At 74.9% G+C, this 115,343-nt stretch carries 99 protein-coding genes (1 of these 99 running past the window's edge); 37 read left to right on the forward strand and 62 right to left on the reverse strand.

Annotated features, from left to right (window positions below):
• Positions 1-28: 28 nt before the first annotated feature.
• Together O2W18_RS09415 and O2W18_RS09420 are read right to left on the reverse strand one after the other, a co-directional pair.
• Positions 29-2,227: a heavy metal translocating P-type ATPase gene (locus O2W18_RS09415; protein WP_269187273.1), complete on the reverse strand. Its 2,199-nt coding sequence runs from the start codon at positions 2,225-2,227 to the stop codon at positions 29-31.
• Between the two features lie 2 nt (positions 2,228-2,229).
• Positions 2,230-2,541 carry a DUF1490 family protein gene (locus O2W18_RS09420; protein WP_269187274.1) on the reverse strand — a complete coding sequence of 104 codons (312 nt, stop codon included), beginning with the start codon at positions 2,539-2,541 and terminating at the stop codon, positions 2,230-2,232.
• Positions 2,542-2,621: 80 nt separating this feature from the next.
• Between O2W18_RS09420 and O2W18_RS09425 the strand changes: the two genes are divergently transcribed.
• The 3 genes from O2W18_RS09425 (at position 2,622) to O2W18_RS09435 (ending at position 4,897) form a co-directional block, all read left to right on the forward strand.
• Entirely contained in the window at positions 2,622-3,665 is a 1,044-nt protein-coding gene (locus tag O2W18_RS09425; RefSeq protein WP_269187275.1) for a permease, read from the forward strand.
• Entirely contained in the window at positions 3,662-4,372 is a 711-nt protein-coding gene (locus tag O2W18_RS09430) for a TIGR03943 family putative permease subunit (protein WP_269187276.1), read from the forward strand. The genes O2W18_RS09425 and O2W18_RS09430 overlap by 4 nt, the downstream gene beginning before the upstream one ends.
• A 114-nt stretch (positions 4,373-4,486) precedes the next feature.
• Complete coding sequence (locus O2W18_RS09435; RefSeq protein WP_269187277.1) at positions 4,487-4,897, forward strand: Fur family transcriptional regulator; 411 nt, start codon at positions 4,487-4,489, stop codon at positions 4,895-4,897.
• A 30-nt stretch (positions 4,898-4,927) separates the two neighbouring features.
• On the opposite strand, the gene mgrA is transcribed toward O2W18_RS09435, so the two are convergent.
• From mgrA to O2W18_RS09485, 10 genes are all read right to left on the reverse strand, one after another.
• The gene (gene mgrA / locus O2W18_RS09440; RefSeq protein ID WP_269187278.1) at positions 4,928-5,965 is read right to left on the reverse strand and encodes an L-glyceraldehyde 3-phosphate reductase; all 1,038 of its coding nucleotides are present in this window, start codon (positions 5,963-5,965) and stop codon (positions 4,928-4,930) included.
• A 28-nt stretch (positions 5,966-5,993) separates the two neighbouring features.
• The gene (locus tag O2W18_RS09445; RefSeq protein ID WP_269187279.1) at positions 5,994-6,911 is read right to left on the reverse strand and encodes a pentapeptide repeat-containing protein; all 918 of its coding nucleotides are present in this window, start codon (positions 6,909-6,911) and stop codon (positions 5,994-5,996) included.
• Positions 6,912-6,980: 69 nt separating this feature from the next.
• A complete protein-coding gene (locus O2W18_RS09450) occupies positions 6,981-7,655 on the reverse strand; it encodes a response regulator (protein WP_269163404.1) in 675 nt (224 codons plus the stop codon).
• The gene (locus O2W18_RS09455; protein WP_269187280.1) at positions 7,652-8,869 is read right to left on the reverse strand and encodes a sensor histidine kinase; all 1,218 of its coding nucleotides are present in this window, start codon (positions 8,867-8,869) and stop codon (positions 7,652-7,654) included. The genes O2W18_RS09450 and O2W18_RS09455 overlap by 4 nt, the downstream gene beginning before the upstream one ends.
• 2 nt (positions 8,870-8,871) lie before the next feature.
• The gene (locus O2W18_RS09460; protein WP_269187281.1) at positions 8,872-9,630 is read right to left on the reverse strand and encodes a hypothetical protein; all 759 of its coding nucleotides are present in this window, start codon (positions 9,628-9,630) and stop codon (positions 8,872-8,874) included.
• Complete coding sequence (locus O2W18_RS09465; RefSeq protein WP_269187282.1) at positions 9,627-10,541, reverse strand: ATP-binding cassette domain-containing protein; 915 nt, start codon at positions 10,539-10,541, stop codon at positions 9,627-9,629. The genes O2W18_RS09460 and O2W18_RS09465 overlap by 4 nt, the downstream gene beginning before the upstream one ends.
• 99 nt (positions 10,542-10,640) lie before the next feature.
• Positions 10,641-10,829, reverse strand: a complete 189-nt coding sequence (locus O2W18_RS09470; RefSeq protein WP_269187283.1) for an RGCVC family protein — start codon at positions 10,827-10,829, stop codon at positions 10,641-10,643.
• A gap of 396 nt (positions 10,830-11,225) precedes the next feature.
• Complete coding sequence (locus O2W18_RS09475) at positions 11,226-11,573, reverse strand: heme-binding protein (protein WP_269187284.1); 348 nt, start codon at positions 11,571-11,573, stop codon at positions 11,226-11,228.
• Between the two features lie 2 nt (positions 11,574-11,575).
• Positions 11,576-12,427, reverse strand: coding sequence for a pyridoxal kinase PdxY (gene pdxY / locus O2W18_RS09480; protein WP_269187285.1), 852 nt, complete (start codon positions 12,425-12,427; stop codon positions 11,576-11,578).
• A gap of 33 nt (positions 12,428-12,460) precedes the next feature.
• The gene (locus O2W18_RS09485; protein ID WP_269173244.1) at positions 12,461-12,790 is read right to left on the reverse strand and encodes a putative quinol monooxygenase; all 330 of its coding nucleotides are present in this window, start codon (positions 12,788-12,790) and stop codon (positions 12,461-12,463) included.
• Between the two features lie 180 nt (positions 12,791-12,970).
• Here O2W18_RS09485 and O2W18_RS09490 point away from each other — a divergent pair, with 180 nt between their 5' ends.
• A complete protein-coding gene (locus O2W18_RS09490; RefSeq protein ID WP_269187286.1) occupies positions 12,971-15,718 on the forward strand; it encodes an endo-1,4-beta-xylanase in 2,748 nt (915 codons plus the stop codon).
• Positions 15,719-15,784: 66 nt separating this feature from the next.
• Here the strand turns inward: O2W18_RS09490 and O2W18_RS09495 are convergent, their stop codons facing one another.
• The 9 genes from O2W18_RS09495 to O2W18_RS09535 all read right to left on the reverse strand — a co-directional run bounded on the left by O2W18_RS09495 (position 15,785) and on the right by O2W18_RS09535 (position 25,596).
• Complete coding sequence (locus O2W18_RS09495; RefSeq protein WP_269187287.1) at positions 15,785-16,741, reverse strand: carbohydrate kinase family protein; 957 nt, start codon at positions 16,739-16,741, stop codon at positions 15,785-15,787.
• Positions 16,742-16,857: 116 nt separating this feature from the next.
• The gene (locus tag O2W18_RS09500) at positions 16,858-17,940 is read right to left on the reverse strand and encodes a Gfo/Idh/MocA family protein (protein ID WP_269187288.1); all 1,083 of its coding nucleotides are present in this window, start codon (positions 17,938-17,940) and stop codon (positions 16,858-16,860) included.
• Between the two features lie 9 nt (positions 17,941-17,949).
• Positions 17,950-19,578, reverse strand: coding sequence for an FAD-dependent monooxygenase (locus tag O2W18_RS09505; RefSeq protein WP_269187289.1), 1,629 nt, complete (start codon positions 19,576-19,578; stop codon positions 17,950-17,952).
• Positions 19,579-19,733: 155 nt separating this feature from the next.
• Positions 19,734-20,981 (reverse strand): DUF3500 domain-containing protein, encoded by a 1,248-nt coding sequence (locus tag O2W18_RS09510; RefSeq protein WP_269187290.1) that lies wholly within the window; start codon positions 20,979-20,981, stop codon positions 19,734-19,736.
• Entirely contained in the window at positions 20,971-21,822 is an 852-nt protein-coding gene (locus O2W18_RS09515; protein ID WP_269187291.1) for a fumarylacetoacetate hydrolase family protein, read from the reverse strand. The genes O2W18_RS09510 and O2W18_RS09515 overlap by 11 nt, the downstream gene beginning before the upstream one ends.
• Complete coding sequence (locus O2W18_RS09520; RefSeq protein WP_269187292.1) at positions 21,819-22,742, reverse strand: alpha/beta hydrolase; 924 nt, start codon at positions 22,740-22,742, stop codon at positions 21,819-21,821. The genes O2W18_RS09515 and O2W18_RS09520 overlap by 4 nt, the downstream gene beginning before the upstream one ends.
• A 79-nt stretch (positions 22,743-22,821) precedes the next feature.
• On the reverse strand, positions 22,822-23,382 hold the full coding sequence (locus O2W18_RS09525; protein WP_269187293.1) for a quercetin 2,3-dioxygenase: 561 nt from the start codon (positions 23,380-23,382) through the stop codon (positions 22,822-22,824).
• A gap of 95 nt (positions 23,383-23,477) precedes the next feature.
• Positions 23,478-24,650 carry a glycoside hydrolase family 1 protein gene (locus tag O2W18_RS09530; protein ID WP_269187294.1) on the reverse strand — a complete coding sequence of 391 codons (1,173 nt, stop codon included), beginning with the start codon at positions 24,648-24,650 and terminating at the stop codon, positions 23,478-23,480.
• 139 nt (positions 24,651-24,789) lie between these two features.
• Entirely contained in the window at positions 24,790-25,596 is an 807-nt protein-coding gene (locus O2W18_RS09535) for an IclR family transcriptional regulator (protein WP_269187295.1), read from the reverse strand.
• 179 nt (positions 25,597-25,775) lie between these two features.
• On the opposite strand from O2W18_RS09535, the gene O2W18_RS09540 reads away from it, so the two are divergent.
• The 9 genes from O2W18_RS09540 to O2W18_RS09580 all read left to right on the forward strand — a co-directional run bounded on the left by O2W18_RS09540 (position 25,776) and on the right by O2W18_RS09580 (position 40,092).
• Complete coding sequence (locus tag O2W18_RS09540) at positions 25,776-27,368, forward strand: ABC transporter substrate-binding protein (RefSeq protein WP_269187296.1); 1,593 nt, start codon at positions 25,776-25,778, stop codon at positions 27,366-27,368.
• 107 nt (positions 27,369-27,475) lie between these two features.
• Positions 27,476-28,417, forward strand: a complete 942-nt coding sequence (locus tag O2W18_RS09545) for an ABC transporter permease (protein WP_269187297.1) — start codon at positions 27,476-27,478, stop codon at positions 28,415-28,417.
• The gene (locus tag O2W18_RS09550) at positions 28,414-30,408 is read left to right on the forward strand and encodes a dipeptide/oligopeptide/nickel ABC transporter permease/ATP-binding protein (protein ID WP_269187298.1); all 1,995 of its coding nucleotides are present in this window, start codon (positions 28,414-28,416) and stop codon (positions 30,406-30,408) included. The genes O2W18_RS09545 and O2W18_RS09550 overlap by 4 nt, the downstream gene beginning before the upstream one ends.
• Positions 30,405-31,427: an oligopeptide/dipeptide ABC transporter ATP-binding protein gene (locus O2W18_RS09555; RefSeq protein WP_269187299.1), complete on the forward strand. Its 1,023-nt coding sequence runs from the start codon at positions 30,405-30,407 to the stop codon at positions 31,425-31,427. The genes O2W18_RS09550 and O2W18_RS09555 overlap by 4 nt, the downstream gene beginning before the upstream one ends.
• Complete coding sequence (locus O2W18_RS09560) at positions 31,424-34,069, forward strand: family 78 glycoside hydrolase catalytic domain (protein ID WP_269187300.1); 2,646 nt, start codon at positions 31,424-31,426, stop codon at positions 34,067-34,069. The genes O2W18_RS09555 and O2W18_RS09560 overlap by 4 nt, the downstream gene beginning before the upstream one ends.
• 94 nt (positions 34,070-34,163) lie before the next feature.
• Positions 34,164-35,090 carry an alpha/beta hydrolase gene (locus O2W18_RS09565; protein WP_269187301.1) on the forward strand — a complete coding sequence of 309 codons (927 nt, stop codon included), beginning with the start codon at positions 34,164-34,166 and terminating at the stop codon, positions 35,088-35,090.
• Complete coding sequence (locus O2W18_RS09570; RefSeq protein ID WP_269187302.1) at positions 35,087-37,723, forward strand: glycoside hydrolase family 78 protein; 2,637 nt, start codon at positions 35,087-35,089, stop codon at positions 37,721-37,723. The genes O2W18_RS09565 and O2W18_RS09570 overlap by 4 nt, the downstream gene beginning before the upstream one ends.
• 11 nt (positions 37,724-37,734) lie before the next feature.
• Positions 37,735-39,231 (forward strand): glycoside hydrolase family 43 protein, encoded by a 1,497-nt coding sequence (locus O2W18_RS09575; protein ID WP_269187303.1) that lies wholly within the window; start codon positions 37,735-37,737, stop codon positions 39,229-39,231.
• 15 nt (positions 39,232-39,246) lie between these two features.
• Positions 39,247-40,092, forward strand: coding sequence for a nucleoside hydrolase (locus O2W18_RS09580; RefSeq protein ID WP_269187304.1), 846 nt, complete (start codon positions 39,247-39,249; stop codon positions 40,090-40,092).
• Between the two features lie 7 nt (positions 40,093-40,099).
• Here the strand turns inward: O2W18_RS09580 and O2W18_RS09585 are convergent, their stop codons facing one another.
• Positions 40,100-40,852 carry an SDR family NAD(P)-dependent oxidoreductase gene (locus O2W18_RS09585; RefSeq protein WP_269187305.1) on the reverse strand — a complete coding sequence of 251 codons (753 nt, stop codon included), beginning with the start codon at positions 40,850-40,852 and terminating at the stop codon, positions 40,100-40,102.
• A 288-nt stretch (positions 40,853-41,140) separates the two neighbouring features.
• On the opposite strand from O2W18_RS09585, the gene O2W18_RS09590 reads away from it, so the two are divergent.
• From O2W18_RS09590 to O2W18_RS09610, 5 genes are all read left to right on the forward strand, one after another.
• Positions 41,141-43,552, forward strand: a complete 2,412-nt coding sequence (locus O2W18_RS09590) for a glycoside hydrolase family 2 TIM barrel-domain containing protein (RefSeq protein WP_269187306.1) — start codon at positions 41,141-41,143, stop codon at positions 43,550-43,552.
• Positions 43,553-43,627: 75 nt separating this feature from the next.
• The gene (locus O2W18_RS09595) at positions 43,628-44,215 is read left to right on the forward strand and encodes a DUF1349 domain-containing protein (protein ID WP_269187307.1); all 588 of its coding nucleotides are present in this window, start codon (positions 43,628-43,630) and stop codon (positions 44,213-44,215) included.
• A gap of 64 nt (positions 44,216-44,279) precedes the next feature.
• Positions 44,280-46,511, forward strand: a complete 2,232-nt coding sequence (locus O2W18_RS09600) for a glycoside hydrolase family 3 C-terminal domain-containing protein (RefSeq protein WP_269187308.1) — start codon at positions 44,280-44,282, stop codon at positions 46,509-46,511.
• A complete protein-coding gene (locus tag O2W18_RS09605) occupies positions 46,508-47,299 on the forward strand; it encodes an SGNH/GDSL hydrolase family protein (RefSeq protein ID WP_269187309.1) in 792 nt (263 codons plus the stop codon). Before O2W18_RS09600 ends, O2W18_RS09605 begins: the two co-directional genes overlap by 4 nt.
• Positions 47,300-47,372: 73 nt before the next feature.
• The gene (locus O2W18_RS09610) at positions 47,373-48,389 is read left to right on the forward strand and encodes a zinc-dependent alcohol dehydrogenase family protein (RefSeq protein WP_269187310.1); all 1,017 of its coding nucleotides are present in this window, start codon (positions 47,373-47,375) and stop codon (positions 48,387-48,389) included.
• Positions 48,390-48,393: 4 nt separating this feature from the next.
• Here O2W18_RS09610 and O2W18_RS09615 read toward each other — a convergent pair whose 3' ends face one another.
• From O2W18_RS09615 to O2W18_RS09625, 3 genes are read right to left on the reverse strand one after another with little or no spacing between them, the layout of a single operon-like run.
• Positions 48,394-49,341 (reverse strand): nucleoside hydrolase, encoded by a 948-nt coding sequence (locus tag O2W18_RS09615; protein ID WP_269187311.1) that lies wholly within the window; start codon positions 49,339-49,341, stop codon positions 48,394-48,396.
• Positions 49,342-49,344: 3 nt separating this feature from the next.
• Positions 49,345-51,036 (reverse strand): MDR family MFS transporter, encoded by a 1,692-nt coding sequence (locus O2W18_RS09620; RefSeq protein WP_269187312.1) that lies wholly within the window; start codon positions 51,034-51,036, stop codon positions 49,345-49,347.
• Positions 51,037-51,076: 40 nt separating this feature from the next.
• A complete protein-coding gene (locus O2W18_RS09625; RefSeq protein WP_269187313.1) occupies positions 51,077-51,676 on the reverse strand; it encodes an acyl-CoA-like ligand-binding transcription factor in 600 nt (199 codons plus the stop codon).
• Between the two features lie 134 nt (positions 51,677-51,810).
• Between O2W18_RS09625 and O2W18_RS09630 the strand changes: the two genes are divergently transcribed.
• From O2W18_RS09630 to O2W18_RS09670, 6 genes are all read left to right on the forward strand, one after another.
• Positions 51,811-52,677 carry an SDR family oxidoreductase gene (locus O2W18_RS09630; RefSeq protein WP_269187314.1) on the forward strand — a complete coding sequence of 289 codons (867 nt, stop codon included), beginning with the start codon at positions 51,811-51,813 and terminating at the stop codon, positions 52,675-52,677.
• A gap of 18 nt (positions 52,678-52,695) precedes the next feature.
• Positions 52,696-53,898, forward strand: coding sequence for a pyridoxal phosphate-dependent aminotransferase (locus O2W18_RS09635; protein WP_269187315.1), 1,203 nt, complete (start codon positions 52,696-52,698; stop codon positions 53,896-53,898).
• A complete protein-coding gene (locus O2W18_RS09640; protein WP_269187316.1) occupies positions 53,895-54,650 on the forward strand; it encodes a nitrilase-related carbon-nitrogen hydrolase in 756 nt (251 codons plus the stop codon). Before O2W18_RS09635 ends, O2W18_RS09640 begins: the two co-directional genes overlap by 4 nt.
• Before the next feature lie 41 nt (positions 54,651-54,691).
• On the forward strand, positions 54,692-55,477 hold the full coding sequence (locus tag O2W18_RS09645) for an alpha/beta hydrolase (protein WP_269187317.1): 786 nt from the start codon (positions 54,692-54,694) through the stop codon (positions 55,475-55,477).
• Between the two features lie 120 nt (positions 55,478-55,597).
• Complete coding sequence (locus O2W18_RS21715; RefSeq protein ID WP_442929130.1) at positions 55,598-56,695, forward strand: cold-shock protein; 1,098 nt, start codon at positions 55,598-55,600, stop codon at positions 56,693-56,695.
• 74 nt (positions 56,696-56,769) lie between these two features.
• Positions 56,770-58,482 carry a long-chain-fatty-acid--CoA ligase gene (locus O2W18_RS09670; RefSeq protein ID WP_269187318.1) on the forward strand — a complete coding sequence of 571 codons (1,713 nt, stop codon included), beginning with the start codon at positions 56,770-56,772 and terminating at the stop codon, positions 58,480-58,482.
• A gap of 295 nt (positions 58,483-58,777) precedes the next feature.
• Here O2W18_RS09670 and O2W18_RS09675 read toward each other — a convergent pair whose 3' ends face one another.
• The 17 genes from O2W18_RS09675 to O2W18_RS09750 form a co-directional block, all read right to left on the reverse strand.
• Entirely contained in the window at positions 58,778-59,479 is a 702-nt protein-coding gene (locus O2W18_RS09675) for a hypothetical protein (protein WP_269187319.1), read from the reverse strand.
• A complete protein-coding gene (locus O2W18_RS09680; protein ID WP_269187320.1) occupies positions 59,466-59,843 on the reverse strand; it encodes a PadR family transcriptional regulator in 378 nt (125 codons plus the stop codon). Before O2W18_RS09680 ends, O2W18_RS09675 begins: the two co-directional genes overlap by 14 nt.
• A 213-nt stretch (positions 59,844-60,056) precedes the next feature.
• Entirely contained in the window at positions 60,057-60,311 is a 255-nt protein-coding gene (locus O2W18_RS21720) for a GNAT family N-acetyltransferase (protein WP_442929131.1), read from the reverse strand.
• Positions 60,312-60,543: 232 nt separating this feature from the next.
• Positions 60,544-61,320 carry a class I SAM-dependent methyltransferase gene (locus O2W18_RS09685; RefSeq protein ID WP_269187321.1) on the reverse strand — a complete coding sequence of 259 codons (777 nt, stop codon included), beginning with the start codon at positions 61,318-61,320 and terminating at the stop codon, positions 60,544-60,546.
• A 159-nt stretch (positions 61,321-61,479) separates the two neighbouring features.
• Entirely contained in the window at positions 61,480-62,040 is a 561-nt protein-coding gene (locus O2W18_RS09690) for a hypothetical protein (RefSeq protein ID WP_269187322.1), read from the reverse strand.
• On the reverse strand, positions 62,037-62,318 hold the full coding sequence (locus O2W18_RS09695) for a helix-turn-helix transcriptional regulator (protein WP_269187323.1): 282 nt from the start codon (positions 62,316-62,318) through the stop codon (positions 62,037-62,039). The genes O2W18_RS09690 and O2W18_RS09695 overlap by 4 nt, the downstream gene beginning before the upstream one ends.
• Positions 62,319-62,632: 314 nt before the next feature.
• Positions 62,633-63,598, reverse strand: a complete 966-nt coding sequence (locus O2W18_RS09700) for a diacylglycerol/lipid kinase family protein (RefSeq protein WP_269187324.1) — start codon at positions 63,596-63,598, stop codon at positions 62,633-62,635.
• An 848-nt stretch (positions 63,599-64,446) separates the two neighbouring features.
• Positions 64,447-65,997 carry a histidine ammonia-lyase gene (gene hutH, locus O2W18_RS09705; RefSeq protein WP_269187325.1) on the reverse strand — a complete coding sequence of 517 codons (1,551 nt, stop codon included), beginning with the start codon at positions 65,995-65,997 and terminating at the stop codon, positions 64,447-64,449.
• Between the two features lie 73 nt (positions 65,998-66,070).
• A complete protein-coding gene (locus O2W18_RS09710) occupies positions 66,071-66,871 on the reverse strand; it encodes an IclR family transcriptional regulator (RefSeq protein WP_269187326.1) in 801 nt (266 codons plus the stop codon).
• A 41-nt stretch (positions 66,872-66,912) separates the two neighbouring features.
• Positions 66,913-67,476 carry a dihydrofolate reductase family protein gene (locus O2W18_RS09715; RefSeq protein ID WP_269187327.1) on the reverse strand — a complete coding sequence of 188 codons (564 nt, stop codon included), beginning with the start codon at positions 67,474-67,476 and terminating at the stop codon, positions 66,913-66,915.
• 85 nt (positions 67,477-67,561) lie between these two features.
• Positions 67,562-67,954 carry a nitrite reductase small subunit NirD gene (gene nirD, locus O2W18_RS09720; RefSeq protein WP_269187328.1) on the reverse strand — a complete coding sequence of 131 codons (393 nt, stop codon included), beginning with the start codon at positions 67,952-67,954 and terminating at the stop codon, positions 67,562-67,564.
• The gene (gene nirB, locus O2W18_RS09725) at positions 67,951-70,584 is read right to left on the reverse strand and encodes a nitrite reductase large subunit NirB (RefSeq protein ID WP_269187329.1); all 2,634 of its coding nucleotides are present in this window, start codon (positions 70,582-70,584) and stop codon (positions 67,951-67,953) included. Before nirB ends, nirD begins: the two co-directional genes overlap by 4 nt.
• A gap of 150 nt (positions 70,585-70,734) precedes the next feature.
• Positions 70,735-72,609, reverse strand: coding sequence for a hypothetical protein (locus tag O2W18_RS09730; RefSeq protein ID WP_269187330.1), 1,875 nt, complete (start codon positions 72,607-72,609; stop codon positions 70,735-70,737).
• Positions 72,610-72,616: 7 nt separating this feature from the next.
• Positions 72,617-73,585 (reverse strand): NAD-dependent epimerase/dehydratase family protein, encoded by a 969-nt coding sequence (locus O2W18_RS09735; protein ID WP_269187331.1) that lies wholly within the window; start codon positions 73,583-73,585, stop codon positions 72,617-72,619.
• The gene (locus tag O2W18_RS09740) at positions 73,582-76,143 is read right to left on the reverse strand and encodes an alpha/beta fold hydrolase (protein ID WP_269187332.1); all 2,562 of its coding nucleotides are present in this window, start codon (positions 76,141-76,143) and stop codon (positions 73,582-73,584) included. The genes O2W18_RS09735 and O2W18_RS09740 overlap by 4 nt, the downstream gene beginning before the upstream one ends.
• A complete protein-coding gene (locus tag O2W18_RS09745; RefSeq protein WP_269187333.1) occupies positions 76,140-77,165 on the reverse strand; it encodes a 3-oxoacyl-ACP synthase III in 1,026 nt (341 codons plus the stop codon). The genes O2W18_RS09740 and O2W18_RS09745 overlap by 4 nt, the downstream gene beginning before the upstream one ends.
• Positions 77,166-77,303: 138 nt before the next feature.
• Positions 77,304-78,740: a cytochrome P450 gene (locus O2W18_RS09750; RefSeq protein ID WP_269187334.1), complete on the reverse strand. Its 1,437-nt coding sequence runs from the start codon at positions 78,738-78,740 to the stop codon at positions 77,304-77,306.
• Between the two features lie 113 nt (positions 78,741-78,853).
• Here O2W18_RS09750 and O2W18_RS09755 point away from each other — a divergent pair, with 113 nt between their 5' ends.
• The 4 genes from O2W18_RS09755 to O2W18_RS09770 all read left to right on the forward strand — a co-directional run bounded on the left by O2W18_RS09755 (position 78,854) and on the right by O2W18_RS09770 (position 84,005).
• The gene (locus O2W18_RS09755) at positions 78,854-79,363 is read left to right on the forward strand and encodes a 2Fe-2S iron-sulfur cluster-binding protein (protein WP_269187335.1); all 510 of its coding nucleotides are present in this window, start codon (positions 78,854-78,856) and stop codon (positions 79,361-79,363) included.
• Positions 79,360-80,379, forward strand: a complete 1,020-nt coding sequence (locus O2W18_RS09760) for an FAD binding domain-containing protein (protein ID WP_269187336.1) — start codon at positions 79,360-79,362, stop codon at positions 80,377-80,379. The genes O2W18_RS09755 and O2W18_RS09760 overlap by 4 nt, the downstream gene beginning before the upstream one ends.
• A complete protein-coding gene (locus O2W18_RS09765) occupies positions 80,376-82,463 on the forward strand; it encodes a xanthine dehydrogenase family protein molybdopterin-binding subunit (RefSeq protein ID WP_269187337.1) in 2,088 nt (695 codons plus the stop codon). Before O2W18_RS09760 ends, O2W18_RS09765 begins: the two co-directional genes overlap by 4 nt.
• A gap of 63 nt (positions 82,464-82,526) precedes the next feature.
• On the forward strand, positions 82,527-84,005 hold the full coding sequence (locus O2W18_RS09770) for an MFS transporter (protein ID WP_269187338.1): 1,479 nt from the start codon (positions 82,527-82,529) through the stop codon (positions 84,003-84,005).
• A 98-nt stretch (positions 84,006-84,103) separates the two neighbouring features.
• Here the strand turns inward: O2W18_RS09770 and O2W18_RS09775 are convergent, their stop codons facing one another.
• From O2W18_RS09775 to O2W18_RS09815, 9 genes are all read right to left on the reverse strand, one after another.
• Positions 84,104-85,312 carry a zinc-dependent alcohol dehydrogenase gene (locus O2W18_RS09775; RefSeq protein WP_269187339.1) on the reverse strand — a complete coding sequence of 403 codons (1,209 nt, stop codon included), beginning with the start codon at positions 85,310-85,312 and terminating at the stop codon, positions 84,104-84,106.
• Between the two features lie 131 nt (positions 85,313-85,443).
• Complete coding sequence (locus O2W18_RS09780) at positions 85,444-86,874, reverse strand: NADH-quinone oxidoreductase subunit N (protein WP_269187340.1); 1,431 nt, start codon at positions 86,872-86,874, stop codon at positions 85,444-85,446.
• On the reverse strand, positions 86,874-88,361 hold the full coding sequence (locus O2W18_RS09785; RefSeq protein ID WP_269187341.1) for a complex I subunit 4 family protein: 1,488 nt from the start codon (positions 88,359-88,361) through the stop codon (positions 86,874-86,876). The genes O2W18_RS09780 and O2W18_RS09785 overlap by 1 nt, the downstream gene beginning before the upstream one ends.
• Positions 88,362-88,366: 5 nt before the next feature.
• Positions 88,367-90,322 (reverse strand): proton-conducting transporter transmembrane domain-containing protein, encoded by a 1,956-nt coding sequence (locus O2W18_RS09790; protein ID WP_269187342.1) that lies wholly within the window; start codon positions 90,320-90,322, stop codon positions 88,367-88,369.
• Positions 90,319-90,621, reverse strand: coding sequence for an NADH-quinone oxidoreductase subunit NuoK (gene nuoK / locus O2W18_RS09795; protein ID WP_036334437.1), 303 nt, complete (start codon positions 90,619-90,621; stop codon positions 90,319-90,321). The genes O2W18_RS09790 and nuoK overlap by 4 nt, the downstream gene beginning before the upstream one ends.
• Positions 90,618-91,157, reverse strand: coding sequence for an NADH-quinone oxidoreductase subunit J (locus O2W18_RS09800; RefSeq protein ID WP_269184661.1), 540 nt, complete (start codon positions 91,155-91,157; stop codon positions 90,618-90,620). Before O2W18_RS09800 ends, nuoK begins: the two co-directional genes overlap by 4 nt.
• 13 nt (positions 91,158-91,170) lie before the next feature.
• Positions 91,171-92,103 (reverse strand): NADH-quinone oxidoreductase subunit H, encoded by a 933-nt coding sequence (locus tag O2W18_RS09805; RefSeq protein WP_269187343.1) that lies wholly within the window; start codon positions 92,101-92,103, stop codon positions 91,171-91,173.
• Complete coding sequence (locus O2W18_RS09810) at positions 92,100-93,185, reverse strand: hypothetical protein (protein WP_269187344.1); 1,086 nt, start codon at positions 93,183-93,185, stop codon at positions 92,100-92,102. Before O2W18_RS09810 ends, O2W18_RS09805 begins: the two co-directional genes overlap by 4 nt.
• A complete protein-coding gene (locus O2W18_RS09815; protein ID WP_269187345.1) occupies positions 93,176-93,526 on the reverse strand; it encodes an NADH-quinone oxidoreductase subunit A in 351 nt (116 codons plus the stop codon). Before O2W18_RS09815 ends, O2W18_RS09810 begins: the two co-directional genes overlap by 10 nt.
• A 146-nt stretch (positions 93,527-93,672) precedes the next feature.
• Here O2W18_RS09815 and O2W18_RS09820 point away from each other — a divergent pair, with 146 nt between their 5' ends.
• Complete coding sequence (locus O2W18_RS09820) at positions 93,673-93,990, forward strand: ArsR/SmtB family transcription factor (RefSeq protein WP_269187346.1); 318 nt, start codon at positions 93,673-93,675, stop codon at positions 93,988-93,990.
• Positions 93,991-94,017: 27 nt separating this feature from the next.
• Here O2W18_RS09820 and O2W18_RS09825 read toward each other — a convergent pair whose 3' ends face one another.
• A complete protein-coding gene (locus O2W18_RS09825) occupies positions 94,018-94,680 on the reverse strand; it encodes a phosphoribosyltransferase (protein WP_269187347.1) in 663 nt (220 codons plus the stop codon).
• Between the two features lie 209 nt (positions 94,681-94,889).
• Between O2W18_RS09825 and O2W18_RS09830 the strand changes: the two genes are divergently transcribed.
• From O2W18_RS09830 to O2W18_RS09850, 5 genes are all read left to right on the forward strand, one after another.
• The gene (locus O2W18_RS09830; RefSeq protein WP_269187348.1) at positions 94,890-96,191 is read left to right on the forward strand and encodes an erythromycin esterase family protein; all 1,302 of its coding nucleotides are present in this window, start codon (positions 94,890-94,892) and stop codon (positions 96,189-96,191) included.
• Complete coding sequence (locus tag O2W18_RS09835) at positions 96,181-96,858, forward strand: dienelactone hydrolase family protein (protein ID WP_269187349.1); 678 nt, start codon at positions 96,181-96,183, stop codon at positions 96,856-96,858. Before O2W18_RS09830 ends, O2W18_RS09835 begins: the two co-directional genes overlap by 11 nt.
• A 63-nt stretch (positions 96,859-96,921) precedes the next feature.
• On the forward strand, positions 96,922-97,920 hold the full coding sequence (locus O2W18_RS09840) for an SDR family oxidoreductase (protein ID WP_269187350.1): 999 nt from the start codon (positions 96,922-96,924) through the stop codon (positions 97,918-97,920).
• Between the two features lie 8 nt (positions 97,921-97,928).
• On the forward strand, positions 97,929-98,300 hold the full coding sequence (locus O2W18_RS09845) for a hypothetical protein (protein ID WP_269187351.1): 372 nt from the start codon (positions 97,929-97,931) through the stop codon (positions 98,298-98,300).
• 57 nt (positions 98,301-98,357) lie between these two features.
• Positions 98,358-99,116, forward strand: coding sequence for an SDR family NAD(P)-dependent oxidoreductase (locus tag O2W18_RS09850; protein ID WP_269187352.1), 759 nt, complete (start codon positions 98,358-98,360; stop codon positions 99,114-99,116).
• Here O2W18_RS09850 and O2W18_RS09855 read toward each other — a convergent pair.
• The 8 genes from O2W18_RS09855 to hpnC are packed head-to-tail and all read right to left on the reverse strand — an operon-like array spanning position 99,086 to position 109,481.
• Positions 99,086-100,918, reverse strand: a complete 1,833-nt coding sequence (locus O2W18_RS09855; protein WP_269187353.1) for a 1-deoxy-D-xylulose-5-phosphate synthase — start codon at positions 100,916-100,918, stop codon at positions 99,086-99,088. The two genes, O2W18_RS09850 and O2W18_RS09855, sit on opposite strands and share 31 nt — an antisense overlap.
• On the reverse strand, positions 100,915-101,919 hold the full coding sequence (gene hpnH, locus O2W18_RS09860; RefSeq protein WP_269187354.1) for an adenosyl-hopene transferase HpnH: 1,005 nt from the start codon (positions 101,917-101,919) through the stop codon (positions 100,915-100,917). Before hpnH ends, O2W18_RS09855 begins: the two co-directional genes overlap by 4 nt.
• Before the next feature lies 1 nt (position 101,920).
• Positions 101,921-103,423 carry a 4-hydroxy-3-methylbut-2-enyl diphosphate reductase gene (gene ispH, locus O2W18_RS09865; protein ID WP_269187355.1) on the reverse strand — a complete coding sequence of 501 codons (1,503 nt, stop codon included), beginning with the start codon at positions 103,421-103,423 and terminating at the stop codon, positions 101,921-101,923.
• Positions 103,420-105,318 carry a squalene--hopene cyclase gene (shc, locus tag O2W18_RS09870; protein ID WP_269187357.1) on the reverse strand — a complete coding sequence of 633 codons (1,899 nt, stop codon included), beginning with the start codon at positions 105,316-105,318 and terminating at the stop codon, positions 103,420-103,422. The genes ispH and shc overlap by 4 nt, the downstream gene beginning before the upstream one ends.
• Positions 105,318-106,340 (reverse strand): polyprenyl synthetase family protein, encoded by a 1,023-nt coding sequence (locus tag O2W18_RS09875; protein WP_269187359.1) that lies wholly within the window; start codon positions 106,338-106,340, stop codon positions 105,318-105,320. The genes shc and O2W18_RS09875 overlap by 1 nt, the downstream gene beginning before the upstream one ends.
• On the reverse strand, positions 106,337-107,713 hold the full coding sequence (hpnE, locus tag O2W18_RS09880; protein WP_269187360.1) for a hydroxysqualene dehydroxylase HpnE: 1,377 nt from the start codon (positions 107,711-107,713) through the stop codon (positions 106,337-106,339). The genes O2W18_RS09875 and hpnE overlap by 4 nt, the downstream gene beginning before the upstream one ends.
• Entirely contained in the window at positions 107,710-108,600 is an 891-nt protein-coding gene (gene hpnD / locus O2W18_RS09885; RefSeq protein ID WP_269187361.1) for a presqualene diphosphate synthase HpnD, read from the reverse strand. The genes hpnE and hpnD overlap by 4 nt, the downstream gene beginning before the upstream one ends.
• A complete protein-coding gene (hpnC, locus tag O2W18_RS09890; RefSeq protein WP_269187362.1) occupies positions 108,597-109,481 on the reverse strand; it encodes a squalene synthase HpnC in 885 nt (294 codons plus the stop codon). Before hpnC ends, hpnD begins: the two co-directional genes overlap by 4 nt.
• A gap of 144 nt (positions 109,482-109,625) precedes the next feature.
• Between hpnC and O2W18_RS09895 the strand changes: the two genes are divergently transcribed.
• Positions 109,626-111,035, forward strand: coding sequence for a PucR family transcriptional regulator (locus O2W18_RS09895; RefSeq protein ID WP_269187363.1), 1,410 nt, complete (start codon positions 109,626-109,628; stop codon positions 111,033-111,035).
• 10 nt (positions 111,036-111,045) lie between these two features.
• Here O2W18_RS09895 and O2W18_RS09900 read toward each other — a convergent pair whose 3' ends face one another.
• On the reverse strand, positions 111,046-112,380 hold the full coding sequence (locus O2W18_RS09900) for a DMT family transporter (protein WP_269187364.1): 1,335 nt from the start codon (positions 112,378-112,380) through the stop codon (positions 111,046-111,048).
• A 97-nt stretch (positions 112,381-112,477) separates the two neighbouring features.
• Between O2W18_RS09900 and O2W18_RS09905 the strand changes: the two genes are divergently transcribed.
• Positions 112,478-113,530, forward strand: a complete 1,053-nt coding sequence (locus O2W18_RS09905) for a DMT family transporter (RefSeq protein ID WP_269187365.1) — start codon at positions 112,478-112,480, stop codon at positions 113,528-113,530.
• Here O2W18_RS09905 and O2W18_RS09910 read toward each other — a convergent pair.
• Entirely contained in the window at positions 113,520-114,794 is a 1,275-nt protein-coding gene (locus tag O2W18_RS09910; protein WP_269187366.1) for a glycosyltransferase, read from the reverse strand. The genes O2W18_RS09905 and O2W18_RS09910 overlap by 11 nt on opposite strands.
• 250 nt (positions 114,795-115,044) lie before the next feature.
• Here O2W18_RS09910 and O2W18_RS09915 point away from each other — a divergent pair, with 250 nt between their 5' ends.
• Positions 115,045-115,343, forward strand: partial view of a B12-binding domain-containing radical SAM protein gene (locus O2W18_RS09915; RefSeq protein WP_269187367.1) — the start only. 1,366 nt of this gene lie beyond the right edge of the window; 299 of the gene's 1,665 nt are visible here — the first part of the coding sequence; the start codon lies at positions 115,045-115,047; the stop codon falls past the right edge of the window.

The following is a 115,343-nucleotide window of genomic DNA, read 5'->3' on the forward strand; positions in this document are numbered from 1 at the left end:
CCCCGAGGCCCGCTGACCCCACGGCGGGTCAGCCGACGGCAGGCCGACCGTCGCCGTCCGCCCGGCTGCCGCGGTGCCGCACCAGCCGGGCGGAGTTCACCGCCACGGCGACCGACGAGGCGTTGTGCAGCACGGCAGCGAGCACGGGGGAGAGAGCGCCGCCGCCGGCGACGGCCAGCCCGAGTCCGTTGACCGCGATCGACATGCCGTAGTTCTGCCGCACCACGCCGAGCGTCTGCCGGCCCAGTTCGCGCAGGTCCAGCAGGTGCCGCAGGTCGTCGCCGACCAGGGCCACGTCGGCGGTCTCCACCGCGACGTCGGTGCCGGAGACCCCCATCGCGATGCCGATGTCGGCCGCGGCGAGCGCCGGGGCGTCGTTGGTGCCGTCGCCGACCATCGCCACGGTGTGCCCCTCGGCCTGCAGTGCCGCGACGACGTCCTGCTTGTGCTCGGGCAGCACCTCGGCCCGCCACTCGGTGACCCCGAGCTCGGCGGCGACGGCGGCGGCCGTGCTCTCGTGGTCACCGGTGAGCATGACGATCCGCCGGACCCCGGTGGCCCGCAGCGTCTCCAGCACCTCGCGGGACTCCGGCCGCACCTCGTCCCGCAGGCTGACCAGCCCCACCAGCTCGCCGTCGACCGCCAGCAGCAGCGGGGTCTCCGCGGCGACGCGCAACCGGTCGAGCCAGCCCTGGGCGGCGTCCCCGACGGCGACGCCCTCGCTGGCCATCAGCGGCTCGCTGCCCAGCAGCAGCACCCGCCCGTCGGCCTGGGTGCGCATGCCCAGCCCGAGCAGCACCTCGCACTCCTCGTGCGGCGGGATGAACACGTGCCGCTCCTCGGTGGAGCGGATCACCGCCTGGGCCAGCGGGTGCCGGGAGTGCACCTCGGAGCTCGCCGCGTAGCCGAGCACCCGCTCGGGGGTCCAGGCATCGGAGAAGGAGACGACGTTGGTCACCACCGGGCGGCCGATGGTCAGCGTGCCGGTCTTGTCGAAGACGACGGCGTCCACCCGGCCGGCCGCCTCCAGGTGCGCCCCGCCCTTGATCAGCAGGCCCCGCGAGGCGCCGTTGCCGATGGCGGCGCTGACCGCGGTCGGGGTGGCCAGCCCGACTGCGCAGGGGCAGGCGACGAGCAGCATGGTCATCGCCCGGCGGACGTCCCGGGTGACCAGCCAGGTGAGGGCGGCGAGGGCGAACGAGGCGGGGACGAAGCGACGGGAGAAGTCCTCGCCCACGGTCTGGATCGGCGCCCGGTCGTCGGTGGCCTGCTCGACCCGGGCGATGATCCGCCCGATCGCGGTGTCCGAGCCGGTCGCCGAGGCCCGCACCACCAGCCGGCCGCGGAGGTTCACCGACCCGGCGTGCACGGTCGCCCCGGGGGTGACCGAGACCGGCAGCGGCTCGCCGGTGGTCGCCGCCTGGTCGACCACCCCGGTGCCCTCGACGACCACGCCGTCGACCGGCAGCGTCGACTGGTCGTGCACCACGACCAGGTCACCGACCCGGAGCCGGGCCAGGTCGACCTGCCGCTCGACGTCCGGCGCGCCGCCCTCACCGGGGACGACCACCCACGCGGTCGTCTCGGTGCCGGCCAGCAGCGCGGAGATGGCCCGGCGGGTGCGGCGGAGGGTGACCGACTGCAGCCACTCGCCGATGTTCAGCAGCCACAGGACGGTGAGGGCGACGACGTTCTCCCGCAACAGCAGGCTGGCCACGGTGGCGGCGGTGACGAGTGCGTCGGTGCCCGCGCTGCGCTTCCCGGCCAGGGCGCCGGCGGCGCCCTTGACGAAGGGGTAGCCGGTGAAGACCGTGAGCGCGGTGGCGACCAGCCGGCTGCGGCCGGAGAGCACCGGCGGCCGGCCGAACCCGTACCGGCGCACCCCCAGCAGCGCCAGGGCGGCGCCGCCGACCGCGATCCGCACCAGCTCGCCGTTGGCGACGTCGGCCGAGCGCGGCGGGCGGGCGACCTCGGCGGCCGCCGGCAGGGCGACCGCCGAGGTGGCCACCCGGAGCACCTCCGCGCGCGGGTCGGCGTCCGGGTGCAGCCAGACCAGCACCTGCCCGGTCACCGGGTAGGCGTGCGCGGTGCGGACGCCGGGCACCGCGTCCAGCAGGTCCTCCAGCGCCACCGCCCGCGCGGGTGCACCGGTCAGCGCGGGGACGGCGAGCCGCAGCCGGCCGCCGGCGTCACTGACCAGCCGGGCGGTGCCGGTCGCCGTCTCCACGGTCAGTGCTGGTGGTCGTGGCCGCCGGAGCGGTCGGCCGGCGGGGGCACCTGCTCGCCGAGGTCGGCGTAGGCCCGGGCGCGCACGTCCCCGGCGGCGAGCCGGGCCTTCTCCACGCCCACCTCGGCGCGGCGGGCACCGCGGATGCCCCACTTCGTCACCCCGACCGCCAGCCGGCGGGGCAGGCTGCCGGACTCGCCGCCCTCGGCGGCGCGGACGACGGCGACGCCGACGACCCCGGTCGCCACCGTCCCGGCCGCCTTGCGCAGCACCCGGCCGGCGGTCGCACCGCGGTTCTTCTTCGTCTCGCTCATCGACGTGCTCCTCGATCGGTCGGTCTGGCGCGGACTGCATGAGATCGTGGCTCCGGCCACGGTAACGGGACTCATGTTCGATGCGCGGAGGGGAGTCGGTCATCGCCGAGGTGCGGGTCGACGACGGCAGGGTCGACGAGGGTCGGGTCGACGGGGCGGGCCCGCCCGCCCGGGCCGGCGTGCGCAGCACCGACCTGCTCGGCGGGCTGGTCGCCGTCCTGGTGCTGCTGCACTTCCTCGCCCCCGCGTCCCTGCAGCAGCCGGTGGTGCTGGCCTGGAGCACCGTCTTCGTCGCCGTGTGCCTGCAGGCGCTGCCCTTCCTGGTGCTGGGTGTGGCGCTGTCGGCGGCGATCAGCACGCTGGTGCCGCCGTCCTTCTTCGCCCGGGCACTGCCCCGCCGCCCCGCGCTGGCCGTGCCGGTGGCCGGGATGGCCGGGGTGGTGCTGCCCGGCTGTGAGTGCGCCTCGGTCCCGGTCGCTGGCAGTCTGGTGCGGCGTGGGGTGACCCCGGCGGCGGCGCTGGCCTTCCTGCTGGCGGCGCCGGCGATCAACCCCGTGGTGCTGGTGGCCACGGCGGTGGCCTTCCCGGAACAGCCCGAGATGGTGGCCGCCCGTTTCCTGGCCTCCCTCGGCGTCGCGCTGGTGATGGGCTGGCTGTGGACGCTGTTGGGCCGCAGCGAGTGGCTGCAGCTGGCCCGGCTGCCGTCCGCGGCGCCCGGTCTCACCCGTTTCGCCGGCTTCCGTGCGGCCATGGCGCACGACCTGGTGCACGCCGGCGGCTTCCTGGTCGTCGGCGGTGCGGCTGCCGCGACGCTGGGGGTGCTGGTGCCGCGGAGCTGGCTGGAACAGGTCGCGGCGTCCCCGGTGCTCGCCGTGCTGGTGCTGGCCGTGCTGGCGGTGCTGCTGGCGATCTGCTCGGAGGCCGACGCCTTCGTGGCGGCCAGCCTCACCTCCTTCTCGCTCACCGCCCGGCTGGCGTTCCTCGTCGTCGGTCCGGCCGTCGACGTGAAGCTGATCGCGCTCCAGGTGGGTACCTTCGGCCGCGGCTTCGCGCTCCGGTTCGCACCGGTGACGTTCGTCGTCGCGGTGTTGCTCGCCAGCGCGGTGGGGGCGGTCCTGCTGTGAGCGGCCGCCCGGACCGGACCACCCAGCACGTGCTCCTGCTGCTGCTCGGCGTCGTCGTGCTGTTCGTGGCCGGCAGCGACCGGTACCTCGACTACGTGCGGGCCGGTTTCCGGCCGCTGCTGCTCGGGGCCGGGGTGGTCGTGGTCCTGCTGGCGCTCAGCGGTCTGCGCCGCAGCCGCGGCGACGCCGGGCACGACCACTCCGGCCCGGCGGTCGGGTGGCTGCTGGCCGCGCCGGTGGCGGTGGTCCTGGTCATCGCCCCGCCCGCGCTCGGCTCCTACACCGCCAGCCGGCAGGCGTCGGCGCCGGTGGCGGTCCCCGACGAACCGCCGTCGGCGGGCATCGGAGCCGACGACCCGGGCGCCGACCACGCGACGTCGACGCTGTTCTCCTACTACGTCTGGTCGCTCGCCCAGGACACCAGCGCGCTGGACGGGCGCCGGGTCCGGCTGGTCGGTTTCGTCTCCCCCCGGGCGGCCGGCGGCTGGTACGTCACCCGCTTCGCCATCAACTGCTGCGCCGCCGACGCCACGGCGATCCGGGTGGCCGTGCCGGACGGGCCCGCGGAGTTCGAGCCCGACCAGTGGGTGGAGGTGGTCGGCAGTCACGTCCCGCCCCAGGTCGACCCGGCGGTCGGGTACCCGGAGCCGGCGATCGACGCCGTCCGGGTGGCGGCGGTGGAGGCACCGGCCGAGCCCTACGAGTGAGCCGGTGGGTGCCCCCGCAGTCGACAACAGTTCTCACATGCTCCTATCCTCATGCGAAGGACGCCGGGCTCTTCCGCACGACCACGCGGGCCGCCTCGACGAGGAGACGACCAGATGATCCGCAACACCCGCCAGCGCACCGCCGTCAACGCCGTCTTCGACGAGCTCGAGGGCTTCCACAGCGCGCAGGAGGTGCACGCCCGGATGCGCGCCTCCGGCGACTCGATCGGGCTGTCGACGGTCTACCGGGCCGTCCAGGCGCTGGTCGACGACGGCGAGCTGGACTCGATCCGCACCGACGCCGGTGAGGCCATCTACCGGCGGTGCAGCACCCGGCACCACCACCACCTCGTCTGCCGCGCCTGCGGCCGCACCGAGGAGGTCGAGGGCCCCACGGTCGAGCGCTGGGCCGACCGCGTCGCCGCCGAGCACGGCTTCGTCGACGTCACGCACACGCTGGAGATCTTCGGCACCTGCGCGGCCTGCCACAGCGCCGGGGCGCCCTCGGCCGACCGGCCGGGCTGAACCGCCCGGCCGGTCGAGCCTCGGCGGGCGTCACATCGCGCCCTCCCGGGCGGCCTGCCACAGGTCGATGCCGGCGTCGACGGCGTGCTGGTCGATGGCGGTCAGCTCCTCGGCGGAGAACTCCAGGTTCTCCAGGGCGGCGACGTTCTGCTCCAACTGCCGCACGCTGCTCGCCCCGATCAGCACGGAGGTGACCCGCGGGTCGCGCAGCGCCCAGGCCAGCGCGAGCTGGGGCAGGCTCTGGCCGCGGGCCTGCGCGAGCTCGTTGAGCGCCCGCACGTGCGTCACGTACTCGGGGGTGATCATCCCGGGGTCCAGTGACTTGGACTGACCGGCCCGCGAGCCCTCCGGCACGCCGTCGAGGTACTTGTCGGTGAGCATCCCCTGGGCCAGTGGGGAGAAGGCGATGCAACCGGCGCCCACGTCGGCGAGGGTGTCCAGCAGCCCCTCGGTCTCGATCCAGCGGTTGAGCATCGAGTAGGAGGGCTGGTGGATCAGCAGCGGCGTCCCCAGGTCGGCCAGGATCTCCGCCGCCTGCGCCGTCATCTCCGGCGAGTAGGAGGAGATGCCCGCGTAGAGCGCCTTGCCCGACTGGACGGCCGTGTGCAGCGCGCCCATCGTCTCCACCAGCGGCGTCGTCGGGTCGGGTCGGTGGCTGTAGAAGACGTCGACGTACTCGACGCCCATTCGTTGCAGTGACTGGTCCAAGCTGGACAGCACGTACTTGCGCGAGCCGCCGCCCTGCCCGTACGGACCGGGCCACATGTCGTAGCCGGCCTTGGTGGAGAGGACCAGCTCGTCGCGGTACGGGCGGAAGTCGTCGGCCAGGTGCCGGCCGAAGTTCGTCTCCGCGCTGCCGTAGGGCGGGCCGTAGTTGTTGGCCAGGTCGAAGTGGGTGATCCCCAGGTCGAAGGCGCGCCGCAGGATGTCCCGCTGCCGGTCGAAGGGGACGTCGTCCCCGAAGTTGTGCCAGAGACCGAGGCTGACCGCCGGCAGGTCCAGGCCGCTGGCGCCGGTGCGCCGGTAGGTCATCGAGTCGTAGCGGGTGCTCTCCGCGCTGTAGCCCATGGGCTGATCGTGCCGGGCAGGCAGCCGGTCAGCGACGACGGGGGCGTCGGCGGCCGCGCTCGGTAGGTGCAGCTGCGGTGGAGGTCGACCAGTGTGCGGGCCGGGTCATCGACTCCGGCAGCGTCGTGCCCGCGTCGCCGACGGCGGCGGTCAGCTGGGGCTGGGTGAGGAAGATCGCGCCGGTGAGGTCGGCCCCGCGCAGGTCGGCGGCCCGCAGGTCGGCACCCAGGAGGTCGGTGTGCCGCAGGTCGGCGCCGCGCAGGTCTGCCCCGATCAGGTAGGCGCCGCGCAGGCTGGCCCCGTGCAGGTCCGCCCCGCGCAGTGCGGCGCCCATCAGGTCGGCGCTGCGGCGGTCCCGGGCCCGGTCGGGCACGTCGGCCCGGGCGGCGTCGCTGACCCGGCCGAGCAGCTCGCCGACCTCGCGTCGCAGCGTTGCGGCGTCCAGGACGGCCAGTTCGTCGGCGGCCGCCCGGGTGAGCTCCTCGGTGCGGGCGTGCGCGGTCGCGACCTCGGTGGCCAGTGACCCGGCCGGCAGCAGGGTCCGCGCCTCGGTGAGGTGCCACAGCAGCTCGGTGAGCTGCCTCATCACCGGGAAGACGGCGAACACCGCCGCTGCTGTCGCTGCATCGGTGCGCCAGTCCCGGCCGGGGAAGGTGTCCTCGGTGACCCGCTGGCCGGCGCCGAAGCAGTCGAAGACGACGCAGCCGGGGAACCCGCGGTCACGCAGCCGGTCGTGCACCCCGCAGCGGGCGTCGGGCTGCAGGTTCGGGCAGGGGGTGCCGGCCGGCTTGTCGATCGCGAAGTCCGCGGAGGCGGCGAAGGCCGGCACCACGCAGCACAGCCCGCTACAGCGACTGCAGTCAGCGGTCAGGTCCCGGCGCGCGCCGGCGAGCTCCCGCGAGGTGTCGAGGACGAGGTCCACCGGGATGCCGGGACGATCGGGCACGGTGCGGTCCTCCGGACGTCGTCGTCCCCGCCGTCCGGCCGGGCGTCCCAGGCTAGGCCGGTCACCGGCTCAGCCGCGCGGCGCCAGCCCCGTCTCGTAGGCGACGATCACCGCCTGCACCCGGTCCCGCAGCTGCAGCTTGTGCAACAGCCGGCTCACGTGGGTCTTCACGGTCGTCTCCGAGAGCACCAGGCGGGCGGCGATCTCCGCGTTGCTCAGCCCGCCGGCCAGCTCACCCAGCACCTCCCGCTCCCGATCCGTGAGCCTGGCCAGGGCGGGGTGGTCCAGCCCCCGCCGCGGCAGCTGGACCGGTCCGGTGGGGAGCCGGTGTGCGTAGGCGTCCAGCAGCCGCCGGGTCAGGGTGGGCGCCATCACCGCATCGCCTCGGGCGACCGCTCGGACGGCGCCCGCCAGCTCGGCCGGCGGCACGTCCTTCAGCAGGAAGCCGCTGGCCCCGGCGCGCAGCCCGGCGAAGGCGTGCTCGTCCAGGTCGAAGGTGGTCAGGATGAGCACCCGCACCTCCGGGACGAGCGCGGCCAGCCGGCGCGTCGCCTCGATGCCGTCCATGCCGGGCATCCGCACGTCCATCAGCACGACATCGGGCCGCAGCCGCACCGCCTGCTCCACCGCGCCTGCTCCGTCGGACGCCTCGCCGACCACCGTCAGGTCGTCCTCGCCCTCCAGCACCAGGGTCATCCCGTGGCGCAGCAACGCTTGGTCGTCGACGAGCAGCAGCCGGATCACGCCACCGCCTCCGCCCCGGCGGTCAGCGGCAGCAGCAGGGCGACCCGCCAGCCTCCGCCGTCTACCGGGCCGGCCTCCAGGTCGGCGCCGTGCAGCGCGGCCCGCTGGTGCATCCCCAGCAGGCCGCGCCCCGGCGCCCCCGGCCCGCCCCGGCCGGCGCCCGCTGCCACCCCGTCGTCCAGCACCTCGAGCCGTACCGCTGTGGCTCCGACATCGAGCCGCACCTCGGCCCGGGTGGGGGAGGCCGCGTGCCGCAGCACGTTGGTGAGCGCCTCCTGGACCACGCGGTAGATGGTCAGCTGGGACATCGGGTCCAGCCCGTCGGCGGTGCCCCCGATCTGGAGCGAGACGTCCAGCCCGGCCGCACGCACCCGGTCGACCAGGTCGCCGATCCCGCCGATCCCCGGCTGCGGCGCCGGGCCAGGGCCAGGGCCGTCGTCCGGGGCGAGCACGCCGAGCAGGCGGCGCAGTTCCCGCAGTGCCTCGCGGCCGGTCGCGGACACCTGGGCCATCGCCTGGTGCGCGCGCTCCGGGGAGTGCCGGGCCGCCACCTGAGCGCCGTCGGCCAGCGACACCATCACGGTCACCTCGTGCGCCACGACGTCGTGCAGCTCACGGGCGATCCGGGCCCGCTCGGCGGCCAGCGCCTGCGCCGTCCGCTCGGCCGCGGCCCGGTTGCGGCCGGCCTCCCGCTCCGCCTCCTGTTCGGCCAGCACGAGCCGGCGCTCCCGCGCCAGTCGCCCCGCGGCGCCCACGGCGACGGCGGCGACCAGGGCGGCGACGCCGGCCACCAGCCGGTCGGCGGTCAGCGCCGTGTCGCTCACGCCGGCCAGACCGGCCAGCCCGAGCACCGCGACCGCCACGGGCAGCGCGGTCCGCGGCCAGCTGGACGCCTCGGTGACTGCGGTGCCCAGCGCGACGAGTGCGGCCGCCTCGCCACCCATCGGGCCGATCAGCCCCACGGTGAGGACCGCGATGGCGAGCACGGCGACCAGCGTGGCCAGCGGAGCCAGGCGTCGCCAGACGAGCGGGGCGACCAGCAGGAGGTTCGTCAGCGCGCCGAGCCACGGGCCGCCCGGATGGGTGACCTCGGCGGTGGTGGTGACCGCTGCGGTGAGGACGACGTGGACCAGGGCGGCCACCGACGCGTCCACCAGCAGCGGGTGTGCGCGGGCCCAGCGGGGCAACCGGCCGGCGACCTCCTCGCGCGGCACGGTCAGACGTCCCGGCGGCGCAGCACGACGGCCGCGACGAGCACGGCCACGACGGCCTCCCCGACGAGCACCGCGATCGCGGCCATCGGCGGCAACAGGTGGGCGGCCGGCGGCCGGTCGGTGAACACCAGGGCCTCGACCGCGCGGCCGGGCAGGAACGCGGTCACCCGGGGCGCAGTCACCACCACGGCCGGCAGCACGAGCAGGGCCAGGGTCACGCCCACGCCGCCGGCCGGCGAGCGGGTCAGCGTCCCCGCTGCGATGCCGATCGCGACCACGCAGACCAGGGCGAGTGCCGTGCCGGCCGCGGCGCGCAGCACCAGCGGGTGCAGCGGGCTGCCGGCGACCTCTGGCGCGGTCAGCGTCGCCAGCACCGTGCCGGCCGCGGCGCCGAGCACCAGCAGGACGAGCACCGCACCGCCGTGCACGGCGAGCTTGGCGGTGAGCACCAGGGTCCGGCGGGGGACGGCGGTGAACGTCGAGCGGGCCGTCGCCGCGCTGAACTCACCTGCGGCGGCGAGCACGGCCGTCGCGGCGACGAGGAGCTCGGCCAGCAGCAGTGCGGTGAACACCGCGCCGGCGCCGTCGCCGTCCGGCAGGGTGAGCCAGGTGCCGCCGAGCACGGCGAGGACGGCGGCGATCGCCGCGTAGCTCGCCACGGTCGACCGCAGGCTGCGCAGCTTCACCCACTCCGCACGGACGGCGCCGGACCACGCGCCGGCAGCGGTGCCCGCCCTGGCGACGGGGGTCGCGGCGGTCATCGGGACACCCGGCCCGCGTCGAACTCGACGGCGTCCTCGGTCAACGCCGCGAAGGCGTCCTCCAGCGACGGCTGCTCGGGGACCAGTTCGTGCACGGGCAGGCCGTGCTCCCGGGCCAGCTCGCTGATCCGCTCGGCCGTGGCGCCCTCCACCCGGAGGACGTCGCCGGCCGGGGCGCTCAGCAGCACGCCCGGTGCGGCGAGCAGTCCGTGCAGCCGGCGGGCGTCCGGGGTGCGGACCCGTACGGCCGGCCGGGACACCGACGCCAGCAGCTCGCCCAGCGGGGCATCGGCCAGCAGGCGGCCCCGGCCGAGGACGACCAGGTGATCGGCGGTCGTCGCCATCTCGGCGAGCAGGTGGCTGGAGACCAGCACCGTGCGCCCCTGGTCGGCGAGCTGACGGAGCAGGGCACGCAGCCAGCGGACGCCGTCGGGGTCCAGGCCGTTGACCGGCTCGTCGAGCAGCACCACGGCAGGGTCGCCGAGCAGCGCCGCGGCGATGCCCAGGCGCTGGCTCATGCCCAGGGAGAAGCCGCCGGACCGGCGGTGCGCGACGTCGGTCAGGCCGACCAGGTCCAGCACCTCGTCCACCCGGCGCCGGGGCAGCCGATGGGTGGCCGCCAGCACGTGGAGATGGGCGCGGGCCGTGCGCCCGGGGTGCACCCCACGCGCGTCCAGGAGCGCACCGACCCGGGTCAGCGGCCAGGGGTGGTCGGCGTACCGCCGGCCGTCCACCAGCACCCGGCCGCTCGTCGGCGCGTCCAGCCCGACCGCCATCCGCAGGGTGGAGGACTTGCCGGACCCGTTCGGTCCGAGGAGGCCGGTGACCCGCCCCGGGTGCACGGTGACGGTCAGGTCGCGGACGGCCCACCGGTCCCCGTGGCGCTTGCTCACACAGTCGACGTCGATCACGCGGTCGACGCTAGGGACGCGCGGCCCCCGCGGCGTCCTCCCTGCGGACGATCTCCGGCAGCGGCCGGTACGGCGTGCGGAGGAGGCGCCGTGCGTGGGTCAGCCGAGGCGGCAGGCGCAGCCGCGGTCCAGTGTCCCCGCGGCGGTGGCCAGGCAGAACCGGGCCCCGATCGGGTCGTGGGCGTCCATCGGGTGGGCGCAGGCCGGGCAGCCGGGCTCGTCGCCGGTGCGGTCGGCGGGGGCCGGGAGGGCGGTGGTGGGCGAGGGGGCGTACGTGGGTGCGGTCATGGCGAGGCCTGACTCCGCCGACGGCTCGGCGGTGGTGCCCCGGGAGGGGATCGCCGCCCTGGACGGCTGTCCGGGACCGGCGAGGTGACCGTGGGCCCGACGCTACGCCGGTGGCGAGGCCGGGCGCGCCCGCCGGGCCGCGCCACGGCACGCACCCGGGCGGGAGCACCGCCGCGGCCGGGTGGGTGCGGCGTACCGTCCGGCCCCTGGAGCCGACCGGTTCTGCGATGAGGAGTGGTCATGGTCGACAAGAACGCATCGAAGAAGTCCGGCTCGAGCATCAAGGAGAAGCGGGCTGCCAAGAAGGCGTCCACGGACACCGCCTCGGGCATGGAGAAGCTGACGCACGGCAAGAAGTGAGCCCGCGCCCGGTCCCCCAGCCGGGGGACCGGGCGGTCAGGCCGACTGCTGGGCGACCAGCTCGCGCAGCGCGGCGACGACCATCGCGTGGTCCTCCACCTGCGGCAGCCCGGAGACCACCACCACGCCGACCGGGCCGACGTCGCGCACCAGCAGCGGGAAGCCCCCGCCGTGGGCCACGTACTGCTGCGGGTCCAGCCCGAACTCCTCCTCGAACGTCGTCCCGGCCTCGCGGGCGCGCTGGCCGACGTAGAGCGAGCTGTGCCCGAACCGGTGCACGGTGGCGGCCTTGCGCGCGATCCAGGCGTCGTCGTTGGTGAAGCCGCGCAGCTGCAGCTCCTCCTCCTGCGCGGCGAGCTCGGTCAGGGCGGGGAAGTCGCTCATGGTCAGACCTCGGTCACGTCGAAGGTGCGGGTGGGGTTGACGTACTCGTCCTGGGCGGCGACCAGCAGGATCTCGCGCGAGCCGGCGTCGGCGGTGCGCTGCAGCAGGCCGAAGACCGACGCCGCGGCCCGGGCCAGCGCCTCGCCGGCCGACCGGGTGCTCAGCCAGTGCGCCAGGAACAGCGCCGCGATCGCGTCGCCGGCACCGTTCACCGACAGGTCCAGGCGCGGCGTGCGGACCAGGAAGTGCCGGCCGCCCTCCGACGCCAGCAGGTCCACGGCGTCGTCCGGGGTGTCCTCGGTGACCAGCGAGGTGGTCAGCACCACGCGCGGGCCGAGCGCCTGGACGGCGGCCACCGCGTCCTTGACCGAGCCCAGTGACCGGGTCTCGGACTGGGACAGCAGGTCCAGCTCGTAGTGGTTCGGGGTGACGATGTCGGCGGCCGGGACGGCGACGTCCCGCATGAACTCCGGGATGCCGGGCCGGACGAACACCCCGCGCCCGACGTCGCCGATCACCGGGTCGCAGCACCAGACCGCCGCCGGGTTGGCGCTGCGCACCTTGGCCACCGAGCCGAGCACGGCGTGCCCGATGTCGGCCGATCCCAGGTACCCGGACAGCACGGCGTCGCAGCTGCCCAGCACGCCGCGGTCCTCGATGCCCTGCACCACCTCGTCGACGGCCTGGCCGTCGAACACCCGGCCGGTCCAGGCGCCGTAGCCGGTGTGGTTGGAGAACTGGACGGTGTGCACCGGCCAGACCTCCACGCCCAGCCGCTGCAGCGGGAACACCGCCGAGGCGTTGCCGGCGTGGCCGTAGGCGACGTGGGACTGGATCGACAGGACGTTCACCATGCGGCAGAACATCGCACATCGATCCCGGGCGGGTCAGCCGCGGGGCTGGACCTCGCCCATCGGGCCCCAGCCGGCCAGATCGGGGGAGTCGACGTACATGATCGACGGCGTCGCCGAGACCCAGTCCGGCATCTCGGAGATCGCCTTCCGGAAGTGGTCGGAGGAGGTGTGCACCGCACCGGCCTCGGCGTCGCGGAACCCCTCCACGAGCACCCAGGTGTGCGGCTCCTCCACGCTGCGGGACCACTCGAAGAAGACGTTGCCCGGCTCGGCGCGCACCGCCTCGGTGAACTCCCGGACGAGCTCGGGCCAGCGCTCGTCGAACTCCGGACGGACCGGCCACTTCACCACGATGAGGATCACCGGGTCAGCGTAGGTCGCTCGCCCCATGCCGCACCCGCCGGTGGCGTCCCACCGGATGGGACGCCGTTGACCGGTGCTCGTGTGGTGCGGTTCACTCTCTCGGGCCACTTCCGATAGTTCTCGGAACTGGTCAGGTCACGCAGCAGCGCTGCTCGCGCACCGACCCGAGGAGAACGACACATGGGACGACGACGTCTGGGAGCCGGGGCAGCGATGCTCGGCATGGTCGCCACGGCGGGGGTGGTGGCGGCGCCGTCAGCCGGTGCCGCGCCCGCAACCGTGCACACGGCCGACTTCGAGCAGGACACCGGCGGCTGGTCCGGCCGCGGGACGGCGCAGGTCGCACCCAGCACCACCCAGGCGCGCACCGGTGCGCAGAGCCTGGCGGTCACCGGGCGCACCGACACCTGGCACGGCCCGGCGCTGGACGCCGCCGCGCTGCTGCCGGCCGGCAGCTGGGAGGTCGAGGCGTGGGTGCGGCTCGCCGACACCACGCCGGAGCCGGAGACCGACGTCGTGACGATGAGCGCGGCGCGGACGCCCACGGGCGGCTCGACCAGCTACGACACCGTGGCCTGGCAGGTCGCCGTCTCCGACAGCTCCTGGACCAAGGTCAGCGGCACCTACGAGTTCGGCACCAGCAACAGCGGCCTGGAGCTCTACCTGGAGAGCCCCGACGCGACCCAGGCGTTCTTCGTCGACGACGTGACGATCACGGGCGAGGCGGCCGGGCCGGTCGAGCCCGGCACCCGGGTGGACCTGGCCACCGACTTCGAGAGCGGCGCCGGTGGCTGGGGTCCCCGTGGGGACGCCCGGGTCAGCACCACCACGGCCGATGCGCACAGCGGGTCCACGAGCCTGCTGGCGACCAACCGGCTGCAGGCCTGGCAGGGGCCGGCTCTCGACGTCACCGACGGGCTGGCCGTCGGCGAGACCGTGCAGGTGTCGGTCTGGGCGAAGCTGGCGCCGGGTCAGGCACCGGCGTCGCTCAAGGTCTCGGTCCAGCGGGACCGGGCCGGCGCGACGACCGCCTACGAGGGCGTCTCCGGCGCCTCCGCCGTCGTCACCGCCGAGGAGTGGACCCAACTGCGTGGCACGTACACGCTCGGTGCGGCGATCGACACCGCGCAGGTGTACGTCGAGGGCGACGCGGGGGTCGACTTCCTGATCGACGACTTCGCCCTGACCGGCTTCGCCGAGACCCCGCTCCAGGACGTCCCCGGGCTCGCCGCCGTGCTGGGCGATGACGGCTTCGAGCACGTCGGCGTGGCGATCGACCAGCGGGAGACCGTGGGCCGGCCGGCGCAGCTGGTGCAGCGGCACTTCGACGCGATCACCCCGGAGAACGACGGCAAGCCGGGTGAGATCCAGCCGGTGGAGGGCACCTTCACCTTCGGTGACCTCGACGCGCTGCTCGACTTCGCCGACGCCACCGGCACCGACGTCTACGGGCACGTGCTGGTCTGGCACAGCCAGACCCCGGACTGGTTCTTCCTCGACGGCGACCGCCCGCTGACCGACAGCCCGGCCGACCAGGCCCTGCTGCGCGCCCGGATGGAGGCGCACATCAAGGCGATCGCCGACCACGTCGACGCCCGGTACCCGGACGGCGACTCACCGATCTGGGCGATGGACGTGGTCAACGAGGTCATCGCCGACGGTGACAACGCCAACCCGCACGACATGCGGGACAGCCGCTGGTTCCAGGTCCTCGGCGAGGGCTTCGTGGACGAGGCGTTCCGGCTGGCCGACCGGTACTTCCCGGACACCGCGCTGTTCATCAACGACTACAACAGCGAGATGCCGACCAAGCGGGCCGACTACCTCGACCTGATCTCCAGCCTGGTCGAGCGCGGCGTGCCGATCGACGGGGTGGGCCACCAGGCCCACGTCGACTTCGCCCGCCCGGTGGAGTGGCTGGACGACTCGCTGACCGCCGTGGAGCAGCTCAGCGCCCGGACCGGGACGCCGCTGCTGCAGGCGATCACCGAGCTGGACGTGAGCAGCTCCAAGGAGAACAACGGCGCCGACGTCAGCAACGGCACCGTGCCGCAGCACTCGCCGGCGATGGCCGACCAGGACGCGGCCGAGACCGAGCTCGGGTACTACTACCGGGACCTGTTCGACATGCTGCGGGGCCACGCCGACTCCATCGAGGCGGTCACCTTCTGGGGGATCAGCACCGGCCGCAGCTGGCTGCGCACCTGGCCGGCGGCCCGGCCGTGGGAGTCGCCGCTGCCCTTCGACGACGACCTGCAGGTCCTGCCCGCCTACTGGGGCATCGTCGACCCGGCGCAGCTGGCGCCGCGTCCGGCCGACCAGCTCCCGCCGCGGATCGCCGGCACCGACGACGTGGCCGCCGACTCCACCAGCCCCGCCGGGGCCGTGGTGCGGTACGCGCTGCCGGAGGCCGGGGACACCCGGGACGGCGACGTGACGGCGACCTGCGCTCCTGCGCCGGGGGCGGTCTTCCCGATCGGCACCACCGAGGTGAGCTGCACGGCCACCGACAGCGCGGGCAACACGTCGAACCCGAGCACCTTCGACGTGGTGGTCACCCCGCCGGCGACGGAGACCGAGCTCTACCAGCAGATCAACAACGGGCCGGTTGTGCAGGCGAACGCCAAGCAGACCGTCCAGCTGGTCGTGCAGTTCGGCAACCGGGGCGCAGGCGTGCTGCTGGGCAGCTCGTTCGAGTACTCCTGCACCCAGACGGCAGGCCCGGCCCTGGCGCTGGACCTGGCGCCCGGGTCGGCCCGGCAGGTCGGCAACCGCGACTACCCGGCGGGCCAGAACGGGAACTTCACCCTGCGGGCCCGGCCCACGCAGGTCGGGCAGGTCACCTACGACTGCACGATGTCGATGACCGACAGCCGGGGTGCCCCGGTGAGCAGCACGACGACGGTCACCATCGACGTCCGACGCTGACCACCGGCTGACCGCACGGAGCCCCCGCCCGCCATCTGGTGGGCGGGGGCTCTCTGCGTCCGGGCCTCAGCCGCGCGCGGCCGCCAGCTCGGCGAGGGTCGGCGGGTTCGCCCCGGCGCGGGTGCAGGCGAGGGCGGCGACCAGCGCCGCGTCGTCCAGCAGGGCGGTCAGCTCGGTCTCGGGCAGGTCGCGCAGCTGGGCGGAGGTGAGCACGCCCGTGCGAGCGAGCCCGGCGAACAGCCCGGCGGCCAGGCTGTCGCCGGCCCCCACGGTGTCGACCACGGTCACCGACGGGGGCTGCACCCGCAGCACCGCGCCACCGGGGCGGGCCGCCCGCAGGGTGTCACCGCCGTCGGTGACGACCACCAGGGCGGGGCCCTCGGCGGCCCACCGGGCGGCGGCGTCGTCCAGGTCGGCCCCGGGCTCCAGCCACGCCAGGTCCTCCGCGCTCACCTTGACGATGTCGGCGACCCGGCGCAGCTCGGTCACCTGGGCGCGCACGGCGTCGGGGTCGGCGATGAGGGTCGGGCGCACGTTCGGGTCGAAGCTCACCAGCGCAGTGCCCTCGGCGCGCACCCGGCGCACCAGGTCGGCGATCGCCAGCGAGCCCGGCGGGGTCCAGCTGGAGATCGACCCGACGTGCACGATCCGGGTGTCGGCCGGCCAGGCCGCCGCCAGCTCGGCGGGCGTCCACTGCCAGTCGGCGGCGCCCACGGTGTGGAAGGAGTAGCTCGCCGACCCCTGCTCGGCCAGCTCGACCACGGCAAGGCTGACCGGTTCGGGCGCGGTGAGCATCGCGTCGGTGGCCACGCCGTTGCCGGCCGCGTGCTCGCGCAGCAGTGCACCGAACGGGCCGGGGCCGACCCGGGACATCAGGTGCGTGACCGCGCCGAGCCGCGCGGCCGCCACCGCGACGTTGAGCGCGTTGCCGCCGGGGAAGGCGGTGTACTGCGGCGGTGCGCCCGCAGCCGGGTCCCCGGAGGGGATCAGGTCGATGACGAGCTCGCCGCAGACGGTGATCACCGGCACACGGTAGCGGCGGCCCCGGGGTCGGGCACCCGGCGTCGCTCGCCCGACCGGGGCCGGTGCGCCGAGCCCCAACCGCCGGCCGCCGTCGACGTGGCCGCGGTCGTGCCGGCTCAGCGGTCGTTCGGGTAGACCACCCCGAGCTGCTCGCGGATCCCGTCCAGCAGCCGCATGGTGGCGAGCGAGTGCTCCAGCGGCATCACCGGGCTCTCGGTGAGCCCCTGCTGCAGGCAGCGGGTGACCTCCCGCAGCTCGTGCACGTAGCCCGAGCCGATCAGCCCGAACTCCTCGGTGCGGACGGCGCCGTCGCCGACCTGGACGTCCAGCCGGTTGGGCCGGTAGACCGAGTGGCCGCCGTCGGTGCGGATCCAGCCGTCGCTGCCGCAGATCAGCGCGGTGTGCGGCGAGCGGGCCAGCAGGGACGTCGTCAGCTGCGCCTGGGCGCCGGAGGCGTAGGTGAGCGTGAGGGCGTTCTGCGCGTCGACGCCCTCGGGGGTGACGGTGCCGGCGGCGCGCACCGAGTCGGGCAGCCCGAGGGTGCCCCAGGCCCACAGCAGCGGGTAGACGGCCAGGTCGAGCAGCGCACCGCCGCCGTCCGCGAGCGCCCAGATCCGGGCGGTGAGGTCCAGCGGCGCCGGGAACCCGACCTCCGCGGCGACCCAGTGCACGGTGCCGATCTCCCCGGAGGCGGCGATCTGCAGCGCCCGCTGGTACGCCGGCAGGAACCGGGTCCAGACCGCCTCCATCAGGAACAGCCCCCGCTCCCGGGCCAGGTCGACGAGCTCCTGGGCCTCCCTGGCGTTGATCGTGACCGGCTTCTCGCAGAGCACCGACTTGCCGGCGGTCAGCGCCGCCCGGACCACGTCGGCGTGCTGGGCGTGCGGGGTGGCGACGTAGACGACCTCGACGGCCGGGTCGGCGAGCAGGGCGTCCAGCCCCGACCGCGCCTCGTCGTCGGCGTACCAGGACGCGAAACCGAGCTGCTCGGCGAAGGCCTGGGCCCGCGCCGGCTGCCGCGAGCTGACCGCCTGCAGGACGGCGTCGGGCAGCAGCGCCAGGTCGGCGGTCACGGTCGCCGCGATCGCGCCGGTGGCCACCACGCCCCACCGGACCGGTCGCCCGGTCGGGGCCAGCGGGTCGGCGTCGAGGAGCTCCGGCCGGGCGATGAACGGCGAGGTGGGAGGCGCAGAGGTCATGCGGTCACGCTAGGGGAGGAGGTCGGCCAGTTCCCCGGCGCCCACGGCCCGGGCCAGCAGCGCCTCGGCGTCCCCCGGTTCCGAGCCACGCCAGGCGACGTGCTGGTCGGGGCGCACCAACAGCAGGTCCGCCCCGTAGCGCTCCCGGAGGCCGGGGACGTGGGCCAGGTCCACCACCCGGAACGGGACGTCGCGCCGTGCGGCCGCCACGGCGAGCGCCTCGGTGGCCGCCGAGCGGTCCAGCCGGAGCAGGGTGAACTCCTCGCCGAGCAGGTCGTACAGCGAGCGCCCGTCCGGCAGCCAGGTGTGCGGCAGCCGCGCGCCCGGGTGGGCCGACGGCCGGAACCCGACCAGTTCGGGGGCGGGCACCGGGAGGCCGTCGGGGACGACGACCGCCGAGTCGGGGTAGTCGTAGCCGAGCACCAGCCCGAGGCTGTGGAACTCCGGGTCCTTGACCTGCAGCCCCCGGGCCAGCGTGGCGCGCAGGGCCGCGCCCTCGGCGGTCTCGGCGTCCAGGTCGCCGGTGGCGAAGGACGGTGCCAGGAAGGCCTCCTGCGCCCCGGCCGCGTCGATGGTCCGCTCGGCCACCGGCCGGCGTTCGGCCTGGTAGCTGTCCAGCAGGTGCTCCGGTGCCCAGCCGCGCAGCACGGCGGCGAGCTTCCAGCCCAGGTTCACCGCGTCGCCGACGCAGGTGTTGAAGCCGTGCCCGCCCCACGGGGGGTTCAGGTGGGCGGCGTCCCCGACCAGGAACACCCGCTGGCCCCGGTACCGGTCGACCAGCAGCATCCGGGCCGACCAGGGGTCGGTGGCGAGGACCTCGACGTCGATCTCCGCGCCGGCCAGCGTCTGCACCAGCCCGACCGGGTCGACGTCCTCGGCCTCGGCGTCGACGCCCTGGACGATCGCCCACCAGGTGCCCTGCAGGTCCAGCCGCCCCATCAGCCCGCCGTGCTCGGCGCCGATCACCCAGTAGTGGACGCCGAGGGCGCACAGCTCCCGCGCCTCCAGCTGCGGGGAGCGGAAGGTGATGCTCACGTTCGGCAGGGTCCCGGAGGAGCCGGCGTACCGGGCGCCGATCGCCCGGCGGGTGACGCCGCTGCTGCCGTCGCAGCCGAGCAGCCAGTCGGCGGTGACCCGGTGACGCCCACCGTCCGGGCCCGCCAGCACGGCGGCCGCCGCGGTGGGGCCGTCGGTGACCTCGACGACGCGCCAGCCGATGAGGACGGTGACCGAGGGCAGCTCGGCGACGGCGTCCCGGAGCAGCTGCTCGACCAGCGGCTGCGGGGCCTGCTGGCCGGGCTCAGCGAAGTCGTCACGCTGCTCGGTGATGAGGCCGAACGCCTCGGGGAAGCGGGTGATCTCGTGTCCGAACAGGCCGGTGCAGAAGACGACGTCCTGGGCGTGCTCGACGGGCAGCGGCGCCAGCGCGCGCAGCCGGTCGGCCAGGCCCCAGCGACGCAGGTGCTCCATCGTGCGCACGCTGGTGGTCTTGGCGCGCGGGCGGAGCGGGTCGAGGGCGGCGCGCGGTTCGACGACGAGCACCTCGATGCCGCGCCGGCCGAGCTCCAGCGCGGCAGCCAGGCCACTGGGCCCCCCGCCGGCGATCAACACCGGGACGTGGGCTGGCACGGCGGTCATGGGATCTCCTGTCCTGGGCTGCGGTGCCCAGTGGCTGGGAAGGGGGGAGGGGGCGACGGGCATCCGGGCCGATCGACGCCGGTCCAGCATCCGTGGCGGGCGTCACGCCGCCGTAGCCCGATGCCATTGACCGGCAGAGCGAGACGCATCCGTCCTCAGGACCCGTGCGCGGCCTGCCACTGCCGGACCCAGGCCCGGCCGTAGTCGTTGCCGTGCGGGGTGCGCAGCACGGTGTGCACGTGGAAGGGCTGCGGGGTGGAGTAGTCGAGGAAGACGCCGCAGTGGTGGTCGAGCTCGGCGATGAGCACCGGGGACTGCACCCGGTAGTAGAAGGCGTCGCCGGGCTCGGCGCCGCCGATCCAGCTGAACCAGGTCTCGTCCAGGTGCCCGGTCACCTCGCGCATGCGGGCCCGGCGGGGACCTGCGGGCAGCAGGCCGACGAACTGCTCGACGATCCGCAGGACCAGCTGCCGGGCGTCGTCGGGCATCTCCGACACCCGGATGCCCTCGGGCGGGATGACCCGGTTGTCCTGGAAGGCGCCGGCCAGGTGCCGTTCGTCGCCGGGGTGCACCCGGCCCGGCGGCATGGCCGGGTCGACCATCTGCGCGTAGACGGTGGCGGCCTGCCGCTGCTCCGGCGGGAGGGCGGCCATCACCGCCAGGCCGGCGGCGATCCGCTCGGTGAACGACTCGGTCCCCGCGTGCGGGCCTGCGTCGATCTCGTTGGGCTCGGCGCCGAGGAAGACCGGGGAGAGCTGCATCCGGCCCTCGACGACGAGGCAGTTGAGGGCGCAGTGGTGACCGAACAGCTGCCAGCCCCAGGGGCTGCGCAGGTCAGGGGTGCCGTAGAGGGTGATGTTGTAGCTGAACTCGTTGAGCACGTTCGCCAGGCCGACGACCTCGCCGAGGAAGCCGTTGATCAGCATCATCGCGCGGGCGAGCTCGAAGCCCTCCGGGGACAGGGACGCGCGGACCAGCGCCAGCGCCTTCCACCGCACCTCCGGGGACTGGAACTCCAGCCGCAGGCCGGTGTCGAACTGCATGAACTCCGGGTTGGCCCAGGTCTGCCACTCCGGTGCGTCCACCGGGAAGGTGACCCGGTCCCGGCCGTCGTCGTCCAGGGCGGCCAGCAGGTCCTGCGCCGCCGCGACCATGGCCGCGACCGGCGCCTCCTCGCCCGGCTCGGCCGGGGTGAGCGGGTACAGCCCCTCGCGCAGCGTGCCGTCGGAGGTGACGCCGCGGAACTCCTGCAGGTACAGCGGCGTCCAGCCCTCGACCAGCCCGCCGGTGAAGGTGCCCGGGGTCCGCGCATGCTCCCGGTAGGCGTGGGGGTCCAGGCCGCGGACCCCGGCCAGCCGGGGGTGCTCGTGCGGGAAGAGGTACTGCCGGAACTCACCGGACACGGCGCGCCTCGCTGCCCACGATCGTGTTGGTCAGCACGCCGAGCCGGTCGACCTCGACCTCGACGACGTCGCCGGGCTGCATGAGCCACGGGGGTGTCCGGGCGTAGCCCACCCCCGACGGCGTGCCGGTCGCCAGCACGTCACCGGGCCGCAGGGTGAAGGTGCGGGAGATCAGCGAGAGCGTGTCGCCGACGGTGTAGACCATCTCGTCGGTGCGGCCGTCCTGGACGGTCTCGCCGTTGACCCGGGTCTGCACCCGCAGGCCGTCACGTAGGTCACCGACCTCGGAGGCACCGACCAGCGGCCCCAGCGGGCCGGACCGGTCGCCGTTCTTGCCGAGGATCCACTGGCTGGTGAGCTTCTGCGCCCGCCGGGAGGTCAGGTCGTTGAAGGTCGAGTAGCCGACGACGGCGGCCAGCGCCTCGTCGGGGGTGGCGTCGACCAGCGTGCTGCCGACGTAGGCCACCACCTCGCCCTCCCAGTCCAGCCCGTCCTCGTCGGCCGGGACCGGCACCTCCGCGCCGTCCACGGTCAGCGACTGGGTCCAGCGGGCGAACAGCGTCGGGTACGGCGGGACCTCCTGGTCGCGGAAGCTGCCCTCCGCGACGTGCTTGAGGTAGTTCAGCCCGATGCAGATGACCCGGGCGCCGGGCAGCACCGGCGGCACGAACTCGACGTCGGTGGCGGCCAGCGTCTCCCCGCGGGGCTCGCGCGACAGGTGCCCGGCGGCGTCGGCCCAGAAGTCGTCCAGGCCGGCGACGACGGTGACCGAGGCACCGTCGTCGGACAGCGCGGCGACCTGCACCTCGCCGCCGTCCCGGCGGATGCCGACTGTCCTCATGCTCGGTCTCCTTCGTCGATCAGGTGGTGCCGCAGGAAGGTGATCGTGCGGTCGAGTGCGTCGGTGGCCGCGTCCGGTGCGCCGAGCCACATGTGGTCGGCGTCGTCGTAGGTGTGCAGCTCCACGTCCGTCCCCGCCGCGGCCAGGGCGGCGTGCAGCCGCTGGCTCTGTGCGGTCGCGACGAACCGGTCGGCCCGGCCGTGCAGCAGCAGGACCGGTGGCGCGGCGGGGGAGACGTGCGTGATCGGGCTGGCCTGGGCGGCCAGGTCGGCGGCCGCGGACACCGGGGCGCCGATCAGCTGGGACTCCCGGCTGGTCGGGTCGGCCGGGTCGTTGCCGATGTCGGTCGCCACCGCCCCGATGTCGCTGGGGGCGTACCAGGCGGCCACGGCGGCGACCGCGCTGGACGGGCCGGTGGCCCCGACCTCGCCCTCGAGGGCGGGGTCGGTCACCAGCCCGAGCAGCTCGGCGAGATGGCCGCCGGCCGACTCGCCCCAGGAGGCGACCCGGTCGGCGTCCACCCCCAGCTCGGTGGCGCGGGAACGCAGCCAGCGGACGGCGGCCTTGGCGTCGTGCAGCTGCGCCGGCCACGCCGCCTCCCCGGAGAGCCGGTAGTCGACGCTGGCCACCGCGATGCCGGCCAGGGCCACCTGCTCGAACGGCGTCGGGACGGCGTCCCGGTACATCGGGCCGACGGCGTGCCGGCTGCCCAGCCGCCACCCGCCGCCGTGCAGGAAGACCACGACCGGCGCCGGGCCGCCACCTGCCGGCAGGTACAGGTCGAGCTCCAGCGGCCGGGCGCCGGGCAGGGCCGCGTACGGCACGCCGGACAGCACCCGGACGCCGCCGGCGCCCGCGCGGGCCGGGGGCAGCGGCGCCTCGTGGGCGGGTGGGGGGAGCGGGAGGGCGGGCGTGGGCACGGGTCTCCTCAGGGCGCGCTCCCGGCGCCGAGGGCGGCTGTGCTCTCGGCGCCGGGAACGGGGCGGTGGTCGGCGCGGGTCAGGCGGTGGGCTCGGGCCACTGGAAGTCGGGCTTGAACTGCATGTTGTGCTGCTGCGCAGCGGCCTGCATGCGCGGGAAGTCCGGGATGAACGGCGGCTGGTCGGCAGCCGTGGAGTCCGTCGGGGTGCCCATGTGCTGAAAGAACCGCTCGAACCCGCCGGAGAGCGTGCCCATCATCCGGGCGTGCTCGACGATCTGGTAGGCGTGCGCGAACCCGGCCGGTACGTAGCCGAAGTCGCCCGGGGCAAGCAGCTGCGACTGCTTGCCGCCCTCGGCGTCCTCGAAGAACAACCGGACCTTGCCCTCGAGCACGTAGAAGGTCTCGTGGGTCTCGTTGTGCGAGTGGGTCGGGATGACGTCGCCGGCGGGGGAGTCCGCGGTGATGATGCCGAACTGGCCGTCCGTCTCGTCGCCGGACAGCAACACGGTGAACAGGTCACCGAAGAGCTTGGCGTGCTCGCCCTCGCCGCGGCGGAGCACGTAGGGCTGCGGCTTGCCGGGCAGGACGCCCTGCCACTGCGGGCCCTTCGCGGGGTCGATCAGGTACTCGAAGCTCATGGGGTGCTCCCGGGTCGGTGTCGGCGTTGACGGTCCTGAGCCTCGGTGACCGGGGTCACCGAGGCCCAGGGTGGTGCCATTGGGCGGCAGGTGGATCAGGCGAGGCCGTTGCGCTTCGCGACGTCGCCCAGCCAGGCCAGGCTGGGCTTCGGCGTGCGGGCGAAGGTCTCGCGGTCGACGGCGACCAGGCCGAAGGTGGGCGCGAAGCCGAGCATCCACTCGAAGTTGTCCAGCAGGCTCCAGTGCACGTAGCCCCGGACGTCGGCTCCATCTGCGATCGCCGCGGCCAGGCCGCGCAGCGCGTCGGTGGTGAAGGCGATCCGGTCGGCGTCGTCGGCGGTGGCGATGCCGTTCTCGGTGACCATCAGCGGGGTCCCCGGCAGTACCGAGGACGCGTACCGGATCGCGGCGCCGAGGGCCTCCGGCCGGCGTTCCATGCCGTGGGCCAGCGTCTGCCGGTCGGCCGGCGGGGCGATCAGCCCATCGGCGCCGAACCGCTGGGCGGTGTAGATCTGCAGCCCCACGAGGTCGTCGCCCGCCGCGGCCTGCAGGAACTGGTCCATCATCGCCGCGCGCGCGGTCTGCAGGTGCTCCTGGCCGCCGCCGTCGTCGATGTACTCCAGGCCGACCAGGGACATGCCGGACGGGGGAGCGCCGGCCCCCCGCAGCACCTCCGTGCTGCGGCGGTGCAGCCCGATCAGGGCCTCGGCGACGCCCTGGTCGGGTGCGGGCAGGCCGTGGATCGGCTCGCCGCGCCGGGCCATCGCGCCGATCACCGGCTGGACCGCCATCAGGTTCGGCTCGTTGAGGGTGAGCACGTGCTCGGCGTGCTCGACCGCAGGCAGGGCCAGCTCGGTGAACCGGGCGACCCGGTCGCCGGCCTTCGGGCCGGTCCAGCCGCCGTCGTGCATCATCCAGCGCGGCATCGTGAAGTGGACCAGCGTGACGATCGGGGCCAGCCCGCGATCGCGGCACCCGTCCACGATCCGCCGGTAGTGGTCCAGGGCCGAGCGGGAGAGCTCGCCCTCGGCCGGTTCGATCCGGCTCCACTCCAGGCTGAACCGGTAGGTGTTCAGCCCGGCCCCGGCGACGAGGTCGAGGTCGGCCTCCCACCGGTTCCAGGAGTCGCACGCGTCGCCGCTGGACTCGACGAAGGGCGAGTGCGGGGCGTGCTCCATCTCCCAGTGGTCGTTGTTGACGTTGCCGCCCTCGACCTGGTGCGCGGCGGTGGCGGTGCCCCACAGGAAGCCGTCCGGGAATCGGGTCATGCGGTGGGCCTCCAGCGGTGTCGGGAGGCCGTGCCGCACGGGCAGGCACGGCGCTCCTCGTTGATCGACGTCCCGCGAGCATGCGTGACGCCGCTCACCGTGATCAGCACCGCTGCCGGCCAATGGCAGACGAGTCGGATCAGGGGGTCCCGGGTGCCCGCCAGGCGCCGAGCCCACGGGAGATGCCCCGTGCGGCCGTGCGCACCGCCGGCCCGAGGAGCCGTGGCTCGGCGTTCTCCGCGGGCACCAGCACCGACAGCGCGGCGACCACGGTGCCCTGCGCGTCGTGCACCGGGGCGGCCACGGAGACGATCGGCTCCGGGGCGCCCCGGCGGAAGGTGGCCAGCCCGTCCCGCCGGATCTCCGCCAGCGTGCGCCGCAGCGCCGCCGGCGACACCGGGATCTTCTCCGGGAGGTGCATCAGCGGCTGCCCGAGCACCTGCTCCTGGAACCCGGACTCCGCGAAGGCGAGGAGCACCAGTCCGACCCCGGTGGAGTGCAGGGGCATCCGCCCGCCGGGCCGGTAGAGGGCGGCGACGGCCCCGTGGGAGGAGAGCCGCTCCACCATCACCGCCTCCTCGCCCTCCAGCACGGCGAGGAGCACGTGCTGGCGGGTGACCTCCTCCAGGTCGCCCATGAAGGGGAGGGCCACCCGGCGCAGCTCGTGGCTGCGGGGGGTGAGTGACGCCACCTCCCACAGCCGCATGCCGATGGAGAAGCGGCCGTCGGCACCGCGCTCGAGGGCGCCCCACTCCAGCAGCCGGCCGGCCAGCCGCAGCGCCGAGCTGGCCGGGATGCCCGTGCGCCGGCTGAGCTCGCTGAGGGTCAGGTACGGGCGGTTGCTGTCGAAGGCGCCGAGCAGGGCGAGGGCCCGGTCGACGACGGGATCGCCCTGCGGAGGGCGTCGGCCGCGGACCCGCGTGCTGGGGGAGACGTCGTCCGTCACGCAAGAGGCTCCTGGATCTCGTCGATGAGGCGCAGGCCACAGTTGTGTTCCATTGACCGGCATTGTGCCTGACGTCACGGCGAGGCCCATCGCACTGTTGCTGCCAAGCCGGTTCCCCGGCGCGGCCGAGTCCCGGCCGACATGACCCCTCCGTAATGAAGCGAAGGAGCCAGACCGGTATGAAGCTGTTCCGGACTCGTGACCCCCTGGTCGTTCCCCGACCCTCTCTGACGCGGACCGGCGTCGCCGTCCTGGCCGCCGGTGCGCTCACCTCGCTCGCCGCGTGCGGTGGCGGCAGCAACGGCGGTGGCACCTCCAGCCAGAGCCCGAGCGACACGCTGACCTTCGCCTACGACGCGGACGCCGCCCCCACCGGCTACGACCCGCTGGAGTACTCGCAGGGTCAGTTCACCTTCTTCAGCGCCCTGTACGACTCGCTGTTCGTGACCCAGCCGGACGGCACCGTGGCGCCGAGCCTGGTCACCGAGTTCAGCAACAACGAGGACGACACCCAGACGACGCTGACGCTGCGCGAGGGCGTCACGTTCGCCGACGGTTCGGAGCTGACCGCGGAGATCGTCAAGGCCAACCTGGACCGGCGCAACGACGCCGACCTGGAGGCCTACGGCGCGCTCGCCACCGGCGGGGCCAGCGAGATCGTCGACGTCGCGGCACCCGACCCGCAGACCGTCGTCATCACCTGGGCCCAGCCGCAGGCCAGCCCGGAGAACAACCTCACCGACACCGCCGGGGTCATCGTCGGGCCCGACGGTCTCGCCGACCCCGCGTCGCTGGAGACCACCCCGGACGGGTCGGGCGCCTACACGCTCAACGCAGGGGAGACCACGCGGGCCAGCACTTACACGCTGGACAAGAACGACCAGGCGTGGAACGCCGACGAGTGGGCCTACGACAGCGTCGTGTTCAACGTGATCACCGACCCCCAGGCGCTGGCCAACGCGGTCATCTCCGGTCAGGCCGACGTCGCCACCATCCTCAAGCCGACCACGATCGACATGGTCGAGCAGCGGTCGAGCCTGGCGAAGGTCGGCGGCACCATCGTCGGCTTCCCGGTCATCGACAAGACCGGTGCCACCAACCCCGCCTTCGCCGACGAGCGGGTCCGGCAGGCGATCAGCCACGCCATCGACCGGGAGGCGATCGTCGAGCAGCTGCACCCCGGCGCCCAGCCGACGGCCCAGCTGTTCCCCGCCGAGGCCGAGGGCTTCGACCCGGCGTTGAACGAGGAGTTCGGGTACGACCCCGAGCGCGCCCGCGAGCTGCTCGCCGAGGCCGGCCTGCCCGACGGGTTCGCCTTCGACATCACGGTGCTCGGCCAGCCGACGGAGGACCAGGTGGTCATCCAGCAGCAGCTCGCCGAGGTCGGCATCGAGATGAACTTCGTGACGGCCACCTCGACCGACCAGGTGTTCGCCGCGGTCCGCACCGACCCGCTGATCTTCGGGCCGATGGCGATCGGTGGTCAGCCGGCCGGCTGGGTCGCCGGGGTGCTCTACGGCGGCTTCATGAACATGCAGGGCGCGACCGAGCCGGAGATCCAGGCGGCGCTGGGCGCCGCACTCGGCTCGTCCGGTGCGGATCGCGAGCAGGCGCTCGGCGACCTCAACCGGGCGATCGCGGAGAACGGCTGGTACATCCCGGTCTACGAGGACTACGCCTACACCGGCTACAACGCCGAGAAGGTGGCCGAGCCCTCCTACGCGGGGACGAACAACTACCTGGTCCTCTCCGAGGTCGAGCCGGCGGCCTGAGCCGCGCGGCACCGGCCGGTGGCCGCGGGACGTCCCGCGGCCACCGGTCCCTCTCGCACCGTTCCCTGGCCCATGGCCACCGGACCCGCACGCCGAAGGACCCCGTGATGCTCGCTTTCCTCGCCCGGCGGATGGCCATGGCCATCGGCACGGTGCTCGCCGCGGTGGTGATCAGCTTCCTGCTGGTGCACGCCACCGACACCTCCCCGGGCGCGGTCCGGCTCGGCACGAACGCGACACCGGAGCGGATCGTCGCGGAGAACGAGGCGCTCGGCTGGAACCGCCCGCTGCCCACCCAGTTCTTCGACTACCTGGGTGACCTGGTGCGCGGCGACCTGGGCACGTCGCTCATCGACGGCCGCTCGATCGCCGCCGACCTGGCCGACCGGGTCCCGGTGACCGCGTCGATCGCGCTGTTCGCCACCCTCCTGTCCGGTGTCCTCGGCATCGTCCTGGGGGTCGCCGCGGCGTTCCGCGGCGGCCGGGTGGCCCGCCTCATCACCACCGGCAGCGGGGTGGCGCTGTCCCTGCCGGTCTTCTGGGTCGGCATCCTGCTGGTCTACGTGCTGGCGCTCCAGCTGGGCTGGCTGCCCGCCACCGGGTACGTGCCCTTCACCGTGGACCCGGTCGGGTGGTTCACCAGCCTGCTCATCCCGGTGATCGCCCTGACCATCGGCGGGGCGGCGATCGTCGCGCGGACGGCGAACGCCGGCCTGCGGCAGGCGCTGGCCCAGGAGCACGTCCGGACGCTGCGGGCGATGGGCACGCCGGAGTGGCGGATCCGCTACGTGCACGCGCTGCGGTTCGCCAGCCTCCCCGTCGTCTCGGTGCTCGGCATCCAGTTCATCGCCCTCTTCGGCGGCTCGGTGATCATCGAGAACCTCTTCGCACTGCCCGGGCTGGGGCAGGCCGGGCAGGCCGCCGCGGCCTCCAGCGACTTCCCGGCCCTGGTCGGGGTCGTGGTGGTGGCCACCGTCGTCGTCGTGCTCATCAACCTGCTGCTCGACCTGGTCGTGGCGGCACTGGACCCGAAGGTGCGTGCATCGTGAGCGTGCTCCCGCTGGACGCGGCCGACGACGTCACGACGGAGCCCGGACCGCCGGCCCGCCGGCGCGTGCCCGACGCGCTCCGCCGGCCCGGGGGGCTGCTGGCCGCCGGCTGGCTGCTCTTCATCGTCGTCGCGTCGCTGACCGCACCGCGGTGGCGCCCCTACGGCGTCGCCGAGCAGGACCTGGCCAACCGGTTGGCGCTGCCGTCGGCCGAGCACTGGCTCGGCACCGATCCGCTCGGCCGGGACCTGCTCAGCCGGATCTTCACCGCCGGTACCGAGCCGCTGCTCTCCTCCGCGGTGACCGTGCTGGTCGCCTTCGGGATCGGTCTGCCGCTGGCCCTGATCGCCGCCGAGCGCGGGCCGCGCGTGGAGCGGGTGATCAGCCGGGTGACCGAGGTGTTCCTGGCGCTGCCCTCGACGATCCTGCTGCTGGCCGTCATCGGCGTGATCGGGGTGCGGATCTTCATCATCATGGCCGTCCTCGGCGTGCTGATCTCCGCCGCGGTCTACCGGGTGATGCTGGGCGTGGCCCAGTCGGTCCGCACCCGGCTCTACGTCGACGCCGCCCGGGTCAACGGTCTGGGCTCGCTGCGGGTGAACGTGGTGCACGTGCTGCCGTCGATGGCCACCGTCATCGCCGTGCAGGCCGCCCAGCTGTACGGCATCGGCCTGCTCATCGTCGCGGGCCTGGCCTTCCTCGGCTTCGGTCCGGCCGAGCCCGACCCCAGCTGGGGGTTCATGATCCAGGATGCGTCGTCCTACGTGTTCAACGCGCCGTGGCTGATGGTGCCCACCGGGCTGGTCCTCGCCCTCACCGTGATCGCCGCCAACGAGCTGGCCGACGCGATCGCCGGCAAGGCCGCGGGGGAGGCCGCACCGGCCCGCCGCCGGCGCCGGTCGGCGGCGCGGACTGCTCCGGCGGAGCTCACCCCGGCCGACCCGGCCGCCGTCCTGGAGGTCCGGGACGTCACCATCGCCGTCGACGACGGCCCGGACCTGGTCACCGGGGTCTCGTTCGCGCTGCGGCCGGGCCGGGTGCTCGGCCTGGTCGGTGAGTCGGGGTGCGGCAAGACGATGACCGCGCGGTCGCTGCTCGGTCTGCTGCCCGACGGGGTGTCGGTGCGCGGCGGGGCGATCCACTGGCGGGGACAGGACCTGGTCGGCCGCACGGAGAAGGAGCTGAGCGCCGTCCGGGGGCGGGAGATCGCGATGATCTCCCAGGAGCCGATGGTGGCGCTGGACCCGATGTTCTCCGTCGCCTACCAGCTCACCCAGCCGATCCGCCGGTTCCGCGGCGTCGGCCGGGGCGAGGCACGGCGGATCGCCGCGGAGCTGCTGCGCAACGTGGGCATCGTCGACGCCGAGCGGGTGTTGGGGAGCTACCCGCACCAGCTCTCCGGCGGCATGGCCCAGCGGGTGTGCATCGCGCTCGCGCTGACCGGTGAGCCGGAGCTGCTGATCGCCGACGAGCCGACGACCGCGCTCGACGTGACCGTGCAGGCGGAGATCCTCACCCTGCTGCGGGCGCTGGTCCGGGACACCGGGCTGTCGGTGGTGATCGTCAGCCACGACCTCGGGGTCGTCGCCGACATCTGCGACGACGTGGCCGTGATGTACGCCGGCACGGTCGTCGAGTCCGGCACCGCGGCCGCCGTCCTCGACGGGCCCAGGCACCCGTACACCCAGGCGTTGCTGGCAGCCAACCCGCACGTGCCCGACGGTGTCGCGGTGCCGGCGCGGCTGGCGTCGATCCCCGGGACGGTGCCGCCGCCCGGCTCGTGGCCCACCGGCTGCCGGTTCGCCAGCCGCTGCCAGTTCGCCCAGGACCAGTGCCGGGCACCGTTCCCGGCCGAGCCCGCCCACGGCATCGGGTCGGTGCTCTGCGTCCGGGCCGACGAGCTCGCCGGCGCCCACCTCAGCTGGGACGCCGACCCCGTCGGCGCGGCGCCGGCCCCCACCGCCACCCCGACCGCAGGAGCCTCCCGATGACCGCGCTGGCGGATCCCACCCACGAGGTCCACCCGGGGGAGCAGGCACCCGCGCTCCGGGTCCGCGACCTGGTGGTCCGCTACGGCTCCGGTCGCCGGGCGCGGAGCGCCCCGCCGGCCGTGGACGGCGTCAGCTTCGACATCGCGCCCGGGGAGACGCTCGGCCTGGTCGGGGAGTCCGGCTCGGGCAAGTCCACGATCGGCAAGGCCGTCCTGGGCCTGCAGCGGCCGACCGCCGGCACCGTGGAGGTGGCCGGGCAGGACGTCACCGCGATGTCGCTCAAGCAGCGCAGCCGCCAGGTGGCGGACCTGCGGGTGGTCTTCCAGGACCCGTACTCCTCGCTCAACCCCGCCCGCACCATCGGCCAGACCCTGGTGGAGCCGCTGCGGCTGATGGGCGTGACCGGTGCCGAGGCGCTGGCGCGGGCCCGGTCCGGGCTGGAGTCCGTGGGGCTCCCGGCCGAGGCCGTCGACCGCCGCCCGGCGCAGTTCTCCGGGGGCCAGCGGCAGCGCATCGCCATCGCGCGGGCGCTGGTCTGCGACCCCAAGGTGGTCGTGCTGGACGAGCCGGTGTCCGCCCTGGACCTGTCCACCCAGGCGCAGGTGCTCAACCTGCTGGCCGACCTGCGGGACCAGCGCGGGCTGTCCTTCCTCTTCATCGCCCACGACCTGGGTGTGGTGCGCTTCCTGTCCCAGCGCACCGTCGTGCTCTACCGCGGCCAGGTCATGGAGACCGGCCCGGCCGAGCAGGTGGCCCAGCGGCCCCGGCACCCGTACACCCTCGCGCTGACCGCAGCCGCCCCGGTGCCGCGCCCCGCCGAGCAGGCCGCGCGCCGCGCGGCCCGGGAGGCCGCCGGCTTCGGCACCGCGGGCGCTGCATCCCCATCGGCCACCGGCTGCCCCTTCGTGCCGCGCTGCCCGTTCTCCACCGACGTCTGCGTGGAGCAGCGGCCGCCGCTCCGGCTGCTCGACGGCTCGCTCACCGCCTGCCACCACGCCGAGCGGGTCCCCAGGCCATGAAGGCCCCGCACCACCTGCGGGTCGAGCACCTCGACGAACCACTCGGCATCCGGACCACCACGCCGCGACTGTCCTGGCGACTCCCGGCCGGCGCCCGCGAGCAGCTGGCCGCCCGGATCACCACAGACAGCGGCTGGGACACCGGCTGGATGGACGGCGACCGGACCCTCCTGGTCCCCTACGCCGGCCCGCCGCTGGGGTCGTCGCAGCGGGTGCAGTGGCGGGTGGCGGTCCGCACCGACCTGGGGAAGAGCGCCGCGTCGGAGCCGGCGTGGTTCGAGACCGGGTTGCTGTGGGCCGAGGACTGGCAGGCCTCGTGGGTCGAGCCGGGGGAGACGCCCGGCGGCCCGCCCGGGGAGCGGCCCGCCGCGCTGCTGCGGTACGAGTTCGACGTCGACCGGCCGGTGGTCGCCGCCCGGCTGCACGCCACCGCCCAGGGGCTGTACGAGGCGTTCCTCAACGGCGAGCGCGCCGGTGACGCCGAGCTGACCCCGGGCTTCACCCAGTACGACGTCCGGCTGCAGGTGCAGACCCTCGATGTCACCGCCGCCGTCCGGCCGGGCCGCAACGCGCTGGCCGTGGTGCTGGCCGACGGCTGGTTCCGCGGCCAGATCGGCATCCTCCGGGCCGCCGACCAGTGGGGCGACCGGCTCGCGCTGCTCGCCCAGCTGCACCTGGTGCACGCCGACGGCAGCGTCACCGTGGTCGGCACCGGGCCGGGCTGGCGCAGCGCCGAGGGCCACGTCGTGGCCGCCGACCTGATCGCCGGCGAGCGGGTGGACCTGCGGCGGCTGCCGCGCGGCTGGGACGTCCCGGGCTTCGACGACGCCGGCTGGGCACCGGTGGGCGTCGTCCACCACGGCTACGCCGGCCTCGTCGACTCACCGGCCCCGCCGGTCCGCCGGGTCGAGGAGCTCACCCCGGTGTCGGTCACCCGGCTGCCGAGCGGGGCGCACGTCGTCGACCTCGGCCAGAACGTCAACGGCTGGCTGCAGCTCACCGACCTGGGCCCGGCGAACACCACCCTCACGCTGACGCACGGCGAGTGGCTCGGCCCCGACGGCGACGTCACCACCGACCACCTGCGCCCGGCCGTGCCGTTCCTGCCGGAGCCGCTGCCGGCCGGGCAGGTCGACCAGGTCGTGTCGGCCGGCGTGCCGGGGGAGGTGTTCGAACCGCGGCGGACGACGCACGGCTTCCAGTACGTGCGGATCGAGGGCCACCCCGGTGAGCTGACCGCCGACGACGTCCGCGGCGTCGTCGTGCACACCGACCTGCGCCGCACCGGCTGGTTCTCCTGCAGCGACGAGCGGGTGACCCGCTTCCACGAGGCCGCCGTCTGGAGCCTGCGCGGCAACGCCTGCGACGTCCCCACCGACTGCCCGCACCGCGAGCGCGCCGGCTGGACCGGTGACTGGCAGCTCTACGTCCCGACCGCCGCGTTCCTCTACGACGTCGCCGGGTTCTCCACCAAGTGGCTGCGCGACGTCGCCGCCGACCAGTGGCCCGACGGCACGATCGCCAACATCAGCCCGGCCTCCCGCAGCGAGGGGCGGGAGGGGCCGGTCGCGGCGCTGAACGGCTCGGCCGGCTGGGGCGACGCCGCGGTCATCGTGCCCTGGGAGCTGTACCGCGCCTACGGCGACGAGCAGGTGCTCGCCGAGCTGTGGCCGACGATGGTCGGCTGGCTGGACCGGGTGGAGCGGATGGCCCGCGAGCAACGGCACCCGGCGCGGGCCGCGCGCCGGCCGGATCCCGCGCCGCACGAGCGCTTCCTCTGGGACACCGGCTTCCACTGGGGTGAGTGGCTGGTGCCCGGCGAGGACGTCGGCGACTTCGCCGCCTTCGTCGCGGCCGACAAGGGCGAGGTGGCGACGGCGTACTACGCGCACAGCGCCGGGTTGCTGAGCCGGATCGCCGCCGTCCTCGGGCGGACGGCGGACGCCGACCGCTACGCCGGGCTGGCCGCCGAGGTGCGCGCCGCCTGGCAGGCGGAGTACCTGGACGACGAGGGGCGGCTGACCTGCGACACGCAGGCCGACCACGTGCGTGCGCTCGCCTTCGACCTCGTCCCCGCGGGGCTGCGGGCGGCCGTCGCCGAGCGGCTGGTCGAGCTGGTCCGCAAGGCCGACAGCCACCTGGGCACCGGCTTCCTGGCCACGCCCTACCTGCTGCCGGTGCTCGCCGACACCGGGTACCTGGACGTCGCCTACGAGCTGCTGCTCACCGACACCGAGCCGTCCTGGCTGACCATGGTCGACCGCGGGGCGACCACGGTGTGGGAGAGGTGGGACGGCGTGGACGCCGACGGCGTGCCGCACGAGTCGCTGAACCACTACAGCAAGGGCGCGGTCATCTCCTTCCTGCACCGGTACACCGCCGGCATCGAGCTGACCGAGCCCGCCTACCGCCGGTTCCGGGTCCAGCCGCGCCCGGGTGGCGGCCTGACCAGCGCCGAGGCGGCGCACGAGTCGCCGTACGGCCGGATCGAGTCGGCCTGGCAGGTCACGGACGGCGTCTTCTCCCTGCGCGTGGCGGTGCCCGCCGGCACCGAGGCGACCGTCGTCCTCCTCGACGGCACCACCCAGCAAGCCGCCCCCGGCCTGCACACCTTCCGCTGCCCCGCCCCCGCCCCCGCCTGATGATCATGGAGCTGGCGGGAGGACACGCCGCTATATCCCGGCGCGTCCGCACCGGTGCTCCATGATCGTCGGCCCGCTCGACCGAGAGGACCCCATGAGCACCACCGAGACCCCCGAGTGGGCCGGGCCCGCACACTTCCTGCCGCCGCACGAGCCGATCCGCCGCGCGGACGGGGCCCGGCACTTCTCCGGTCTGACCTACGCGGTCGCGTTCGGCTACCGGCCGCTGCAGCTGGACCTCTGGGTGCCCGACACCCCGGTGCCGGCGCCGCTGGTGGTCTACGTGCACGGTGGCGGCTGGATGATGGGCGACCGGCGGTACCTGCCCGAGACGCTGCGCCCGGGGTCGCTGTTCGACGCCTTCCTCGACGCCGGCCTCGCGGTCGCGACCATCGACTACCGGCATGCGCACGAGGCCAGGTTCCCGGCCCAGCTGCACGACGCGAAGGCCGCCGTCCGCTACCTGCGGGCGCACGCCGGCCTCCTCGGGGTCGACACCGCCCGGATCGGGGCGATGGGGGAGTCGGCCGGCGGCCACCTGGCCGCGCTGCTCGGGCTCACCGCGCACCGCCCCGACCTGGAAGGCGGCCACGGGGTCACCGGACCGTCCAGCGGGGTCGACGTCGTCGTCGACTGGTACGGCGTGGCCGACCTGGACACCATGCCCCGCCAGGCGCCGCCGCCGGAGGTCGCTGCGCTGCTGCCGGTGGAGATGCAGGTGCCGCCGGAGGACCAGCTCCTCGAGGGGCTCGACGGGCAGCTCCGGGACGACGCCAGCCCAATCACCCACGTGACCGCCCAGGCCCCGCCGTTCCTGCTGGTGCACGGCACCGGGGACTGGCTGGTGCCGTACGAGCAGAGCGAGCAGCTGCACGCGGCCCTCACCGCTGTCGGTGTGGACTCCCGGCTGGTGCCGGTCGAGGGCGCCGGGCACATCTTCCTGGGTCACGACGACGTCGACGGCCTGATCGCCCTCTCGGTCTCGCACCTGGCCGACGCACTTCTGGAGCAGCCCGCATGAGCGACCTGACCGCCCTCCCCGTGACCGTCGAGCACCACCGCGAGCCGACGGGCATCGGGGAGACCCGGCCGCGGCTGTCCTGGGTCACCCGGACCGACCTCGACGGCTGGCGGCAGGCCGCGTACGAGCTGGAGATCGCGCCGGAGGACGGCCCGGTCTGGTCGTCGGGCCGGGTGGAGTCCGACGAGTCGGTGCTGGTGTCCTGGGGAGCGCCGCCGTTGACCAGCCGCGACCGTCGCACGGTCCGGGCCCGGGTGTGGGGGGCCGGTGCGAGCGAGCCGTCGGCGTGGAGCGAGGACACCGTCGTCGAGGCCGGCCTCCTGGCGGCGGGCGACTGGTCCGCGACCCTGGTCCGTCCGGTGCTCCCCGCCGAGGCCGGCGACGAGCCGGCCGCGCTGCTGCGCCGGGAGTTCGTGCTGGACCAGCCGGTCACCCGGGCCCGGCTGTACGGCACCGCGCAGGGGGTCTACGAGGCCGAGCTGAACGGGTCCGTCGTCGGCGACCACGTGCTGGCGCCCGGCTGGACCAGCTACCACCACCGGCTGCGCTACCAGACCCACGACGTGACGGCGCTGCTGGCCGAGGGCGCCAACGCGCTCGGCGTGCACCTGGCGCAGGGCTGGTTCGCCGGCCCGCTGGGCTTCACGGGGAACCGGGCCTTCTACGGCGACCGGACCGGCGCCTTCGTCCAGCTCGAGGTCGAGCACCCCGACGGCAGCCGCACCGTCGTCACCACCGACGGCTCCTGGCGGTCGGCACCCAGCCCGCTCACCCGGGCCGGGCTTTACAGCGGCGAGACCTTCGACGCACGCCGCGAGCTGTCCGGCTGGTCGCGGCCTGACTTCGACGACCGCAGCTGGACGCCGGTGGAGACCGGGACGCTGGACGTCGCCACCCTCGTCGCCCCGACCGGGCCGCCGGTGCGCCGCACCGAGGTCCTGCCGGTGCGGGAGATCAGCACCTCGCCGTCGGGGAGGACGCTGGTCGACTTCGGCCAGAACCTGGTCGGTCGGCTGCGCCTGTCGCTGCCGGACGCCCCGGCCGGCACCGAGGTCACCGTCCGGCACGCGGAGGTCCTGGAGCACGGCGAGCTGGGCACCCGCCCGCTGCGCGGGGCCGACGCCACCGACGTCGTCGTGCTGGACGGGCAGGGCCCGCGTACCTGGGAGCCGCGGTTCACCTTCCACGGCTTCCGGTACGCCGAGGTCAGCGGCTGGCCGGGGGAGCTGACGCCGGGCGACCTCGAGGCCGTCGTCGTGCACACCGACCTGCGCCGGACCGGCACCTTCGCGTGCTCGGACCCGGACGTGGAACGGCTGCACGAGAACGTCGTGTGGGGGATGCGGGGCAACTTCCTCGACGTCCCCACCGACTGCCCGCAGCGCGACGAGCGGCTGGGCTGGACCGGTGACCTCCAGGTCTTCGCGCCGTCCGCCTCCTTCCTCTACGACACCACCGGCATGCTCCGCTCCTGGCTGGCCGACCTCGCGGTCGAGCAGCAGGTGGACCACGACGGCATCGTGCCGATGTACGTGCCGTTCCTGCCGCTGCTGCCGTTCCCGCAGCAGGCGGAGGTGGGCTGGGGCGATGCGGCCGTCGTCGTCCCGTGGGTGCTGTACCAGCGGACCGGGGACGCCGGGCTGCTCGCCGACCAGTGGGGCTCCATGACCGCCTGGATCGACGTCTTCGCCGCGCGGGCGGGCGCCGACCTGGACTTCCCCGAGGGCGGGTTCTCCTTCGGCGACTGGCTGGACTCCGCCGCGCCGCCGGACAACCCCGCCGCGGCGCGCACCCCCTGGCAGTGCGTCGCCACCGCCTACCTCGCCCGGTCGGCGCGCACGGTCGCGCAGGCCGCCGAGGTCCTCGGCCGGGACGGCGCCCGGTTCGCCGACCTGGCCGAGCGGGCGGCCGAGCGGTTCCGCGCCGAGTACGTCTCCCCGAACGGTCGGGTCGCCTATCCGTCGCAGACGGCGTACTCCCTCGCCCTGGAGTTCGACCTGCTCACCGCCGAGCAGCGGGCGCACGCCGGCCGGCTGCTGGCCGAGCAGGTGCTGAAGGACGGCTTCCACATCGCCAGCGGGTTCCTCGGCACGCCGCTGGTCACCGATGCGCTCACGAACGCCGGCGAGCTGGCCACCGCGTACGAGTTGCTGCTGCAGCGGGAGAACCCGTCGTGGCTCTACCCGGTGACGATGGGCGCGACGACGATCTGGGAGCGCTGGGACTCCATGCTCCCCGACGGGTCGATCAACCCCGGGGACATGACGTCGTTCAACCACTACGCGTTCGGTGCGGTGGCCGACTGGCTGCACCGCACCGTGGCCGGCCTGGCCCCGGCCGAGCCCGGTTACCGGCGGCTGCGGGTGGCGCCGCGGCCCGGCCCCGGCCTCACCTCCGCCGCCGCGAGCCACGAGACGCCGTACGGGACGGCGGCGGTCTCCTGGACCCTCGACGGCGCCGAGCTGACCCTGGAGCTGACCGTGCCGCCGAACACGACCGCCGAGGTGTCACTGCCCGACGGCAGCGCGCCGGTCGAGGTGGCGGCCGGACGGCACTCGTTCACCCGCACGGTCACCGTCCCGCCGCCGGTGGAGAAGCCCGCACTGTTCTTCGACCCGGACGACCACCAGTGACGCCAGCGCCCGTGACCCCGGCGCCCGTCGTCCCCGGCTTCCATCCGGACCCCAGCGTCTGCCGGGTCGACGACACGTACTGGATGGTGCACTCGAGCTTCGAGTACGCCCCGGGCGTGCCGCTGTTCCGCTCCACCGACCTGGTCTCCTGGGAGCAGGTCGGGCACGTGCTGGCCCGGCCCTCGCAGTTGGACGTGTCGGCGGCCCCCGGCTCCGGCGGCATCACCGCGCCGACGCTGCGCCACCACGACGGCCGGTTCTGGATGATCACCACCAACCTCGCCGACGGCGGCTGGCAGACGCTGGTCACCGCGGAGGACCCGCTGGGCGAGTGGTCGGAGCCGGTCCGGATGGACGAGGTCCGCGGGATCGACCCGGACCTCGCCTGGGACGACGACGGCACGCTGCTGGTCACCTACGCGGGCTTCGGCGCCGACGGGCCGGCCGGGGTCGTGCAGCAGGCCGTCGACCCGGAGACGGGCGCGGCGCTCACCGAGCGGCGGCACGTGTGGCAGGGCACCGGTGGGCGGTTCCCGGAGGGCCCGCACCTGTACCGGGTCGGCGGGCACTGGTACCTGCTGATCGCGGAGGGCGGCACCGAGCGCGGCCACGCGGTGACGATCGCCCGCGGCCCGTCGCCGTCCGGGCCGTGGGAAGCGTGCCCGCACAACCCGCTGCTCACCCACCGGGGCGTCGAGCACCCGGTGCAGAACACCGGCCATGCAGACCTGGTGCAGCGGCCCGACGGCAGCTGGGCGATCGTCTTCCACGGCGTCCGGCCGCGCGGCGCCAGCCCGCAGTTCCACGTCCTGGGCCGGGAGACCTTCGCCGCCGAGGTGGTGTGGCAGGACGGCTGGCCCCGGCTGGGGGAGTGGCTGACCCCGCCCGCCGGGCCGGTCGTGGCCGAGGAGCTGGCGGGCGCCGGGCTGCCGGCCTCCTGGGTGTCGCCGCGCCGGTTCCCGCGCGAGGTGCTCACCCGGGGTGAGGGCGGCTGGCGGCTCACCGCCGGGGCCGCCGACCCGGCCGCCGACGACGCGACCTTCGCCGGCCGCCGGCAGGAGCACCTCTACTGCCGGGCCCGCGCGGTGGTGTCGGTGGACGGCGACGGCGTCGGTGGGCTGTCGGTGCGGATGGACTCCCGCCATCGCCTCGACCTCCAGGTCGCCGGGCACCTGGTGCGCGCGGTCGCGCAGGTCGGCCCGCTCCGGTCGCTGCTGGGTGAGGTCGCCGTCCCGGCCGGGGACGTCGTGCTGGAGGTCCGGGCCGTCCCGTCGGAGGGGCACTTCTCCTCCACCGCGCTCGGCCCCGACGAGCTGGTCGCCGGGGTCGTGGACGCCGACGGCAGGTTCGTCGAGCTCGGCCGGATCGACGGCCGGTACGTCTCCACCGAGGTGGCCGGTGGGATGACCGGGCGGATGGTCGGCGTCTGGTGCTCCTCCGGGTCGGTCGTCGTCCGCTCGTTCCGCTACGCCGGCGCCGACGACCCGGCCGCCGTCCCCACCGCCTGACCCCTGAGGAGCAACGTGTCCCTGCGCATCACCGAGCGCTGCCGCGTCGTCGTCGACAACGACTGGGCCGGTGACCCCGACGGCCTGGTCGCCCTGGCCCACCACCTGCTCAGCCCCGCCAACCGGGTGGACGCGGTGACCAGCTCGCACCTCAGCCCGGTGTTCGGCCCGCCGGAGGGCACGGCTGCCGCCGGCGCCAAGCTCGCACAGGAGCTGGTCGACCTGGTCGGCACCCAGCGGCCGGTGGTGGCCGCCGGGTGCGACGTGCCGATCGGCGGGGGCGACACCACCTCGGCAGCGGCGGACGCCATCCTCGCGGAGGCGCGGCGGGACGACCCGCTGCCGCTGTTCCTGGTATGCGCCGGCCCGCTGACCAACGTGGCCCAGGCCCTGCGGCAGGCCCCGGACATCGCCGCCCGGCTCACCCTGGTCTGGGTCGGCGGCGCCCTGGACGCCGATGCGTTCGAGTACAACCGGGACACCGACGCCGAAGCCGCCCGCGAGGTGCTCAGCCGCACCGAGCTCCCCGTCTGGCAGTTCCCGCTGGAGACCTACCGGCGCTGCACGTACTCGGTGGCGGAGCTCGAGCAGGACGTGGGCGGCGCCGGTCGGCTGGGTGCCTGGCTGTGGCGCCAGTACGTGGAGCTGCCGGTCCCGGACTTCGTGGAGCAGGGCGAGACCTGGCCGCTCGGCGACAGCCCGCCGGTCCTGGTCACCGCGCTCGACGACGCGTCCAGCGTGTGGACCACGTTCCCGGACCAGCCGGGCCGCCGGGTGTGCACCGACGTCGACCTCCGGCTGCTGGTCGCCGACCTGCTCGCCCGGCTCCGACTGCACGAACACCGGAGCCGGGCGGCCTGAGCGCGGCTCAGAGCGTGGTCATCCCGCCGTCGACGGCGAACGTCGCGCCGGTGGCGAACGCCGACTCGTCGCTGGCGAGGAACACCATGACGCCCTCCAGGTCGCCGGTCGTGCCGGCGCGGCCCATCGGGATCCGGCCGACGATCGCCGCCCGCGCCTCCGGGTCGGCGGTGAGGGTGCTGACCAGCGCGGTCTCGGTGTACGGCGGGACGATGGTGTTCACCCGGATGCCGCGGCGGGCGTAGGCGGCGGCGACCGTGCGGGCCAGCCCGTGCATGCCGGCCTTGGACGAGGCGTACGCGGTGAACTCCGAGCCCTCACCGCGGACCGCGGTGGGGCTGCCGGTGAACACGATCGAGCCGCCGCCGACGCCCAGCATCCCGCGGACGGCGTGCTTCACGGTCAGGAACGCCCCGGTCAGGTTCACCTCGTGGGTGCGCCGCCAGACGTCGAGGTCAAGGTCCGCCACCTCGGCGTCCTGCCCGAACAGCTGCACGCCGGCGTTGACCACGACGACGTCGGGCACCCAGCCGTCCGCGGCGAGCGCGGCGAAGCCACCGGCGACGCTGTCCTCGTCGGTGACGTCGATCGGCACCGCGCGCCCGCCCGATGCCGCGGCGGCCGCCTCGGCGCCCGCGACGTCCCGGTCGGCGTAGGCCACCCGCGCTCCCTCGGCGGCGAACCGGTCGGCCACCGCCCGCCCGATGCCCGCCGCAGCCCCGGTCACCAACGCCGTCTTCCCTGTCAGTCGCCCGCTCATGGCGCGAGTCTGCCCAGCGCCGGCACCGCCGGAGACCACGGTGCCGATCACCGGCAGCCCTCTTCCACCAGCGGGCCGACCTCCCGGACGACGCTTCGTCTTGCTGGCGAATGGCAAGGGCCTCGCGCAGGTGACGGCGGACACCGACGATCGACGGTGCGCGGGTGCCCGCGGCGATCCAGCAGACGGCCGATCGCCGGGAACGCCGGCCCCGCGCGGGCATGGGGCGCTCCAGCCAGGACGCCATCCGTCGCGTGCTGACCTCGTTCCCCACTCGAGAGGGCAGCCATGCGCCGCACCCCGTTCACCACCGGCTGGCAGTTCCGGCCGCACGCCAACTCCTTCGCCGAGATGGTCGGGGCCGCCGCGCCCTGGCAGCCGGTCACCCTGCCGCACGACGCGACGCTGGCCCAGCCGCGCGACCCGGCCCACGGCGCCGGGTCGGGGTACTTCCCGGGCGGCGTGTACGAGTACCGGCGGACCTTCGACGTCCCCGCCGACGCCGCCGAGCAGCGCTGGCTGCTGGAGTTCGAGGGCGTCTACCGCCGGGCGATGGTCTACGTGAACGGCAGCCTCGCCGGGCACTGGACGTCGGGGTACACCGGCTTCACCGTGCCGCTGGACGACCACCTCCGGTACGGCGCGGAGAACGAGGTGCGGGTGGTCTGCCGCGCCGCCGCCGACTCCCGCTGGTACGCCGGCGCCGGCGTCCACCGGCCGGTGCACCTGCTGGTCGGGCCGCTGCTGCACGTCGCCCCGGACGGCGTCCGGGTCACCACCGTGGACGCCGACCGCGAGCTGGCGATCGTCGAGGTGGTGACCACCGTCGTCAACGACCGGCCGCGGCTGGCCACCGTCGAGGCGGTCACCGAGCTGCGCGACGCCGCGGGCACCGTCGTCGCCGCCGACCGGGTGCCGGTGAGCGCGCGGCCCGGCGAGCCGGCGGTGGTGCGGCAGCGGCTCGCCGTCCGCGACCCGGCGCTGTGGGGGCCGGACTCCCCGGCGCTCCACACCGCGACGGTCGCCCTGGTCGACGGGGACACCGTGCTGGACACCGAGACGGTGACCACCGGCATCCGCACCCTCTCCGTCGACCCGGTGCGCGGCCTGCGGGTCAACGGCGAGCCGGTGCTGCTGCGCGGGGCATGCGTCCACTCCGACAACGGCGTGCTGGGCGCGGCGGCGGTCGACCGGGCCGACGAGCGCCGGGTGGAGCTGCTGCGGGCCGCCGGCTTCAACGCCCTGCGCAGCGCGCACAACCCGATGAGCCGGGCGATGCTGGCGGCCTGCGACCGGCTCGGGGTCCTGGTGATGGACGAGCTGACCGACATGTGGACGGAGAGCAAGTCCGACTTCGACGCCGCCCTCGACTTCCCCGAGTGGTGGGAGCGTGACGTCGCCGCGATGGTGGCCAAGGACGTCAACCACCCGAGCGTGGTCATGTACTCGATCGGCAACGAGATCCCCGAGCTCGGCACCCCGCACGGCGCGCTGTGGTCGCGCCGCCTGGCCGAGGAGGTGCGGCGCCTCGATCCGACCAGGCCGGTGACCAACGGGGTCAACGGCATGCTGGCGGTGATCGGTGAGGCAGCCAGCGACCTGACGGCCGCCGAGGGCGGCATCAACACGATGCTCGCCGACATGGGCGGCTTCATGCGCGACCTCTCCACGTCCGAGCTCGTCGGACGGCGCACCGCGGAGGCTTTCGGCGTGCTCGACGTCGCCGGGCTGAACTACATGGACGCCCGCTACGAGAGCGACCGCGCGGTCTTCCCGAACCGGGTGGTCGTCGGCAGCGAGACGTTCGCGAACGAGATCGACCGGCTCTGGCGGTTGGTGCAGGACAACCCGCACGTCATCGGTGACTTCACCTGGACCGGCTGGGACTACCTGGGCGAGGTGGGCATCGGGCGCACCGCCGACGCCGAGGAGCCGGGGGCCCGCGGGCTCAACGGGCCCTTCCCGTGGCTGCTCGCCTGGTGCGGGGACATCGACGTGACGGGGCACCGGCGGCCGGCGTCGTACTACCGGGAGATCGTCTTCGGGCTCCGGTCCGACCCCTACCTCGCCGTCCAGCGGCCGGAACGGTCCGGCCGGGAGACGGTGTCGCCGCCGTGGGCGTGGACCGACTCGGTGGGCAGCTGGGGCTTCGCCGGCGCCGAGGGCACCCCGCTCACCGTCGAGGTCTACAGCGACGCCGACGAGGTGGAGGTGATGCTGGACGGCCGCTCGCTGGGCACCGCGAAGGTGGGGGAGGCCCACCGCTTCCGCGCCGACTTCACCGTGCCCTGGGCGCCGGGCGAGCTCACCGCGGTCGCCCGCACCGGCGGGGCGGAGACCGGCCGGTGCTCGCTGCGCTCGGCAGACGGGCCGGTGCAGCTGGCCGTCGCCGTCGACCGGCCGGTGGTCCGGGCCGAGGACACCGACCTGGCGTTCGTCGACCTCGCGCTGACCGATGCCGCCGGCACGGTCGCACTGGGCGTCGACCGCGAGGTGACCGTGACGGTGGCGGGCCCGGGCGTGCTCGCGGGGTTCGGCAGCGCCGCGCCGGTGACCGAGGAGTCCTACTGCGACGACGTGCACACCACCTTCGACGGCCGGGCGCTCGCCGTCGTCCGCCCCACCGGCGCGGGGTCCATCACCGTGACGGCGACGGCCGAGGGCTGCGCCCCGGTCACCGTGGCGGTCGAGGCCCGCTGACGCGCGTCCTGGTGCAGTGTCGCCGCCGGGTGACAAGCACCGGGGCGCTCCTCGACGCGCGGCTACCGTGCCGGCATGACGGACGACGGCAGCCGGGTCCAGCCCTGGGGCGCGGGCACGTGGACGACGCCGCCGGTCGCGGCCACCGAGGACGGCACCGACCTGCTGGTCACCGCCGTTGAGGGCAGCGACGCCTGGCGGCACACCTCCTACGGCTTCGTGCACGACGACGCCCACGCGCTGGTGAGCCCGCTGGACGGCGCGGTCGAGGTGACCTTCGACGTCGACTTCGACCACCAGTTCGACCAGGCCGGCCTGATGCTGCGGGCCGGCGCGGAGACGTGGCTCAAGGCCGGCGTCGAGTTCTCCGACGGGTCGCCGCAGCTCGGTGCCGTCGTCACGCTCGGACACTCGGACTGGTCGGTCGCCCCGGTGCCGGACTGGGCCGGCCGCCGGGTCACCGTCCGGGCCAGCCGGGCCGGCGACGCGGTCACCGTCCGGGCGAAGGTGGACGACGAGGCGTTCCGGCTGGTCCGGGTGGCCTGGTTCCCGCCGGACGCCGAGGTGCAGGCCGGGCCGTACTGCTGCGCCCCCACTCGCTCCGGCCTCGTCGTCCGCTTCCGGCGCTGGGCCACCGGCCCGGCCGATGGCGCCCTGCACTGAGCGGCCCTCCCGCTGGATGGCAGCGGCGGCGACGCGGGCGGCCGGCGGTCGGCAGGATCGGGGAGTGACCCCCACCACGCCGTCCGACCCGACCGAGCTGCCGCTGGAGCAGAAGGCCGCCCTCCTCTCCGGCCAGGACTTCTGGTCCACCCCGCCGGTCGAGGCCGCCGGCCTGCCCTCGGTGGTGCTCACCGACGGCCCGCACGGCGTGCGCAGGCAGGTGGGTGACCTCGACGAGATCGGCCTCATCGAGAGCGTGCCGGCCACCTGCTTCCCACCGGCCGTCGCCGTGGGGTCCAGCTGGGACCCGGAGACCGCCGAGCGGATCGGGGCGGCGATCGGGGTCGAGGCCCGCGCGATCGGCGTGCCCGTCGTCCTGGGGCCGGGGGTGAACATCAAGCGGTCGCCGCTGTGCGGCCGCAACTTCGAGTACTACTCCGAGGACCCGCTGCTGGCCGGGGTGCTCGGCGCCGCGCACGTCCGCGGCCAGCAGGGGGCGGGCGTGGGCGCGTCGGTGAAGCACTTCGCGGCCAACAACCAGGAGACCCAGCGCATGCAGGTCAGCGCCGACGTCGACGAGCGCACCCTGCGCGAGATCTACCTGCCGGCCTTCGAGCGGGTCGTCACGGAGGCCCAGCCGACCACGGTGATGTGCGCCTACAACAAGGTCAACGGGGTCTACGCCTCCCAGCACCACTGGCTGCTCACCGAGGTGCTGCGCGAGGAGTGGGGCTTCACCGGGGCCGTCGTCTCCGACTGGGGCGCGGTCGACGACCGGGTCGCCGCACTCGAGGCGGGCCTGGACCTGCAGATGCCCGGCGACCACGGCGCCGGCAACGCCCTGGTCGTGGAAGCCGTGCGCAGCGGCCGGCTGGACGAGGCGGTCGTCGACCGCAGCGTGCGCCGGGTGGCCGCGCTGGCCGGGTACGTCACCGAGCCCACCGACGGCTTCGACGCCGATGCCCACCATGCGCTGGCCCGCGAGCTCGCGGCCGGCTGCGCGGTGCTGCTGAAGAACGACGGCGGCGCGCTGCCGCTGGCCGCCGGGCAGCGGATCGCCGTGGTCGGCGAGTTCGCCCGCACGCCGCGCTTCCAGGGCGGCGGCAGCTCGCACGTCAACGCCACCCGGGTCGACGACGCGCTCACCGCGCTGCGGGCCGCGCACCCGGACCTCGGCTTCGCACCCGGTTACGCCCTCGACGGCGCCGGTGCCGCCACCGCCCTGCGCGAGGAGGCCGTCGGCCTGGCCCGGGACGCCGACGTCACCGTGGTCTTCGCCGGGCTGGCCGAGGCCGACGAGACCGAGGGCGTCGACCGCGCCCACCTCGACCTGCCCGCGGCCCAGGTGGGGCTGATCCGTGCGGTGGCCGCGGTCAGCGCCCGCACGGTCGTCGTCCTCTCCTCGGGGAGCGTGGTCTCCCTGGAGCGCTGGCACGACGACGTCGACGCCGTGCTCGCCGGCTTCCTGCTCGGCCAGGCCGGCGGCGGTGCGCTGGCCGACCTGCTCACCGGCGCCGTCGACCCGTCGGGCCGGCTGGCCGAGACCATCCCGCTGCGGCTGGCGGACACCCCCAGCTTCCTCGACTTCCCCGGCGAGCAGGGCCACGTCCGCTACGCCGAGGGCGTCATGGTCGGCTACCGCCAGTTCGTCACCCTCGACCGCCCGGTGCGGTATCCCTTCGGCCACGGGCTGAGCTACACGACCTTCGAGACCAGCGACCTGCAGGTGCAGGCCGTCGGGGACGACGCAGCCACGGTGACCCTGACGGTGACCAACACCGGCGCGCGGGCCGGCCGGCACGTCGTGCAGGTCTATGTCGCGACCACCGCCGGACCGGTGCGGCGGCCCGCCCGCGAGCTGCGCGCCTTCACCAAGGTCTCGCTGGCGGCGGGGGAGTCGACGACGGTGGCGTTCGAGCTGGACCGCCGGGCGTTCGCGTACTGGGACGTCCGGGAGCACGCCTGGGTCGTGGCGCCGGGGGAGCACACCGTGCAGATCGGCCGCAGCGCCACCGACGTCGTCGACGAGCGGACGATCGACCTCGCCGGGGACGTCGTCGTGCGGGAGCTGACCCTGCAGTCCTCGGTCGCCGAGTGGTTCGAGCACCCGGTCGCCGGCCCGCAGCTGCTGGAGGGCTTCCTGGCGACGATGCCCGAGGGCGCCGGTGAGATGCACGCCGGGATGCTGCAGATGATCGGGTCCATGCCGATGCGCCGGTTCGCCGCGGACTTCGGTGCGGCGATCCCCGCCGCGGAGCTCGAGCGGCTCATGGCGGCAGCCCGGGCCGCCCGGTGACCCGCTACGTCGCCCTGGGCAGCTCCTTCGCCGCCGGCCCGGGCATCGACCCGATCCTGGTCCCCGAGTGCGCGCGGTCGGGCCGCAACTACGCGCAGCTGGTCGCTGAGCGGCTCGGGTACGACCTGGTCGACGTCAGCTCGGGCGGGGCGACGATCGACGACGTCCTCACCCGACCGCAGGCGCTGCTGGCCGGCGGGACGGTGCCGCCGCAGGTCGACGCCGTCGATCCGGACACCGACCTGGTGACCGTCACCGTCGGTGGCAACGACGTCGACTACCTGCTCACCCTGCTGCGCTGCTCGGCCCGGGCCGACCCGGAGGGCGTGCCGCTGCCGGCCCGGGCGTTCTTCGGCACCCCGATCGACCCCGCCGCGGTGCACGCGGCGCTGGCGGACCTGCCGGACCGGCTCGCCCGGCTGGTCGGGGAGGTCCGCCGGCGGGCGCCCCGGGCCCGGGTGGTGCTCGTCGACTACCTGACCGTGGTGCCGGAGCAGGCCACGGCCGCCTTCCCGATGAGCGAGGTGCACCGCCTGCTGTGCGCCGACGTCGGCCGGCGGCTCGAGGCGGCGACCGCGGCGGCCGCGCGCGACACCGGGGCGGAGCTGGTGACCGCCTCGGCGGCCTCCCGCGACCACGCCGTCGGGTCGGCGGAGCCGTGGGTCACCGGCTGGGTGTTCGGTGACCTGCTGGGCGGCGGGGTCGCCCCGTACCACCCGAACGCGGCCGGGATGCGCGCCGTCGCAGACCTGCTGGTCGAGCAGCTGTCGGCCCACCCCGCGCGCTGACCGGCGGTTCGTCCCGGCGGGGGCGGGCAAGGAGGACGGGTCCGACCCGCACTCCGAGAGGAACACCGCCCCCATGCGCGGAGCAGTCCTGCACGCCCCCGGCGACGTCCGCGTCGAGCAGCTCGAGGACCCGCGGGTCGTGGAGCCCACCGACGCCGTGGTCCGGGCCTCGGCCACCTGCGTGTGCGGCTCGGACCTGTGGCCCTACCGCGGCATCAACGAGGTCACCAAGCCGACGCCGATCGGCCACGAGTACGTCGGGGTCGTCGAGGCGGTCGGCAGCGACGTCACCACGGTCCGCCCGGGCCAGTTCGTCATCGTGCCGTTCATCGCCTCGGACGGCACCTGCGCGCACTGCCGGGCGGGGTACCAGAGCGCCTGCGCGCACCGGGTGGGCATCACCGGCGCACAGGCCGAGCTGCTGCGGGTGCCACACGCCGACGGCACCCTCGTCGCCACCCCCGAGGTCCCCGCCCCCGAGCTGCTGCCGAGCCTGCTCACCCTCTCCGACGTCATGGCCACCGGCTGGTTCGCCGCCGTCGCCGCCGGCGTGCAGCCGGGGATGACCGTCGCGGTGGTGGGGGACGGCGCCGTCGGGCTGCTCGGCGTGCTGTCCGCCGCGCAGCTGGGGGCCGAGCGGATCATCGCCATGAGCCGACACGAGCCGCGGCAGCGGCTGGCCACCGGGTTCGGCGCGACCGACATCGTGACCGAGCGCGGGGACGAGGGGGTCGCGCGGATCCGGGACCTGACCGACGGGGTGGGGGCCGACGCCGTCCTCGAGTGCGTGGGCACCGCCGAGTCGATGGACCAGGCGATCCGCTCCACCCGCCCCGGTGGCGGCGTCGGGTTCGTCGGCGTCCCGCACGGCGTGGAGATCACCGGGCGGCAGCTGTTCTCCACGATGGTCCGGCTGCACGGCGGCCCCGCCCCGGTGCGCCGCTTCCTCCCCGACCTCATCGACCGGGTCTGGTCCGGGACGATCGAGCCGGGCCGGGTGTTCGACCTGACACTGCCGCTGGACGAGGCCGCCGAGGGCTACCGGGCGATGGACGAGCGCCGAGCGGTCAAGGCGCTGCTGACGCCGTGACCGGTCAGGAGCGCCCCTCAGCTCGGGCGTGCAGCTGCAGCTTGGCGAACAGGTCCTCGATCATCAGCCGGCAGTCGAGGTGCGTGTAGACGCGCATCGGCCGCGCGCCGGGGACGTCGGTGTACTGGCCGTCCGCCGAGATGCCCGGCGTGTCCCGGACGACGTGCCGACTCGAGGACGGGTCCGGCTCGAACGCCGACTGCAGCGCGGTGAGCAGCACCAGCGGGTTGTCGCCGAGGATGTACGTCTCGCCGAGGTCGAACCCGTGCTGGCGAGCCTCCGTACGGAGGCCGTCCAGCGCGGCGAACAGCCGCGCACCCAGCGGCCCCTGCTCGGCCATCCGCAGCTGCAGCTCGGCGAAGGTGGCCAGCGTCTGCCGGTAGGCGTCGCGCGGCACCTGCCAGATCGGGATGCTCGAGTCACCGAACACGATGGACCCGGCCAGCACGTCGATGAGCAGGTTGTACTCGATCGGCATCGCGCCCACTGGCGGCTCGGCCAGGCCGGGGTGCTCGGGGCCGCCGATCCAGACCAGCGTGAGCCGCTCGGCGATCCGCGGCTCGATCAGCCAGGCACTGGCGACCTCGGTGAGCCCGGCACCCGCGCAGACGTACAGCGGGCTGTCGACGTCGGTGCGCATGGCCTCGGCGACCAGCGCCTCGGCCGCCGCGGACCGGATCGGCGTCACCCGGTCGGTCAGACCGACGTTGGACCCGGCGAGGACGGGGACGTCGGGGCGGCCGGCCAGCGCGAGGACCTCGCGGGCGAGCTCGGCGGCGTTGTCCGCGGTGGTGTCCGAGGGGTCGAAGTGGTCACCGGGCCGCAGGTGGGAGCCGATGACCAGCCGCAGGTCGACCGACGGTGAGAGCGCGTGGTGCGCGAGCTGGACGAGGCCGTCGGGGTCACCGCTGAAGTCGTTGTCGACGACGACGCGGATGCGGGGCTGGTTCATCGGTCAGACCTCCGCGTGCGAAGCGCCCTGGGCGCGTCGTGATGCGTCGCCGTCCTGGCCGCCGCCCTGCTCGACCACCAGGACGGGCTGGTCGGTCCCGGGGTCGGCGCGCAGGGCGGCCAGCTCCGCCTCCGACGACACCGCCTCGCCGCGGGCGACCATCCCGGCGACCTCGGACAGCGGCACCTCGCGGAGCGCGAGGGCCAGCAGCAGCGCGAGGACGAGGATCGGCACCAGGTACCAGAACACCGGCGCCAGGGCGTCGGCGTAGGCGTCCACGATCGCGGTGCGCAGCGGCTCACCCGCGGCCTCGACCGCCGTCGGCACCAGCGTGTCCGGGGAGGTGATCCCCGCCTGCACCGCCTGCTCGGGGTCGGCGGCCAGGGTCTCGCCGAGCCGGTCGGCCAGCCGGCTGGTGAACAGCGTGCCGAAGACGGCGACGCCCAGCACCGCACCCACCTCGCGGAAGTAGTTGTTCGTCGAGGTGGCGGTGCCGATCTGCGCGGCCGGGACGGCGTTCTGCGCGGCGAGCACGACGTTCTGCATGATCAGCCCGAGACCGGCGCCGAGCAGGAAGAACATCGCGCCGACGGTCCACAGCGCGGTGTCCCCGGCCAGCGTGGTCATCCAGAGCATCGCCGCCAGGATCAGCGCGACCCCGGCGACGGTGAACACCTTGTAGCGGCCGGTGCGCATGATGACCGCGGCCGAGCTCTGGATGGTCAGGATGATCCCGGCGGTCATCGGCAGCATCAGCAGGCCGGAGTTCGCCGCCGACAGGCCCGAGCTCATCTGCAGGTAGGTGGGCATGAAGGCGATCGCGGAGAACATGCCCAGGCCCACGGCCATGCCCAGCGCGGTGGCGACCACGAAGGTGGGGTTGCGGAACAGCGACAGCGGGACGATCGGCTCCGCCGCCCGCCGCTCCACCAGCACGAACGCCGCGATCGAGCAGGCGAGCACGGCCAGCAGCGCCAGCACCTGCCAGGAACCCCAGCCCTCGCTGCCGCCGATGTCGGTGGCCAGCACCAGCGACGTGGTGGCGACCGACAGGGTGAGGATGCCGGCGAGGTCCAGCGGTGTGGTGTTCCGCTTGCGCGGCAGGGTGAGCGCGAACCAGCCGACGGCGAAGGCGGCCAGCCCGATCGGCACGTTGACCCAGAAGCACCAGCGCCAGCCCAGTGCGGCGCTGTCGGTGAAGAAACCGCCGACCAGCGGCCCGGCGACGGCGGAGAGCCCGAACAGCGCCCCGATCGGGCCCATGTACTTCGCCCGCTCCCGGGCCGGCACGATGTCGGCGATGATCGCCTGCGACAGGATCATCAGCCCGCCGCCGCCGAGGCCCTGCACGCCCCGCCAGAACACCAGCCAGCCGAAGTCCGGCGCCAGGGCGGCCCCCAGGCTCGCGGCGGTGAACAGCCCGATGGCCACCAGGAACAGCGTGCGCCGGCCGAACAGGTCGCCGAACTTGCCGTAGACCGGCATGACCAGGGTGGTCGCCAGCAGGTAGGCGGTGGTCATCCAGGCCATGTGCGAGACGCCGCCGAGCTCACCGACGATCGTCGGCATCGCGGTGGAGATGATCGTCTGGTCCAGTGCCGCCATCAGCATGCCGGCCAGCAGCGCGCCGAAGATCGTGTTGATCCGCCGGCGGGTCAGGACGATGGGCGGCGCGGCGGTGGGCGCGCTGGACATGGAGCTCCTCAGGGGTGGTGCGGGGGGCGGGTCGGTCGGGTCAGTGGCGCGGGGCGGGGAAGCCCGCCGCCACCTGGTCCCAGCCCTCGGCGACGAGGGCGGGCAGCGAGGCGGTGAAGCCGCCGGCCCGCCAGCGGTGCAGCGCGCTGCGCATCACCGAGCCCTGGACGGCGGCGAGCAGGCTGGGCTGGACGTCGAGCTCGGCCCGGGTGCCGGTGCGGGCGGCGAGCCACTCGGCCAGCACCTGCTCGCTCCGGGCGAAGGAGGCGGTGAGCCGGGCGGCCAGCGCCGGGTGCGCGTCGACGACCTGCAGCCGCAGCGGCCACAGCTCGGTCTCCGCGGCCATCCGCGCGGCCTCGGCGGCGTGTACCGCGCGCAGCGCCTGGACGGGGGTCTCGGTCGCCGGCCGGGCGGACAGTGCCTCGGCGAGGCGGAGCGGGTGCTCCGGGTCCAGGCCGATGACCGCGTCGTCCTTGGAGGGGAAGTAGTTGAAGAACGTCCGGGGGGAGACGTCGGCGTCGGCGGCGATGTCGTCGACCGACACCCGGTCCAGCCCGCGCTCGGCGACCAGTCGCAGCGCCGACTCGTGCAGCGCCGCGCGGGTGGCCTGCTTCTTGCGCTCGCGCAGGCCCGTGGTCACGTCGAGAGCATGGCAGGAAAAGTGCAGAGACTGCAAACATGCGTGGTCTGCACGGCGCGCCCTTGCCTCCTGGCTCTCAGGCCGCGGGTCCGGGGCAGGCAGCAGAGCAGGCGGTCATCGGCGAGGATCGGCCGGTGACCGATCCTCAGCTCCCGCCCCTCGCCGTCACCGGGTCCTCCGGACGCCTCGGCGGCCGGGTCGCCCGGCTGCTCGCCGACGCCGGGGTGCGCCAGCGCCTGCTGGTCCGTGACCCGGCCCGCGCCCCCCAGCTGCCCGGCACCACGGTCGCGACCGCGCCCTACGGCGACGGGGCGGCCGTGCGTGCGGCGCTGGCCGGCGTCGGCACGGTCTTCATGGTCTCGGGCAGCGAGTCCGCCGACCGGGTCGAGCAGCACCGCAGCTTCCTCGACGCGGCGGCCGACACCGGGGTCGGTCACCTGGTCTACCTCTCCTTCCTCGGCGCCGCGCCGGACGCGACGTTCCTGCTGGCGCGCGACCACTGGGCCACCGAGGAGCACGCCCGCTCGCTCGGGCTGGCCACGACGTTCCTCCGTGACGGGCTCTACGCCGAGGACATGCTGGGGATGGTCGGTGAGGACGGCGTGATCCGCGGACCCGCCGGTGACGGCCGGGCGTCGGTGGTGGCGCTGGACGACATCGCCGCCGTCGCCGCCCTCGTGCTGCAGGACCCGGTGCCGCACGCCGGGGCGGTCTACGACCTCACCGGGCCGGCGGCGCTGACCCTCGACGAGATCGCCGAGACGATCACCGCCGTGACCGGCCGGCCGGTGCGCTACCAGCTGGAGACCGTGGCGGAGGCCCACGCCTCGCGGGCCGAGTTCGAGGCACCCGAGTGGCTGGTGGATGCCTGGGTCTCCACGTACACCGCGATCGCGGCGGGCGAGATGGCCCGGGTCAGCAGCGACGTCCCCGACCTGCTGGGCCGCCCGGCCACCCCGCTGGCCGAGGTGCTGCGGCGGACGGAGGCAACAGCAAGATGAGCACGGCAGGATGAGCCGGTGACCCGGACACCGCACCTCGCCTCCCGGCTGCAGGGCTTCGGGACGACGGTCTTCGCCGAGATGAGCGCGCTGGCCGTCGCCACCGGGGCGATCAACCTGGGCCAGGGCTTCCCCGACGAGCCGGGCCCGGCCGAGGTGCTCGACGTCGCCCGGGCGGCGATCGGCACGGCGCACGACCAGTACCCGCCGGGCCCCGGTCAGCCGGACCTCCGGGCCGCGATCGCCGAGCACCAGCAGCGGTTCCGCGGCCTGACCTACGACCCGGTCGACGAGGTGCTGGTCACCGCCGGGGCGACCGAGGCGCTGACCGCCGCGCTGCTCGGGCTGCTCGAGCCCGGCGACGAGGTCGTGCTGTTCGAGCCCATGTACGACAGCTACGCCGCGGCGGTGGCGATGGCGGGCGGGGTGCTCCGCCCGGTGCCGCTCCGCCCGCCGTCCTCGGTCGCCGGCGAGGTCGCCACCGGACCCTGGACCTTCGATGAGGCGGAGCTGCGCACGGCGGTCACCCCGCGGGCGCGGCTGCTGCTGCTGAACACCCCGCACAACCCGACGGGCAAGGTGTTCACCCGCGCCGAACTGGCGGTGCTCGCCGAGGTGGCCACTGCCGCGGACCTGCTGGTGCTCACCGACGAGGTCTATGAGCACCTGGTGTTCGCCGGCGCCGAGCACGTCTCGATCGCCACCCTGCCCGGCATGGCCGAGCGCACCCTGGTGGTCAGCAGCGGCGGCAAGACGTTCAACACCACCGGCTGGAAGACCGGCTGGATCTGTGGCCCGGCACCGCTGGTGGCGGCGGCTCGCACCGCGAAGCAGTACCTCACCTTCGTCAACGGCGGCCCGTTCCAGCCGGCGATCGCCGCCGGCCTCCGGCTGCCGGACACGTACTTCACCGGGATGGCTGCCGACCTGCAGCGCCGCCGCGACCTGCTGGTGGCCGGGCTGGCCGATGCCGGGCTGCCGGTGGTGAGCCCGGAGGCCACCTACTTCGCCACCGTCGACGTCCGCCCGCGGCAGCCCGACGGGGACGGCATCGCGTTCTGCCGGTCCCTGCCCGGGCGGGCCGGGGTGGTCGCCGTCCCGACCGTGGTCTTCTATGCCCCGGAGCACGCGGAGCTGGGGCGGCACCTGGTGCGGTTCGCGTTCTGCAAACGTGACGAGGTGCTGGCCGAGGCGGCCGCGCGGTTGAGGAGGCTGGCATGAGGATCGCGGCGGTGCAGCACGACATCGTCTGGGAGGACCGGGACGCGAACTTCGCGCGGCTGGCCCCCCAGGTGGCCCGCGCGGTGGGCGCCGGGGCGGAGCTGGTGCTGCTCACCGAGACCTTCTCCACCGGCTTCTCGATGACGCCCGGGATCGGCGAGCCGGAGGGTGGGCCGTCGTCTCAGTTCCTCGCCGCTCAGGCCGCCGAGCACGGCGTCTGGGTGGCCGGCACCTGCCCGGAGACCGACGTCGAGGGCGAGCTGCCCTACAACACGTTCGTGCTCGCCGGCCCGGACGGCACCGCCCACCGCTACCGCAAGCTGCACCCCTTCGCCGACGAACGGACCCGGTTCCGCTCCGGCACCGGCCCGGTCACCGTCGACGTCGGCGGCCTGCGGATCACCCCGTTCATCTGCTACGACCTGCGCTTCGCCGACGTCTTCTGGGCCGCTGCCCCGGACACCGACGTCTACCTGGTGCCGGCGAACTGGCCCAGCCCGCGACGGCACCACTGGTCGGCGCTGCTCCAGGCCCGGGCGATCGAGAACCAGGCCTACGTGGTCGGCTGCAACCGGGTCGGCCCGGCCGGCGACGGCACCGAGCACGCCGGGGACAGCCGGATCATCAGCCCGATGGGCGAGCTGCTGGCCACCGCGTCGGGGGTGGAGACGATCGTGCTCGCCGACGTCGACGCCACCGAGGTCGCCGCCACCCGCGACCGGTTCCGGTTCCTGGCCGACCGCCGCAGCTGAGCAGGTGGTGCCCCGGGGCCGATCCGGGGTACCGGCGCACCGTGCCCACCCGCCGCGCGTTCCTCGCCGCTTGCGGCCAGCTGACCGCGGCCGCCCTCCTGGCGGCCTGCAGCGGGACCAGCCCGGGGGACAGCGGCGAGGAGACGCCGGACCCGGCCGCCCTGACCGTGCGTCCGGGCAGCGGCCAGCCGACCGGGCCAGCACCGGCCCCCGGTACGCACCCGCTGGGCGTGGCCGAGGACCGGGACGCCCTGCTGTACGTGCCGCCGACGCTGCCGGCGGAGGGGCCGGTGCCGCTGGTGGTCACCCTGCACGGCGCGGGCGGGGACGCCGAGGGCGGGCTGGCGCCGCTGCGCGGACTCGCCGACGAGCACGGTCTGCTCCTGCTGTCCCCGGCCTCACGCGGGACGACGTGGGACGCGCTCGGCACCGGTTGGGGCCCGGACGTCGACCACGTCGACCGGGCGCTGCGCGAGATCCTCGGGCTGCTGTCCGTCGACCCCGGACGGATCGCCGTCGCCGGGTTCTCCGACGGCGCCTCCTACGCACTCGGCCTGGGGCTGGCCAACGGCGACCTGTTCAGCGACGTCGTCGCCTTCTCGCCCGGCTTCGTCCCCTCGGCTCCGCGCACCGGCCGCCCTCCCGTGTTCGTCTCCCACGGGGTCGACGACGAGGTCCTGCCGGTGGAGCGGACCAGCCGGCAGATCGTCCCGGCGCTGCGGGAGGACGGCTACGAGGTGACCTACCGTGAGTTCGACGGCGGGCACACCGTGCCCCCGGAGATCGCCCGGGAGGCCGTCGACCAGCTCGTCCGGGCGGGCGGTTGACCGGCCAGATCGACCGCTGTGCACCCCGGTGGGCATGCCGGGTCGTCAGAGCGGGCAGGCTGGAGGACCCTGGTACAGGTAGGTACCAGGTGGGACGTCGAGATGTGCAGGAGCTAGAGGATGTCGCAGGGCACGGTCAAGTGGTTCAACGCCGAGAAGGGGTTCGGGTTCATCGAGCCCGACGATGGTGGGCAGGACGTGTTCGCGCACTTCTCCGCGATCGCCGACGACGGGGGCTTCCGCAGCCTGGACGAGGGGCAGCGGGTCGAGTACACCGCCAGCCCCGGCGACCGCGGCATGCAGGCGGACTCCATCCAGCCCCTGGGCGGCGGCGGCGGTGGCCGGCCCGCCCGTGAGGAGCGCGGTCACCGCGACGACCCCCGGCAGGTCCGCGCGCCGCAGGCCCCCCGCAGTGGTGGCGGCGGCTCGGAGGGCACGGTCCGCTGGTTCAACGCCGAGAAGGGCTTCGGGTTCATCGAGCCCGACGAGGGCGGGGACGACGTGTTCGTGCACTTCTCCGCCATCGCCGACGACGGTGGCTACCGCAGCCTGGACGAGGGTCAGCGGGTCGAGTACACCGCCAGCCCCGGCCAGCGGGGCCTGCAGGCCGACACGGTCCAGCCGCTCGGCGGCGGCCGGGCACCCCAGCGCGAGGAGCGCGGCCGCCGGGACGCACCCGCCCCGCGCGGTGGGCGCGGCGGCTCCGAGGGCACGGTGCGGTTCTTCAACGCCGAGAAGGGCTTCGGGTTCATCGAGCCCGACGAGGGCGGGGACGACGTGTTCGTGCACTTCTCCGCCATCGAGGACGACGGTGGTTACCGCAGCCTGGACGAGGGTCAGCGGGTCGAGTACAGCGCCAGCCCCGGCCAGCGCGGCATGCAGGCCGACTCGGTGCGCCCGCTCGGCGGCGGCGGACGCCCGCCGGCCCGGTACGACGACCGGCGTGACGACCGGCCTCGTCGGGAGGACCGCGCCGCGCGCGCTCCGCGGGCACCCCGCGGCGGCGGTGCCGGCGGCCAGGGCACCGTGCGGTTCTTCAACGCCGAGAAGGGCTTCGGGTTCATCGAGCCCGACGAGGGCGGGGACGACGTGTTCGTGCACTTCTCCGCCATCGCCGACCAGGGTGGTTACCGCAGCCTGGACGAGGGCCAGCGGGTCGAGTACACCGCCAGCGCCGGCGACCGCGGCATGCAGGCCGACTCCGTCCAGCCGCTCTGACACCCTCCCGCTGACCGCCGGGCACCCGTGGCGGTCAGCGGGACGGCCGGCTCGCTGCCGGACCCGGGTGCGTCGTGGCGAACGAGGAGCAGATGGTCACCGAGCCGCACCCCAGGACTCCGGAAGCGCCGGCCTGGACCCGGAGCTACGCCGAGGGCGTCCCTGCCGAGGTCGAGGTCCCGCGGGAGACCGTTCCCGACCTGCTGACCTCGGCGGCGCAGCGGTTCCCGGACCGGCCGGCGCTGGAGTTCTTCGGTGCCACGACCAGCTACGCCGAGCTCCGGGATGCCGTCGCCCGGGCCGCGACGGGGTTGCGCGACCTGGGGGTGCGGCCGGGTGACCGGGTGGCCCTGGTGCTGCCCAACTGCCCGCAGCACGTGGTCGCGTTCAACGCCGTCCTCCGGCTCGGAGCGGTGGTCGTCGAGCACAACCCGCTCTACACGGCCGAGGAGCTCGGCTCGCAGTTCCGCGATCACGGGGCCGCCGTCGCGGTGGTCTGGAACGTCGTCGCCCCCGTCGTCCAGCAGCTGGACGCCCCGGAGCTTCGCGAGGTGCTCGCGGTCGACCTCAGCCGGGCGCTGCCCCTGGTGAAGCGGCTGGCGCTGCGGCTGCCGGTGCCCAAGGCCCGGGCCACCCGGGCGGCGATGACGAAGCCGGCCCCCGGGACGACGTCCTGGGACGCCGTGGTGGCCGAGGCGACTCCGCTGGAGGAGGCGCACTCGGGCCCGGCGCACGAGGACGTGGCGCTGCTGCAGTACACCGGCGGCACCACCGGCGCCCCCAAGGCGGCGGTGCTCACCCACCGGAACCTGGTCGCCAACGTGACCCAGTCCTTGGCGTGGGTGCCCCAGTTGCGGGCGGGCGAGGAGGTCCTCTACGGCGTCCTCCCGATGTTCCACGCCTACGGCGTGCTGCTGTGCCTGGCCGCGGCCGTGCGGCTGGGTGCGGTGCTCGTGCTGTTCCCGCGCTTCGACGTCGACCAGGTGCTGGCCGCGGCCAAGAAGAGACCGCCGACGTTCTTCCCCGGCGTGCCGCCGATGTACCAGCGGCTGGCCACCGCGGCCGAGGAGCGCGGCGTGGACCTGTCGGGCACCCGGGTGGCGATCTCCGGGGCGATGCCGTTGCCGCTGGAGACCGCGCAGCTGTGGGAGCGGGTGACCGGCGGGCTGGTCGTGGAGGGCTACGGGATGACCGAGGCCTCACCCATCGTGATCGGCAACCCGGTCGGGCCGACGCGTCGCCCCGGCACCGTCGGCCTGCCGTTCCCGTCGACCCGGATGCGGGTGGTCGACCCGGAGGACCCGACCGTCGAGCGGGCGCCGGGGGAGCGCGGCGAGCTGCTGGTGCAGGGCCCGCAGGTGTTCTCCGGCTACTGGAACCGCCCGGAGGAGACCGCCGCCGTGCTGCTGCCCGGCGGCTGGCTGCGCACCGGCGACGTGGTCGAGGTCGACGACGACGGGTTCGTCCGGATCGTCGACCGGATCAAGGAGCTGATCATCACCGGCGGCTTCAACGTCTACCCCTCCGAGGTCGAGGAGGTGTTGAAGGCGGTCGACGGCATCACCGACGCCGCCGTCGTCGGCCTGCCCGGCAAGAACGGGGAGGACGTCGTCGCCGCGGTGGTGCTGGAGCGGGAGCTGGACCTGGACGCCGTCCGGGAGTCGATCCGTGGGTCGCTGGCCGGCTACAAGGTGCCGCGACGGATCGTGGCGGTCGACGACCTGCCCCGCTCGCAGATCGGCAAGGTGCTCCGCCGCGAGGTCCGCGACCAGCTGCTCGCCGACTAGGTGCACCGACGGCCGAAGGCGACGACCAGGGCGGCGGTCACCCCAGAAGCGACCGCACCGGCGACAAGGGCTCGGCCCGTACCGTCTGACGTGACCGCGGCGGGCGCCGCAAGCTCTGGTCAGTGCTCACTCTGTCGACCCGTAGGAAACGTCCTTTATCTTACGGTCGGCGGAGCCGCAGGAACGTCTCGGCGTGTGGGTGCGCTCCGGGCCTCTTGGAAGCGGCGGGTGTGCGCTTCGTTGGCCAGCTGGCGGGCGGCGATGATCGAGGCCGACTCCGGCGCCGCGGGCGTCGTCACGGCGTGGCCGAGGTGCTGGTGGTGTCATCGGAGGTGGTTCGTAGCGCCCACCACCGTGCGATGCCCAGCGCGACCGCGACACCCAGCACCACGAGGAGTGCCTGCACAGTGACGGTGCCCTCGGTGGTGCGGTAGTCGGGATCATCGGCGACGGCGAGCAGGCCGGCGATGCCGGCGGCTGCCCCGATCGGCAGCAGTAGGGCAGCCTTCCGCAGCGTCGCCCGGGCGGCGGGCCGTCCCGCCAGTAGCCACCTCAGGCCGGCGAGCGTGCCGATCAACCCCGCCAGGACGAGTGCCCCGTAGACAAGGAGCGGACCTGCGCTGGGGTAGCTGCCAGGGAGGGTGAACCAGGAGGACAGCAGCGGGGTGAGGATCAGGACGATGAGCACATACGCGGCGACGACGACGCCGACCGCGGTGAGGATGCCGCCGAGCAGGACGCGCGGGTAGTCCCGCGGCCGAGGGATGTATCCGCCTACCTCGATGGCTTCTCGGGCGAAGGCGTCGATGTCTGAGTCGATGAGGGCAGCCGGACTGACTCCATCGTCCGCGGCCGCCTGAAGGTCGACACGCACCTCTTCGAGGACCGTCCGGCGGTCGCTGCGGGTCAGGTGCAGGCGTCGCAGGCTTCGGTCCAGCTCGGCGATGGTGGCGTCGATCTGCTCGCCGGGGACCGTCTTGTTGTCAGCTCTGGACACTGGGGCTCACCTCAGGGTTGTCGAGGGCTCCGGCGGAGGCGAGGAGTCCGGTGATGGCCGATGTCGTGTCGACCCACTGCTGGGTCCACTCGGTGAGTGCTTGGGCTCCCGCGGGGGAGACCTCGAAGACCTTGCGGGGGGGCCCGCTGGGGCTGGGCTCGGTGCGCTCGGTGACCAATCCCTGCCGGCGCAGACGCCCCATCAGGGGGTAGACGGTGCCGTAGCCAACCCCGGGCAGCCCTTGCTTCTCCAGCTGGACGACGACGTCGTAGGCATGGGTCGGTCGGCGTGCCAGCAGAGCGAGCAGGCAGGTGTCCAACGCGCCGCGTAGCAGCTGGGTGCGACGGTCTGGATCCAGTGCCATGCGAGACATAGTAGCTGAGGTAGTAGGTCTTGCCTGGTAGCTGGAAGTGAACGCTAGCCGGAGCGGCCCACAAACGTCAGGGGCCGGCAGATTCGAGCCGTTGATTTCGGGCACGGGTTCTGGGCCGGTTGACCCGCCGGCCGACCTGCATAAACGCCTGACAAGTCAAGAGCCGCGCGAGCAGGCCCAGAAACGGGCGTCTTCGGTCAACGCTCAAATCCACAGCGTTGTGGTGGTCCAGCCCCGGGCTGTCGCGTACTGGTGCAGTCCGGTCATCAAGGCTCTGCCAATCCCTCGGCCCCAGCGCTCGGGGGCGACGAAGACCATCGACACGGGGCCATGCCCGGGTGTGATCCCCCGACCCCCGTCATCTGAACGGCCAGGTTCAGCCAGGGCCATGGCGACCACGTTGCTGCCTTCACGTACGACGACCATGAGGGCATCCACCGCACGCACCTTCTCCTGCACGCCTGCGGTGCGCTCGGCGGTGGGCGCGAGTCCTCGAGCAGCGTTGGCTGCGCGCCAGACTTCGACGGCCGGGTCGAGGTCACCGATGGAGCTGCAGCTACCTCCAGCTCCATCGGTGCATCATCACCTGAGGAGCATGCCGGCGAGGGCGGGGCGTTCCCCCACCTTCGGTATCGCGTTGGACGCAGAAGGAAGCGTTGGCGGGCACGGCGTGGTCCGCGTCGTGATGTGTTCAGGGGGTCGCGGTGATAAGGCGCAGGGCGCCGTCGTAGTCGGCCAGCTCGCGCACGTGGCCATGCGCCTGGCCCCACGCCCCGCTGGCCAGGTCCTCCTCAAGACGCTCCAAGCCGCGCTGCACGGCGGCCGGGTCGGTCAGACCGAAGCCCGAGGTAGCGGCACGGACTTCCGGGCGCAGGAAGGCCTCCGGGCGGGCGTAGAACGCCTCCCCGAACCCGTCGACGCAGTCAGCAGGAACCGGCACCACGTCGACGCGCACCTCGGCGCTGCCGTGGGCAAGGGCGCCCGTCACCTGCTCGATCGTGGGGAACCGCGTCTGGTCGAGGGCGATGACCTCGGGGAAGTAGTCGGCCAGCCAGAAGTGCTGCAGCACCGAGGCGTCGATGGTGAGGATGACGACCGGACCACGGCTGACCCGTCGCATCTCGCGTAGACCCTGCTCGACGTCGCTCCACTGGTGGACGGTCACCGTGGCCATGGCCGCGTCGAAGCTGTCGTCGTCGAAGGGCAGCCGCTCGGCCGCCGCGTCGACCGCCGGCGCTGCCGTGGCAGGGCGCTGAGCCCGCATCGCCGCCGACGGCTCGACCGCCAGCACGTACCGGTCGGTCGGCTCGTAAGACCCCGCCCCGGCGCCGACGTTGAGCACCGTCCGGCTGACGCCGAGGGCCGCGTGCACCCTTGCCTCGATCCGCGGGTCGGTCTGGCGCAGGACCGCGTAGCCCTGGCCATGCCGCTCGTAGTCGAAGTCACCGGCCGGGCGCTCACGGGTCATCACGGGCTCCATCACAGCACCACCTACGGCAACTGATCCAGAACAGCTCGTCGATCAGCGGCCCAGCGTGGCCGGCGCCGGAGCTCCGGGCAGAGGAGGTGGCCGAGAACGTCCTTTATCTGCCAGACGCGGGTCTTGGGTGCGCGGCGGTGGACAGCTTCAGTCGTCCAGATCGTCCACGGGAGCTGACCAGTTCCACGCGAGGGCAGCCGAGGGCAGCATGCTGACGGTCAGGAACGAGGCGATGGTCAGCGTGATCCAGCCGGCGCCGGCGAAGAGCTCAGTGGTGGCGGTCTTGGCGAGGAAGGCGTCGAGGGCCGCGAGGAGCATCAGCGTTCCCAGCAAGGTCAGCGTGAGCTGGAAGCCGCGGCGGTAGCCCTGGTCGCGTTCGCCGATCTCACGCTCGTCGAGCAGGTTCTCGGGCGCGGTGTCGAGCATCCGGGTCGCGCGGCGCAGCAAGAGGATCCCGGTGGTGCCGAGGATCGCCACGGCCAGCCCGAGGAACGCCCCGGGGATCGTGTCGCTGACCGCGGCAGCGAGCACGCCGACGGTGAAAGTGGCGGCCGGGATCAGGGACAGGGTGCGCCGCCCGCTACGGCTGGCAAGCCAGGTGGGCAAGGGGCGCTGGCGCTGCTCTTGCATGCGCGTTTCCATCTGCGTGCGCAGCTGCGCACGGCGCTGTGCGTTGCTGGGCTGGGTGCTGGTGTCGGGGACGTTCACGAGGACGCTCCTGTCGTTGGGGTGGCGTACAGCTGTGCCGACATGGGCGGGAACGGGGTCAGGGAGAAGATCGCTTCCACAGGTAGGTCGAAGTGGTCGGCCAGGCGTAGGGCGAGCTCCACGGAGGGGCCGTAGTCGCCGCGTTCGAGGAAGCCGACGGTCTGGACGTTGATGCCCACCACCTCGGCCAGCTGGCGACGAGTGATGCCCCGCTCGGCGCGCAGTACTGCAAGACGGTTGTGCAGCTGCTTGCTGGTACCTGCGGCCTTGTCTGTCACGACTTTAGTGTTGCGTACTCGCAACACACTGACAAGGAATGCAACACAGTGGTGTTCAGGAGCTGTGGGTCGAGCGGGCGATCCGGCCGCGCCGTGTCCTGGCATCAGGGCTCGGCAGTGAGGCGACGAGTGGTGCTCGTTGCGGTCACCCTTGACAGGCGCGGTCAGTGAAAGCCGGCGCGAGCCTCGGCGTGCTGCAGGGCTGGTCCTTGCCGGAGAAGGTCGAGTCCGCTGGCGTGGTGTGTCCGACCGGCCGAGCACGGACACAGCCATCACCGGTCCCACACCGGCATCCCGTCCGGGGTACCGACCCGTCAGCGTGGCACGAGCACCGACCAGGCGTGGTGTTCCACCCGCCACGTCCGGCAGACCACTCCCTCCTCGAGTTCGCCGTCCGCGACGAGGTCGACCGAGTCGCCCGACACCGATACCTCCCGCCCCCGCACGACGAGGACGTCGTCGCGTTCGACGTGCCGCCCGGTGTTCAGCGCCGCCGCGAAGGTGGCCCGCGCCAGCGGACCTGTCGCGGTGGACACGACGACATCGAGGAGTCCGTCGTCCACCAGCGCGTCCGGGGCCAGGGGGGTGGACCCGCCGACGGTCGGTCCGTTGCAGACGCCGACCATCAGCACGCCCGTGGTCCGATCGGGCGACGACCCCGCGGCGTGGGGCACGACGCCCCGGCCGTCGACCTCGACCCGTAGGTGCCAACCAGCGGTCGTCACGCCGGCGATGACGGCGCCCAGCGGGTACGCCGCCGACCCCAGTCGGTCCTTGAACCGGGCCGCCTCCGCGCCCGCCCGAGCACCGGCGCCAAGGTGGACGGCATTGACGACCAGGCCACCGACGTCGTCCCGCACGACGTCCAGCGGGCGAGGAGCTCCCGTCAGAACGACGGCGGCGCTCTCCGCCGGATCCAGCGGCAGCCCGAGCGCCTGGGCCAGGTCGTTGCCGGTCCCCCGCGGGATGATCCCCACGGGAGCATCCGCGTCCAGGCCTTCCACCGCGTCCAGTGCCGTGACCGCCGCATGGACGGACCCGTCGCCACCGATGACGACCAGCCGCCGGTCACCTCGACCTCTCACCGCCCGCAGCAGCTCCCCGGGGCCTGCGGTCGCTGCCACGGTGACGTCGGCACCCTCACGGAGGGCGGTCAACGCCGACTCCACCGAATCGTCATCCATGTCTCCCGCGGCACGATTCACCACGGCCAACAGTTGCTGCACGGGAGAGGCCTCCGTTCCCCGCAGATCGCGGCTACCCAGTCGGGCGATGGGCATGAAGGACCCCGCACACGGTGACCACGATGCACGACCTCACCCCCGCCGGCCAGCCGATGCCCACCTGGCGGGTCTCCCGCTACGTGGCTCCCCGTGCCGGACCCATCGGTCGAACCCGAGCACCAGACTCTCTGGGTCTCCCCTGGCCAGGGCGGCGACAAGGCCGCGGATCGAGACGGCGCTGACCGCCCGCCGGCAAGGCCCATTCCGTCAGGCGATGGTGACGAGGCGGGTTGGCGACGATCCTGAGATGACGTCCCCTGTCGATGGGGGCGGCGAACCAGCAGATCCCGCCATAGTCACTGGCCTCGGTACGGAGCTGTCCACGCCTTGCCGTCACTCAAGTCGATCCAGGAGCGTGGCGTCCCGTGTTGGTCGGACTGGATGTCGTCCCTGAGAATGTCTCGGTGCTCTAGTTCCTGCTGCATGACCTGATGACTCGGCTGCAAGGCAGTCATGAGGTCCCCCAAGATGCCGGACCCTCCGCTTGTGGAGGGCTTGCGATTGCGCCAGTAGAGCCATCCGCGTCCCTCCGCCGAGGTTGCGAGCCGATCAACCATCACGAGAACGAGGGTCAGCCCGAGAAGCCACCAAAACCAGGTCACCAGTTACCTCCAGATGCGGTCAGGCGCTCAGTGAGAAGCGATCGGCCCTCCTCGTCATCTTGGCTGGTGTCGTGATCATGCTGATGTCTGTCGCCTCCGGCGGGAGCGTCGTCAGGTGGGGGTCCGGCTTGGTCGCGGTCGGAACCGTCGTGGGCACGGTGGCGCTGTATCGAAGCCGCTGCCGTGCGCAGCTCCAGGGCATCACGAGATCTGGCCAGCTCACTTCACCGATCGGGGCTCGGCTCAGCGCAGCGGCAGCCCGGTGGCGGCGAGCACGGCGCCGTCGGCGACCAGCTGGACGGCGGTCTCGATCTCCGGGGCCAGGTGCCGGTCGGGGCCGGGGCCGGGCACCCCGGCAGCTCGGACGGCGTCCCGCACCGCGCCCGTGGCCGCGGCCGGCTGCAGCGGGGCGCGCAGGTCCAGCGCCCGGGCTGCGGTGAGCACCTCGATGGCCAGCACCCGGGTCAGCCCGTCCAGCGCCCGGCGCAGCTTGCGGGCGGCGTGCCAGCCCATCGAGACGTGATCCTCCTGCATCGCCGAGGAGGGGATCGAGTCGACGCTGGCCGGCACCGCGAGCCGCTTCAGCTCGCTGACGATCCCCGCGGCGGTGTACTGGGCGATCATGTGGCCGGAGTCGACCCCGGCGTCATGGGCCAGGAAGGGCGGGAGCCCGTGGCTGCGGGAGGCATCGAGAAACCGGTCGGTGCGCCGCTCGCTCATGCTGGCCACGTCGGCGACAGCGATCGCCAGGAAGTCCAGCACGTAGCCGACCGGGGCGCCGTGGAAGTTGCCGTTGGACTCCACCCGCCCGTCCACGGTGACCACCGGGTTGTCGATCGCGGCGGCCAGCTCCCGCTCGGCCACGGTGGCGGCGTGTGCCGCGGTGTCCCGGGCGGCGCCGTGGACCTGCGGGGCGCAGCGCAGCGAGTAGGCGTCCTGCACCCGGGTGCACTCCGGGCCGCGGTGGCTCGCCATCACGCCGCTGCCGGCCAGCAGCGCCCGCAGGTTGGCCGCGGAGTCGGCCTGCCCGGGGTGCGGGCGCAGCCCCTGCAGGTCGGCGGCGAACACCGCGTCGCTGCCCAGCAGCGCCTCCACGCTCATCGCCGCGGCGACGTCGGCGGTGCTCAGCAGCCGGCGCAGGTCGGCCAGTGCGAGCACCAGCATGCCGAGCATCCCGTCGGTGCCGTTGACCAGCGCCAAGCCCTCCTTCTCGGCCAACTGCACCGGGGCGAGCCCGACGTCGGCCAGCGCCTCGGCGGCCGGCCGCAGCACCCCGGCGACGTCCCGGACGGTGCCCTCGCCCATCAGCGCGAGCGCGATCGACGACAGCGGCGCGAGGTCCCCGGAGCACCCGAGCGAGCCGTACTCGTGCACGGTCGGGGTGATCCCGGCGTCCAGCATCGCCGCGTAACTGCGGGCCGTCTCCGGCCGGACGCCGGTGCGCCCGGTCGCCAGCGTCGACAGCCGCAGCAGCATCAGCGCCCGCACCACCTCGCGCTCCGCCTCCGGGCCGGAGCCGGCGGCGTGCGAGCGGATCAGGCTGCGCTGCAGCTGGGCCCGCTGGTCGACCGGGATGTGCCGGGTGGCCAGCGCGCCGAACCCGGTGGAGACGCCGTAGTGCGGGCGGTCGTCGTCGGCCAACCGCTCGACGACCTCGCGGGTGGCGGCGATCCCGGCCAGCGCCTCCTCGGACAGCCGCACGCCGTAGCCGTCCCGGGCCACCCGGACGACGTCCTCCGGGGTGACCGGTCCGCTGCCGACGACGACCTGCTCTGTGTCCACCGCTGTGCTCATGGCTCCATCTGACCTGGCCAGCGGCAGCGGATCCAGGCTCCTGAGCCGGGTGCTGTCCGGTATCCCAGACGTTTCAGCCGGGGCGACGGCCGTTGATCCGGCGGGTCAGCTCACCGGCCGCCCGGGCCACCCGCTGCGCCAGCTCCGTCCGGCCCGAGACATCGACGTCCTCGGTGGGGAAGGTGACCGCCACCGCGGCCGCCGGCCGGCCGGCGTGGTCGTGCACCGCCGCGGCGACCGAGGCGAAGCCCGGGGTGACCTCGCCGTCCTCGTCGGCGTACCCGGCCCGGCGGACCGCACCCAGCAGCCGGCGCAGCTCCGAGAGCCGTCGGGGACCCAGGTCGTGCCGGTCGACGAACGCGGTCGCGTCGGGGAACAGCGCCCGCACCTGGGCCGGCGGCAGCCCGGCCAGCAGGGCCCGGCCGCTGGCGGTCAGCTGGGCCGGCAGCCGGACGCCCACGTCGGTCACCAGCGGCGGCCGGCCCGGGGCCCGCTGCTCGACGACGTAGAGCACCTCCCGGCCGTGCAGCACCGCCAGGTGCGCGGAGTGGCCGACCGCGTCGACCAGCCGGGCCAGCACCGGGCGGGCCAGCCGGGCCAGCGGCTCCTGGCGGGAGTAGGCGCTGCCGATCTCGAAGGCGCTCACGCCCAGCCCGTAGCGGCGTTCCTCGGGCAGGTGCACGACGAAGCCGGCGTCGACCAGCTCGGCGAGCAGGTGGTACGTCGTCGACCGCGGCAACCCGAGGTCGCGGGCCAGCGCTGCCGCGGGGACGGCGCCGGGGGAGCGGGCCAGCGCCTGGAGGAGCGCCAGCGCCTGCCGGGCGGCCGGCACCCCGCCCCGCGGCGTCCGGGATGAGGGGGCCGGCTCTGGCACCGGGGGAGCCTACGGCGCGATCGACCCCGCGCTCCCCGCGGTCAGTGGGGCCGTTCGTGCCGCAGCAGGACGACGCCGTTGCCGAAGGCGCGGGTCTCGACCAGGCGCAGGTCCATGGGCTTCTCGCCAGGACCGAAGAGCAGGCGCCCGGCCCCCAGCAGGACGGGGTTCACGTAGAGCCGGTACTCGTCGATGAGGTCGTGCTGCCGGAATGCCGCGCCCAACAGCGCTCCGCGCAGGACCATGTCGCCCCCGGGCTGCGCCTGGAGTGCCCGCACCTCGTCGTGCATGACGTGGCGCACCAGGGTTGCCTTCGGCCCTGGCGCGGCGAGGCTGCTCGAGTAGACCACCTTGGGCATCTCCCGCCAGATGCCGGCGAACTCCGCCTCGGTGGGCGAGCTGTCGGGGTCCTGGTCCGCCGCCGGCCAGTACCGCTCCATCAGCTCGTAGGTCACCCGGCCGAAGAGGAAGGCGCTCATCGTCGCGAGCTGCTGGTTGAAGTGGTCGTGCAGCTCCTCGTCGACGTGGTGCCAGCCGATGTCACCGTCCGGGCCCTCGAAGTACCCGTCGAGCGACACCGCCATCTGGGCCACGACTCTGCGCATGGTGTTCTCCGTCCCGGTCGCCTGTCTCCCCGGAGACAGGACCGTCGTGCGGAGCCGCACTCATCGGTCCCGGGCAAACCGCGGCTCAGCCGCCCGGCTGCTCCTCGGCCGCGCCGATCTCCACCCAGCCGTCGCGCAGGCGCACCGGGTGGACCGGCAGCCGCAGGGCGGCGTCGGCCGGTGCTTCCAGGCAGACCCCGGTGCGCAGGTCGAACACCTGCTTGTACATCGGAGAGGCGACCGTCGGTGCCTCGCCGCGGGTGCCGACGATGCCCCGGGCGATCACGTGCGCACCGCTCACCGGGTCGCGGTGCCCGACGGCGTGCAGCGTGCCGTCGAAGAGCCGGAACACCGCGATCTGCTGGTCACCGACCAGGGCGGCCACGCCACGCTCGGGCTGCAGGTCGGCGTACCGGCAGACGGTGGTCCAGCCGGGCTGGACCGGGACTGCGGTGTCGGGGGGCAGGGTCGCGGTCATCGGGAGAACACCTCCAGTCGGGGGCCGGCCACCAGGACGGCGCCGGCGGCCTCGCCGGCCGTCCGTTCCGCCGCGGTGCTCGGCCGGGGCTGCCCCCGCTCCACGACGTAGGACAGCGACGGGTCGGGGGAGTCGGGGGCGTTGACGAAGGAGGCGAACCGGCGCAGCTTCTCCGGGTCTTCCAGGGTGGCGCGCCACTCGTCGGTGTAGCCCTCGACGTGGTCGGCCATCGCCGCGTCCAGGTCGGCGGCGATGCCCAGGCTGTCGTCCAGGACGACGGCGCGCACGTGCTCCAGCCCGCCCTCGATCTCCTCCAGCCACGGCGCGGTGCGCTGCAGCCGGTCGGCGGTGCGCACGTAGTAGACGAGGAAGCGGTCGATGGTGCGCACCAGCGTCTCGGTGTCCAGGTCCTCGGCCAGCAGCTTCGCGTGCCGCGGGGTGAAGCCGCCGTTGCCGCCGACGTAGAGGTTCCAGCCGTTGTCGGTGGCGATGACCCCGACGTCCTTGCCGCGTGCCTCGGCGCACTCCCGCGCGCAGCCGGACACCCCGAGCTTGATCTTGTGCGGTGAGCGCAGCCCGCGGTAGCGGAGCTCCAGGGCGATCGCCAGGGCCACCGAGTCCTGCACGCCGTACCGGCACCAGGTCGAGCCCACGCAGGACTTCACCGTGCGCAGCGACTTGCCGTAGGCGTGCCCGGACTCGAAGCCGGCGGCCACCAGCCGCTCCCAGATCGCGGGCAGCAGCTCCATCCGGGCGCCGAACAGGTCGATCCGCTGACCGCCGGTGATCTTGGTGTAGAGGCCGAAGTCGCGGGCCACCTCACCGATCGCGATCAGCCCCTCCGGCGTCACCTCCCCGCCGGGGATGCGCGGCACCACCGAGTAGGTGCCGTCCTTCTGGATGTTGGCCATCACGTGGTCGTTGGTGTCCTGCAGCGTCGCCCGCTCGCCGTCCAGCACGTGCCCGGAGTCCAGGCTGGCCAGGATGGAGGCGACCACCGGCTTGCAGATGTCGCAGCCGCGGCCGCGGCCGTGCCGGTCGACCAGCTCGCTGAAGCTGGTGATCCCGGTGACCCGGACGACGTCGAACAGCTGCGCCCGGCTGACGTCGAAGTGCTCGCACAGCGCCGAGCTGACCGTGACCCCGGCGGCCGCCAGCTCGGTGGTCACCAGCTTCTTCACCAGCGGCAGGCAGGAGCCGCAGCTCGTGCCGGCCTTGGTGCACGCCTTCACCGCGCCCAGGTCGGTGCACCCGTCGCAGCGGACGGCGTCGCGGATCGACCCGGCGGTGACGTTGTTGCACGAGCAGACGGCGGCGTCGTCGGGCAGCTCGGCCGAGGCGGGCCCACCCTCGGCGCCCTCGGGCAGCAGCCAGGCGGCCGGGTCGCCGCCGAGCTCGCGGCCGACGAGTGGCCGCAGCCCGGCGTAGGCGCTCGCGTCGCCGACCAGGATGCCGCCGAGCAGCGTGCGCGCGTCGTCGGAGAGGACCAGTTTCTTGTAGACCCCGGCGACCGGGTCGCCGTAGACGACCGACAGCGCGCCGGGTGAGCTGCCGAACGCGTCGCCGAAGCTGGCGACGTCCACCCCGAGCAGCTTCAGCTTGGTCGACAGGTCCGCGCCGGGGAACTCCGCGGCGCCGCCGAGCAGCTGGTCGGCGACGATCTCGGCCATCGTGTAGCCGGGCGCCACCAGGCCCCAGGTGCGCCCGTCCAGGCAGGCGACCTCGCCGATCGCCCAGACGGCCGGGTCCTCGGTGCGGCAGCTGGGGTCGACGACCACGCCGCCGCGCGGGCCGACCGGGAGCTCGCAGGCCCGGGCCAGCTCGTCGCGCGGGCGCACACCCGCGGCGAACACGACGACGTCGACGTCCAGGTGGGTCAGCCCCGCCGCGGACCCCTCGGCGGCGTGCATCCGGGCGACCCGGCCGTCCCGGCCCGCGGTCAGCTTGGCCGTCGCCGTGCCGGCGTGCACCTGGACGCCGAGCGCGCCGACCAGCCGCTGCAGCGCCTCGCCGCCGCCCTCGTCGACCTGCAGCGGCATCAGCCGGGGGGCGAACTCGACCACATGGGTCTGCACGCCCAGGGCGGTCAGCGCGCCGGCGGCCTCCAGCCCGAGCAGCCCACCGCCGACGACGGCGCCGGTGACCGGGCGGGGGCTGACGTCCTCCTGCCGCCGGGTGTCGACCTCGGACACGTACTGGCGGAGCGCGGCGACGTCGTCGATCGTGCGGTAGACGAAGCAGCCGGGGAGGTCCTTCCCCTCGACCGGGGGGACGAACGGCGCGGAGCCGGTGGCGAGCACGAGCGCGTCGTAGCCGTGCTCCCGTCCGCCCGCCGTCCGCACCACCCGGGCGGCGCGGTCGACCTCGGTCACCCGCTCGCCGCGGCGCAGCTGCACCCCCGGGGTGTCCCAGAGGCCCGGGTCGCCGAGGGCCAGGTCCTGTGGGTCCCGGCCGGAGAAGTAGGAGGTCAGGGCGACCCGGTCGTAGGGGGCGCGCGGCTCCTCGGCCAGCACGGTCACCTGCCAGCCCCCGTCGGCCACCCCACCGCGGTCGACGAGCGCCTCGACCAGCCGGTGGGCGACCATCCCGCCGCCGACGACGACGAGCTGACGAGGTGCGGGGGTGCTCATGCGCAAGGTGCTCCTTCGACGACGGCGGTGCGGCGGGACGGCGGCCCACTGCCGAGCGAAGTTATGTACGCGGTGTTTCCTCCGCCGTCGCTACGCGTTACGGAGCGGGAAGGTCGAACGCACAGTGCCGACGGTGCCGGCGTGAGCCGCTCAGCCCGGCGGCCCGGACCCGAAGTCGCCGAACGGCTCACCGGCCATCGGCGCCACCGGGACCTGCCTCAGCGGCCGGCCCGCGGCGTCCAGGGTCCGCACGTCCCGGGCGCCTTCGGGGAGCGCGACGACCGTGCCGCCCCCGGTCAGCGGCAGCCGGGCCAGCGTCCGGCCGGTGGCGCCGAGCACCTCGACGGCGGTCGCCTCCGGTGGCGCGGTGACGACCAGCCAGCTGCCGTCCCCGGACTGCCCGAGCCCCGGCAGGTCGACCGTGCACGTCCGGGCCACGGTCAGGGACGCCACCGGGGTGCTTCCGGCCGGGGTGACGGTGCCGCAGGCGACGGCCCCGCCACCGCCCCCGGCCCAGGTGGTGACGACCAGCGCCCCGCCGGGGCTGCGGCCGACGACGACGGCGACGGTGCCCGGCCCCCGGCGCAGCGGCAGGGCGCCCGACCACAGCAGCTCCGGCTGCAGCCCGGCGGGCTCGACCCCCAGCGGCACCGCCAGGCCGACCAGCGCGGCGGCGACCACCCGCTCGTCGGGCTCCTGGAGGGTCGGGCGCACCGCGTCGAGCACGGGGAGCGGGGTGGTCCGGCCCGGCCGGTCGCCGGGCCAGTCGACCGCCGACCGGTGCACCAGTCGCCCCTCCCGGGTGACCCGGACGCTCAGCGCCGGGCCGTCCTCGGTGGTGGTGGCCGGGACGACGGCCACACCCCCGGCTGCGTCGACCGGCGTGTAGCTGCGGGCGACGGTGCCGCGGGGGCCGACCATCAGCCGGTCGGAGACCTCGATCGTGTCGCCCCGTCCGGCGACCACCACCAGCGACGCCGGGCCCGGCCCGCCCAGCAGCAGGGTGACCGGCCGGCTGCGGGCCAGCCCTGGTGGCAGGTGCGGCACGAGAGCCTCCGCCGGGGCCCCGGCCGGCCCGATCAGCCAGGTGCCGCGGAAGTCCTCGTCGACCGTGCCGACGACGAGCGCTGCCCGCCCCGAGGGGGTGTCGCCGGCGAAGACGACCGTCCGGTCGGGGACCGGCGGCGCCACCAGCCCACCCCAGTCGGCCTGCTGCACGGCGGCGAGGAAGCCGGGGTCGTCGGCGAGGGAGCCGCGGGTCGGACCGGTCAGCACGGGGGCGGCGCGGACGGACGGCCCGGCGTCCACGGCGGGGGTGGCCGGGGACGCCGCCGCGAGGGGCTCCGGCGCCGGCCGGGTCAGCGTGCCGACCGCGCCGGTGAGGACCAGGGCGGCAACCGCCGCGGCGAGCACCCGTCGCCGCCGCCCGGTCCGGCGGTGCCCGACGTCGGCGACGGCCTGCTCGGCGTCCAGCCGCCACCGGCCCGGGGCCCCGGCCAGCCGGCCCAGCCCGTCGCGCAGCCGCTGGTCGTCCGTCGTCGGCTGCTCGCGCCGGAAGGGGTCCGGACGCGCGGCCGGCTGCAGCTGTACGGCGCCCGCGGCGGCCGCCGCCTCGACCTCCGTCACCGGGCGGCCGAGCAGCGCGGCGACCGCATCCGCGTCCAGGCCTTCGACGATGTGGAAGACCGTGGCGGCCCGGGTGCGCGGAGGGAGCTCGCGCAGCGCCCGGGCCAGCTCGTCGTCCACCGCCGGGGCGAGCGGATCGGGCAGCTGCTCGATGACCTGCTCGGCGCGCGGGCCCCGGCCGGTGGCGCCGGTGGCCAGGGCCCGGCGGGCGGTGGCCAGCGGATCGTCCGTGGGCCAGCCGCGCCGGGTGCGGGTCAGCGCCCGCTGCACCAGCTCCTCGGCGGTGGACCGGTTCCCGGTCAGCAACAGTGCGGTCCGCAGCAGAGCCGGGCGGCGCTCGGCCACGAACCGCGCGAAGGCCGCATCCTCGCCTGCCCCGCCGTCCTGCACCGTGCGCATCCCGGGCTCAGGCCGCCGCGTAGGCCTGGGTGAGCCGGGCGAAGCCGTCGTCCAGCGAGACCCGAGGCGTCCAGCGCAGCGCCTCCCGGGTGCGGCGCTGGTCGAACCAGTGCGCGGTCGCCAACTGCTCGGCGAGGAACCGGGTCAGGGGGGGAGTGCTCCGGCGCTGGGTCGCGGCCCAGAACGCCTCGACGAGACCCCCGGCGATCCAGGCCGCTCCGAACGGCACCCGGCGGCTCGGTCCGGGGACCCCGGCGGCGCGGCACAACCGGTCGATGACCTCGGCGACCGGCCGGGGCTCGCCGTTGGAGACCACCAGCGCCTCCCCGTGCACCGGCCCGCAGGCGTCGACGGCGGCCAGCAGCGCGTCGGCGGCGTTGTCCACGTAGGTGGTGTCGATCAACGCGGCGCCCGAGCCGATCACCGGCAGCCGCCCGGCCCGGGCCCGCTCGACGATCCGCTCGACCAGCTGGGTGTCCCCGGGCCCCCAGACCAGGTGCGGCCGCACGACGAGGACGGCGAGGGCGGCGTCGTCCGCCGCCAGTGCCAGCTGCTCGGCGACGGCCTTGGAGCGGGAGTAGTTGCCGCGGGCCCGCGCCGGGTCGGCCGATTGCGCGCCCACCCCGACCAGTGCCGAGCCGCCGTGCGCCACCGACGGCGAGGAGACGTGCACCAGCCGGCCCACCCCCGCCTGCCGGCAGGCGCCGACCACGGTGCGGGTGCCCTCGATGTTCGCCCGCGCGTACTCCGCCCACCGGCCGGTGACGTCGACCTTGGCGGCCAGGTGCACCACGGCGTCCTGCCCCGCCACCGCGCGGGCCACCACGGCCGGGTCGGCGACGTCCCCGCGCACCTCCCGGCAGGGCAGCCCGGCCGGCCGGCGTTGCAGCACGGTCACCTCGTCGCCCCGGCCCAGCAGGCCCTGCACCGTGGCCCGGCCGAGCATGCCGCTGGCTCCGGTGACCAGCACCCTCATCGGGTGCGCGCCCGCGCACCGGCGAGCGTGCGGGTCGCCTGCCGGGCCACCTCCCGCCGGTCGATCTTCGACTGGTGCCGGATGTCGACCGGCAGCCGGCCGGTGACCAGGACGGCGGCGACCTCGGTGCCGGCGGCCGCGCGGACGGCGTCGGCCAGGGCGGGGCCGGCGAGCTCGAACCCGGCCCGGCGGCGCACGCCGTCGGCCGGGACGACGACGACCACCACGACCTGGGCGCCGGCCGGTCCCACGCCGACCACGGCGGCGGAGGAGACCGTGTCGAGCAGCTCCACCCGCTGCTCGACGCCGACCGGCGTCACCACCCCGGCAGCGGTGGTGACCGCGTGCGGCAGCCGGCCCTCGACCCACAGCCGGCCCTCGGCGTCCAGGTGCCCGACGTCGCCGGTCCGGTGCCAGCCCGGGTCGCGGGACGCGGCGCGCTCGGTGGCCCACAGGGCGTCGTAGCGGTCCTTGACGTGGGCGGCCCGGACGGCGATCTCGCCGGTCGTGCCGACGGTGTCGGTGAGCTCGCCGTCGGCCGCCCCGGTGGTGGAGAGGGGGCTGACCCGCACCTCGACGCCGGGCAGCGGACGGCCGACGCAGACCCCGTTCCCGGGCCCGGCGGCCTCGATCTCGGTCGCGCAGACGTCGGTGACCGGCAGCGCCTCGGTCATCCCGTACGGGGTGTGCGCGGCGGCCGCGGGCAGCACCTGGCGCAGCTCCCGGAGCAGCGGCAGCGGCACCGGTGCCCCGGCCGACATGAGCAGGCGCACCCGGCCCAGCGCGGTCCGCTGCGGCCCGGTCAGCTCACCGGCGGTGGCGACGACCCGGCGCAGCGCGGCCGGTGAGGCGAACACGACCGTCCCGTCGATCGCGGCCGCGGCGTCGGCGAGCGCGGCGGCGGTCAGCGACCCGGGTGCGGTCACGTCGACGTCGGGCACCGCGGAGCCGATGCCGAGGGCCGGGCCGAAGAGGGCGAACGGCGCGAACCCGGCGACCAGCCGGTCGTCGGGGGTCAGCCCGTAGGTCGCACCGACCAGGTCCAGCTGGGCCATCGCCTGGCGCAGGGTGTAGACGACGCCCTTGGCCGGACCGGTGGCGCCGGAGGTGAACAGGACGGCGCAGTCGGTGTCCAGGTCGGTCTCCGGCGGTGCGGGCGCGGTGCTGCCCGCACGTTCCAGCTCCGGCAGCGTGTGCGCCACCCCCAGGGCGCGGGCCGCGGCCGCGGGCAGCGTGGTGGCCGCGATCCGGGTGGCGGTCAGGCGCATCGCGCGGGCGGCCGCCAGCCCGGGGGCGCCGCCGACGACCGCGTCGACCCGGGCGCTGTGCAGCGCCCGGCGCATCCCGCGCAGGCCCAGGCCCTTGTCGGCCACGACGATGACCGCGCCGGCCCGCCAGACGGCGTAGACCGCGGCGGTGAGGTCCACCGAGGGCTCGAGGAGCAGCGCGACCCGCTGCCCGGGTCCGATCCCGGCGGCGGTCAGCCCGGCGGCCAGGTGCTCGACCCGGCGGTGCAGCTGCGCCCAGCTCACCGTGGCCCCGCCGACCTCCACCACGGCGGGGGAGTGGTCACCGGCCCGGTCGGCCAGCGCCGAGCCGAGGCCACGCTGCTGGGCGCCCGTGCTCCGCGGCCGGTCCCTGGGGGGCCGCCCGGTGGCCAGGTCGGTGACCCACTGGGCGACGGCGTCGGCGTACTGCGGGGCGTCCTCGGGGAGCAGGTGCGAGGCGCCCTCGTAGCGGTGCAGCTGCGCCTGGGGGAGCCGCTCGCGCAGGTCGGCCAGGTAACGCTCGCCGAAGACCGGGTCGCGAGGGCCCCAGAGCAGCAGCGCCGGGACGTCGAGGGAACGGATGCCCTCGGCGATCGCCTCCTGCGCGGCCCGGGAGGGGTGGCCGGGGGAGAACGGGATGTCGGCGACGAAGTCCCCGACGGATCGCCGGCGGGCCGCCGTCCGGTAGGGCGCGGCGAAGGCGTCCCGGACGTCGGCCGGCAGCCGCGGGGAGGACAGCGCCGTCGTCGCCCGGACGAACAGCGGCGTGCCGACCGTGGCCACCGAGCGGACCCCGGGGGCGTGCGCCAGCCGGATCACCGCCGGGCCGAGGTCGCCCTCGGGCATGGAGACGGCGGTGTTGCCCAGGACGACGCCCCGCAGCTGTTCCTGGTGGGCCAGCGCCCAGCCCAGCGAGATGACCCCGCCCCAGTCGTGCCCGACGGTGATCACCGGGCCGGTGACCCCCAGCGCGGCGGTCAGGTCACCGAGGTCGGCGACCCGCTGCTCCAGCGGCCGTGGCCCGGGGAGCCGCTCCGAGAAGCCCATGCCCAGCTGGTCGGGGGCGATCACCCGCCACCCGGGCGGGGCGGCGGCGACCAGCCGCCGCCAGAGGTAGGACCAGGTCGGGTTGCCGTGCACGCAGAGCAACGTCCCCACGGGGTCGGGGACGCCGTTGTCCAGCAGGTGCCACTCGTGCTTCGTGCCGGTGGCGTCGGCGACGGTGAGCCGGCGGGACCAGGCCGGGTCGAGCCCGGGCAGGTCGGCGGGGAGGTCGGTCGGCACGCTCACCAGGCGATCTCGAGGCAGGAGGCGTTGAGGCCCGAGCCGATGCCCATCAGCAGGACCCGGTCGCCGTCGACCAGCTCGTGCTGCGCGCTGGCCAGGGTGTAGGGCACCGAGGCCGGACCCAGGTTGCCGCGGGTCGGGAAGGTCTTCGGCACCCGTGACTCGTCGATGCCGAAGCGCTCGCACATGGCAGCGGTGTGCACCTTGGACACCTGGTGGATCACGTAGCGGTCCATCCCGCGCTGCCAGTCGAAGTCCGCGGCGGCCTCCTCCCACATGTCCATCGACAGGTCCAGGCCGGCTTCCAGCAGGCCCTTCAGGTCGGTGCGCATCTCGTCGTTGTCACCGACGCACAGGTCGTGGTGCTCGGTGCCGGCCCGGCTGACCGAACCGACCAGCCGGTGGCCCTCCGGGTGCTGGTCGGACCGGCCGAGGACCATCGCGACGGCCCCGGAGCCCAGGGTCAGCGTCGCGAACTGGGCGATCACGTCCCGGGCGGTGGTGCCGGGCTGGTTGAGCCGGTCGATGGTCCGGTCCTGCACCGTCTGGGCGTCCTCGCCGTTGACGATCACGGCGTGCTCGATCATGCCGGAGTCGATCATCGCCGCAGCCAGCTCCATGCCGTTGACGAAGCCGAGGCAGGCGTTGGTGACGTCGAAGTTCTGCGCCGAGCGGGGGAGCCCGAGCGCGTGGTGGACGGCGACGGCCGTCGAGGGCTCCAGGTGCTTGCGGCTGACCGAGGTGTTGATCATCAGACCGATGCCGGCCGGGTCGACGCCGCTCTCGCTGATCGCCTTGGCGCCGGCCATGGCGGCGCCGTCGGTGAAGGTGACGCCGTCCTCCCACCACCGGCGCTCGCGGATGCCGGCCAGCCGTTCGAGCAGGCCAGGGCGAAGCCCGACCCGCTTGTAGGTGTCGGCGAGCCGCTCGTCGATGGCGTCGGAGGTGACGACCTGGGAGGCATCGGCCGTCTGCACGGTCAGGATGCTGGTGTTGCTGAAGCGGTGCGTGGCGTTTCCACTCATGGGCGGGGTCCAGTCCTCGAGAAGGGCCGACTCTTCCATGTGTGTCGCCGGCGTTCCGTTGGGCACTACCCGACGAGGACACCGGTATGCCGTCGGGTGTTCACCCGCGGCACAGTTCACACCCCGGCCCGGGCGCGCTCAGAACCGGACGGGCAGCTCGTCCAGGCCGTAGACGAAGGACAGCTCGCGGAAGGACAGCTCCCGCTGCGGCACGGCCAGCGCCAGGTCGGGGAACCGGCGGAGCAACGCCGGCAGCACGACCCGCAGCTCCATCCGGGCCAGCTCGGCCCCGATGCACCGGTGGATGCCGTGCCCGAAGGCCAGGTGGCCGGAGGTCGGCTGCCGCCGGGGGTCGAAGACCTCCGGCTCGGCCCCGGCCGACCGGGGGTCACGGTTCGCGCCGCTGAGTGAGGCCAGCACGACGTCCCCGGCCTTCAGGGGCACGCCGAACAGGTCCAGGTCGTGCTTGGCGAACCGGGGGAACGCCATCTGCACCACCGACAGGTGGCGCAGCAGCTCCTCGACCACCCGGTCGACGTCCGCGCGGGAGCCGTCGCGCACCAGTGCGGCGTGCGCCGGGTCCCGCAGCAGCACCATCGTGCTCAGCGAGATCATCCCGGCGGTGGTCTCGTAGCCGCCGGTGAACACCCCGTCGGCCAGCCCGGCGAGGTCGACGTCGGAGATCCGGTCACCCTCGTCCCGGATGATCTGGCCGATCAGCCCGGGGCCGGGCTCCACGCGCTGCCGGGCGACGGCGTCGAAGAGGAACTCGCGCTGTGCCGAGACGGCGCCGAAGGCCGCGGCAGCGCCGGCCGTGGCGTCGAAGCGCTGGACGCCGAGCCGGGCGAAGGCGTCCCGGTCCTCCAGCTCCAGGCCCAGCAGCGCGCAGATGGTCTGGAACGGCACCGGGAAGGAGACCAGCCTCGCCAGGTCGGCCGGGGACCCGGCGGCGGCCAGCGCATCGAGCCGCTGCGCCACGATCGTGGAGATCATCGGCTCGAGCCGGGCCAGCCGGCGCATCGTGAACTCCGGCGTGATGATCTTGCGCAGCCGGGTGTGCAGCGGCGGGTCGGTGAAGCCCAGGCCCCCGACCTGTTCGGCGCTGCTCGGTCCGGCTCCCGGCAGCAGGTGCCGGATGTCGTTGCTCCAGTTGTCCCGGTCGGCCAGCACCGCCCGCACGTGCTCGGCACCGGTCACCAGGTACACGGAGAAGGCGAACGGCAGCTTCAGCCGGTGCACCGGGTCGTCCTCCCGCAGCTGGGCCAGCCGGGGGACGGGGTCGATGCCGTGCCGCTGGAGCGGCACCTTGGTCCGCTCGGGGATGAAGGTCAGGCTGGAGAGGTCGATGCCGCGCTTCTGGATGCGGCGCGCCAGCAGCTTGCCGGTCCAGGCCCGGGCCCGGGCCCGGGCCCGCATCCGGGGAGCACCCCGCACGCCGACGGGCTGCCGCGGACTGGGGACGGGGTACCTGGACAGGGGCACGGTGCGGGGTACGGGGTCGGTGACCCCTCCCGCTGGCTTGTGGTCGATGTCGTCTTCGTACTGCAGGACGCCGTTGGTGATCAAGGCCGCCACGCGCCGTCGGTGCAGCGTTCACCTGGGCGTCCACTCCGCCCGGCGCGCCGGGCCGGTGCGTTTGCCGGGCCGGTGCGTTTGCCGGGCCGGGGCGGCCGGGCACCAGCGGCCCCATGGACGCCGAGATCACCCTGCGGGTCGACGGTGAGGCGCACCGCCTCACCGTCGACACCCGTACCTCCCTGCTGGACGCGTTGCGCGAGCGGCTGGGCAACACCAGTCCGAAGAAGGGGTGCGACCACGGCCAGTGCGGCGCCTGCACGATCCTGCTGAACGGTGAGCGGGCGCTGAGCTGCCTGGCGCTGGCCGTGGCGCACGACGGGGCGGAGGTCACCACCGCCGACGGGCTCGCCCCGGCCGGCGAGCTGCACCCGGTGCAGCAGGCGTTCCTGGACTCCGACGCCTTCCAGTGCGGCTACTGCACCCCCGGCCAGGTCTGCTCGGCGGTCGGGGTGATCGACGAGTTCGAGCGGGGCTGGCCCAGCCACGTCACCGAGGACCTCACCGGACGGCCGGAGATGACCACCGACGAGGTCGCCGAGCGGATGAGCGGCAACCTGTGCCGCTGCGCCGCCTACGTGAACATCACCCCCGCGGTGCAGCAGGCCGGCGGTGCCCGGTGAAGCCGTTCGCCTACGCCCGGCCCGGCGACGTCGCCGAGGCCGTGCGGGACGTCGTCGCCGAGCCGACCGCGGTCTTCCTGGCCGGCGGCACGAACCTGGTCGACCACCTGCGCCTCGGCGTGGCCCGGCCCGGCCTGGTGGTCGACGTCCGCACGCTGACCTCCCGGGAGGTGACCGACCTCCCGGACGGCGGGCTGCGGCTGGGCGCGGCCTCGACCAACAGCCAGGTCGCCGCCGACCCGCGCGTCCGGGAGCGGTACCCCGTGCTGGCCCAGGCGCTGCTGGCCGGGGCCACCGGGCAGCTGCGCAACATGGCGACCACCGGTGGCAACCCGCTGCAGCGCACCCGCTGCGTGTACTTCCAGGACGTGACCACCCCCTGCAACAAGCGCGAGCCGGGCAGCGGCTGTAGCGCGGTCGGGGGCTACACCCGCTACCACGCCGTCCTCGGGACGCCGGCCGCGCTGCCGGACCCGGATGCGCCCGAGACCTGCATCGCCACCCACCCCTCCGACATGGCCGTGGCGCTGGCCGCTCTCGACGCGCAGGTGCAGGTGCTCGGCCCGGCGGGGGAGCGCACCATCCCGTTCACCGAGCTGCACCGGCTGCCCGGCGACGACCCGTCCCGGGACACCGTGCTCGAGCACGGCGAGCTGATCACCGCCATCGACCTGCCCGCGCTGCCGGCCGGTACCCGCTCGGCCTACCGCAAGGTCCGCGACCGGGCCTCCTACGCCTTCGCACTGGTCTCGGTGGCCGCCGTCGTCACCCCGGACGGCGAGCTGCGGCTGGCCCTGGGCGGGGTCGCGCACAAGCCGTGGCGGGCCACCCGGGCGGAGGAGGTGCTCCGCGGGCAGCAGCTCACCGAGGACGCCGTCCGGGCCGCGATCGCCGCCGAGCTGGCGGCCGCCCAGCCACAGCCGGGGATCGACAGCGGCAACGGCTTCAAGATCCCGCTCGTGGCCCGCACCGTGCTCGCCACCGTGCGCGGCCTTCTCCCGGAGGAGCAGTCATGACCGACCTGCTGGAGCCGCGCGCCATCGGCCAGGACCTGGTGCGCCGGGACGGCGAGCTCAAGGTCCGCGGCACCGCCACCTACGCCTACGAGACCCCGGTCGAGCACCCGGCGTACGCCCACCCGGTGCAGGCCACGATCGCCCGGGGCCGGGTCACCGCGATGGACACCGCCGCGGCCGAGGCCCTGGACGGCGTGCTGGCCGTGCTCACCCCGTTCAACGCCGAGCGGCTCGCCTCCACGGACGACGCCGAGTACGCCGTCCTGCAGGGGCAGGACGTCGGCTTCCGCGGGCAGCTGATCGGGGTGGTGGTCGCCGAGACCTCCGAGCTGGCCCGGGAGGTGGCCGACGGCATCGCCGTCCGCTACGACGAGCAGCCGCACGACGCGGAGCTGTCCGCCGACCGGCCGGACCTGTACGCCCCGGAGCAGGTGAACGCCGGGCACGAGACCGACACCGCCGAGGGCGACGTCGCCGCGGCGATGGCCGCCGCCGAGGTGACGCTGGAGCGCACCTACTCGACTGCGATGTACCACAACAACCCGCTCGAACCGCACGCCACGACGGCGCTGTGGGAGCCGGCCGGCGACGGGTTCCTGACCTTGTGGGACTCCACCCAGGGCGTGCACCCCGACCGGGCGGCGGTGTGCCAGGTGTTCGGCCTGGACCAGGAACAGGTGCGCGTCGTCTGCCCCTACGTCGGCGGCGGGTTCGGCTCCAAGGGGCTGCCGCACGCGAACGTGATGCTCACCGCGCTGGCCGCTCGGGCGCTGCCCGGCCGGCCGGTGAAGCTGGCGCTCACCCGCCAGCAGATGTTCTTCCTGGCCGGCTACCGCACCCCGACCATCCAGCGGATGCAGCTGGCCGCCGACTCCCGCGGGCGGCTGTCCGCGATCGCCATCGACGTGGTCGAGCAGACCTCGAAGGTCAAGGAGTTCGCCGAGCAGACCGGCGTGCCCGCCCGGATGATGTACGCCTCCCCGAGCCGGCGGTCCACCCACCGGCTCGCCGCCCTCGACGTGCCGATCCCGTCGTGGATGCGCGCGCCGGGGGAGTGCCCGGGCATGTTCGGCCCCGAGGTCGCGATGGACGAGCTGGCCGAGGAACTCGGCATCGACCCGATCGAGCTGCGCGTCCGCAACGAGCCGGAGGTCGACCCGGAGACCGGGAAGCCGTGGTCGAGCCGGAACCTGGTGCGGTGCCTGCGCGAGGGCGCCGAGCGGTTCGGCTGGTCCGGGCCGCGGGCGCACCGGGACGGCGACTGGCTGGTGGGCACCGGGGTCGCGTCCTCGGTCTACCCGACGATGCGGCAGGCCACCTCGACCGCGAACGTGCGCTACGAGGGCGGTCGGTACGTCGCCGAGATCGGCGCCGCGGACCTCGGCACCGGCGCCTGGACGATCCTGCCGCAGATCACCGCCGACGCCCTGGGCGTCGACGTCGCCGACGTCGACGTCCGGATCGGCGACACCCGCTACCCGGTCGCCTCGGTGGCCGGCGGCTCCTCGGGCACCAACACCTGGGGCTCGGCGCTGGTCGTGGCGGCCCGCGAGTTCCGCACGAAGTTCGGCGCCCACCCGCGGGACGGCGACGAGGCCAGCGGGGACGTCGACCAGGCCGGGCAGGACGACGCCCACGCCCCGTACGCGTTCGGCGCGCAGTTCGTCGAGGCCCGGGTCAACGCCGACACCGGGGAGATCCGGGTGCCGCGGCTGCTCGGCGTCTTCGGTGTCGGCCGGGTGATCAACCCGCGGACGGCCCGCTCGCAGCTGATCGGCGGGATGACCATGGGGCTGTCGATGGCGCTGCACGAGAACAGCGCCTGGGACCCGCGGCTGGCGCAGGTGGCCAACCACGACCTGGCCGAGTACCACATCACGGTCAACGCCGACGTGGGTGAGATCGAGGCGCACTGGATCGACGAGCACGACCCGTACGTCAACGCCATGGGCAGCAAGGGGATCGGCGAGATCGGCATCGTGGGCACCGCGGCGGCGGTGGTCAACGCCGTCCACGCCGCCACCGGCGTCCGGGTCCGGCACCTGCCGGTGACCCTGGACAAGCTGCTGCCCGCCCTGCCGTAGCCCGTGCCCACCGATCCCGATGCCCCCGAAGGTCCCGATCCGCGGCGGTGGCACGCCCTCTGGGTGACGCTCGTCGTGGGCTTCATGACGCTGCTGGACGTCAGCATCGTCTCGGTCGCCCTGCCGTCCCTGCGGTCGGACCTGGGTGCCACGCCGGCGACGGTTCAGTGGGTGGTCTCGGGCTACGCGCTGGCCTTCGGCCTGGCGTTGGTGCCGGCCGGCCGGCTCGGTGACGCCTACGGCCGCCGGCGGATGTTCCTCATCGGCCTGGTCGGCTTCGTGCTGTGCAGCGCGGCCGCGGGTGCGGCGCCGTCGATCGAGCTGCTCGTCGCGGCCCGGCTCGCCCAGGGCCTCGCGGCCGGTTGCCTGGCCCCGCAGAACTCCGCGCTGATCCAGCAGCTCTTCCGGGGCGCGGAGCGGGGCCGGGCGTTCGGCTTCTTCGGGGCGACCGTCGGGATCTCCACCGCCGTCGGGCCGGTGCTGGGCGGGGTGATCCTGGCGCTCGCGTCCGGCCCGGGCGGCTGGCGGTGGATCTTCTACGTCAACGTGCCGATCGGCGTGCTGGCGTTCGTGCTGGCCGTCCGGCTCATCCCGGGGCGCCCGCCGGGGGAGGAGCACGGCCGGATCGACGTCCCGGGGATGTTGCTGCTCGGTGGCGGGGCGTTCGCGCTGCTGCTGCCGCTGGTGCAGGCGGAGTCCGGCGGCCTGGCGCGGCTGTGGTGGTGCTTCCCGGTCGGGATCGCGCTGCTCGTCGCGTTCGTCGGCTGGGAGCAGCGCATCGTCCGGGCCGGCAAGGACCCGGTCTTCGACCCGCGGCTGGTCACCGCCACCCACGGCTACGGGCCCGGGGTGGCGCTGGGGACGGTGTACTTCCTGGGGTTCAGCGGCATCTGGCTGACCTTCGCGCTGTACTTCCAGACCGGGCTGGGCTGGTCGCCGCTGCAGTCCGGGCTGGCCGTCACGCCGTTCGCGGTGGGGTCGGCGACCGCGGCGGTCGTCGCCGGCCGGCTGGTCGAGCGGTTCGGCCGGGCGCTGACCGTGGCCGGCCTCAGCGGCGTCGTGCTCGGCCTGGCCGCCACGGCGATCGTGATCGCCACCGTGCCGGCGAGGGCCACCGGCTGGGCGATCGTCCCGACCCTGCTGCTGGCCGGCGTCGGCGGCGGCTTCGTCATCTCACCGAACATCACGCTGGCGCTGCGGAACGTGCCGGTGGCGATGGCCGGTTCGGCAGGTGGCGCGCTGCAGACCTTCCAGCGGTTCGGCGGGGCGATCGGCACGGCGGCGCTGCCGGCGCTGTACTACCTGGTGCTCGGCGCCACCGACCAGCAGTACCCGCTGGCCGCCGCGGCGGCGCTGTCCGTGGCCGTCGTCGCGTCGCTCGCGGCTCTGGTCATCGGGGCGTTCGACTGGCGGCACGACCGCCGGATCGACCGCGCCCAGCACCAGGACGACGAGCAGAGGCAGCACGAGGACCGGGACGACCGGCCCGAGCACCACCCGGATCACCGGCACGGCCACGACCACGCGGCCCGGCTGGGCTGAACCGGGCGCGCTGGCCCGTCGTCGGCTGCCCTCCGGGCAGGGTCCGGAGCGGGCAGCGCCGTCGCCCGCCCTGCGGGTCAGGCGACGGCGCCCGCGGCTCAGGGCGCGATGACCGCCTTGGTCCAGCCGCTCTCGCGGTGGTCGAAGGTCTCGTAGGCCTCCAGGACGGTGGGCATGTCCGGGACCTGGGTGAGCACGGTGGACGGGTCGATGGCGCCGGTGCGCACCAGGTCCAGCAGGTGCGGGATGTAGCGCCGGTGGTTGCAGTTGCCCATCTTGACGCTCAGGTTCTTGTTCATCGCGGCGCCGATGGGGAAGGCGTTCAGCTGCGGCGGGTAGACGCCGATGATGCCGATGCTGCCGGCCTTGGCCACCGCCTCCACGGCCCACTGCAGCGACTGGCTGGGCGCGTCGCCGGCGACGTAGGTCTGCCCGTGCGGGTTCTGGTCCGGGGCGACCTGGCTGCGCTCGGCGTCGAACTGCTGCGCCTGCTGGTCGGCCGACTCCGCGGCCGGGCCGGACTTCGGCCGCTGGGCGTCCACGCCCACGGCGTCGATCACCCGGTCCACCCCGATCCCGCCGGTGAGCTCCTTGACCACCTCGACCGGGTCCTCGGTGTTGAAGTCGATCGCCTCCGCGCCCCGGCCACGGGCCTGGTCGAGCCGGCTGGCGACGCCGTCGACGACGAGCACCCGGCCGGCGCCCTGCTGGAAGGCGCTGGTCACGGCGAACTGACCCACCGGCCCGGCACCCAGCACCAGCACGGTGTCGCCCTGGGACACGTCGGCGAGCCGGGCGCCGAACCAGGCGGTCGGGTAGATGTCCGACAGCATGATCGCCGCGTCGTCGCTGACCTCCTCGGGCAGCCACACCGGGCCGACGTTGGCGTAGGGGATCCGGGCGTACTGGGCCTGCAGGCCGTCGACCGGTCCGGTGGTCTGCGGACCGCCGAAGAAGCACGTGCCGGCCGCGGCGCCGTTGGGGTTGGCGTTGTCGCACTGGGCGTAGTAGCCGGCCCGGCAGTAGGAGCAGTGACCGCAGCCGACGGTCGAGGGGATGACCACCCGGTCACCGGGGCGCAGGTTCCGCACGCCCGGGCCGGTCTCCCGCACGACGCCCACCGCCTCGTGGCCGAGGATCGTGCCCGGGACCATGCCGGCCATCGTGCCCCGGACGAAGTGCAGGTCGGTGCCGCAGATGCCGCTCGCGGTCACCTCGATGATCGCGTCGGTGGGGTCTTGGATGGTCGGGTCCGGGACGTCGTCGAGCCGGATGTCGCCGACGCCGTGCCACACGACTGCCTTCATGGTGCCTCCTGCGGATGAGCGGACGCCGCGCTGCCGACCTGGTCTCGGTCGAGCGGCGTCCCGTCGGCCACTACCCGGTCGCGCGCCGTCCACCCACCCGGCGCCGTGGTCGATGAGCCGGGTCCGACGGTTCAGCCGAGCGTGCCGTCACCGGTCAGCGCGGTCACCAGGCCGGCACCGAGCCCGACCGCCAGCACCCCGAGCGCACCGGCCAGCGCGGCCCCGTGCGCCCAGCCGGCGGTGGGTGCGGGGTCGCCGGGCCGGAACGCCTCGACCAGCCAGCGCAGGTAGTAGAAGAGGCTGACCAGGGTGTTCAGCGCAGCGACCACGACCAGCCAGGCGAGCCCGCCGTCCCAGGCGGCGGTGAAGACGGTCAGCTTGCCGAGGAAGACCGCCGTCGGCGGGGTGCCGACCAGGCTGAGCAGGCTGATCCCCAGCGCGGCCGCCAGCCAGGGCCGCTGCCGGGCCAGGCCCCGGAAGTCGGTGAGCGACCGGGCGCCGGGCACCGCGGCGAGCACCGCGAAGGCGGTCAGGTTGGTGACCGCGTAGCCGGCCAGGTACACCAGCAGCGCCGGGGTGGCGGCCGAGGTGCTGCTCACCACGGCGACCGGCATGAGCAGGTAGCCGACCTGGCTGACCGTCGACCAGCCCAGCAGCCGGCGGGCGTCGGTCTGGGCGAGCGCCGCCAGGTTGGCCAGCGTCATGGTGGCGGCCGCGAGCAGGCCCACCAGCAGCGGCCAGGACAGTGCGTCCGGCAGCACGTCGACCAGGCGTGCGGCGGCGACCAGCGCCCCGATCTTGGGCACGGTGGTGAGGAACGCGGCCGCCGCGGTGCCGGCGCCCTGGGTGGCGTCGGGCACCCACTGGTGCAGCGGGACCCCGCCGGCCTCGAACAGCAGGCCGGCCAGCACGGCCAGCGCACCGACGGCCACCGCGGCGGCCGGCGCCCCCGCCAGCCCGGTGGCCAGGTCGACGTAGGCGGTGCCGCCGGCGATGCCCGACAGCACCGTGGCCCCGAGCAGCAGGAAGATCCCGGACAGTGCGCCGAGCAGGTAGGTCTTCAGCGCCGCCTCGGCCGCGCCGGGGCTGCGGACCATGCCGACCAGGGCGTACACCGGGATGCTGGCCAGCAGGAAGGCGACGGCGAGCACCAGCAGGTCGTCGGTGGCGGCCAGCACGATCGCACCCAGCCCGCCGAGCAGCAGCAGGGCGTAGGTCTCGCTCTCCCGCGCCGTCCCGGCCAGCTCGTCGACCCCCAGGCCGATCACCAGCAGCACCGCCGCGACGACCACCAGCCGGGTGACCCCGGTCGCGGTGTCGAGCACGAACGCCCCGAACACCGTCTCCGCGTCCCCACCACCAAAATGGCCATTTTGGCGGAAGGCGAGGGCGGCAGAGATGCCGGCGGCGAGGAGGGCGGCGACGGCGATCAGCCGGGCGACCCACTGCCGCTGCCGGGGCAGGAAGGAGCCGGCCAGCAGGGTGGCCACCGCGCCTGCGAGGAGGCAGAGCTCGGGGAGCAGCGCCAGCGGCGACTGCTCCATCATCATCGCCGGCTCCATCACCTGCCCACCAGGTCGACGAGGACGGCGGACGCGGGGGTGATCAGGTCCAGCAGCAGCCAGGGCAGGACGCCGATCGCCAGCGACAGCAGCAGCAGCCCGGTCACCGGCACCGCCTCGACCGCCCGGACGTCGGAGAAGCCGATCGACCGGCCGCCGGGCAGTCCGGTGACCAGCAGCTGCAGCGCCCGCAGGAACAGCGCCGCGGTGATCAGGATCCCGGGCAGGGCGATCGCCGCCCAGGCGGTGGTGCCGATGCTCCCGGCGAAGACCTGGAACTCGGCGATGAAGCCGCTGAACGCCGGGATCCCCAGCGAGCCGAACGCCGCCACCGCGAACAGCCCCGACCACACGGGAGCGGTGCGGGCCAGGCCGCCGTAGTCGCGCATCGCGTAGCTGCCGGTGCGGTCGTGCAGCACCCCGGCCAGCAGGAAGAGCGCGCCGGTGAGCAGGCCGTGGCTGACCATCTGGGTGACGGCGCCGGTGACGGCCAGTTCGCGGGCCGCCGTCCCGCCGCCGAGCAGGCCTGCCGCGCCGACCGCGAGCACCACGTAGCCCATGTGGTTGATCGAGGTGTAGGCGATCATCCGCTTGACGTCGGTCTGGGCCAGGGCGACCAGCGCGCCGTAGAGCACCGAGGCGATCCCGACGGCGAGCACCACCCAGGCGGCCCCGCGCCAGGCGTCGGGCAGCGCGGGCATGGCGATCCGGACGAAGCCGTAGGTGCCCATCTTCAGCAGCACCGCGGCCAGCACCGCCGAGCCGATCGCCGAGGCGTCGGTGTGCGCGGGGGGCAGCCAGGTGTGGAAGGGGATCGTCGGCGTCTTGACCGCCAGGCCCACGAGCAGCGCGGCCAGCACGAACCCACCGGCGACCGGGTTGTCCTGCAGCGGCGCAGCGGCGACCAGCTCCGGGATGTCGAAGGTGTGCGGATCGGCGGCCAGGTAGAGGCCGATGAAGCCCAGCAGCAGGGCGAGGCTGCCCAGGAACGTGTAGAGGAAGAACTGCAGCGCCGAGCGCCCGGCCTCCCGCCCGTGCCCCCAGCCGGCGATCGCGGCGTACATCCCGACGATCGACAGGTCGAAGAAGAGGAAGAACACGATCAGGTCCTGGGCGGCGAACAGGCCCAGGCAGGTGGTCTGCAGCGCCAGGAAGAGGGCGGCGTGCTGGCGCGGGCGCCGGTCCTCGCGCAGCCCGTAGACGGCGCAGGCGCAGAAGACCACCGCGGTCAGCGCCAGCAGCGGCACCGACAGCCCGTCGACCCCGACGTGCCAGCTGCTGTTGACCGACGGGATCCACCGGGCGCGCTCCTCGAACGCGAGGCCGCCGTCGGTGGGCGTCTCGTACCGGGCGATCAGCACGCCGACCAGCGCGAGGTCGGCGGTGGTGACCGCGATCCAGGTCCAGCGGGCGACCCGGTCGGGCACCCGGAGCACGGCCAGCAGGGCCGCGGCGACCAGGGGCAGGAAGATGATCGAACTGAGCACGGGAGCTACCTCACTGCCAGCAGGAGGGCCAACGCGGCGGCGAGCACCACGGCGGCCGAGACGTAGTACTGGTGCAGCTGGCCGGTCTGGGTGCGCCGGGCCCAGCCCCCCAGCCAGCGGGTGCCGGCGGCCAGCGACCGCACCGCGGCGTCCGGCCCGGCGAGGTCGGCCCGGCCCGTGGCGTCGGCCAGCCGTACCCCGGCGGTGGCCGAGCCGGCGACCGCCCGGTCGAGCACCGCGTCATCGAAGCGGGCCGCGGCGCGTGCCGTCCGCAGCGCACCCCGGCCGGCGCCGGTCACCGCGCGGGCGAGCACCCGGTCGTCGAACCGGGCCAGCGCCTCGGCCGTGCGCAGCACCGGCCGGACGACGACCACGTCGGTCGCCCGGGCCAGCCCCAGCCAGCCCTCGAGCCAGCCGGGCAGCGGCTGCAGCGGCCGGACCCGCACGAGGAGCAGCACCGCCACCGCGACGACCGCGGAGACGGCCATCTCCACCAGCCCCGGGGTCGGGGCGCTGCCGTCGAGGGCCCGGCGCAGCGTCTCGCCGACCGGGGGGAGGGCCAGCAGCCCGAGGACGGCGGCGCCCGCGGCGAGCACGACCAGCGGCGCCTGCTGCAGCGCCCGCACCCGACGGGTGCCCTCCTCCTCGGTGTCGTAGCCCGCCTCGGCGTCCGCGGGCAGCCGCTGCCAGACCAGCCACAGCACCTTGCCGGCGTAGCCCGCCGACAGTGCGGCGGCGGCCAGCCCGACCAGGTAGAGGGCCAGGGACTCCTCGTGGGCCCCGGCCAGGACGGCGTCCTTGGTCGCCCACAGCGACAGCGGCGCCACCCCGGCCAGGGCCAGTGCGCCCACCCCGGCGCAGACGCCGACCAGCGGCCAGCGCCGGGCGGCGCCGCGCAGCGCCGGCAGCTGCTTGGTGCCCAACGCGGTCAGCCACACCCCGGCGGCCAGGAAGAGCAGCGCCTTGGTGGCCGCGTGCGCGACCAGGTGCGCGGTGCCGCCGGCGACGGCCGCGACCCCGGCGCCCAGCACCACGAAACCGAGCTGGGCCGCCGTCGAGGCGGCCAGCAGCTGCTTGAGGTCTCGCTGGGCGAGCGCCACTGCGCCGAGCAGCAGCGCGGTGAGCGCACCGACCCAGGCCGCCGTCGGCCCGGCCCAGCTGGTCGCGCCCAGCAGCGGGGAGACCCGCAGCAGCAGGTAGCCGCCCATCGCGACCATGGCCGCGGAGTGCAGCAGCGCGCTGACCGGGCTGGGGCCCTGCATCGCCGCGGAGAGCCAGGCGGTGAACGGCAGCTGGGCGGCCTTGCCGAGCGCGGCGACGAGCAGCCCGGCGGCGGCGACGTCCCGCCAGGGCGCCGGCAGCCCGGGCAGGTCGGCCAGCGCGAGCCCCGAGCCACCGCCCAGCCCGGCGCCTCCGGCCAGCCCGGCAGCTCCGGCCAGCGCTGCCCCGGCGGCCAGGTACAGACCGAGGTCGGCGGTGCGGGTGGTGAGGAAGGCGGTCAGCCCGGCGCCGACCCGGTGCGGCTCCTGCCACCGGAAACCGATCAGCGCGTACGACGTCGCACCCATCACCTCCCAGGCGAACAGCAGCGTCGGCAGGGTGGTGGCGCAGACGGTGATCACCACGGCGGCGGCGAACAGCAGCATCAGGCCGGTGTAGCGGGCGCGGGCACCGGAGACGTCGGCGGCGGAGAACACCAGCACGAGGAGGGTGACGGCGGCGACCGCGGGCAGCACGACGGCCGCCAGGGCGTCGACCGCGAGCCCGAACACCGCGCCGGGCAGGAAGGGCGCCGAGGTGGTCGGCCGGCCCAGCGCCACGGCGACCGACAGCGCCAGGACCACGATCGCCGTGACGATCCCGACGGCCGGCGCCACCCGGTCCGCGCGCCGTCCGGAGACGCACAGCCCGGCGCCGACGACGGCGGGCACCACGGCGCAGGCCCAGAGCAGCCCGGTCACCGGGACAGGTCCGTGGCCATGTCGGTCATGTCCGACTGCCGGGAGCGGTGCAGCAGCGTGGCCACGGCGAAGCCCATCGCCATCTCCACCGTCATCGCGGTGATCACCACGAGCAGCAGCACCTGGCCGTCGGGGGTGGGGGAGAGGAACCACCAGAAGGCCGCGGCGGCGAGGATGACGCCGTTGAGCATCAGCTCCAGGCCCATCATCACCATGACCACGACCTGCTGGGAGATGGCCCCGTAGAGGCCCACGCTGAACAGTGCGGCCGCCACCAGCAACATCGTCTGCAGGGTCATCGCGGGGCCTTCCCCGCGCGCAGGTCGTCCCCGAGCCGGTCGTAGCGGCCCCGCGGCAGCGCGAGGACGAGCGCGGCGACGATCGTGGCGAAGAGGACCGGCGAGACGGTCATCATCACCAGCATCTTCGACTCCATGATCGCCTCGCCCAGCGAGGTGACCAGGTCGGCGGCGGGTGCGCCTCGGCGGGTGGGCCACGGCACGAGCAGTGCGCCGGCGGCCAGGACGACGAACGTGCCGATCGAGACCGCCAGGGCCGGGCGCTTGCCGTGCACCATGCTCATCGGCATCAGCGCGGGGTTCATCCCCATGAACATGATCATGTAGATGCCCATCACGGCCATCTCCATGGTCATCATCAGCACGGTGATGACGCCGAGGAACTCCAGGTCGACCAGCAGCAGCGCGAGGCCGACGGCGATGAACGAGGCGGCCAGCGCGTAGGTGGCCCGGGCCATCGAGTCGACCCGGAAGACGGCGACGCCGGCGGCGACCGCCACCACGGCGAGCACCCAGAACACGATCCCGGTGAGCACGGTGTCCCCCTCCTCAGGCCTGGACCACGACGACGACGGACACGACCAGCACCTGCAGCAGCACCAGCGGCAGCACGACCAGCCAGGCAGGGGCGGCGAGCTGCTCCGGGCGGATCACCGGGAGCCGGCGGCGGAGCGCGACGAGCACGGCGAGCAGCGCGGCGGTCTTGACCAGCAGCCACAGCCACGCCGGCAGCAGCGGACCGTGCCCCCCGCCGAGGAAGGCGGTCGCCGCGAAGGCGGCCCCGGCCGTGAGCAGGGCGTACCGCCCGACGGAGAGCAGCCAGCGGTCCACGCCGGCCGCCTCGACGAGCACCCCGCCGGCCGTCGTCGCCCCGGCGGGCGCGCCGAGCGGCCCCCAGACGGAGAACCCGGCGACCGCCACGCAGAAGACGGCGAACGCCACCGGCATCCAGACGACGAACCACAGCCCGGACTGCGCGGCCACCACGTCGCCCAACCGGAGGCTGCCGGCGGCGACCGCCGGTGCGGTCAGCGCGAACATCAGCGGAAGCTCGTAGGAGAGCGCCTGGGCCAGGAACCGGTACCCGCCGACCAGGGCGTGGGCGCTGTTCGGGCCCCAGCCGGCCAGCCAGACCGCCGCCCACACCAGCACGTCCATCGCGTTGAACCAGACGACGCCGACCGTCAGGTCGGCGACGGTCCACCGGCCGAACGGGACGACGGCGACCATCAGCAGCGCCGCGGTGAGCAGCCCGGCGGTGCCGATCCGCTGCAACGGGAGGTCCGCGGCCACGGTGGTCCGGCGGCGCTGGCCGAACAGGCGCGCGGTCTCGGCCACCGGGGTGAGCAGTCCACCACCGAGCGGCTGCCCGGCGGAGCGCGCGGCCAGGGCGCCGTCCAGGCTCGCCGCGGCGGCCGCGACGACGAGGAGCAGGGCGGCCGCGAGCGGCACCCAGCCGGCCGATACCTCGGTGACGGTCACGTGCCCGCCTCCACCGGCACGGTCACCCGGTCGGCGGTGTCCAGGTCCAGCGAGGCGACCACCAGCCGGGCGCTGGCGAGGTCCAGCCCGGTGACCAGGTCGGCCACCGCCGACAGCTCGGTCGCCCGGCGCTGCTCCGTGCCCGCCAGCCAGTGCCGCAGCCGGTCGTGCGCGTCGCCCTCGGGCAGCCGGCCCAGGCCACGCAGCGACCAGCGGAGCAGCCGGGAGCGGGTGATCCGGCGGGCCAGCCGGTCGGCCTCGGGCGGCTGCCCGCCGGCCAGCAGCTCGTCGCGGACCCGCGCGGCCCGGACCGCGGCGTCGTCCCAGCCGGCCAGGGCGAGCAGGGTGGACACCGCGTCCCAGCGGCCGGCCGCGGTGCCGTGCACCGGCGGGTCGGTGGGCGAGCCGTCGGCCGGCAGCAGCACCTCGGCCCGGGCGGCGACGACCAGGTCGCCCTGGAGCGTGGTGTGCAGCAGCAGGCCGGCCGGCCAGTGCGGGAGCACCGGGCCGAGGGGGACGTGCAGCACGTCCAGGTCGAGGCTGTCGGGGTCGGCGAGCTGGTCGTCGCCACCGCCGCCGGCCAGGCCGATCCCGCCCGGCATCGGCATGTCCATGTCGCCGTGGTCCATGTCGCCGTGGTCCATGTCCTCGGAGCCGTCGTCCATGTCCATGTCCATGTCGCCGTCGCCGTCGCCGTCGCCGTCGCCGTCGTCGCCGGTGGCGGTGGCGGTGGTCCCGGGGTCGGGGTCGGCCGGCCGGCCGTCGGCGTCGCGCCGCTGGGCCGCGCCGTCGGCGAGCTCGGCCGCGGCCCGGTCCAGGGCGGCCGGCACGGCCTCAGCGGTGGTCACCTCCGTCCGGGCACGGGGGCCGGGCAGCTGACCCCAGACGTGCTCGACGGCGCCGGTCAGCCGGGCACCGGGGCGGCCGCACACGACGAGCAGGTCGGCGTCGGCGGGGGAGCCGGCCAGTCGCCAGCCCCGGGCCCGGACGTGCTGCTCCAGAGCGCAGCGGGTGCGGCTCCAACCGGGCACCTCGACCGCGAGCACCGAGGTGCGGCGCGCCGCCAGCGACCTCAGGTCCACCGCAGCGCACCCTCGCGCCAGGCCCACAGCACGCCGGTCATCAGCACACCGAGCAGCACGAACATCTCGACGATCGCCGAGGTCCCGATCGAGGCGACGACGGTCGCCCACGGGTACATGTAGAGCATCTCCACGTCGAAGGCGAGGAACAGCAGCGTCATCGGGTAGTACCGCGCCTCGAACCGGGACAGCGCGTGCTCGTCGGGCCGCCAACCGGAGAGGAAGGGGAGGCTCGCGACCGCCCCCGGTGCCACCGCCGTCCGGCGGTGCAGCAGGTGGGCAAGCAGCACACCGCCCACGGCGAGGCCCAGCATCGCGGCGAGGCTCAGGTATGCCGACACCCGTTCCCTCCTCCGTCCGCGTCACCTGAGGCCGTGGTCTGGCCGGAGCCGCGCATACCCGTGTGGTCGTGCGGGTAACCGCGCTGACCGTGGCAGATCATCCACATCCGGTCGACCCGGTACGCGTGGCCGCGGCGAGGGCCCGGGTGCCCACGCGCGAGGACGCGGCGAGCCTCTCGGCGATGCTGAGCCTGCTGGCCGACGGGACGCGAGCCCGGGTGCTGTACGCCCTCGACGTCGTCGACGAGCTCTGCGTGGGCGACCTGGCGATGGCGCTGGAGGCGACCGAGGACGCCGTCGGCTACGCCCTGCGACTGCTCCGCACCGCCGGCTTCGTCACCAGCCGGAAGGACGGCCGGGTGGTGTACTACCGGCTCGCCGAGGGCTTCCCCCAGCCGCTGCGCGAGGACTGCCTCCGGGGCCTCATCGAGCTGTCCCGGCGCCCCACCCACCCCGACGGCTGACCCGCCTGCGAGCCGGGGCCCGCCGGGTCAGCCGGCCGCGGAGCCGGCCAGCGCAGCCCGGACCTCGTCGTCGGTGGTCGGGCGGAAGTCCCGGTAGCCCTGGCCGACGGCGGAGAACGACTCGGGCGCCCAGAGGCAGACGACCTCGTCGACCTCGTCGGCAAGCTGGGCGCACACCCGCGGCGAGGCCACCGGGACGGCGACGGTGAGCCGTCTCGGTCCCTGCCGGCGGACCGCCGTGAGAGCTGCCCGCATGGTGGACCCGGTGGCCAGGCCGTCGTCCACCACGAGCACCGGGCGGCCGGCCAGCGGCGTGACCGGGCGGCCCTGCCGGTAGGCGGCCTCCCGGCGGCGCAGCTCGACGACCTCCCGTTCCCGGGCGCGGGCGAAGGTCTCCTCGTCGACGTCCACGTGGGCCAGGACGCGCTGGTCGTGCACCGTCTCGACGTCGGAGTCGACCGCGGCGATGGCGCCCATGGCGAGCTCCGGTTGCCAGGGCACCCCGATCTTGCGGACCACGACGACGTCGAGGGCCCCGCCGAGGGCCCGCGCGACCTCCCCGGCGACCACCACCCCGCCACGGGGCAGGCCGAGGACCACGAGGGCGGGATCGGCGTGCCCGGGGAGGCGAGCAGCCAGGGCCCGGCCTGCCTCGACACGGTCGGCGAACGGCTCGGTGGTCGCGGACATCGTTCCTCCTCGGTGGTGGTGCCGTCGATCGACCTCTGCCCCGTACCCGTTCTGCGCGGCGGTGCATCGCCCGTGCGCCGGCCGGGTAGGCACGGCCACGCCGGTGGCCGCCGAGTCGAGGCGCCCGGCCGGCCCGGCCCGGAGGCGGTCCGCCGCCCGGGCCCGGACGGGAGGGCTGCGGTGCGGCCCACGACGTCACGGAGACGTGGATGAGCGGATCGGAACGCGACCCACAGGTGCAGGAACTGGCCCGGCCGTTGCGGGACCGCGGCGACCTGGACCCGCTGCTCGAACGGATCGGGTCGGCGCGCATCGTGCTGCTCGGCGAGGCCTCGCACGGCACGCACGAGTACTACGCCTGGCGCACCGCACTGACCCGCCGGCTGGTCACCGAGGCCGGCTTCTCCTTCGTCGCCGTGGAGGGGGACTGGCCGGACTGCCACCGGGTGAACTGCTCGGTGACGCTGGCTACCGGCCCCGAGGACCCCGGCGAGGTGCTGCAGGGGTACGCACGCTGGCCGACCTGGATGTGGGCCAACGAGGAGGTCGCCGACCTGACCCGCTGGTTGCGCGAGCACAACGCCGGCCGGCCGCCCGCCGAACGGGTCGGCTTCCACGGGTTGGACGTCTATAGCCTCTGGGAGTCCCTGCAGGCGGTGCTGGACCACCTCCGGGAGCACGACCCCGAGCACGTGGCGACGGCGCTGGCCGCGTTCCGGTGCTTCGAGCCCTATGCCGAGGACCCGCAGGCCTACGCGCGGGCCACCCGGCTGGTCCCGACCAGCTGCGAGGACGAGGTGGTGGCCCTGCTCGGTGACCTCCGTGCCCGCACGGCCACCGACGGGCGCTGGGAGCGGGACGCCGCCTTCGACGCCGAGCAGAACGCCCAGGCCGCGGCCGGCGCCGAGGCCTACTACCGGGCGATGGTCCGCGGCGGGCCGACGTCCTGGAACGTGCGGGACGTGCACATGGCCGACACCCTCGACCGGCTGCTGGAGCACCACGGTCCCGGGTCCCGAGCGGTGGTGTGGGAGCACAACACCCACGTAGGGGACGCCCGGTACACCGACATGGCCGAGGTGGGCATGGTCAACGTCGGCCAGCTCGCGCGTGAACGCCACGGCGCCGATGATGTCGTCATCGTCGGCTTCGGCAGCCACCACGGCAGCGTGATCGCCGCGGACGAGTGGGGGGCACCGACGGAACGGATGCCGCTCCCACCCGCCCGGCCGGGCAGCGTCGAGGCGTTGCTGCACGACTCCCTGACGGAGAACAGCGCACTCTTCGTCGCGCCACCCGACCTACCCGGCTGGCTGGCCGAGGAGCGCGCCCACCGGGCGGTCGGCGTGGTCTACCACCCCGGCGCCGAGCGCTGGGGCAACTACGTGCCGACGGTGCTGGGCCGCCGCTACGACGCCTTCTGCTGGTTCGACGAGTCCCGGGCGCTGACCCCGCTGCACGGCGTCCACGCCTCGGGTGGCGAACAGGAGACGTGGCCCGATGCCGTCTGACCGCCGCACCGTGCAGCTGGACGCCGAGGGGGCGTCGCTGACCGGGGACCTGGCCGTCCCGGCCGCAGCCCAGGGGATGGTGCTGTTCGCGCACGGCAGCGGCAGCAGCCGGCACAGCCCGCGCAACCAGCAGGTCGCGCGGGCGCTGGAGACGGCCGGCTTCGGCACCCTGCTGCTGGACCTGCTCACCGAGGACGAGGAGCGGGTCGACGAACGCACCCGGGAGCACCGCTTCGACATCCCGCTGCTCGCCGCCCGGCTGACCGCCGCCGCCGACCGGCTCGGCGAGGGCGAGGACACCGCACAGTTGCCGGTGGCCACCTTCGGCGCCAGCACCGGGGCGGCCGCCGCGCTGATCACCGCGGCCGACCGGCCGGACCGGGTCCGGGCGGTGGTCTCCCGCGGCGGGCGGCCCGACCTCGCCGGCGCCGCGCTCTCCCGGGTCCGGGCGCCGACGCTGCTGCTGGTCGGCGAGGCCGACGAGCAGGTGCTCGGGCTGAACCGGGACGCCGCCGCGCAGCTGCCGGGCGAGCACGAGGTCAGCGTGGTCCCGGGCGCGACGCACCTGTTCCCGGAGGCCGGGGCCCTCGACCAGGTGGTCCAGCGGTCGATCTCCTGGCTGCGGCGCTGGCTGCCCGGCGGGGTTGGCGCGCCGGGCGGCGGGTAGCGGGGCCGTGATCACGGTGCCCGGACCGCCGGATGAGTCAGGTGCAGCACGAGAGGGGAGCTCATGAGCGAGGTCGTCGTCGTCACCGGTGCCAGCGCCGGGATCGGCCGCGCCACGGCGGTGGCCTTCGCCCGCCGGGGTGATCGAGTCGCGTTGCTCGCCCGGGGCGAGAAGGGGCTGGCCGCCGCCGCCGAGGAGGTGCGCGCGGCCGGGGGTGTCCCCCTGGTGGTCCGGGTCGACGTCGCCGATGCCGCTGCCGTCGATGCCGCCGCCGACCGGGTGGAGGCCGAGCTCGGGCCGATCGACGTCTGGTGCAACTGCGCCTTCTCCACGGTCTTCGCCCGGTTCGCCGACATCACCCCCGAGGAGTACGAGCGGGCCACCGCCGTCACCTACCTGGGCTTCGTCAACGGCACCCGGTCGGCCCTGCAGCGGATGCGGCCGCGTGACCGCGGGGTGATCGTGCAGACCGGGTCGGCGCTGGGGTACCGCGGCATCCCGCTGCAGAGCGTCTACTGCGGCGCCAAGCACGCGATCAAGGGCTTCACCGAGTCCCTGCTCACCGAGCTGGCGGACGAGGGGAGCGGCGTGCGCCTCACCATGGTCAACGCCCCCGGCGTGAACACGCCGCAGTTCGACTGGGTGCTCAACCGGCTGCCCAAGCGACCGCAGCCGGTCGCGCCGATCTATGCACCGGAGGTGGTGGCCGGGGCGATGGTGCACGCGGCCGAGCACCCGCGGCGCCGGACCTGGTACGTGGGGATCCCCACGGTGTACACGATCCTCGGGGCGAAGGTCTGGCCGCAGTTCATGGACCGGTACCTCGCCCGCAACGGGGTGCAGGGCCAGCAGACCAGCCGGGACACCCGGCCCGACGACCCGGTCAACCTGTGGGAGCCCGCCGACGGACCCGACGGCCAGGACTTCGGCACCCGGAGCCGGTTCGGTGACCAGGCCTGGACCCGGGACCCGCAGATCTGGGCCAGCCGGCACCACGGGGTGGTCGCCGGGCTCGGCACCGCTGTCCTGGCCGGGGCCGCCGCGTTCTGGCGTGGGCGGTGAACCGGGCGGTGCACGGGACCGGGACCCGCCGTCGGGTGCTGCGGCGGCTGGTCTCCGCCGGCTTCGCCGGCTGGGGGGCCGCGCAGCTCCTCCGGCCGGCGGAGGTCACCCGCGCCGTCTGCGCAGGCAGGCGGCAACCGCCGGCCTGGGTGACCCAGGTGCTCGGCGCTCGCATGGTGGGGCAGCACGTCGCGGTGCTCGTCCGGCCCACCCGCGCGGTGGTGCTCACCGGCGTCGCCGTCGACCTCCTGCACGCGCTCAGCATGGTGCCGGTCGCGGTCTGGTGGCCGGCGTACCGACGGCCGGCGGTGGTCAGCGGCGGCACGTCGGCCGCCGCGGCCGTCCTGGGCGCGGCCGCCGCTGCTCGGGCCGAGCGGTGAGCGGGTGCGTCTGACGACCGCGGTCCGTCCGCCGATCCCCGACGGCAGGCCCGCGCCGTGCAGCTGAGCGACGCCGTCGTCCTGGTGACCGGGGCGAGCGGCGGGATCGGCGCCGCCACCGCCGAGCTGCTGGCCGCCCGGGGCGCCCGGGTGGTCTGCGCCGGGCGGGACGAGGCCGCGCTGGCCGCGGTCGCCGCCCGGTGCGGCGGCAGCGCGCTGACCGCGGACCTCCGGGAACCGGGCGCCGTCGACGCGCTGGTCGAGGAGGTGCTGACCCGGTACGGCCGGCTGGACGCCGTGGTCGCCAACGCCGGCATCGGGCACGCCGGTGCGGTGGCGGCGATGACCGCGGAGCAGGTGACGTCGCTGGTCGACCTGAACGTGCGGTCGACCCTGCTGCTCGGCCGCGCAGCCGCGGCCGCCTTCACCACCCAGCCGCCGGCGGACCGGGCGATCTGCTTCGTCACCTCGATCGCGGGCGCCGTCGGGGTGTCGGGCGAGAGCGTCTACTCCGCCACCAAGGCCGCCGTCGAGGCGTTCGCGCTGCTGCTCGGCGAGGAGCTGCGTGACCAGCGGGTCCACGTGGGTACGGTGCTGCCCGGCATCGTGGACACCGCGTTCTTCGACCGCCGCGGAGCCCCCTACGACCGGCGGGTGCCCCGGCCGGTGCCGCCGTCCCGGGTGGCCCGCGCGGTGGTCGACGTGCTCGCCGGGCGGCGTCGGCGCGTCGTCGTGCCGCGCTGGCTCGCCGTCCCCGCCTGGCTGGCCGGTGCCGTCCCCGGCCCCTACCGCGCCCTGGCCCGCCGCTTCGGCTGACGGCCGACCTGCGCCGGGCCGAGCGCGGTCAGCACCCGGTGCACCACACCGTTGACGTCCAGGCCGGCCGTGGCCAGCAGCTCGCCGCGTTCGCCGTGGTCCAGGAACCGCTGGCCCAGACCGAGCGTCTGGGCCGGGGTGGTGACGCCGCCAGCCCGCAGCTCCCGGCAGAACGCGTCGCCGTAGCCGCCGGCCACCCCGTTGTCCTCCAGCGTCACCACCAGCCGGTGGGTGCCGGCCGCGGCCACCAGGGCCGGGTCGACCGGCAGCAGCCAGCGCGGGTCGACGACGGTCGCCGGCACCCCCGCGGTCGCCAGTCGCTCGGCGGCGGCCACCGCGGTGGCCGCCAGCGGCCCGGTCCCGACCAGGAGCACCCGGGACGGCGCCCCGGCCGGGCGGTGCAGCACGTCGGCGGTGCCCAGCCGGTCCAGCGCCGGGAGCTCCGGGCCGACCGTGCCCTTCGGGAAGCGCAGCGCGGTCGGCCCGTCGCCGTCGGCCACCGCCTCGGCCAGCAGCTCGGCCAGCGTGCCGGCGTCCCGCGGTGCGGCCACCCGCATGCCCGGCACCATGCCCAGCAGCGACAGGTCCCACATCCCGTTGTGGCTGGCGCCGTCGCTGCCGGTGACCCCGGCCCGGTCCAGCACCAGGGTGACCGGCAGCCGGTGCAGCGCCACGTCCATCAGCAGCTGGTCGAAGGCCCGGTTCAGGAAGGTGGCGTAGACGGCGACCACCGGGTGCAGCCCGGCCATCGCCATGCCGGCCGCCGAGGTCAGCGCGTGCTGCTCGGCGATGCCGACGTCGCGGACCCGGTGCGGGTCGGTGCCGGCCAGCGGGGTGAGCCCGGTGGGGTCCAGCATCGCCGCGGTGAGCGCGACCACCTCGGGCCGGGCGGCGGCGACCTGCTGCAGAGCGGCGGAGAAGACCCCGGTCCACGACGGCCGCGGGGTGGCGGTGACCGACGCCGGGGCCTTCGCCGGGGCGACGGCGTGCATCCGGTCCGTCTCGTGCTGCTCGGCCGGCCGGTACCCGCGGCCCTTCTCGGTGACGCAGTGCACCACGGTGGGCGTGCGCCGGTCCCGGGCCTCGGTCAGCGCCGCCTCGAGCGCGGCGACGTCGTGGCCGTCGACCGGCCCGAGGTAGCCCAGCCCCAGCTGGCCGAACACGGTCGCCCCGGTGCCGGGGCGGTGGCGCAGCTCGCGCAGGTGCGCGCCCAGCCCGCCGACGGTGGGCGCGTAGGAGCGGCCGTTGTCGTTGAGCACCACGACGACCGGGCGGCCGGCCGCGGCGCCCAGGTTGTTCAGCGCCTCCCAGCTGAGCCCGCCGGTCAGCGCGCCGTCGCCGACGACCGCGACCACGTGCCGGTCGTGCTCGCCGCGCAGCGCCAGCCCGGCGGCGAGCCCGTCGGCGTAGGCCAGCGCGGTGGAGGCGTGCGAGTTCTCCACCAGGTCGTGCACGCTCTCCGCCCGGGACGGGTAGCCGGACAGCCCACCGGTGCGGCGCAGCGTGCCGAACTCCGCGGCGCGGCCGGTGAGCAGTTTGTGCACGTAGGTCTGGTGGCCGGTGTCCCAGAACACCGCGTCCCGCGGGGAGTCGAACACCCGGTGCACGGCCAGCGTCAGCTCGACCACGCCCAGGTTCGGCCCCAGGTGCCCGCCGGTGCGGCAGACCGAGTCGATGAGCACCGCCCGGATCTCCGCGGCCAGGGCGGCCAGCTCGGCCGGGCCGAGGCCGCGCAGGTCGGCCGGGCCGGTGACGTCGGCCAGCCGGTGGACCGCCGGCGGGCCGGCGAGGGTCCCGGTCACAGCGTCGTCGCTGCGCGCAACGACTCCCTCAGCGAGCCCATCGTGGCGAAGACCGCCGACGGCTCGTACCCGCAGTGGGCCATGCAGTTGTCGCAGCGCGGGTCCTTGCCGCGGCCGTAGGCATCCCAGTCGGTGGTCTCCAGCAGCTCCTGGTAACTGCTCACGTAGCCGTCGCTCATCAGGTAGCACGGCTTCTGCCAGCCCTTGAGCGAGTAGGAGGGGATGGCCCAGGCCGTGCAGGCGAGGTCGACCTTGCCCTCCAGGAAGTCCAGGAAGACCGGCGAGTGGTTGAGCCGCCACTTCTTCCGCCGGTCGTCGCCGAACGCCTTCCGGAACAGCTCCCGGGTCTGCTCGACCCCCAGCCAGTGCTCCTGGTCCGGGGCCTTCTCGTAGGCGAACCCGGGCGAGATCTGCATGTTGTCGATCCCGAGGTCGTCGTTGAGGTAGTCGAGGACCTCGATCACGTCCTGCGGGGTGTCGGTGTCGAAGAAGGTGGTGTTGGTCATCACCCGGAAGCCGGCCGCCTGGGCCTGCTTGATGGCGTCGACCGCCTGGTCGAAGACGCCGTCCTTGCAGACCGATGCGTCGTGCCGCTCGCGCAGCCCGTCGATGTGCACCATCCAGGAGAAGTTCTTGTGCGGGGCGAACTTGTGCAGGTGCTTGGGCATCAGCACCGCGTTGGTGCAGAGGAAGACGATCTTGTCCAGGTCCAGCAGCTGCCGGACGATCTCGTCGATCTCCTTGTGCATCAGCGGCTCACCGCCGGCGATGGAGACCATCGGGGCGCCGGACTCGACCACGGCGCCGACCGCGTCCTCGACCGACATCCGACGCTTGAGCACGGACGCCGGCTCCTGGATCTTGCCGCAGCCGGCGCAGGAGAGGTTGCAGGCGAACAGCGGCTCGAGCTCGACCAGCAGCGCGAACTTGTCCCTGCGCAGCAGCTTCTGCTTGAGCAGGTAGGAGCCCAGACGTGCGGTCTGGCGGAAGGGCATGGCCATGTCAGGAGACCTCCGGCGGGAGCGTGAACGTGACGTCCTCGTCGGTGACGTGCACGTCTTGCACGCGCACCGGACCGAGGCCGGACAGGCAGGTGACGAGGTCGTCCACCAGGTGGGGTGGGGCGGACGCCCCGGCGGACAGGCCGATCCGCCCAGCGCCGGCGAGCCAGCGCAGGTCCACCTGGCCGGCGTCCTCGACCAGGTGGGCAGGGCAGCCGGCGCGGCGGGCCACCTCCACCAGCCGCACCGAGTTGGAGGAGTTCGACGAGCCGACCACCAGCACCAGGTCGGCCTGCGCGGCCAGCGCGCGGACGGCCTGCTGGCGGTTGGTGGTGGCGTAGCAGATGTCGTCGCGCCTGGGCGCCCGCAGGGCCGGGAAGCGGTCCCGCAGGACGGCGGCCACCGCCTCGGCCTCGTCGACGGCCAGGGTGGTCTGCACTGCGTAGCTGACCCGCTCGGGGTCGCGGACGGCGACGGCGCGGGCCTCGTCCACGTCGGCGACGACGACCACGTCGTCCGGCGCCTCGCCGACGGTGCCCTCGACCTCCTCGTGCTCGCGGTGCCCGATGAGCAGCACCGTCTCCCCGCGGCGGGCGGCCCGGCGCACCTCGGCGTGCACCTTGCTCACCAGCGGGCAGGTGGCGTCGACCACGGCCAGGCCGCGGTCGGCGGCCGCGGCGTGCACCGCCGGGGCCACCCCGTGCGCGGCCAGCACCAGCGGCGACCCGGCCGGGACGTCGTCGACCTCCTCGACGAACACCGCCCCGCGCTGCTCCAGGCCGCGGACGACGTGGGCGTTGTGCACGATCTGCCGGCGCACGTACACCGGGCCCTCGTGCCGCTGCAGCTCCCGCTCCACGGTGTCGATGGCCCGGGTGACCCCGGCGCAGAACGAGCGCGGACTGGCCAGCAGCACTTCCCGCGGGCCCAGCGCGGCGAGCCACTCGGCCATCGCGGGGGCGGCTGCCCGGAGGGTGCGCAGCGCCGTCAGCCCGCGGCCCGGCGTGCCGGGGTGGAGCAGGGGAGCAGTGGGGGTGTCCACCACCGCACGGACGGCGGCGAACGGCGAACCTCCGGCAGCCGACGCGAGCGGCAGCGTCTCGGTGTCCACGGCCAGCGCGCCGGTGGCGGCCAGGGCGGTGCGCGCGGCGCCGGTGACCACCGAGGGGCTGGTGGCCAGGGTGCCGACGTGCACCGGGAGCCCGCGGCGGGTGAGCGCGCCGGCCAGCAGCGGGGCAGCGGGGGAGGGGACCGTCGTCGTCCCGTCGGTGACCCGGTCGGCGACCACCAGGTCCCCGGGGCGCAGGTCGGGGGAGAGTGCGCCGGCGACGCCGGCGACCAGCACCGGCCCGGCCGCACGGTCCCGGGCCCAGGCCGTCGACCGGGCCCCGCGGCCGGTGCGCACCACCGGGGTGCCGCGCAGCGCGGGCGCGACCGCCGCGTGTTCCGTGCGCAGCGGGGTGGCGACCAGCGGGGCCGCCGCGCGGTCGGCCGCCCCGCTCACCGGGACGCCTCCAGGTAGCGGCCCAGTGCCGAGACCGGGAAGACCAGCCGGTAGAGGTGGTAGTTGATGTAGAAGAAGCCGGGGAAGCCGACCCCGGTGAACTGCGGTTCGTCCCAGGTGCCGTCCGGGCGCTGGTGCTCCACCAGCCAGCGCACCCCGCGGTCGACGACCGGGCCGGTCTCGCCGGCGGCCAGCAGGGCCAGCAGCGCCCAGGCGGTCTGCGAGGCGGTCGGCTCGCCCCGGCCGATCCAGGCGGGGTCGGTGTAGGAGCGCAGGTCCTCGCCCCAGCCGCCGTCGTCCTGCTGGTGGGCGGCCAGCCAGGCCACCGCCCGGCGGACGGCCGGCGCCTGGGCCGGGGTGCCGGCGGCGACCAGCGCCGGGACGACCGCGCCGGTGCCGTAGAGGTGGTTGGCGCCCCACCGGCCGTACCAGGAGCCGTCGGCCTCCTGGTGGTCCAGCAGCCACTGCACCCCCCGGCGGCACTCGGTCGACCCGGCCCGGCCCTCCGCGGCCAGCATCTCGACCACGTGCGCGGTCACGTCGGCCGACGGCGGGTCGGTGAGGTTGCCGAAGTCGCAGAACGGCAGCCGGGCGGGCATCGAGCCGGTGTTGTCGGCGTCGAAGGCGCCCCAGCCGCCGTCCCGGCACTGCATGCCGACCGTCCACGTGACGCCCCGGTCCAGCGCGGCGCGCAGCCGGCCGGGGTCGGGGACGGCGACGCGGCGCAGTGCGAGCACCACCTCGGCGGTGTCGTCGGTGTCGGGGTAGACGTCGTTGGCGAACTCGAACGCCCAGCCACCCGGGGCCAGGTCCGGACGGCGCACGGCCCAGTCACCGCGCACCCGCACCTCCTCGCCGAGCAGCCAGTCGGCGGCCCGCAGGACCGCGGGGTCGTCGGCCGGCGCCCCGGCGTCCCGGAGCGCGGTCACCGCCAGCCCGGTGTCCCACACCGGTGACTGGCAGGCCTCCAGCCGGCGGACGACGCCATCGGGGGTCTCCTCCCGCACGATGAAGCCCTGCAGCCCCGCCAACCCGGCCCGCATCGCCGGGTGGTCCAGTCCGTAGCCCTGCACGTGCAGCGCCAGCAGCGAGTAGACCCACGGGGGCTGGATGCCGCCCCAGCCGCCGTCGGCCTCCTGGCGGGCCAGCACCCACTCGACCGCCTTGGCGATCGCGGTCCGCCGCAGCCAGCCCACCGGGTGCCGGCCGTAGGCGGCCAGCACCCGGTCCAGCCGCTGGAACGCCCCGGCCCAGGTCCACGGCCGGTCGAAGGGCGCCGGCTCCGCGCCGCTGCGCAGCTCCTCGATGCCGAACGGCACCGGGTGCACCGGCCGGGCACTGCCCACGACGGTCAGCGGCACCACCGTGCCGCGCGCCCAGCAGCCCCAGTCGTAGACGTTCAGCGGCACCGACGGCGGCAGCAGCACCAGCTCCGGCGGCATGACCGGCAGCTCGTCCCAGGACCACAGCCCGACCAGCGCCAGCCAGATCCGGGTGAAGACCCGGCTGCGCTCCACACCGCCCAGCGCGGTGACCACCTCGGCGGCCCGGGCCAGGTGCGGGTCGGTCGGGGCGTCACCGGCCAGCCGGAGCGCGACCCAGGCCTCCACCGTGGTGGAGAGGTCGGCCGGGCCGCCGGCGAAGGTCGCCCAGCTGCCGTCGGCGCGCTGCTGGGAGCGGATCCAGCGGGCCGCCTCGGCGGTCTCCTGCGCGGTGCGGATGCCGAGGAACTCCCGCATCAACAGGTCCTCGGCGTCCATGGTGACGTTGGTCTGCAGCTCGCCCTTCCACCAGCCGTCGGGGTGCTGCCGGCCGCGGAGGTGCGCCACGGCGCGGTCCAGCGCCATCGCAGGGTCGACGGCAGCGGCCGCCGGGCGCTCGGTGGTGACGGTCATCAGCACTCCCTCCGGGTGAGCCAGCGGCCCAGTTCGAGCAGGTCGGCGTGGGGTTCCGGGGGCAGCGGCAGGTCCTCGAGCACCGCGGCCGCCCGGTCCAGCTCCTCCTCGGCGGTGGCCTCCGCCCAGGCCCGGGCGCCGGTGGCCGCCACCAGGTCGGCGGCCCGGTGCAGGTCCGGCTCGGTGTCACCGGCCGGGTCGGTGGCGTACCACCGGCCCAGCTCGGCGGCGGCCGAGCCGTCGGCGGCCAGCGCGCGGGTGACCGGCAGCGACTTCTTCCGCGCCCGCAGGTCGGCCAGCACCGGCTTGCCGGTGGTGGCCGGGTCGCCCCAGATGCCCAGCAGGTCGTCCACCAGCTGGAACGCCGTGCCCAGGTGCCGCCCATGGGCGTCGAGCGCGGCGACCAGCTCCGGGGGTGCACCGGTGAGCACCGCGCCGATGGCGCAGCTGGCGCCGAGCAGGGACCCGGTCTTCCCGGCGACCATGTCGAAGCACTCGTCCAGGGTGATCGAGGCCCGCCGCTCGAAGGCCAGGTCGGCGACCTGGCCGCGGATCAGCTCGGCCGTGGCGGCGTTCAGGCACCGGGCGGCGGCCGCGGCGTGCGGCGACCCGCTGTCCAGCACGACCTCCTGGGCCAGCCCCTGCAGCGCGTCGCCGGTGAGGATGGCGCAGGGCACGCCCCACAGCGACCAGACCGTGCGACGGTGCCGCCGCTCGTGGTCGTGGTCCATCACGTCGTCGTGCAGCAGGGAGAAGTTGTGCACCAGCTCGACCGCGACGGCTCCGGGCAGGCCGACGCTGCAGTCGGCTCCGGCCAGCTCGGCGGAGAGGAGGGCGAGCGTGGGGCGCACCGCCTTGCCGCCACCGGCGGCCCGCGGGGTGCCGTCCGCCTCGGTCCAGCCCAGGTGGTAGGAGGTGACGTCCCGGGTCGCCGGGTCCAGCCGGTCCACCGCGGCGCGCAGCTGCGGCTGCACCTGCGCCCGGCAGCGCCCCAGGGTCTCCGGGGACAGGACGGCGGTCATGCCGCACCCACCGCGTCGGCCCGGTCCTGCTGCGCACCGGCGCGCTCGTCGAGCACGCGGGCTGCTGTCTCACCGCTGCGCACGGCACCCTCCATCGTCGATGGCCACCCGGTGGCGGTCCAGGCGCCGGCCAGCACCAACCCGGGTCGCGTGGTCACCGCCGCCGGACGGCGGTCGGCCTGGCCCGGGGCGGGGTCGACGGTCGCCGCCGGTTCCCGGGTGACGAAGCCGTCCAGCACCCGCGCCGACCGGGCGGCCGGGAGCAGGTCGGCCAGCGCGGCCTCCATCTGCGCCGTCAGGGCAGCGGCCCGGGTCCGGACCGTCTCCTGCGCCGCGGACAGCGAGATCACCAGGTACTGGCCCGAGTGGACCCCGGCCGAGGCGGTCCGGTCGAACACCCATTGCACCGGACTGCCCACCGCCGCCAGGAACGGCACGTCGAGCACCGGCCGGTCGTAGTGCAGGTGGACGTTCACGATCGGCACCGCCCCCAGCCGCCCGGCCCAGCCCGGGGCCAGCGGCACCGCCCCGGCGGGCAGGAGGTCCTCCACCACCGCGGGCGGCGCGGCCAGCACCACGGCGTCGACCTCGTGCTCGGTCCCGTCGCGCTGGGTGACCACCCACCCGTCCCCGGCCGCACGCAGGGCCTGCACCCGGGCGCCGGTGCGGACTCGGCAGCCGGCCTCCTCCAGCGCCCGCCGGGCCGCGGTGCCGTGCAGCTCGCCCAGCGGCGCCTCCGCCCAGCCGATGTCCGCGCCGGCCGGGTCGTCGAGCAGCGCCGTCCGGAAGACCGTCCCGGCCAGCGCCAGCGAGGCCCCGGTCGCCGGGGCGTTGAGCGCCGCCACCCCGATCAGGTCCCAGAGGGCCGCGACCGTGCGGTCGTTCTGGCCGTGGGCGGTGAGCCAGGCGGCGAAGGTCTGCGCGTCGACGGCGGGGTCCGCGGGGTCCAGCTGCCGCAGCGCCAGGCCCGCCCGGGCGGCGCGCACCCGGTCGGCCGGGGAGAGCAGCCGGTGGCCGGCGAGCATCCGGCCCAGTGCCAGCGGCGCGGGGCCCGCCGTCCGGCGCAGCGTGGCCCGCACCGGCCGGCCCGCCGGCCCGGGGCGCAGCACGGGGATGGACATCCGGTCCTGCAGGACCACCTGGTCGGCCACCCCCAACCGGTCCAGCAGCGCCCGGTAGGAGGTGCAGCAGCGCAGGAACACGTGCTGACCGGAGTCCACCGGCCGGTCCCCGCGGGAGAACGAGCCAGCGAGCCCGCCCAGCCGCGGCCGGCTCTCCAGCAGGGTGACCCGATCGCCGCGGTCGGCCCGGGCGAGGGCGGCCGCGGTGCCGGCCAGGCCGCCGCCGACCACCGCCGTCCGGCGGCCGATCATGGCCGTCCTGCCAGCGCACGGCCGGCCACCAGCGCCTTCTCCCGGCCGGACAGCGCCAGCCGCCGGTCGAACACCGTCTCCGGTCGCTCGGCGATCCGCTCGGTGAGCCGCCGGTAGATCCCGGACATGGCCAGGCAGCAGGCAGCGCTGCGCCGGTCCAGCAGCGGGACCAGCCGCAGCCCGGTGTCGTACCACGTGGTCGCCCGGGTGCAGGCGAACCGGAGCAGTGCGGAGAGCGCGCCGTCGTCGTCGACCAGGTCGCCGGACTCGTCCAGCCGGAGGTCGACGCCGAACCGGTCCAGGTCCTCCTGCGGCAGGTACACCCGCCCGTTCAGCAGGTCCTCGCGGACGTCCCGCAGCACGTTCGTCTGCTGCAGCCCGATGCCCAGCTGGTCGGCGTACCCGGGGGCCCGCGGGTCGGGCCGGCTGCCGAAGACGCCCAGGCACAGCCGCCCGACCGAGCCGGCCACGCACCGGCAGTAGCCGACCAGGTCGGTGAAGGTCGCGTACCGCAGCCCGGCGGTGTCCATCGCGACGTCCTTCTCCACCCCGTCGACCAGTTCACCGAAGGCGTCCAACGGGATGGGGTAGCGCCGGGCGGCGTCCGACAGCGCGAGCAGCACCGGGTCGGCCAGGTCGCGGCCCGCGGTCAGCTGGTCGACCGCGGCGCGGACGGCCGCCAGCCGGGCGGCCTTCTCCGCCGGCGGCAGGTCACCGTCGCCGATGTCGTCGATCCGCCGGGCCAGGGCGTAGACCGCGCACAGCACGGCCCGCTTGTCCGGCGGCAGCAGCCGGATGCCGTAGTGGAAGTTGCGGGCCTGGTCCCGGGTGATCTCCTCGCAGGCGGTGTAGGCCTCGGTCAGCGTCGGGTTCATCGTCGGGTTCATCGCCGGCCTCCGGCCAGGGCGCGCACCAGGTGCGCCAGCACGTCCCGGCGCCGGGTCCGGGCCGGCTGCCCCAGCACGTCCCCGTCCACCCGGCGGACGGCGTCCACCGCAGCCCGGCCGCCGGCGAGGTAGCCCGCGACGGCCGGCCGGGCCCAGCCGTGCAGCGACGCGACCAGGGGGCCGCCGGCGTCCAGCAGGTCGTCGACCCGGTCGGCCTCGTGCAGCACCAACCGGCGCAGCGCGGGGGAGGCGGTCCCGGCGTCGAGGTCGTCCTCGGGCACGCCGAAGGCGGCCAGGTCCTCCGTCGGCAGGTAGACCCGGCCGGCCCGCCGGTCCTCGCCCACGTCCTGCAGGTGCTCCACGACCTGCAGACCCGCGCAGACCCGGTCGGAGAGCCGCCGGCGCTGCGGGTCCACGGCGTCGAACAGGTGCAGGACCAGGGCGCCGACGGGCGCCGCGGACAGTCGGCAGTAGTCCAGCAGGTCGGCGAAGGTGGCGTACCGGGTCACCCGCTGGTCCTGCAGGTTGGCCCGGACGAGCTGCTGGAACGGCTCGGGCGGGAGCGCCCGGCGGCGCACCACCGGGACCAGCCGGCCCAGCACCGCCCGGTCCGGCGTCCCCGTGGTCCAGACCGTCGCCAGGTCGTCGGCGAAGTCGAGCAGCGCCGTCGTGCGGCCGCCCTCGGTGCTCACCGGGAGCTCGTCGCCGAGGTCGTCGATCGTGCGGACGACGTCGTAGACCGCCTGCAGGTCCTGCCGCAGCGTGGCCGGCAGCAGCCGTAGCGCCACCGGGAAGTTCTCGGCGCGTTCGAGGTCGCGCAGGTCGCCGCGGACGGTCCCGGACGGGGCGACCGCGGGAGACCGGGTCCGAGGCGATGACATGGGACCGAGGATCCGTCCGGATCCGGTCCGGTGTCTGCTCACCGGGAGGCGGAATCGGCGCGGACGAGTTGTCGCCCGGTGACAAGACGGGTGTACTGGGGCCAGATCGGAGCCGACGATCCAGCTGCCACTCCCGGGAGCAGGATGACCTCTCTCAAGGCCGAGTCGCCCCTCGTGCGGCTGCTCCCCGCGCTCCTCGCCGGGGTCCCCGACATGCTGGACGGGGTCACCCGTGCGCTGGCCGAGGTCGACCAGGGGTACGCCGACTTCCTGGCGCGCGGCCGGGCCGAGGCGGTCGCCCCGGCGGAGCTGGCGATCCGCCGGCTGGTCTGGGGGGCGGAGCAGGCCTCGCGCCCCGACCGCCCGGGGACGACCGCGCCGCAGGCCGGAGGCCACCGGGCGGACGGGCCCCCGGGGGACCAGGAGATCTGGTCCCTGTTCGGCGAGCTCGGGCGGGAACAGCGGCGCTGCGACCTGCCGGTCGGCGACCTGCTGTCGGCCTACCAGGCCGGGGGACGCGCGGCCTGGCGGCACATCGCCGCCACCGCGGTGGCCGGCCGGGTCCCGGCCACCGCGCTCGCTGCGCTCGCCGAGGAGCTGTTCTCCCTCGTCGACCACCTGGGGGCGGTCACCATCGCCGGCTACGTCGCCGAGCAGGTCGGCGCGGCGGAGCTGCGCGAGGGACTCCGTGACGCGCTGGCCGAACGCCTGCTGTCCGACCGTGCGGACGGCGGGGCGGTCGAGGTCGCGGCCCGGCGGGCGAGCTGGCCGCTGCCCTCCGGAGCGGCCGTGGTGTTCGTCCAGCCGGACGACCAGGCCGGGAGGCAGTCCCTCGCCCGGCTGGGCAGCGACTGCCTCCAGCTCCGGCACACCCCGCTGCCCGGTGCGATCGTCCCGGACCTCGCCGCCCCCGGACGCCGGAAGCGGCTCGAGGCAGCGCTGCGTGGGTGCACCGCGCTGGTCGGGCCGGTGGTGGAGCTGCGCCGGCTGCCGGAGAGCGCCCGGCTCGCCGAGGCCGCCGTCCGGACGCTGCCGCCCCGGCGGCCGGAGGACGGCCCGGTCTTCGTGGACGAGCACCTGGACACGTTGATCGTGCACCGCGACCCGGAGCTGCTCGAGGCGCTGCGGCAGCAGGTCCTGCGCCCGCTGGCCGACGCGGCACCGGCGAGCCGGGAGGCGTTGCGGCAGACGCTGCGCTCCTGGCTGACCCACATGGGCAACCGGCGCGCGGTCGCCGACGAGCTCGGCATCCACCCGCAGACGGTGCGGTACCGGTTGGGGCGGCTGCAGGAGCTGTTCGGCCCCGCCCTGGAGGACCCGGCCGGCCGGTTGCAGCTGCTGCTGGCGCTGGCCTGGGAGCCGGCGGCACCGTGCGCCCGCCGGCGGTCGGCGCCGCCGGCCGGGGTGCCGCGCCCGACCGCGGCGGCGCGCAGGACACGGCCCTCGCCTGCCGGTGACCCCCCGGTCGTCCCGGTGCTGCGCAGCGGACGGACGACGCCCGACGCAGCTCCGGTCGCCGCCCCGCCGCCGCGCCGGGCCGGCTCCGCCCGGTGACCTCGCCGGCTCAGCCGCTCCGGCGCTCGGCGGCCACCGAGCGGCGCTGCGTCTCCGCCCGGGTGCGCAGCTCCGCGGCCTCGGCGGCGAGCCGGCGGTCACGGGCCCGGGCCTCCTCCTCGTAGCGCGCCAGGGTGGCCGCCAGTTCCTCCTGGACCTGCCGTCGCGCCGGCGTGACCGAGCCGCTGCGCACGCCGTCGCCGGCCGGCCGCTCGGGCAGCGGCGTGCCCGCCTGCTCGGCCGCCTGTTCCGCGGACTCCACCGCGGCCCGCCCCCCGGCGTCGGCCAGCCGCGCCAGTGCTGAGTCGAGCCGGGGGACCAGGTCGTCGAGGCGCTGCAGCCGGCGGTCGACGGCCGCCTGTCCCGGCGGTCGGGTCCGGGTGCGGCACTCCTCCAGCCAGGTGACCTCGTCGGACAGGTCGTGCAGCAGCCCCTCGATCTCCCGTTCGGTCTCCGCGACCTCCTCGTCCGCCGCCTTCCGGGCGATCACCTCCGACTGCCCGGTGACCAGCGGCGAGGTGGCCAGCAGGTAGATGCCCACCGTCATCACGCCCAGGGCCACCAGGAACCCGGCGAGCGGGATCAGGCCCACGGCGAGCGCGGTGCCCAGCACGCCGACGCTGATCCCGATGGCGGCCAGCGGCTCGGTGGCGGCCAGCGCGGGGTAGGAGGCAGCCAGCGGGGCCATCTCGTAGGCGCTCTGGGCCAGCAGGGTCCCCGCGACGGCGGTGACCGCGACGGCGTACGTGGTCCAGGAGCTCAGCAACCCGCCGATGCCCTCGTCCAGGAAGGCGCTCACGGCCACGTGGGTGAACGCCGACTGCAGCGCGAACAGCATGCCAGCGCCGGCGCCCAGCATCGGGGCCTCCCGGGCCGGGGCCAGCCGCCGGGCGGCGGTGACCAGCACGCCCACCACCGTGCCGATCGCGCCGAGCACGATCAGCCACTGCCACCCCGGTGGCTCGGCCTCCGTCCCCGAGTCCGGGCGCGCGATGACCAGGAAGCCGGCCAGGCCACCGGCGGTGGCCAGCATGCCGAGCCAGTCACGGCCGGCCAGCCGCTGGCGGGCCCAGACGGCGGAGATCGGGAGGGCGAACAGCAGCCGTGCGACCAGCAGCGGCTGCACCACGGCCAGCGAGCCCATGCCCAGCGCCGCCCCGCTGAACAGGTTGCCGACGACGGCGGTGCCCACCCCGATCAGCCAGGGCGGCTGGCGCACCAACCACCACAGCAGGCTCAGCCGCAGCGTCTTGCCCGGCGGGGCGGTGAACGCGACCCGTTGCTGCACCACCGATCCGATGCCGAACAGCAGGGCGGCGCCGAGTGCCAGCAGGTAGACGGTCACGGCAGCGGGGTACCCCGCTCGGCGGCGGGGTAAGGCAGCGCCGGCAGCTTCCGCGGACCTCGTGTCCCGCTGCCTCGTCGGTTCCCCAGGAGGCCTCGTGCTCATCGCCGTCATCGCCGCCATCGCGGCCGGAGCCTGCTTCGCGGCCGCCGGAGTGCTTCAGCAGCGGGCGGCCAGCAGGCTCGACTCCGACGAGTCGCTGTCCCCGGCCTTGCTCCGGGACCTGGCCCGGCAGCGGCTGTGGGTGGTCGGGATCAGCCTGGCGGTGCTGTCCTACGGCTTCCAGGGCCTCGCGCTGGCGAACGGCCCGCTCTCGCTCGTCCAGCCGTTGATCGTCATGGAGGTCGTCTTCGCGCTGCCCGTCGCCGCCCGGCTGCACGGCATGCGGATGCAGGCCCGGGACTGGCTGGGTGCCCTGATGGTCACCGCCGGGCTCGCCGTGGGCCTCGCCGCCGCATCACCCTCGGAGGGGACGACCGAGGCACCGCTCGACGACTGGCTGTTCCTGCTGCTGGCGGTGGGCGTCCTCGTCGTCGCGGCGCTGGTCTTCGGTCGGCGGCGCAAGGGGCCGCTGCGGGCCACGATGTTCGCGCTGGCCGGGGCATCGGTGATGGGCACCCAGTCCGCGCTGTTCGACGCCACCATCGACCGGTTCAGCGACGGCTTCGCCGCGGTCTTCACCGCCTGGCAGACCTACCTGCTGGTGGTCGCCAGCATCGGCGGGCTGCTGCTGATCCAGAGTGCGTTCAACAGCGGGCCGCTGGTCGCCAGCATGCCGGTGATCGACGCCGTCGAGCCCGCGGTGGCCGTCACGATCGGCGTGATGCTCTTCGGGGAGTCGCTGGCCCCCGGGGTGGGCCGGCACCTGCTGGCCGCGTGCGGTGCAGCGGTCGCGCTGGCCGGCATCGTCGTCCTGGACACCTCGCCCCTCACCCAGCGGCTGCACCAGTCGGAGGAGGACGACAAGGGCGACGACGACCACGATCGGGACCACGAGGGGGAGGGCGGGACCGACGGCGAGCGGGCGCCCACTGCGGTGGCCAGCGTGATCCGGCCGTCGCCGATCGCCGACGTGACCACCGCGGGGTCCGGCGCCACCCGACCCCGCCGGCTGCGGGCACCGTCCCGGCGCGGGTGGGTCAGGCGCTGAGCCGGGGGGCGGCCGAGCCGGCGGACGCCGCGGCGCGCCACACCGGCAGGAGGTCCTCGCGGACGACGTCGGACCACCGCGGCACGGTGCGCTCGACGGTCCGCCGGGCGGCCTCGCCGATCCGGGCCCGGCGTGCGCCATCGGTGAGCAGCGGGCGCAGCGCCGCCGCCCAGGCGTCCGGGTCGTCCGCGCTGACCAGCACGCCGTCCTCCCCGGGCGCGGTCAGCCACTGGGCGGTGCGCTCCCCGGCGGGGAGCACCACCGGCAGCCCGGCGGCCATCGCCTCGAGGACCACGTTGCCGGCGGTCTCGCTGCGGGAGGGGAAGGCGAACACGTCGCAGCCGGCGTAGACCCGGGCCAGCTCGGCCTGGGGCAGGTGCCCCAGGTGCGTCACCGCGGGGCCCAGCAGCCGGCGGACCGGGGCCACCGCCGCCCCGTCACCGGCCAGCACCAGGTGCACGGGGACCCCGGCGCGGTGCAGCCGGTGCACCGCCTCGGCCAGCAGCGGTGCGCCCTTGGACACGTCGACCCGGCCGGCGAAGAGCACCAGCGGGCTGGTGGGTGACAGGCCGTACGCGTCGCTGAGCCACTGCCGGTCGCCGTCCCCCCGGGAGAACAACCGCGTGTCCAGGCCGCGGCGCAGCCGGGACACCGCGGTGTCCGGGGCCGCGGCGGCGAACTCCGCGGCGTCGTCCGGGCTGGAGGCCAGCACGTGGCTGCACGCGCGCAGCAGCCGGTCGCGCCGGCGCCGGGCGAGCCGGGCCACCACCGCCTCGGGACGGAAGCGGCCCAGCTGGTCGCCCAGGCCCGCCGGCAGCCGCCCGAGCACCTGCCGGGTGTACAGCGCGGCCAACGCCGGGACGTCGGTGTGCACCGACCCCACCAGCGCTGGCCGGTACCGGTCCTGCAACCGCAGCGCGGTGGCGGTGAACGCGAAGGAGTGGGTGGCGTGCCAGACCTGGTGCCCCGGCAGCCGCCGGGCCAGGCCGGGGTGGAACGGGGTCAGGTCGGAGCCGTCGACGCCACCGACCAGCCCCTGCACGGAGGAGCTGGTCAGCACCGGGCGCAGCGCGACGAACCGGACGTTGTCGGCGATCGGATCGGTGCCGGGCGGGGCGCCGAGCACGTACACCGTCAGGTCCACCCCGGGCATCCCCGCGACCGCACCGGCCAGCCGCTCCCAGCACTTCACGTGTCCACCGGACGCCGGACCGCGGACCAGCTCGACCAGGACGGCGACCGAGAGCGGGGCGGCGGGGGGCACGGGGTGTTCCTATCCCGCCGACGGCCACCCGACCACCCGGGACGCATCCGTTGCCCGGCCCCGTGGAGACGTGCTTCGATGGCCCGGTCCGGCGGTTCGTGCTGAGCACAGGCAGTCATGCCGCCCGACCAGCACAGGGAGCCCCCATGGGTGCCAACGCGCGCGTCGCACTGCTCAGCCTCGCCTCAGCCAGCCTGGTCGCCGTCATGATCGACTTCATGCTGAAGGAACTCGGACGGTCGTCCCGCAAGTGACGCAGCGCCCGGCGCGAGGGACCGGGCTGGACGCGGTCGGCCCGCCTGAGCCCGGGGCGTCCCGGGTGCCGGTGGCCGACCCCGGTCCCGCGCGCCGGGTGCTCTGCGTCTTCCCGCGGTACGCGAAGTCGTTCGGGACCCTGGACCACGCCTTCCCGCTGGTGGGGGCCACGGCCTTCATGCCACCGCAGGGGATCCTCACGATCGCGGCGTACCTCCCGGCCGGCTGGTCGGTGCGCTTCGTCGACGAGAACGTCCGCCCGGTGGCCGACGCGGACCTGGCCTGGGCCGAGGT

It is taken from the genome of Modestobacter sp. VKM Ac-2983, assembly GCF_026967885.1.
Taxonomy (GTDB): Bacteria; Actinomycetota; Actinomycetes; order Mycobacteriales; family Geodermatophilaceae; genus Modestobacter.

What these genes read in the sequence shown, in the direction of transcription:
- O2W18_RS09420 (WP_269187274.1), bottom strand. Translation starts at nt 2,541, where the DNA reads ATGAGCGAGACGAAGAAGAACCGCGGTGCGACCGCCGGCCGGGTGCTG.
- O2W18_RS09425 (WP_269187275.1), top strand. Translation starts at nt 2,622, where the DNA reads ATGCGCGGAGGGGAGTCGGTCATCGCCGAGGTGCGGGTCGACGACGGC.
- O2W18_RS09435 (WP_269187277.1), top strand. Translation starts at nt 4,487, where the DNA reads ATGATCCGCAACACCCGCCAGCGCACCGCCGTCAACGCCGTCTTCGAC.
- mgrA (WP_269187278.1), bottom strand. Translation starts at nt 5,965, where the DNA reads ATGGGCTACAGCGCGGAGAGCACCCGCTACGACTCGATGACCTACCGG.
- O2W18_RS09460 (WP_269187281.1), bottom strand. Translation starts at nt 9,630, where the DNA reads ATGACCGCCGCGACCCCCGTCGCCAGGGCGGGCACCGCTGCCGGCGCG.
- O2W18_RS09470 (WP_269187283.1), bottom strand. Translation starts at nt 10,829, where the DNA reads ATGACCGCACCCACGTACGCCCCCTCGCCCACCACCGCCCTCCCGGCC.
- O2W18_RS09475 (WP_269187284.1), bottom strand. Translation starts at nt 11,573, where the DNA reads ATGAGCGACTTCCCCGCCCTGACCGAGCTCGCCGCGCAGGAGGAGGAG.
- pdxY (WP_269187285.1), bottom strand. Translation starts at nt 12,427, where the DNA reads ATGGTGAACGTCCTGTCGATCCAGTCCCACGTCGCCTACGGCCACGCC.
- O2W18_RS09490 (WP_269187286.1), top strand. Translation starts at nt 12,971, where the DNA reads ATGGGACGACGACGTCTGGGAGCCGGGGCAGCGATGCTCGGCATGGTC.
- O2W18_RS09500 (WP_269187288.1), bottom strand. Translation starts at nt 17,940, where the DNA reads ATGACCTCTGCGCCTCCCACCTCGCCGTTCATCGCCCGGCCGGAGCTC.
- O2W18_RS09505 (WP_269187289.1), bottom strand. Translation starts at nt 19,578, where the DNA reads ATGACCGCCGTGCCAGCCCACGTCCCGGTGTTGATCGCCGGCGGGGGG.
- O2W18_RS09515 (WP_269187291.1), bottom strand. Translation starts at nt 21,822, where the DNA reads ATGAGGACAGTCGGCATCCGCCGGGACGGCGGCGAGGTGCAGGTCGCC.
- O2W18_RS09525 (WP_269187293.1), bottom strand. Translation starts at nt 23,382, where the DNA reads ATGAGCTTCGAGTACCTGATCGACCCCGCGAAGGGCCCGCAGTGGCAG.
- O2W18_RS09530 (WP_269187294.1), bottom strand. Translation starts at nt 24,650, where the DNA reads ATGACCCGATTCCCGGACGGCTTCCTGTGGGGCACCGCCACCGCCGCG.
- O2W18_RS09540 (WP_269187296.1), top strand. Translation starts at nt 25,776, where the DNA reads ATGAAGCTGTTCCGGACTCGTGACCCCCTGGTCGTTCCCCGACCCTCT.
- O2W18_RS09545 (WP_269187297.1), top strand. Translation starts at nt 27,476, where the DNA reads ATGCTCGCTTTCCTCGCCCGGCGGATGGCCATGGCCATCGGCACGGTG.
- O2W18_RS09555 (WP_269187299.1), top strand. Translation starts at nt 30,405, where the DNA reads ATGACCGCGCTGGCGGATCCCACCCACGAGGTCCACCCGGGGGAGCAG.
- O2W18_RS09560 (WP_269187300.1), top strand. Translation starts at nt 31,424, where the DNA reads ATGAAGGCCCCGCACCACCTGCGGGTCGAGCACCTCGACGAACCACTC.
- O2W18_RS09565 (WP_269187301.1), top strand. Translation starts at nt 34,164, where the DNA reads ATGAGCACCACCGAGACCCCCGAGTGGGCCGGGCCCGCACACTTCCTG.
- O2W18_RS09570 (WP_269187302.1), top strand. Translation starts at nt 35,087, where the DNA reads ATGAGCGACCTGACCGCCCTCCCCGTGACCGTCGAGCACCACCGCGAG.
- O2W18_RS09585 (WP_269187305.1), bottom strand. Translation starts at nt 40,852, where the DNA reads ATGAGCGGGCGACTGACAGGGAAGACGGCGTTGGTGACCGGGGCTGCG.
- O2W18_RS09590 (WP_269187306.1), top strand. Translation starts at nt 41,141, where the DNA reads ATGCGCCGCACCCCGTTCACCACCGGCTGGCAGTTCCGGCCGCACGCC.
- O2W18_RS09595 (WP_269187307.1), top strand. Translation starts at nt 43,628, where the DNA reads ATGACGGACGACGGCAGCCGGGTCCAGCCCTGGGGCGCGGGCACGTGG.
- O2W18_RS09610 (WP_269187310.1), top strand. Translation starts at nt 47,373, where the DNA reads ATGCGCGGAGCAGTCCTGCACGCCCCCGGCGACGTCCGCGTCGAGCAG.
- O2W18_RS09615 (WP_269187311.1), bottom strand. Translation starts at nt 49,341, where the DNA reads ATGAACCAGCCCCGCATCCGCGTCGTCGTCGACAACGACTTCAGCGGT.
- O2W18_RS09620 (WP_269187312.1), bottom strand. Translation starts at nt 51,036, where the DNA reads ATGTCCAGCGCGCCCACCGCCGCGCCGCCCATCGTCCTGACCCGCCGG.
- O2W18_RS09640 (WP_269187316.1), top strand. Translation starts at nt 53,895, where the DNA reads ATGAGGATCGCGGCGGTGCAGCACGACATCGTCTGGGAGGACCGGGAC.
- O2W18_RS21715 (WP_442929130.1), top strand. Translation starts at nt 55,598, where the DNA reads ATGTCGCAGGGCACGGTCAAGTGGTTCAACGCCGAGAAGGGGTTCGGG.
- O2W18_RS09680 (WP_269187320.1), bottom strand. Translation starts at nt 59,843, where the DNA reads ATGGCACTGGATCCAGACCGTCGCACCCAGCTGCTACGCGGCGCGTTG.
- O2W18_RS09685 (WP_269187321.1), bottom strand. Translation starts at nt 61,320, where the DNA reads ATGACCCGTGAGCGCCCGGCCGGTGACTTCGACTACGAGCGGCATGGC.
- O2W18_RS09700 (WP_269187324.1), bottom strand. Translation starts at nt 63,598, where the DNA reads ATGCCCATCGCCCGACTGGGTAGCCGCGATCTGCGGGGAACGGAGGCC.
- hutH (WP_269187325.1), bottom strand. Translation starts at nt 65,997, where the DNA reads ATGAGCACAGCGGTGGACACAGAGCAGGTCGTCGTCGGCAGCGGACCG.
- O2W18_RS09715 (WP_269187327.1), bottom strand. Translation starts at nt 67,476, where the DNA reads ATGCGCAGAGTCGTGGCCCAGATGGCGGTGTCGCTCGACGGGTACTTC.
- nirD (WP_269187328.1), bottom strand. Translation starts at nt 67,954, where the DNA reads ATGACCGCGACCCTGCCCCCCGACACCGCAGTCCCGGTCCAGCCCGGC.
- nirB (WP_269187329.1), bottom strand. Translation starts at nt 70,584, where the DNA reads ATGAGCACCCCCGCACCTCGTCAGCTCGTCGTCGTCGGCGGCGGGATG.
- O2W18_RS09730 (WP_269187330.1), bottom strand. Translation starts at nt 72,609, where the DNA reads ATGCGCACGGTGCAGGACGGCGGGGCAGGCGAGGATGCGGCCTTCGCG.
- O2W18_RS09735 (WP_269187331.1), bottom strand. Translation starts at nt 73,585, where the DNA reads ATGAGGGTGCTGGTCACCGGAGCCAGCGGCATGCTCGGCCGGGCCACG.
- O2W18_RS09745 (WP_269187333.1), bottom strand. Translation starts at nt 77,165, where the DNA reads ATGAGTGGAAACGCCACGCACCGCTTCAGCAACACCAGCATCCTGACC.
- O2W18_RS09755 (WP_269187335.1), top strand. Translation starts at nt 78,854, where the DNA reads ATGGACGCCGAGATCACCCTGCGGGTCGACGGTGAGGCGCACCGCCTC.
- O2W18_RS09765 (WP_269187337.1), top strand. Translation starts at nt 80,376, where the DNA reads ATGACCGACCTGCTGGAGCCGCGCGCCATCGGCCAGGACCTGGTGCGC.
- O2W18_RS09775 (WP_269187339.1), bottom strand. Translation starts at nt 85,312, where the DNA reads ATGAAGGCAGTCGTGTGGCACGGCGTCGGCGACATCCGGCTCGACGAC.
- O2W18_RS09780 (WP_269187340.1), bottom strand. Translation starts at nt 86,874, where the DNA reads ATGGAGCCGGCGATGATGATGGAGCAGTCGCCGCTGGCGCTGCTCCCC.
- nuoK (WP_036334437.1), bottom strand. Translation starts at nt 90,621, where the DNA reads ATGACCCTGCAGACGATGTTGCTGGTGGCGGCCGCACTGTTCAGCGTG.
- O2W18_RS09825 (WP_269187347.1), bottom strand. Translation starts at nt 94,680, where the DNA reads ATGTCCGCGACCACCGAGCCGTTCGCCGACCGTGTCGAGGCAGGCCGG.
- O2W18_RS09830 (WP_269187348.1), top strand. Translation starts at nt 94,890, where the DNA reads ATGAGCGGATCGGAACGCGACCCACAGGTGCAGGAACTGGCCCGGCCG.
- O2W18_RS09835 (WP_269187349.1), top strand. Translation starts at nt 96,181, where the DNA reads ATGCCGTCTGACCGCCGCACCGTGCAGCTGGACGCCGAGGGGGCGTCG.
- O2W18_RS09840 (WP_269187350.1), top strand. Translation starts at nt 96,922, where the DNA reads ATGAGCGAGGTCGTCGTCGTCACCGGTGCCAGCGCCGGGATCGGCCGC.
- hpnH (WP_269187354.1), bottom strand. Translation starts at nt 101,919, where the DNA reads ATGGCCATGCCCTTCCGCCAGACCGCACGTCTGGGCTCCTACCTGCTC.
- shc (WP_269187357.1), bottom strand. Translation starts at nt 105,318, where the DNA reads ATGACCGTCACCACCGAGCGCCCGGCGGCCGCTGCCGTCGACCCTGCG.
- O2W18_RS09875 (WP_269187359.1), bottom strand. Translation starts at nt 106,340, where the DNA reads ATGACCGCCGTCCTGTCCCCGGAGACCCTGGGGCGCTGCCGGGCGCAG.
- hpnE (WP_269187360.1), bottom strand. Translation starts at nt 107,713, where the DNA reads ATGATCGGCCGCCGGACGGCGGTGGTCGGCGGCGGCCTGGCCGGCACC.
- hpnD (WP_269187361.1), bottom strand. Translation starts at nt 108,600, where the DNA reads ATGAACCCGACGATGAACCCGACGCTGACCGAGGCCTACACCGCCTGC.
- hpnC (WP_269187362.1), bottom strand. Translation starts at nt 109,481, where the DNA reads ATGTCATCGCCTCGGACCCGGTCTCCCGCGGTCGCCCCGTCCGGGACC.
- O2W18_RS09895 (WP_269187363.1), top strand. Translation starts at nt 109,626, where the DNA reads ATGACCTCTCTCAAGGCCGAGTCGCCCCTCGTGCGGCTGCTCCCCGCG.